At 41.0% G+C, this 114249-nt stretch carries 117 protein-coding genes, 1 pseudogene and 1 riboswitch (1 of these 119 only partly in view); of the genes and pseudogenes, 48 read left to right on the top strand and 70 right to left on the bottom strand.

The window, feature by feature from the left end; all coding sequences use genetic code 11:
• Positions 1–129, bottom strand: the 5' portion of a protein-coding gene (locus AC6CHU_RS14170; protein ID WP_498122113.1) for a long-chain-fatty-acid--CoA ligase. 1464 nt of this gene lie to the left of the window's left edge; the window shows 129 of its 1593 coding nt (coding positions 1–129); the start codon lies at positions 127–129; its stop codon lies beyond the left edge, outside the window.
• Between the two features lie 209 nt (positions 130–338).
• On the opposite strand from AC6CHU_RS14170, the gene AC6CHU_RS14165 reads away from it, so the two are divergent.
• The 6 genes from AC6CHU_RS14165 to AC6CHU_RS14140 are packed head-to-tail and all read left to right on the top strand — an operon-like array spanning position 339 to position 2275.
• On the top strand, positions 339–560 hold the full coding sequence (locus AC6CHU_RS14165) for a spore germination protein (protein WP_159866160.1): 222 nt from the start codon (positions 339–341) through the stop codon (positions 558–560).
• Positions 561–574: 14 nt separating this feature from the next.
• The gene (locus AC6CHU_RS14160) at positions 575–814 is read left to right on the top strand and encodes a spore germination protein GerPB (protein ID WP_159866158.1); all 240 of its coding nucleotides are present in this window, start codon (positions 575–577) and stop codon (positions 812–814) included.
• 30 nt (positions 815–844) lie between these two features.
• On the top strand, positions 845–1453 hold the full coding sequence (gene gerPC / locus AC6CHU_RS14155) for a spore germination protein GerPC (protein WP_159866156.1): 609 nt from the start codon (positions 845–847) through the stop codon (positions 1451–1453).
• Positions 1450–1626, top strand: a complete 177-nt coding sequence (locus tag AC6CHU_RS14150) for a spore germination protein GerPD (protein WP_159866154.1) — start codon at positions 1450–1452, stop codon at positions 1624–1626. The genes gerPC and AC6CHU_RS14150 overlap by 4 nt, the downstream gene beginning before the upstream one ends.
• A gap of 7 nt (positions 1627–1633) precedes the next feature.
• Complete coding sequence (locus AC6CHU_RS14145) at positions 1634–2044, top strand: spore germination protein GerPE (protein ID WP_159866152.1); 411 nt, start codon at positions 1634–1636, stop codon at positions 2042–2044.
• Positions 2045–2056: 12 nt separating this feature from the next.
• On the top strand, positions 2057–2275 hold the full coding sequence (locus tag AC6CHU_RS14140) for a spore germination protein (RefSeq protein WP_035327074.1): 219 nt from the start codon (positions 2057–2059) through the stop codon (positions 2273–2275).
• A 34-nt stretch (positions 2276–2309) separates the two neighbouring features.
• Here AC6CHU_RS14140 and hlpB read toward each other — a convergent pair whose 3' ends face one another.
• The 3 genes from hlpB to addB form a co-directional block, all read right to left on the bottom strand.
• Complete coding sequence (gene hlpB, locus AC6CHU_RS14135) at positions 2310–2621, bottom strand: HNH nuclease-like protein HlpB (RefSeq protein WP_159866150.1); 312 nt, start codon at positions 2619–2621, stop codon at positions 2310–2312.
• A 164-nt stretch (positions 2622–2785) separates the two neighbouring features.
• Positions 2786–6544 (bottom strand): helicase-exonuclease AddAB subunit AddA, encoded by a 3759-nt coding sequence (gene addA, locus AC6CHU_RS14130; RefSeq protein WP_159866148.1) that lies wholly within the window; start codon positions 6542–6544, stop codon positions 2786–2788.
• Positions 6522–10025: a helicase-exonuclease AddAB subunit AddB gene (gene addB / locus AC6CHU_RS14125; RefSeq protein WP_498122110.1), complete on the bottom strand. Its 3504-nt coding sequence runs from the start codon at positions 10023–10025 to the stop codon at positions 6522–6524. The genes addA and addB overlap by 23 nt, the downstream gene beginning before the upstream one ends.
• A 145-nt stretch (positions 10026–10170) precedes the next feature.
• On the opposite strand from addB, the gene AC6CHU_RS14120 reads away from it, so the two are divergent.
• A complete protein-coding gene (locus tag AC6CHU_RS14120; RefSeq protein ID WP_159866144.1) occupies positions 10171–11322 on the top strand; it encodes an MFS transporter in 1152 nt (383 codons plus the stop codon).
• A gap of 42 nt (positions 11323–11364) precedes the next feature.
• On the opposite strand, the gene AC6CHU_RS14115 is transcribed toward AC6CHU_RS14120, so the two are convergent.
• The 4 genes from AC6CHU_RS14115 to AC6CHU_RS14100 all read right to left on the bottom strand — a co-directional run bounded on the left by AC6CHU_RS14115 (position 11365) and on the right by AC6CHU_RS14100 (position 14218).
• The gene (locus tag AC6CHU_RS14115) at positions 11365–11904 is read right to left on the bottom strand and encodes a GNAT family N-acetyltransferase (RefSeq protein WP_498122108.1); all 540 of its coding nucleotides are present in this window, start codon (positions 11902–11904) and stop codon (positions 11365–11367) included.
• A 70-nt stretch (positions 11905–11974) separates the two neighbouring features.
• A complete protein-coding gene (locus AC6CHU_RS14110; RefSeq protein WP_159866140.1) occupies positions 11975–13153 on the bottom strand; it encodes a thiolase family protein in 1179 nt (392 codons plus the stop codon).
• A 58-nt stretch (positions 13154–13211) separates the two neighbouring features.
• Positions 13212–13952, bottom strand: coding sequence for a 3-oxoacyl-ACP reductase FabG (gene fabG / locus AC6CHU_RS14105; protein WP_159866138.1), 741 nt, complete (start codon positions 13950–13952; stop codon positions 13212–13214).
• Between the two features lie 77 nt (positions 13953–14029).
• Positions 14030–14218 (bottom strand): hypothetical protein, encoded by a 189-nt coding sequence (locus AC6CHU_RS14100; protein ID WP_498122106.1) that lies wholly within the window; start codon positions 14216–14218, stop codon positions 14030–14032.
• Between the two features lie 130 nt (positions 14219–14348).
• Here AC6CHU_RS14100 and AC6CHU_RS14095 point away from each other — a divergent pair, with 130 nt between their 5' ends.
• On the top strand, positions 14349–14675 hold the full coding sequence (locus AC6CHU_RS14095) for a hypothetical protein (RefSeq protein ID WP_159866136.1): 327 nt from the start codon (positions 14349–14351) through the stop codon (positions 14673–14675).
• A 67-nt stretch (positions 14676–14742) separates the two neighbouring features.
• On the opposite strand, the gene lepB is transcribed toward AC6CHU_RS14095, so the two are convergent.
• The 4 genes from lepB to AC6CHU_RS14075 form a co-directional block, all read right to left on the bottom strand.
• Positions 14743–15297, bottom strand: coding sequence for a signal peptidase I (gene lepB, locus AC6CHU_RS14090; RefSeq protein WP_159866238.1), 555 nt, complete (start codon positions 15295–15297; stop codon positions 14743–14745).
• Between the two features lie 27 nt (positions 15298–15324).
• Positions 15325–15948: a TVP38/TMEM64 family protein gene (locus AC6CHU_RS14085; RefSeq protein ID WP_159866134.1), complete on the bottom strand. Its 624-nt coding sequence runs from the start codon at positions 15946–15948 to the stop codon at positions 15325–15327.
• A gap of 131 nt (positions 15949–16079) precedes the next feature.
• Positions 16080–17009: an LCP family protein gene (locus AC6CHU_RS14080; protein WP_201306551.1), complete on the bottom strand. Its 930-nt coding sequence runs from the start codon at positions 17007–17009 to the stop codon at positions 16080–16082.
• A gap of 282 nt (positions 17010–17291) precedes the next feature.
• Entirely contained in the window at positions 17292–19280 is a 1989-nt protein-coding gene (locus tag AC6CHU_RS14075) for a S9 family peptidase (RefSeq protein ID WP_159866132.1), read from the bottom strand.
• Between the two features lie 229 nt (positions 19281–19509).
• Between AC6CHU_RS14075 and AC6CHU_RS14070 the strand changes: the two genes are divergently transcribed.
• Positions 19510–19899, top strand: a complete 390-nt coding sequence (locus tag AC6CHU_RS14070) for a YhjD family protein (protein ID WP_159866130.1) — start codon at positions 19510–19512, stop codon at positions 19897–19899.
• Between the two features lie 105 nt (positions 19900–20004).
• On the opposite strand, the gene AC6CHU_RS14065 is transcribed toward AC6CHU_RS14070, so the two are convergent.
• Positions 20005–20559, bottom strand: a complete 555-nt coding sequence (locus AC6CHU_RS14065) for a competence protein ComK (RefSeq protein ID WP_159866128.1) — start codon at positions 20557–20559, stop codon at positions 20005–20007.
• Between the two features lie 200 nt (positions 20560–20759).
• On the opposite strand from AC6CHU_RS14065, the gene AC6CHU_RS14060 reads away from it, so the two are divergent.
• Together AC6CHU_RS14060 and AC6CHU_RS14055 are read left to right on the top strand one after the other, a co-directional pair.
• Positions 20760–20996, top strand: a complete 237-nt coding sequence (locus tag AC6CHU_RS14060) for an IDEAL domain-containing protein (RefSeq protein WP_159866126.1) — start codon at positions 20760–20762, stop codon at positions 20994–20996.
• 62 nt (positions 20997–21058) lie between these two features.
• Complete coding sequence (locus AC6CHU_RS14055; RefSeq protein ID WP_159866125.1) at positions 21059–21703, top strand: Type 1 glutamine amidotransferase-like domain-containing protein; 645 nt, start codon at positions 21059–21061, stop codon at positions 21701–21703.
• Positions 21704–21741: 38 nt separating this feature from the next.
• On the opposite strand, the gene AC6CHU_RS14050 is transcribed toward AC6CHU_RS14055, so the two are convergent.
• The 10 genes from AC6CHU_RS14050 to AC6CHU_RS14005 form a co-directional block, all read right to left on the bottom strand.
• Complete coding sequence (locus AC6CHU_RS14050) at positions 21742–23034, bottom strand: M48 family metallopeptidase (RefSeq protein ID WP_159866123.1); 1293 nt, start codon at positions 23032–23034, stop codon at positions 21742–21744.
• A 164-nt stretch (positions 23035–23198) separates the two neighbouring features.
• Complete coding sequence (locus tag AC6CHU_RS14045; RefSeq protein ID WP_009331384.1) at positions 23199–23504, bottom strand: AzlD domain-containing protein; 306 nt, start codon at positions 23502–23504, stop codon at positions 23199–23201.
• The gene (locus AC6CHU_RS14040; RefSeq protein ID WP_159866121.1) at positions 23497–24225 is read right to left on the bottom strand and encodes an AzlC family ABC transporter permease; all 729 of its coding nucleotides are present in this window, start codon (positions 24223–24225) and stop codon (positions 23497–23499) included. Before AC6CHU_RS14040 ends, AC6CHU_RS14045 begins: the two co-directional genes overlap by 8 nt.
• A 169-nt stretch (positions 24226–24394) precedes the next feature.
• Positions 24395–25189 carry an ABC transporter ATP-binding protein gene (locus AC6CHU_RS14035; protein ID WP_159866119.1) on the bottom strand — a complete coding sequence of 265 codons (795 nt, stop codon included), beginning with the start codon at positions 25187–25189 and terminating at the stop codon, positions 24395–24397.
• Complete coding sequence (locus AC6CHU_RS14030) at positions 25164–26186, bottom strand: ABC transporter permease (RefSeq protein ID WP_159866117.1); 1023 nt, start codon at positions 26184–26186, stop codon at positions 25164–25166. Before AC6CHU_RS14030 ends, AC6CHU_RS14035 begins: the two co-directional genes overlap by 26 nt.
• A 228-nt stretch (positions 26187–26414) precedes the next feature.
• Positions 26415–27425: an ABC transporter substrate-binding protein gene (locus tag AC6CHU_RS14025; RefSeq protein ID WP_159866115.1), complete on the bottom strand. Its 1011-nt coding sequence runs from the start codon at positions 27423–27425 to the stop codon at positions 26415–26417.
• A gap of 181 nt (positions 27426–27606) precedes the next feature.
• Positions 27607–28383, bottom strand: a complete 777-nt coding sequence (locus AC6CHU_RS14020; RefSeq protein WP_498122102.1) for an enoyl-CoA hydratase-related protein — start codon at positions 28381–28383, stop codon at positions 27607–27609.
• A 126-nt stretch (positions 28384–28509) separates the two neighbouring features.
• On the bottom strand, positions 28510–30066 hold the full coding sequence (locus AC6CHU_RS14015) for a fatty acid--CoA ligase family protein (protein ID WP_159866111.1): 1557 nt from the start codon (positions 30064–30066) through the stop codon (positions 28510–28512).
• 177 nt (positions 30067–30243) lie between these two features.
• Positions 30244–31233 carry a lipoate--protein ligase gene (gene lplA / locus AC6CHU_RS14010; protein ID WP_159866109.1) on the bottom strand — a complete coding sequence of 330 codons (990 nt, stop codon included), beginning with the start codon at positions 31231–31233 and terminating at the stop codon, positions 30244–30246.
• Positions 31234–31245: 12 nt separating this feature from the next.
• Positions 31246–31980, bottom strand: a complete 735-nt coding sequence (locus AC6CHU_RS14005) for an MBL fold metallo-hydrolase (protein ID WP_159866107.1) — start codon at positions 31978–31980, stop codon at positions 31246–31248.
• A gap of 431 nt (positions 31981–32411) precedes the next feature.
• Between AC6CHU_RS14005 and yhfH the strand changes: the two genes are divergently transcribed.
• Complete coding sequence (yhfH, locus tag AC6CHU_RS14000) at positions 32412–32546, top strand: protein YhfH (protein ID WP_076261153.1); 135 nt, start codon at positions 32412–32414, stop codon at positions 32544–32546.
• Between the two features lie 52 nt (positions 32547–32598).
• On the opposite strand, the gene AC6CHU_RS13995 is transcribed toward yhfH, so the two are convergent.
• The 5 genes from AC6CHU_RS13995 to hemE form a co-directional block, all read right to left on the bottom strand.
• Positions 32599–34767, bottom strand: a complete 2169-nt coding sequence (locus tag AC6CHU_RS13995) for a YhgE/Pip family protein (RefSeq protein ID WP_159866105.1) — start codon at positions 34765–34767, stop codon at positions 32599–32601.
• A 72-nt stretch (positions 34768–34839) separates the two neighbouring features.
• Positions 34840–35412, bottom strand: coding sequence for a TetR/AcrR family transcriptional regulator (locus AC6CHU_RS13990; RefSeq protein WP_159866103.1), 573 nt, complete (start codon positions 35410–35412; stop codon positions 34840–34842).
• A gap of 114 nt (positions 35413–35526) precedes the next feature.
• Positions 35527–36963 (bottom strand): protoporphyrinogen oxidase, encoded by a 1437-nt coding sequence (gene hemY / locus AC6CHU_RS13985; protein WP_159866101.1) that lies wholly within the window; start codon positions 36961–36963, stop codon positions 35527–35529.
• Positions 36964–37051: 88 nt separating this feature from the next.
• Entirely contained in the window at positions 37052–37984 is a 933-nt protein-coding gene (gene hemH, locus AC6CHU_RS13980; RefSeq protein WP_159866099.1) for a ferrochelatase, read from the bottom strand.
• Between the two features lie 126 nt (positions 37985–38110).
• Positions 38111–39157: a uroporphyrinogen decarboxylase gene (hemE, locus tag AC6CHU_RS13975; RefSeq protein ID WP_159866096.1), complete on the bottom strand. Its 1047-nt coding sequence runs from the start codon at positions 39155–39157 to the stop codon at positions 38111–38113.
• 434 nt (positions 39158–39591) lie between these two features.
• Here hemE and AC6CHU_RS13970 point away from each other — a divergent pair, with 434 nt between their 5' ends.
• Entirely contained in the window at positions 39592–40101 is a 510-nt protein-coding gene (locus AC6CHU_RS13970; protein ID WP_159866093.1) for an antibiotic biosynthesis monooxygenase family protein, read from the top strand.
• A 72-nt stretch (positions 40102–40173) separates the two neighbouring features.
• Here the strand turns inward: AC6CHU_RS13970 and AC6CHU_RS13965 are convergent, their stop codons facing one another.
• Genes AC6CHU_RS13965 through liaF form a run of 3 tightly spaced genes read right to left on the bottom strand, consistent with a single transcriptional unit; the run spans position 40174 to position 42695 of the window.
• Positions 40174–40821 (bottom strand): response regulator transcription factor, encoded by a 648-nt coding sequence (locus AC6CHU_RS13965; RefSeq protein WP_159866090.1) that lies wholly within the window; start codon positions 40819–40821, stop codon positions 40174–40176.
• A complete protein-coding gene (locus AC6CHU_RS13960; protein ID WP_251284028.1) occupies positions 40818–41861 on the bottom strand; it encodes a sensor histidine kinase in 1044 nt (347 codons plus the stop codon). Before AC6CHU_RS13960 ends, AC6CHU_RS13965 begins: the two co-directional genes overlap by 4 nt.
• Before the next feature lie 9 nt (positions 41862–41870).
• The gene (liaF, locus tag AC6CHU_RS13955) at positions 41871–42695 is read right to left on the bottom strand and encodes a cell wall-active antibiotics response protein LiaF (RefSeq protein WP_159866084.1); all 825 of its coding nucleotides are present in this window, start codon (positions 42693–42695) and stop codon (positions 41871–41873) included.
• A 249-nt stretch (positions 42696–42944) separates the two neighbouring features.
• Here liaF and AC6CHU_RS13950 point away from each other — a divergent pair, with 249 nt between their 5' ends.
• A complete protein-coding gene (locus AC6CHU_RS13950) occupies positions 42945–44351 on the top strand; it encodes a hypothetical protein (protein WP_159866081.1) in 1407 nt (468 codons plus the stop codon).
• A 39-nt stretch (positions 44352–44390) separates the two neighbouring features.
• Here the strand turns inward: AC6CHU_RS13950 and AC6CHU_RS13945 are convergent, their stop codons facing one another.
• Positions 44391–45053 carry a phosphatase PAP2 family protein gene (locus AC6CHU_RS13945; RefSeq protein WP_498122097.1) on the bottom strand — a complete coding sequence of 221 codons (663 nt, stop codon included), beginning with the start codon at positions 45051–45053 and terminating at the stop codon, positions 44391–44393.
• Positions 45054–45205: 152 nt separating this feature from the next.
• Between AC6CHU_RS13945 and AC6CHU_RS13940 the strand changes: the two genes are divergently transcribed.
• A complete protein-coding gene (locus tag AC6CHU_RS13940; RefSeq protein WP_159866075.1) occupies positions 45206–46414 on the top strand; it encodes a M20 family metallopeptidase in 1209 nt (402 codons plus the stop codon).
• Positions 46415–46536: 122 nt separating this feature from the next.
• Here the strand turns inward: AC6CHU_RS13940 and AC6CHU_RS13935 are convergent, their stop codons facing one another.
• The 3 genes from AC6CHU_RS13935 to AC6CHU_RS13925 form a co-directional block, all read right to left on the bottom strand.
• On the bottom strand, positions 46537–47262 hold the full coding sequence (locus tag AC6CHU_RS13935; protein WP_159866072.1) for an EcsC family protein: 726 nt from the start codon (positions 47260–47262) through the stop codon (positions 46537–46539).
• A 70-nt stretch (positions 47263–47332) separates the two neighbouring features.
• Positions 47333–48547 carry an ABC transporter permease gene (locus AC6CHU_RS13930; RefSeq protein WP_159866069.1) on the bottom strand — a complete coding sequence of 405 codons (1215 nt, stop codon included), beginning with the start codon at positions 48545–48547 and terminating at the stop codon, positions 47333–47335.
• Positions 48540–49280, bottom strand: a complete 741-nt coding sequence (locus AC6CHU_RS13925; RefSeq protein ID WP_159866066.1) for an ABC transporter ATP-binding protein — start codon at positions 49278–49280, stop codon at positions 48540–48542. The genes AC6CHU_RS13930 and AC6CHU_RS13925 overlap by 8 nt, the downstream gene beginning before the upstream one ends.
• Before the next feature lie 852 nt (positions 49281–50132).
• Between AC6CHU_RS13925 and AC6CHU_RS13920 the strand changes: the two genes are divergently transcribed.
• The 3 genes from AC6CHU_RS13920 (at position 50133) to AC6CHU_RS13910 (ending at position 52466) form a co-directional block, all read left to right on the top strand.
• Complete coding sequence (locus AC6CHU_RS13920; protein WP_159866063.1) at positions 50133–50552, top strand: HIT family protein; 420 nt, start codon at positions 50133–50135, stop codon at positions 50550–50552.
• Between the two features lie 173 nt (positions 50553–50725).
• The gene (gene serC / locus AC6CHU_RS13915; protein ID WP_498122094.1) at positions 50726–51808 is read left to right on the top strand and encodes a 3-phosphoserine/phosphohydroxythreonine transaminase; all 1083 of its coding nucleotides are present in this window, start codon (positions 50726–50728) and stop codon (positions 51806–51808) included.
• Positions 51809–51938: 130 nt separating this feature from the next.
• Complete coding sequence (locus tag AC6CHU_RS13910; RefSeq protein WP_159866057.1) at positions 51939–52466, top strand: tryptophan transporter; 528 nt, start codon at positions 51939–51941, stop codon at positions 52464–52466.
• 47 nt (positions 52467–52513) lie between these two features.
• Here the strand turns inward: AC6CHU_RS13910 and yhzF are convergent, their stop codons facing one another.
• On the bottom strand, positions 52514–52702 hold the full coding sequence (yhzF, locus tag AC6CHU_RS13905; RefSeq protein WP_159866054.1) for a membrane protein YhzF: 189 nt from the start codon (positions 52700–52702) through the stop codon (positions 52514–52516).
• 189 nt (positions 52703–52891) lie between these two features.
• Between yhzF and AC6CHU_RS13900 the strand changes: the two genes are divergently transcribed.
• The 4 genes from AC6CHU_RS13900 (at position 52892) to AC6CHU_RS13885 (ending at position 55219) form a co-directional block, all read left to right on the top strand.
• Positions 52892–53245: a YtxH domain-containing protein gene (locus AC6CHU_RS13900; protein ID WP_498122092.1), complete on the top strand. Its 354-nt coding sequence runs from the start codon at positions 52892–52894 to the stop codon at positions 53243–53245.
• A 289-nt stretch (positions 53246–53534) separates the two neighbouring features.
• The gene (locus AC6CHU_RS13895) at positions 53535–54110 is read left to right on the top strand and encodes an HTH-type transcriptional regulator Hpr (protein ID WP_159866049.1); all 576 of its coding nucleotides are present in this window, start codon (positions 53535–53537) and stop codon (positions 54108–54110) included.
• 230 nt (positions 54111–54340) lie between these two features.
• Positions 54341–54889, top strand: coding sequence for a DUF3267 domain-containing protein (locus AC6CHU_RS13890; protein WP_159866046.1), 549 nt, complete (start codon positions 54341–54343; stop codon positions 54887–54889).
• A 150-nt stretch (positions 54890–55039) separates the two neighbouring features.
• On the top strand, positions 55040–55219 hold the full coding sequence (locus tag AC6CHU_RS13885) for a hypothetical protein (protein ID WP_009331432.1): 180 nt from the start codon (positions 55040–55042) through the stop codon (positions 55217–55219).
• A 79-nt stretch (positions 55220–55298) separates the two neighbouring features.
• Here AC6CHU_RS13885 and AC6CHU_RS13880 read toward each other — a convergent pair whose 3' ends face one another.
• Positions 55299–55391, bottom strand: a complete 93-nt coding sequence (locus AC6CHU_RS13880; protein WP_035326930.1) for a YjcZ family sporulation protein — start codon at positions 55389–55391, stop codon at positions 55299–55301.
• 64 nt (positions 55392–55455) lie between these two features.
• A complete protein-coding gene (locus AC6CHU_RS13875) occupies positions 55456–55539 on the bottom strand; it encodes a YjcZ family sporulation protein (RefSeq protein ID WP_064503397.1) in 84 nt (27 codons plus the stop codon).
• Positions 55540–55909: 370 nt separating this feature from the next.
• Here AC6CHU_RS13875 and AC6CHU_RS13870 point away from each other — a divergent pair, with 370 nt between their 5' ends.
• Positions 55910–56806: a peptidylprolyl isomerase gene (locus AC6CHU_RS13870; RefSeq protein ID WP_498122090.1), complete on the top strand. Its 897-nt coding sequence runs from the start codon at positions 55910–55912 to the stop codon at positions 56804–56806.
• A 51-nt stretch (positions 56807–56857) separates the two neighbouring features.
• Here the strand turns inward: AC6CHU_RS13870 and AC6CHU_RS13865 are convergent, their stop codons facing one another.
• From AC6CHU_RS13865 to AC6CHU_RS13850, 4 genes are all read right to left on the bottom strand, one after another.
• Positions 56858–57043 (bottom strand): sporulation YhaL family protein, encoded by a 186-nt coding sequence (locus AC6CHU_RS13865; protein ID WP_035326924.1) that lies wholly within the window; start codon positions 57041–57043, stop codon positions 56858–56860.
• Between the two features lie 225 nt (positions 57044–57268).
• Positions 57269–58213 (bottom strand): 3'-5' exoribonuclease YhaM, encoded by a 945-nt coding sequence (gene yhaM, locus AC6CHU_RS13860; RefSeq protein WP_159866040.1) that lies wholly within the window; start codon positions 58211–58213, stop codon positions 57269–57271.
• Positions 58214–58451: 238 nt separating this feature from the next.
• A complete protein-coding gene (locus AC6CHU_RS13855) occupies positions 58452–61445 on the bottom strand; it encodes an ATP-binding protein (protein WP_498122088.1) in 2994 nt (997 codons plus the stop codon).
• 23 nt (positions 61446–61468) lie between these two features.
• Complete coding sequence (locus AC6CHU_RS13850) at positions 61469–62689, bottom strand: metallophosphoesterase family protein (protein WP_498122086.1); 1221 nt, start codon at positions 62687–62689, stop codon at positions 61469–61471.
• Positions 62690–62894: 205 nt separating this feature from the next.
• Between AC6CHU_RS13850 and AC6CHU_RS13845 the strand changes: the two genes are divergently transcribed.
• On the top strand, positions 62895–63527 hold the full coding sequence (locus AC6CHU_RS13845) for a LysE family transporter (RefSeq protein ID WP_251284033.1): 633 nt from the start codon (positions 62895–62897) through the stop codon (positions 63525–63527).
• Between the two features lie 277 nt (positions 63528–63804).
• Here the strand turns inward: AC6CHU_RS13845 and AC6CHU_RS13840 are convergent, their stop codons facing one another.
• The gene (locus tag AC6CHU_RS13840; RefSeq protein ID WP_159866028.1) at positions 63805–65055 is read right to left on the bottom strand and encodes an ABC transporter permease; all 1251 of its coding nucleotides are present in this window, start codon (positions 65053–65055) and stop codon (positions 63805–63807) included.
• Positions 65048–65947, bottom strand: coding sequence for an ABC transporter ATP-binding protein (locus tag AC6CHU_RS13835; protein ID WP_251284035.1), 900 nt, complete (start codon positions 65945–65947; stop codon positions 65048–65050). Before AC6CHU_RS13835 ends, AC6CHU_RS13840 begins: the two co-directional genes overlap by 8 nt.
• Positions 65948–66115: 168 nt before the next feature.
• On the opposite strand from AC6CHU_RS13835, the gene AC6CHU_RS13830 reads away from it, so the two are divergent.
• Positions 66116–66301: a YhzD family protein gene (locus AC6CHU_RS13830; RefSeq protein WP_159866022.1), complete on the top strand. Its 186-nt coding sequence runs from the start codon at positions 66116–66118 to the stop codon at positions 66299–66301.
• Between the two features lie 125 nt (positions 66302–66426).
• Here the strand turns inward: AC6CHU_RS13830 and AC6CHU_RS13825 are convergent, their stop codons facing one another.
• The 4 genes from AC6CHU_RS13825 to AC6CHU_RS13810 form a co-directional block, all read right to left on the bottom strand.
• Positions 66427–67218, bottom strand: coding sequence for an enoyl-CoA hydratase (locus tag AC6CHU_RS13825; RefSeq protein WP_498122084.1), 792 nt, complete (start codon positions 67216–67218; stop codon positions 66427–66429).
• 248 nt (positions 67219–67466) lie between these two features.
• Entirely contained in the window at positions 67467–69089 is a 1623-nt protein-coding gene (locus AC6CHU_RS13820; RefSeq protein WP_201306553.1) for a long-chain fatty acid--CoA ligase, read from the bottom strand.
• A gap of 146 nt (positions 69090–69235) precedes the next feature.
• Positions 69236–70750 (bottom strand): coproporphyrinogen III oxidase, encoded by a 1515-nt coding sequence (locus AC6CHU_RS13815; protein ID WP_159866013.1) that lies wholly within the window; start codon positions 70748–70750, stop codon positions 69236–69238.
• A gap of 228 nt (positions 70751–70978) precedes the next feature.
• On the bottom strand, positions 70979–71845 hold the full coding sequence (locus AC6CHU_RS13810; protein ID WP_159866010.1) for a Cof-type HAD-IIB family hydrolase: 867 nt from the start codon (positions 71843–71845) through the stop codon (positions 70979–70981).
• Between the two features lie 229 nt (positions 71846–72074).
• Positions 72075–72176, top strand: a riboswitch (TPP riboswitch).
• A gap of 271 nt (positions 72177–72447) precedes the next feature.
• Between AC6CHU_RS13810 and AC6CHU_RS13805 the strand changes: the two genes are divergently transcribed.
• The 5 genes from AC6CHU_RS13805 to AC6CHU_RS13785 all read left to right on the top strand — a co-directional run bounded on the left by AC6CHU_RS13805 (position 72448) and on the right by AC6CHU_RS13785 (position 76544).
• Positions 72448–73053, top strand: a complete 606-nt coding sequence (locus AC6CHU_RS13805; RefSeq protein WP_159866007.1) for a YkoF family thiamine/hydroxymethylpyrimidine-binding protein — start codon at positions 72448–72450, stop codon at positions 73051–73053.
• A gap of 1 nt (position 73054) precedes the next feature.
• Positions 73055–73651 carry an ECF transporter S component gene (locus AC6CHU_RS13800; protein ID WP_159866004.1) on the top strand — a complete coding sequence of 199 codons (597 nt, stop codon included), beginning with the start codon at positions 73055–73057 and terminating at the stop codon, positions 73649–73651.
• Positions 73635–75335, top strand: a complete 1701-nt coding sequence (locus AC6CHU_RS13795; protein ID WP_159866001.1) for an ABC transporter ATP-binding protein — start codon at positions 73635–73637, stop codon at positions 75333–75335. Before AC6CHU_RS13800 ends, AC6CHU_RS13795 begins: the two co-directional genes overlap by 17 nt.
• The gene (locus AC6CHU_RS13790; RefSeq protein ID WP_159865998.1) at positions 75322–76101 is read left to right on the top strand and encodes an energy-coupling factor transporter transmembrane component T family protein; all 780 of its coding nucleotides are present in this window, start codon (positions 75322–75324) and stop codon (positions 76099–76101) included. Before AC6CHU_RS13795 ends, AC6CHU_RS13790 begins: the two co-directional genes overlap by 14 nt.
• 242 nt (positions 76102–76343) lie before the next feature.
• On the top strand, positions 76344–76544 hold the full coding sequence (locus AC6CHU_RS13785) for an alpha/beta-type small acid-soluble spore protein (protein WP_159865995.1): 201 nt from the start codon (positions 76344–76346) through the stop codon (positions 76542–76544).
• A 49-nt stretch (positions 76545–76593) separates the two neighbouring features.
• Here the strand turns inward: AC6CHU_RS13785 and AC6CHU_RS13780 are convergent, their stop codons facing one another.
• The 3 genes from AC6CHU_RS13780 to AC6CHU_RS13770 form a co-directional block, all read right to left on the bottom strand.
• Positions 76594–77118, bottom strand: a complete 525-nt coding sequence (locus AC6CHU_RS13780) for a D-glycero-alpha-D-manno-heptose-1,7-bisphosphate 7-phosphatase (RefSeq protein WP_251284042.1) — start codon at positions 77116–77118, stop codon at positions 76594–76596.
• Between the two features lie 128 nt (positions 77119–77246).
• Entirely contained in the window at positions 77247–77597 is a 351-nt protein-coding gene (locus AC6CHU_RS13775) for a YlbF/YmcA family competence regulator (protein WP_159865990.1), read from the bottom strand.
• A 106-nt stretch (positions 77598–77703) separates the two neighbouring features.
• Entirely contained in the window at positions 77704–78843 is a 1140-nt protein-coding gene (locus tag AC6CHU_RS13770) for a DUF445 domain-containing protein (protein ID WP_159865987.1), read from the bottom strand.
• A gap of 231 nt (positions 78844–79074) precedes the next feature.
• On the opposite strand from AC6CHU_RS13770, the gene AC6CHU_RS13765 reads away from it, so the two are divergent.
• From AC6CHU_RS13765 to AC6CHU_RS13750, 4 genes are read left to right on the top strand one after another with little or no spacing between them, the layout of a single operon-like run.
• Positions 79075–80490 carry a YheC/YheD family endospore coat-associated protein gene (locus AC6CHU_RS13765; RefSeq protein ID WP_498122081.1) on the top strand — a complete coding sequence of 472 codons (1416 nt, stop codon included), beginning with the start codon at positions 79075–79077 and terminating at the stop codon, positions 80488–80490.
• Complete coding sequence (locus tag AC6CHU_RS13760) at positions 80450–81553, top strand: YheC/YheD family endospore coat-associated protein (RefSeq protein WP_159865981.1); 1104 nt, start codon at positions 80450–80452, stop codon at positions 81551–81553. The genes AC6CHU_RS13765 and AC6CHU_RS13760 overlap by 41 nt, the downstream gene beginning before the upstream one ends.
• Positions 81531–82895, top strand: coding sequence for a YheC/YheD family endospore coat-associated protein (locus AC6CHU_RS13755; protein ID WP_159865978.1), 1365 nt, complete (start codon positions 81531–81533; stop codon positions 82893–82895). Before AC6CHU_RS13760 ends, AC6CHU_RS13755 begins: the two co-directional genes overlap by 23 nt.
• The gene (locus AC6CHU_RS13750; RefSeq protein ID WP_498122078.1) at positions 82892–84079 is read left to right on the top strand and encodes a YheC/YheD family endospore coat-associated protein; all 1188 of its coding nucleotides are present in this window, start codon (positions 82892–82894) and stop codon (positions 84077–84079) included. The genes AC6CHU_RS13755 and AC6CHU_RS13750 overlap by 4 nt, the downstream gene beginning before the upstream one ends.
• A 53-nt stretch (positions 84080–84132) precedes the next feature.
• On the opposite strand, the gene AC6CHU_RS13745 is transcribed toward AC6CHU_RS13750, so the two are convergent.
• Entirely contained in the window at positions 84133–84303 is a 171-nt protein-coding gene (locus AC6CHU_RS13745) for a hypothetical protein (RefSeq protein ID WP_201306550.1), read from the bottom strand.
• A gap of 98 nt (positions 84304–84401) precedes the next feature.
• On the opposite strand from AC6CHU_RS13745, the gene AC6CHU_RS13740 reads away from it, so the two are divergent.
• Together AC6CHU_RS13740 and AC6CHU_RS13735 are read left to right on the top strand one after the other, a co-directional pair.
• Positions 84402–84608, top strand: coding sequence for a YheE family protein (locus tag AC6CHU_RS13740; protein WP_159865972.1), 207 nt, complete (start codon positions 84402–84404; stop codon positions 84606–84608).
• 91 nt (positions 84609–84699) lie between these two features.
• Positions 84700–84885: a hypothetical protein gene (locus AC6CHU_RS13735; protein ID WP_159865969.1), complete on the top strand. Its 186-nt coding sequence runs from the start codon at positions 84700–84702 to the stop codon at positions 84883–84885.
• A gap of 84 nt (positions 84886–84969) precedes the next feature.
• On the opposite strand, the gene AC6CHU_RS13730 is transcribed toward AC6CHU_RS13735, so the two are convergent.
• Entirely contained in the window at positions 84970–85230 is a 261-nt protein-coding gene (locus tag AC6CHU_RS13730; RefSeq protein ID WP_159865966.1) for a metal-sensitive transcriptional regulator, read from the bottom strand.
• A gap of 121 nt (positions 85231–85351) precedes the next feature.
• On the opposite strand from AC6CHU_RS13730, the gene AC6CHU_RS13725 reads away from it, so the two are divergent.
• A complete protein-coding gene (locus AC6CHU_RS13725) occupies positions 85352–86245 on the top strand; it encodes a PucR family transcriptional regulator (protein WP_498122076.1) in 894 nt (297 codons plus the stop codon).
• Between the two features lie 115 nt (positions 86246–86360).
• On the top strand, positions 86361–87470 hold the full coding sequence (locus AC6CHU_RS13720) for an ABC transporter ATP-binding protein (RefSeq protein ID WP_159865960.1): 1110 nt from the start codon (positions 86361–86363) through the stop codon (positions 87468–87470).
• 72 nt (positions 87471–87542) lie between these two features.
• Here AC6CHU_RS13720 and AC6CHU_RS13715 read toward each other — a convergent pair whose 3' ends face one another.
• Complete coding sequence (locus AC6CHU_RS13715; RefSeq protein WP_251284048.1) at positions 87543–87785, bottom strand: hypothetical protein; 243 nt, start codon at positions 87783–87785, stop codon at positions 87543–87545.
• 296 nt (positions 87786–88081) lie between these two features.
• Between AC6CHU_RS13715 and AC6CHU_RS13710 the strand changes: the two genes are divergently transcribed.
• Positions 88082–88300, top strand: coding sequence for an alpha/beta-type small acid-soluble spore protein (locus AC6CHU_RS13710; protein WP_035326833.1), 219 nt, complete (start codon positions 88082–88084; stop codon positions 88298–88300).
• A gap of 100 nt (positions 88301–88400) precedes the next feature.
• Here AC6CHU_RS13710 and fumC read toward each other — a convergent pair whose 3' ends face one another.
• The 10 genes and pseudogenes from fumC to AC6CHU_RS13660 form a co-directional block, all read right to left on the bottom strand.
• Positions 88401–89789, bottom strand: a complete 1389-nt coding sequence (gene fumC, locus AC6CHU_RS13705) for a class II fumarate hydratase (protein ID WP_498122073.1) — start codon at positions 89787–89789, stop codon at positions 88401–88403.
• A gap of 377 nt (positions 89790–90166) precedes the next feature.
• Positions 90167–92179 carry an ABC transporter ATP-binding protein gene (locus tag AC6CHU_RS13700; RefSeq protein ID WP_498122071.1) on the bottom strand — a complete coding sequence of 671 codons (2013 nt, stop codon included), beginning with the start codon at positions 92177–92179 and terminating at the stop codon, positions 90167–90169.
• Complete coding sequence (locus tag AC6CHU_RS13695) at positions 92176–93933, bottom strand: ABC transporter ATP-binding protein (protein ID WP_251284051.1); 1758 nt, start codon at positions 93931–93933, stop codon at positions 92176–92178. Before AC6CHU_RS13695 ends, AC6CHU_RS13700 begins: the two co-directional genes overlap by 4 nt.
• A gap of 554 nt (positions 93934–94487) precedes the next feature.
• Positions 94488–95276 carry an alpha/beta fold hydrolase gene (locus AC6CHU_RS13690; protein WP_159865945.1) on the bottom strand — a complete coding sequence of 263 codons (789 nt, stop codon included), beginning with the start codon at positions 95274–95276 and terminating at the stop codon, positions 94488–94490.
• Between the two features lie 396 nt (positions 95277–95672).
• A complete protein-coding gene (locus AC6CHU_RS13685) occupies positions 95673–95990 on the bottom strand; it encodes a YbjQ family protein (protein ID WP_159865942.1) in 318 nt (105 codons plus the stop codon).
• A complete protein-coding gene (locus AC6CHU_RS13680) occupies positions 95971–96174 on the bottom strand; it encodes a hypothetical protein (protein ID WP_498122069.1) in 204 nt (67 codons plus the stop codon). The genes AC6CHU_RS13685 and AC6CHU_RS13680 overlap by 20 nt, the downstream gene beginning before the upstream one ends.
• A gap of 15 nt (positions 96175–96189) precedes the next feature.
• Positions 96190–96390, bottom strand: coding sequence for a sigma-Y antisigma factor component (locus tag AC6CHU_RS13675; RefSeq protein ID WP_498122067.1), 201 nt, complete (start codon positions 96388–96390; stop codon positions 96190–96192).
• Positions 96387–96737, bottom strand: coding sequence for a YxlC family protein (locus AC6CHU_RS13670; RefSeq protein ID WP_159865933.1), 351 nt, complete (start codon positions 96735–96737; stop codon positions 96387–96389). The genes AC6CHU_RS13675 and AC6CHU_RS13670 overlap by 4 nt, the downstream gene beginning before the upstream one ends.
• Complete coding sequence (gene sigY / locus AC6CHU_RS13665) at positions 96697–97254, bottom strand: RNA polymerase sigma factor SigY (protein WP_251284053.1); 558 nt, start codon at positions 97252–97254, stop codon at positions 96697–96699. Before sigY ends, AC6CHU_RS13670 begins: the two co-directional genes overlap by 41 nt.
• 143 nt (positions 97255–97397) lie before the next feature.
• Positions 97398–98684: pseudogene (locus AC6CHU_RS13660) on the bottom strand (MFS transporter).
• 257 nt (positions 98685–98941) lie between these two features.
• On the opposite strand from AC6CHU_RS13660, the gene AC6CHU_RS13655 reads away from it, so the two are divergent.
• Complete coding sequence (locus tag AC6CHU_RS13655) at positions 98942–99265, top strand: HPr family phosphocarrier protein (RefSeq protein ID WP_498122065.1); 324 nt, start codon at positions 98942–98944, stop codon at positions 99263–99265.
• Positions 99266–99414: 149 nt separating this feature from the next.
• Here the strand turns inward: AC6CHU_RS13655 and AC6CHU_RS13650 are convergent, their stop codons facing one another.
• Positions 99415–100161, bottom strand: a complete 747-nt coding sequence (locus tag AC6CHU_RS13650; protein WP_498122063.1) for a class I SAM-dependent methyltransferase — start codon at positions 100159–100161, stop codon at positions 99415–99417.
• Positions 100162–100222: 61 nt separating this feature from the next.
• A complete protein-coding gene (locus AC6CHU_RS13645) occupies positions 100223–102319 on the bottom strand; it encodes a transglycosylase domain-containing protein (protein ID WP_498122061.1) in 2097 nt (698 codons plus the stop codon).
• Positions 102320–102744: 425 nt separating this feature from the next.
• Here AC6CHU_RS13645 and AC6CHU_RS13640 point away from each other — a divergent pair, with 425 nt between their 5' ends.
• Positions 102745–103278, top strand: coding sequence for a universal stress protein (locus AC6CHU_RS13640; RefSeq protein WP_498122059.1), 534 nt, complete (start codon positions 102745–102747; stop codon positions 103276–103278).
• 24 nt (positions 103279–103302) lie between these two features.
• Here AC6CHU_RS13640 and AC6CHU_RS13635 read toward each other — a convergent pair whose 3' ends face one another.
• Entirely contained in the window at positions 103303–103776 is a 474-nt protein-coding gene (locus tag AC6CHU_RS13635) for a helix-turn-helix transcriptional regulator (RefSeq protein WP_159865912.1), read from the bottom strand.
• A 272-nt stretch (positions 103777–104048) separates the two neighbouring features.
• Between AC6CHU_RS13635 and AC6CHU_RS13630 the strand changes: the two genes are divergently transcribed.
• The 5 genes from AC6CHU_RS13630 to AC6CHU_RS13610 all read left to right on the top strand — a co-directional run bounded on the left by AC6CHU_RS13630 (position 104049) and on the right by AC6CHU_RS13610 (position 109748).
• On the top strand, positions 104049–105188 hold the full coding sequence (locus tag AC6CHU_RS13630; protein WP_159865909.1) for a histidine kinase N-terminal domain-containing protein: 1140 nt from the start codon (positions 104049–104051) through the stop codon (positions 105186–105188).
• Positions 105189–105316: 128 nt separating this feature from the next.
• Positions 105317–105859, top strand: a complete 543-nt coding sequence (locus tag AC6CHU_RS13625; protein WP_251284970.1) for a GNAT family N-acetyltransferase — start codon at positions 105317–105319, stop codon at positions 105857–105859.
• 479 nt (positions 105860–106338) lie between these two features.
• Positions 106339–107637 (top strand): hemolysin family protein, encoded by a 1299-nt coding sequence (locus AC6CHU_RS13620; RefSeq protein ID WP_159865903.1) that lies wholly within the window; start codon positions 106339–106341, stop codon positions 107635–107637.
• A 289-nt stretch (positions 107638–107926) separates the two neighbouring features.
• On the top strand, positions 107927–108328 hold the full coding sequence (locus AC6CHU_RS13615; protein WP_159866235.1) for a MerR family transcriptional regulator: 402 nt from the start codon (positions 107927–107929) through the stop codon (positions 108326–108328).
• A gap of 64 nt (positions 108329–108392) precedes the next feature.
• Positions 108393–109748 carry a hemolysin family protein gene (locus AC6CHU_RS13610; protein WP_498122056.1) on the top strand — a complete coding sequence of 452 codons (1356 nt, stop codon included), beginning with the start codon at positions 108393–108395 and terminating at the stop codon, positions 109746–109748.
• 75 nt (positions 109749–109823) lie between these two features.
• On the opposite strand, the gene AC6CHU_RS13605 is transcribed toward AC6CHU_RS13610, so the two are convergent.
• Together AC6CHU_RS13605 and AC6CHU_RS13600 are read right to left on the bottom strand one after the other, a co-directional pair.
• Complete coding sequence (locus AC6CHU_RS13605) at positions 109824–111239, bottom strand: sensor histidine kinase (RefSeq protein WP_159865897.1); 1416 nt, start codon at positions 111237–111239, stop codon at positions 109824–109826.
• Positions 111229–111927 (bottom strand): response regulator transcription factor, encoded by a 699-nt coding sequence (locus tag AC6CHU_RS13600; protein ID WP_159865894.1) that lies wholly within the window; start codon positions 111925–111927, stop codon positions 111229–111231. Before AC6CHU_RS13600 ends, AC6CHU_RS13605 begins: the two co-directional genes overlap by 11 nt.
• A gap of 183 nt (positions 111928–112110) precedes the next feature.
• Between AC6CHU_RS13600 and AC6CHU_RS13595 the strand changes: the two genes are divergently transcribed.
• Both AC6CHU_RS13595 and AC6CHU_RS13590 read left to right on the top strand, forming a co-directional pair.
• A complete protein-coding gene (locus AC6CHU_RS13595) occupies positions 112111–112752 on the top strand; it encodes a hypothetical protein (RefSeq protein WP_159865891.1) in 642 nt (213 codons plus the stop codon).
• Between the two features lie 79 nt (positions 112753–112831).
• Entirely contained in the window at positions 112832–113149 is a 318-nt protein-coding gene (locus tag AC6CHU_RS13590) for an ArsR/SmtB family transcription factor (RefSeq protein WP_159865888.1), read from the top strand.
• Between the two features lie 22 nt (positions 113150–113171).
• Here AC6CHU_RS13590 and AC6CHU_RS13585 read toward each other — a convergent pair whose 3' ends face one another.
• On the bottom strand, positions 113172–114089 hold the full coding sequence (locus tag AC6CHU_RS13585; RefSeq protein WP_251284915.1) for a cation diffusion facilitator family transporter: 918 nt from the start codon (positions 114087–114089) through the stop codon (positions 113172–113174).
• Positions 114090–114249: the final 160 nt, after the last annotated feature.

The following is a 114249-nucleotide window of genomic DNA, read 5'->3' as shown; positions in this document are numbered from 1 at the left end:
AAGCTGGTTAACTCTAGTGTTCAATTCATCGTATGTAAAAGTGCGGTCATCTGCAATGATTGCTTTTTTATTGCCGTAAAGGGACACAGCACGATCTAAAAACTGCGAAAGTATTAATGGAACATTCATTTCACTGTCACCTCACTGAAAATTTTGTTAATTTTATATTTTCTATATTATCACAAAAATAAAAACAGTTTCACTCCAAATTTATCTGTTATATAACATTTTACCGGGCCCCAAATTACCGAACAACTGAGATAATATTGGGCTGATTAATCACATCCATCAATTAGGCACATACGATATACAAGAAATTATTTTAAAGGGTGTTATGTATGCCAGCTATTGTGGGAGTCGCACAGGTCATATCCATCGGGAGCAGTTCTGTCTTCAATATCGGGGACGTCTATAAAATCATGCCAGTTTCTAATGCCAAGACCTTTTCAGGTGCCGGATCGTTTAACACCGGGGATGGCCTGAATATTCACAATCACCGGAGCACAACAAACACTTATGATTGTGATGGTGTAGATCAGGGCAATTATTTCAATGCTTAAAAACGGGTGATACTATGAATTTTTATATACAGCAATCCATTCATATTAATTTCATAAAGATTGGCGGGATTTCAAATTCTTCTGTCATGCAGATTGGAAGTGCAGGCATTATTAAGCCGGCCTCCTATTTGTATAACACTGGCAACTTTACTGAGCCTGCACCTGAAGCGGAAGGTCCGGCGCCTGCGGGGCCAGCTGGGGCAAGTGCTTTTCCGGCGCCTGCTGTACCCCTTACAAGAGCGCAGAAACGATAAGCAATCTATTAATAAAGCGAGGTGGTGCGCTTGAACCAGCAATTAAATATCTACCTTCAGCAATTGCATGCTTTTGTGGAGTCACAGGAAAAACGTATACGGAGCCTGGAAGCCACTGTCAAAAAACTACAGGAAGAGACTGAATTTCTGAGAAGCCGCCCGCCGATGCAAGTGGATCGGATTGAATACAAATTCGACCAGCTTAAAGTAGAGTCTCTTGAAGGCACGCTAAATATTGGCTTAAATCCTTCTGAGCTGCAAAACATTGAAGATTTTGCCGTAGATAACAAAAACATTAAAGCACCTGTTTCTCCTAAAACCCTGATGAAGAGATCGATGGAAGTTGAAGATGCCATTAATCAATATCTAGAACGGGAACTTCCGGAAATTACAGCTTCTGTTCAGAAGGAATTAAATGTAAATGTGGATGACTCATATATTGGATTTATAAAAGAAGATATTAAAAAGCAGCTGCCCAACCGGATTGATTTCTATCTTCAGCAGCAGGCTTCTAATCGCTCAGAGAAGGATGTTACTAACGAAGAGATAATAGAGATGATAAAAAAGGAAATTTACAATGGGGTCCATGCCTTTATCTCACATTTGCCGGAGAATATGAAAGGAATGAATAAAGAATGAATTATCAGGTATATAACAGAGATCTTTGTGTTAGCAGCATAAGAGTGCTGGGTGTATCCAGTTCATCTGTATTAATGGTGGGAGATACGCAAACGATACAGCTGGCATCCACTTTCGATACACCGCCTGAATCACTTCTGATAGGGCCATTTGTGCCTCTTACACCGGAGTAAGCAGCCTATGCTTCAAAGAACTTCGTCTGTTGATAGAATTAATATTGACACTATCGCCTTTTCTTCTGTATTTGAAATTGGGGACTCATGCTTTATAAAAGGATACTCCAGAGCTATTGCTGATCAGCGTGAAGTTGAGTATTTTAACGCTAAGGAAGGGAATTTTTCAGTCTATCCTGTTTTCAGGGAACCCATTCATTTGATTCCAATTGATGAAGACATAGCAATCCAGACAACACAGCTCAATCCAATCATCCGTGTTCAAAACATTAATATTAACGGGGTTTCCTCCTCATCTGTCATTCATATCGGCAACAGCGGAAATATATCAATGGAAGCCCGGGTCAAGCATATCCGCCAGATTACTTCCAAAAACAGCACTTCCCAATCAGAGCTTGAGGATGAAAATTTTTCATAAAGGATGTTTTACATGCCAGCTATAATCGGACCGGTACAAATCATTAATGTCAGCGGAGGGATTGTTCAATTCGGAGACTCCCTTTATATCTCTCCAAAAAACAATTCCAAATCAACAACCGGACAGGGTGCCGCTAACACAGGCGGCTTTGTCATCACAAATAATGGACTTAGTGCCAGTAACGTACTGGATACCAGTCTGGTTGACCAGCCAAATGTCGGCAATAACTAATGTAATTTCAGTAAGTCAGGACGATAGCACCCCGTTATCGTCCTTTTGATTTCCGTTCATTCGACTTTCTTGCTTTTGTCAGCTTAGATGAAGGCTGCTTCCTGATCCATTTCAAATATTTACGGATTTTATTATCCTGTTGCAATAACTCGATTGAATGCAGTCGAACAGCCAGCTCGGCATTCGTATATAAAGCATGAATCTGCTTATGACAGGGTATGCATAATTTAGCGGTCGGCAGAAAGGTCCCTCCCAACTCTTTCGGAGTTAAATGGTGGACTGTTACATCAGTTTCCTTCCTCAAGCATAATTCACAGGTTCCGGTTTCTTTGCGCTTTTTTCCCATTGTTAGCCTCCTTTATATTACAATACCCTTTACATTGAGGCGGCATAATCCTCGGGTGTTTGTTTACATCGGGACCCTTTTCGCGCATTTTCCGTCTGGTATCCGCAATAAATAACCCTCCTGCTAATACACAAAAGCCGGCAAGTCCCCTTGCCGGCTTATTTCTATATCTTTATTGTATGAGCTCCGTCAAAGAAAAACAGGTATCTTTCATTAACTTCCCTTTTTAAAATTTGTTCCAATGCTCTGGTGTACATGTCAATCTGAATTTTGTACCTGCCTTCGAGAACGGGTTTGGCTTCAGCAAAACCTCCCTTAAAGCGGCCTGTAATTCCATCTGTTTTATAATCCAGAAGCACCAGACCCTGCTCATCTTCAAATACGCAGTCCACAATCCCCTGAATAAGAACTGGTTCATCTTCCCCTTCCCAATCAGAATAGATATCCCGTGCCGGGAAAGATAAACTGAATGGGATTTCTCTTCGAACCAATTTCGCCTGAACAATTCTCTGTCCCAGTTTGGTCTCGAAAAACTGTGTAATCAGCTCCGGCTCAATGCTGGCACGCTGCTCTTCCGTAAGCAATTCACTGTGAACCATCTCATCCATTTTAGAGGATATAGCTTCCACTGTTGCTGGCCGGCTGAAATCAATATGCTGCATGACAGCGTGCATGGCAGTACCCCGTTCAGCTGGTGAAAGGGATTTTTCCTGCATAAATCGAGGCCTGCTGAGCATTGGTTTACTAATTTTACGGATTAACTCTGTGCCGCTGTCTTCTTCAGAAAAAATCTCCCGCTGCCGCTTCACTTCCGAAACAGACTGTTTAGATCGGGCGTGAGCCGCCTGCTTAAAGGAATATTTCCAGGAAAGCTGTTGTTCAACTTTATCTTTATAATCTGATTCAGCAGGTACAGCTTTTCCTTCATAAACCAATTGCAGCAGATCTGTTTCGCCCTCTTTCTCTTCTCCTGAGAGAACAGCAGCTTCTTCACTTTTTATTATGGATATATTCCAGCATGATGGGTGTTCAAGTATGTCACCCGGAACAAGAGGATGCACCGGCATTTCCCCTCTTAATGCCTCACAATCCCGATGCCGGACAAGAGATGGGCCAATCCAGTCCAGGTAGCTGTTTGCAGAAGCCCTGTCATACTCATTCAGGAGCCAGTCTTTATGCTCTGAAGCCTGCAGCCACTTATTCAATTTATTATCTGCACTTTTAACAGACGAAACCAGATATAGCTTTTCCTTCGCCCTCGTTAAAGCAACATATAGAACCCGCATTTCCTCTGCCAGCATTTCCATTTTCTTTTTTCGTTTAAATGCAATCTGCGGCAAAGAGGGATATGAAATTCGTTTCTCGGCATTGACATATTTTGCTGCGAACCCGAATTCCTTATCAAGCATATATGGCTTTTTCAGATCCATTGTATTAAAGCTGCGGGCAAGCCCTGCAATAAAAACAAAAGGAAATTCCAAACCTTTACTGCTGTGGATCGTCATAAGGCGGACCACATCTTCCTGCTCACCCAAAGCGCGGGCAGCACCTAGATCATCGCCTCTGTCACGCATTCGTTCAATAAATCTTAAGAAGCGGAATAATCCTCTGAATGATGTTGCTTCATATTGTCTGGCTCTGTCATACAATGCACGAAGGTTTGCCTGCCTCTGTTTTCCGCCCGGCATGCCGCCGACAAAATCATAAAATCGGGTTTCTCTATACAGATGCCAAATCAGTTCGGAAAGTGAACCCTGACGCGCCATTATTCGCCATTCTTCAAGAATATCAAAAAATGGCCGGACTTTTTCATATAGTTCTCCCATTTCAAGGGTTGGGTGATTCCGGCAAAAAGAAGTTAATGCTTCATAAAACGAACCCCTTTTATTATGGATTCTGATTTGTGCAAGCTCTTCTTCGGTCAGCCCCAAAATAGGAGATCTAAGAACCGATGCCAGCGGAATATCCTGATACGGATTATCTATTACTTTTAAAAGTGACATCACAATCGCTACTTCTGTTGCTTCAAAATAACCGCTGGAAAGATTGGCATAGACCGGGATTCCCTGCTGTTTGAATTCCTCCATAATCTGCGGAGCCCATGTCATGGACCGAAGCAGTATAACAATGTCTCTGTATCTGGCGGGACGTCCAGATTGGGTCTTTGTGTTGAATACTTCTTTTCGATTTTTAATGATTTCTTTTATTTTCGATGCCATATATCTGGCCTCTAGCTGTGACTGGGCTAAATCTTCACTGTCAAAACCCTCAACCATGGATTCAGAGTCTGGTTCACTCTTCTCATTTCCTTCAAGGTCAATAATAGCAAGCTCAACAGGCTGCTCCTGATCCTCTGAATAGGGAGCTCCTTTAACTAGTTCAGCTGACAGGTCATATTCTATTTCACCAACAGCCGTCCCCATAATCTGCTTAAAAATATAGTTGGTTCCATGCAGAACTTCTTTTCGGCTTCTGAAATTCCTCGCCAGATCTATTCTAAGCCCTGCTTTTTCACCGTCCCTGTCAAACCTGGTATACTTGCCCAGAAACAGATTAGGCTCTGCCAGACGGAAACGGTAGATCGACTGCTTAACATCGCCTACCATGAATAAATTCCCGTTCTCTTCTGAGTCTGCCGTCACCAGCTGCAAAATAGCTTCCTGAACCATGTTGGTATCCTGATATTCATCAACCAGAACTTCCTTAAACTGATTTCTGCAGACAAGAGCAGCTTCTGAAGGCATAAGCCTTCCCTCCTCATCCTGTGAAGAAAGGATTTCAAGGCAATAATGTTCTAGATCAGCAAAGTCAACAAGCCCTTTTTCAGTTTTAACCTGTTCAAAACGAAGAGAAAATGCTCTAACTAACGAAACAAGCTCATCGATATGCGGCTTCATTTCCGCCATATCACGCATGAAGCTCTCCTGTTTACGGAAAAATAGTTCTTCCTGCAGGCTGGTTATGATTTTCTTGGCCTGATCCCTGAGTTTTTTTGCCTTTTCGACCAGTCCTTCATCATATTCATCGCCCTTACACGTTTTGGCTCTGCCAAAAGACCATGATTGCATCGCCTCATACAGCATCGTCCAAGAACTGTTCTTCGCTTCAATAAGTGTATTTACAACGTGCAGATCTGCGATAAAGTTCTCAGCTCTCGGAGCCGGCCCCCCTGGAAGCTTTGTCAGCTCTAGCCCATATTCAAGCAGCTGTTTGGCTCCTTTCAGCTGAAGATCAATATCCTCCAAAAGCGAGCGGACAAATGGCAGCTGCTCAAGGCTGCTGACACCGTCCACATTATACATCTCTGCAATTGAATCAAGATACTGGTCTGGTGAAGGGTTGGAACGGGCAAAATCGTATAAGTCCCTTATTATATCTTGTAGGGCAGTGTCACTTCTATCGTTTGTAAAAGTGTCGACAAGCGCAAAGAATCCTTCATTTCCCTCTTTGCCGTATTCCTCCTCAAAAAGCTCTTCGAGGACTTCATCCCTCAATAGCTGTGCTTCTGTTTCATCGGCGATCCGAAACCCCGGATCAATATCGGTCATGTAATAATATTTGCGGATCATTTCTAAACAAAATGAGTGTAAAGTCGAGATGGATGCTCTGTTTATTAAGCTTACCTGTTTTCTGAGGTGAGCAGACCTCGGATTAACATTAATAGCTTTTTCAAGAGCTTCACCAATTCTGTGCCTCATTTCTGCTGCCGAGGCGTTTGTGAAGGTAACAACCAGCAGTTCATCGACATTAATAGGGTCTTCATCTGCAATAATCTTATTGATAATCCTTTCAACTAAAACAGCCGTTTTCCCTGATCCGGCCGCTGCAGCCACCAGGATATCCTGGCCCTTGGCCATAATTGCTTTCCATTGGTCATCAGTCCAGGTTGCATCTTCCGGCTTAGGCGGTATCGCCATTCTCATCGCCCTCCACCTCCTTCTTGATGATTTCTATCATGTCTTCTTTTGGCTTAGGAGTAAATAATCTGTAATCATTGGTTTCAAGAGATTCGTCAAATTGGCACACAGATTTATAGGCACAAAATGTACAAGGAGTTTTTTCCTTCATTTTATATGGGGCAATCTCCACATTGCCCTCTGTAATCTTGTTGCCTGTATTTCTATACATCTTTCTAACATAGCTGCGCAAATAATCAAACTCCTGCTTGCTTGCAACTTTAGAGCGCTTTGAAAGGGTGCCATCCTTTTTGAAGCCAGCTGAGATAATGGATGAGTCGCCTGTTTCAAGAGTCTGATCCATTAACCTGATAACATTTTCATCTCCAAGAAGCAGGCCATTCATTTTGAATTTCTTATAAAGTTCCTGCTCGATATCCTCCAGTGTCAGCATTTTTGAAGTACTTACAATTGGATTATGGACATGGAAGTAAAGAACTCCTGCCGGATCTGCTTTTGTTCCGATTAAAGAGCTCGAATGAGCAATTATGATGTCCAGATATGTCAGCATCTGCAGGGCAATGCCATAGTAAACCTCACTTACATTCAGATCTTTAGAACTGGATTTATAGTCAATTACCCGTAAAAATGTCCCGTTCGCATCCTGGGCTTTGTCTACTCTGTCAATTCTGCCGACAAGTTCCATTTTAGCCCCGTTCTTAAGAGGAAAAGCAAGCGAAGGAAGCTCTCCTTTTGGACCAAATCCCAATTCAAGTCCTACTGGCGAAAATCCGCTTGATTTTGCATGCTCGCTGATAACATAGGAAGCCCGGCTGATAATTTGCTCAAGCTTTCTCTTAATATAATGATGCCTGTTCGAGCTTAAGAGGATTTCATTTTGAAGTTTAGGTGCAAGCATTTCAACTGCTTCTTTTGCAAGAATCTCACACTGCTCCCTTGTCATATCTGTCCATGAAAGTTTCTGAGTCATTACTGTTTCTGCAATAAATTTTAAAGCAGCATGGAAAAGATCCCCGATATCCGGTGCTTCAAGCCGGTATACCTGTCTTTCCCGCAGCCTTAGTCCATGCTGTGCAAAATGGGAGAATGGACAGCTATGGAATAATTCCATTCTGGAAACACTCGCCTGAATATGATCGCCATACAATTCTTTACTGACTTCTCCGCCTAGCTGAAGTGTCCTGTTTTCATAATTCAGGCTGGAAAGCACCTTTAATGCAGGCCTTCTCCACTGCTCGTTTTTTAGATAAAAGTTATAAACATCCCACCAAAGGTCATAAATTGGATAACTGCGCTTTTTTAACTGAAGCTGAGAAGTCAAATACGATAATGCTGTATTAAGGTTATCAGCATATTCCAGCTGCTCCGTTTCCGGGAGCTCTGCCGGATCCGTCATAAAGGAATGGTGCCTGCAATCAGGAAATAAATCTCCCAATCTCTTAATATAAGGTGAAGGCATAAGTGCTTTCCCTTCTTCATTTGCCAGTGGATAGCTGATAAAAAGTTTTTCTGATGGAGTAACAAATGCTTTATAGGCTATAAAATCCTCATCAAGAAGTCGTGTACGGCTTCCTGGCGCCAGCTTCATACCGCTCGTGTTAAGTATCTCCCTGTCGTCATCCGCCAGCACACCGTCCTCTGCGAATTTGCCAGGCAGTACCCCTTCATTCAGTCCAATGACAAAGGCAGCTTTAATATCGGTTAGCCTTGACCTTTCCAAATCCGCCGCCATAACCTGGTCGATTGCAGGCGGAACAAGAGTAAAGCGAAGCGACTCCAGTCCGGCATCGAGTATGGAAGCAAATCGCTTAAGCGTCACTTCTTCGTCACCAAGCATTTCTACATATTGATCCAATAGCTCCATAATGGAATTCCACGCTTGTCCATGTTCCCTGGACTTTACAAGGTTCCCTTTCTCCTCCTGGACAGTTTTCCACTTTTCAATCTTCACAGGTACATCCAATTCTTCCATGTATAAAAATAATGCTTCACAAAGGCCACGGCCATCAAGAGCCTTTCTTAATCGCCTATGCAGCCTTAATATTGGGCCTGTAATCATTTCGCGCAGATCATTTAACTCATCTTCCACTTTTTTCTCGGCATCAGTCTGGGCAACTGCTTCAAACTCCAGCCCCCTGATTCTTCTATAAGTCCACCTTTTCTTTTTCGTCCATTTATCGCCTTGAATTCCATATGCAAGAACATAGTTCTCAAGTCTGTCCATTTGCTCACGAAGTTTTCCCGGGCTTATCCGGGATGGAAATATCAGCTCCGTTTTTACAGCTCTGAAAATCGGTTCATAGCGCCAATTCCCGTTGATTATTTCTAGTGTTGAACGAATTAACTCAACTAGGGGGTGATTCATCATGGTTCTTTTTTGGTCAATAAAAAATGGGATATCATAGTCCCGAAACACTGTTTCAATTATGTCATGATATTCATGCCCGTTTCTTGCCAGTACGGCAATATCACGATAGCGGTAGCCCTCTGTGCGAACAAGCTTATTTATTTTTCTGGCTAGACCTTCAATTTCGGCCCTCCTGTTGACAGCCTGTCCAATGTGTATGTCTGCTTCCCCTGAAAATGGCTCGGCAGGTCTGCTGTCAAAGTGTGCCTCAAGATGTTTAAGTGAAGGGATGCTCCATCTTTTTTGTTCTGATAGGAGTATTTCTTCCACATCCAGCATGTTGCGGGAAGTCATTTCTTTGATTGTCTGATAGTTTTCTCCCGGCATTCTGAACAAATGAAGCTCATCTGAAGCATCACTATGCGGCTGGTCAAGCGTTAAAGTGATTGTGACGTTTCTGCATTGCTTCATCAGCTGTTCAACAATTGCATATTCCTGTGGTGTAAAGCTGTAAAAACCGTCTATATAAACCTCGGCATTTCTCAGGTACTCCGAATGAGAGGCTTTTTCTGCAAGCAATCGGAAATAATCCTCTGAATCTGTATATTTGCCAGAAAGGGATTCTTCGAATTTTTTATAAATTACCTCAAGATCATGCAGTTTATCCTGGAGTGCTTTATTTGCATTCCCGTATTCCGAGAGCTGATTTTGTCTTTCAGCCAGTTCATCGGGATTTACACAATAACGTTTGAATTCAGTCATTATTTGTTCAACTTGCTGAATAAAGCCATTTTTATCTGCAGCTCTTTGGAAAAGTTTAAGCTCATCCTTTTTGTCTTCAATGATTTTGCGGATTAGCATATTTATGCCTACACTATTAAGATGGTATCTGCTCATGCCTCCTGTTTCCTGAAGAATTCTCCAGGCGAGCCGCGTGAAAGAGTATACCTGGCTGCGGATCATTCCGCCAAGGCCGGGTGTTGTAATTAATTTATATTCTGAAAGGAACGTCATTTGTTCCGGCACTAAATAAATGATTGGATCTCCATCCGGATTAAACCGCAGTTCATCTCGGATTTCGTTCAGGCAGTATTCCGTTTTCCCGCTTCCGGAACGGCCTATCAATAAACGTACGGTCATATTTTTCCTCCTAAAAAAGCTCTCTTACATTCATATTTTATCATATAAGCTGTTCAATTTTTTGAATGGAGTTTTTCGAAATACTGGAAGTGACAACTTTCTGCTATTGTGGTCAGTGCATAAAATATAGCGGCAGGTGATATGGATGAACTCAAAATCGGTCTTGATTGCAACTTCAGTCATTTTGACAGTTACAGGTATTTTTGTCGCCAGTAATATTTATACACTGATTCCTATTTACGGAGAAATTGCAGATTCATATAAAGTAAATGAAAATCATATTGTCGCAGGGGGAAGCCTTTTTGCCATTTTTTATGCTGCCGGCCTGTTATTTTTCGGACCTGCTTCCGATACATTTGGCAGACGCAGAGTTATTATTGCAGGTTTGCTTGCTTCTGCTATATCTACCTATGCCGTCGGGCTTTCTCCTAATCCAGAAGCGCTCTATATTACCAGGTCGATTCAGGGAGTGACCCTTGGCAGTTTTGCCCCTGTTGCCTTTGCTTACTCTTTTGACCTTTTTCAGCCAAGGAGCCGTACGCTTCTGCTGGTTTTCATCAACACAGGGTTTCTTGCTGCAGGCATACTTGGGCAGCTGATCAGTTCGGCAATTACTTTTTATTATAAATGGAACTATGCTTTTTATTTTTTTGCTGTTTGCTATTTCATCCTTTTCCTTGTCTCGTATAAAATACTTCCGCCTGCTTCCCGTCCATTTAATAAGGAGACTTCCACTTTTGCTGTTATGAAAAAACTAATAAGACAGGGACGCCTGCTCAAATGCTACGCTATTACCTTTACTCTTCTGTTTTCCTTCGCAGCTTTCTATGATGCAATGGGCAGAAATTTCATGGGAACGATGGAGGATTTATTCACAATAAGGGCAGTGGGTTTGATTGGGGCACTCTTGTCACTCTTTACAGGAAAATTAATTGAACGGATTGGGGCTTACTCCACATTGAAGCTTGGTATATTTTTGGGGACAGTCAGCATTATTAAAATGTTTTTCTTCAGCAGCACAAATGCCCTGATGGCTATTTCCATCCTGTTTGTTGCATCCATATCCCTTCTTGTTCCCACAGTTATCACATTGATTGGCATGCTTGCAGGGGCGTACCGTGCAAAAGCTCTATCTCTCTATTCTTTTATACTATTGACTGGTGCAAGCCTTGCACCTCCAGCGGCGATGTTTCTTAAATTTCATCATATATTGTTTTTGCTTCTTGCATTCTTCCTTCTAAATTTTGCTCTTTGTTATTTTTTATCAAAAGAAACAGCTTTTGATCTTCAATCATAATAATAGGCTGAGCGCGGAGCCATATCCCATATCCGCGCTTTTTCACGTTTTCCATTCCTTTCTGAGAAGACCGTATAGATACATATCATGCCGTTTTCCATCTCTTTCAAGAAATTCCCTGTAACAGCCTTCTCTCTGAAATCCAAGACTTTCATAAAGTGTCCTGGCTCTAGTATTATACGAAAATACTGTCAGCTGCAGTCTATGCAGATTCAGTTCCCTGAAAGCATAGCGCATCAGGCATTTCATAGCTTCTTTTCCATACCCTTTTCCCCATTTGGTTCCATCTGGAATGGCTATGGTAAGCCAGCCTGTTCTGTGCGGCCATAAAATACCGTTTAATTCTGCGTAGCCGATCAATTCATTTGCCTCTTTTAACCTGAGCGAAAACCTGAAGGTATCCTTGGGGCATTCATCAAGCCACTTCTTAATTTCTGTTTCCCGTTTAGGTTTGACTGGAAGAGCATCCAGATTTCTCATGGTTTCTTCGTCCGAATGCCACTCGATTATCTTTTGGATATCTTCGTCAATAAATGACCCTAAAATAATATTGTCCCCTGATAATATCGTATTGCTTAACACTTGTATCACTCCCTGGAAAATTATTAGGAGAAGGAGTATATGGAAAGGAAAGAGCCCCCGAAGGAACTCTTTATTCGTACATTTCCACAAAAACTGTGGCTCCCATTCCGCCTCCAACACATAGAGATGCTATTCCTTTATGGCCGCCTCTCCTCTTCAGCTCATGAACTAGACTCACAACAAGACGTGCACCTGTACATCCAATGGGATGGCCAAGACTGATACCGCTTCCATTTACATTTACTTTTTCCCGATTTAAGCCAAGCTCTTTCTCAACCGCCAAATATTGGGCTGCAAAAGCCTCATTCACTTCAATCAAGTCTGCTTCTTCAAGGGACCAATTGACATGTGGCAGGCCCTTTTTAATTGCCGGAACAGGCCCTCTTCCCATTACCTTTGGATCTACACCCGCCACAGAGAAGCCGGCAATCCTTGCCATCGGCTTCAGTCCCTTTTCTAAAGCCAGGTCTTCGGGCATTAGGACAAGTGCTGCTCCGCCGTCATTCAGACTTGATGAATTTCCCGCTGTTACCGATCCGCCTTTTCTAAAGACCGGCTTCAAGCTGCTCAGCTTTTCCGATGTTATATCTGTACGAGGGTTTTCATCTTTTGTAATGGTTACTTCCCCTTTCCTGCCTTTAATAGTAACTGGCACGATTTGCGAATCAAAGTAACCGTTTTCAATTGCGTGTAATGCTCTCTTATGGCTCAGCAATGCCACTTCATCTTGCTCTTCCCTTGTAATCGAATGTATTTCTGCCAGGTTTTCTGCCGTTTCTCCCATCATAATATGATGGATTGGATCTTCAAGAATCTCCCATACTGTGTCCGTAACCTGCCCATGCTGCATGCGTGCGCCCCAGCGATGCTGTTTTAATACATAAGGACTGGAGCTCATGGCTTCTACTCCTCCTGCAATCACGATGTCTGACATGCCTGATTGTATTTGCAGCGCAGCAGAAATAATGGCCTGCATACCGGATGCACATTGTCTCTGGACTGTAAACCCTGTTGTCGTATCGTCAAAGCCCGCAAGCAATGCTGCTGTTCTTGCCGTATTCGGCTCATCTGTACGCTGGATGCAGTGTCCCAAAATGACTTCATCCACCTCACTGCTTTGCAAACCGCTTCTTTCCGAAGCCTCTTTTAATACAGGTACAATTAAATCTGTTGGCAGAAGGTCTTTAAAAGCTCCTCCAAATGTACCTACTGGTGTTCTGACTGCTGATGTAATTACAACATTTCTCATCCTTATTTCCACCTCGTTCATTATCTGATTACCTGAGCACCTGCTCAGAGTCAGGTTATTACATCATAATACCGCCATCTACATGCAGGACAGTGCCATTCACATAATCAGATTCATCTGAAGCAAGAAAAAGATATGCATTCGCAATATCCTCCGGTTTTCCCAGCCTGCCCAGTGGAACCATGCCCTGCATTTGGCCAATGACCTTTTCCGGCACTTTTGCTGTCATGCCTGTAGAAATAAATCCCGGAGCAACAGCATTTACGTTAATTCCTTTTCTGCCAAGTTCTTTTGCCCATGTTTTGGTCATTCCCACCACACCCGCTTTGGCTGCTGCGTAGTTTGTCTGTCCAATGTTTCCATAGATCCCAGAAACCGAAGATGTATTGATAATTTTTCCGCTTCCCTGCTCCAGCATGAAAGGAAGCACTGCTTGTGTACAATGGAAGACACCTGCCAGATTCACGTCAATAACCGCATGAAAATCGTCCTTAGATAATTTTGCAAGCATACCGTCCCTTGTTATTCCTGCATTATTGATAAGGATATCAATTTTTCCAAATGCGGCTTTTACAGCTTCCGCCATACTGTCTATGCTATGCCTGTCAGCTACATTTACCTGAAAAAACTCTGCATTTAAGCCTTTTTCTTTAAGCTCTTGAGCCCTGGAGATTCCCATATCTTCATCATAATCTGCAATGGCTACAGTCGCTCCTTCACCAGCAAACCTTTCTGCTGCAGCGAGACCAATCCCATTGGCAGCACCTGTAATAATGGCAACTTTACCCTTAAGCCTCATTAAATGCACCCCTCTATATATTTGATTATTCGGATATTAAAGACTAAAACAAAATTAATAAACATGTACATCAGCTTTTATTCGACAAAGCCCGCAGATTCTCCTGTATCCCGTGCGCGTTTTATTTTCAAGCTGTTCAGCGAACCCAAGGCCGGCGTCGAGTCTTCTCCCGCAGGGCTTTGAATAAGCTTCCTTGAATAAACACCGCACGAAAAATGGAGAATCAGCTCAGTAAATAATTTATAAAAAAGCAGCAAACCATTCAAAAACATCCTTGTAAAAAATCCTGATCCTTTCAATAAAAAAGATGGGAATTTTTCGAATCGGTTTAACTGCAGTCAAAAAAGGCTAAGAAATAAAAAACAATAGACAGCAAATTGGAAAGGGGCAATTTTAATGAAAGTTGTTTATGGATTGATGGCACAAAACGGAGACGCAAAGGAGCTGTTATGGGACTTGGGATTTTGGGAAAGTGAAGAATTAGCAAAGGATTACTTAAATTCCGAAATGGCCAAATCACGCGGAATTACAGTAGAACCCTTTAATATTAATGACGCTATACCCATTCATCCGGAAGAAATGGAAGAAGAAAAAATGGCTGCCTGCTCCCTTTGCGGAATTGAATACAATCGTGAAGATGTGAATATGACTGACTATGATGAGAACGTCTGTGTAAACTGCGAACCAGAATATAGAGAAAACCCCAATTTGCATGTTATCTAAAATTAGTCATTCCTGCAAAAATAAAAAGGACTCGACTAATCATCGAGTCCCTTTACTGAAATACCTGCTAGAATGACGCATCCATTTCATCAAGCGGCCAATAGCGAAGGTTTACTTTTCCTACAACCTGGCTGACTGATATAAATCCAAAATGCCGGCTGTCCCAGCTTCCGAGGCGATTATCCCCCATAACAAATAGTTTGCCCTCCGGCACTGTTTCCGTTCCCGTCATCTCGAGCAGTGTAAAATCACCTGTAAGTTTTCCTCCTGAGGTTTCTTTCCGGTATTTATCCAAGTATGGTTCATCCACTTTCTTGCCATTAATAAATAATTCATCATTACGGTATGCAATTTCATCCCCTGGCATACCTATTATTCTTTTTACAAAATCCTCTTCATCATTATGATGGAAAACTATTACGTCAAAGCGCTCTAAATCGCTGACCTGATAGCCGATTTTATTGACAATCAGCTTATTTCCATCCTGAAGAGTAGGCATCATGGATTCACCTTCTACAACGTAATTGGAGAAGAAAAAAGTCCGTATAAAAGCAAAAATAATGATGCCAATTGCAAAAGCCTTCAGCCATTCCGCTCCTTCTTTTCTCAATCCTTCCTTCACCATGCATCTCCCCTAGTACTTACGCATTCAATGCTTTTTATTCCCGCGGCCTTTTTCTACGCTCATATTCATCTTTATTTCAATAATTTTGCCGACATACCAAAGAATGAAAATGACCAATGCAACAATGGCAGTCCGAATTGGCTGCGTTATTAAGGATCTGATATCGTATCCGACAAAGCTTATTGTAAAAATCATCACTATTTTTCCAGTCAGAACTGCCAGCATATATTGAGCAATACTGATATTTGAAAGCCCGGCTACAATATTGACAACCGCTGAAGGTGTAAATGGAAAACAAAGAAGGATGAACAATGGCCCAAATCCATGCTTTTCAACCCATTTCATAAGCTTCTGTACCTGCTTATGATTTTTCAAAAAACGGAGTATTCGTTTCTGGCCATATTTTCTGACCAGCAGGAAAACAAACAAGGCCCCTGCCACAGCTCCGACCCAGGAGTATAAAAATCCCAGCCAGAGACCAAATGCACTCGCATTTGCCATTACAAACAAAAACAGAGGCAGAAAGGGCAAAAATGCTTCTAGCATTGGAAGCAAAATACCGGGAAGAGGCCCAAATGAACGGTACTCCCGGATTAAATCCATTATATTCTCTAATGTAAACCAATCTTTGAGCAGTTCAAAATCCATTAGTATCTCCTTGTCCAATATGCAGCAATAACTTAGTCAAATCGTTTTGGTAAAAAATAAGGTTCCCCTAGTTTTACCATTTCCCCTTATATTGTACACCTAATCCGCCAAAAACAATGTTTTTGCCTATTTTATTTAGACAGAAATTCATGGATTGCCGCTTTATTCGCCTCCTTATCTATGCCCAATACCGCAGCACCATTTATTCTCTGGTTTTCAAATGTCCCATCAACAGGAACACGAAGAGTATCTACATTCCTGTTATCCTTCGATAAGAAATCTTTTCCCATATACAGGATATCACCTGTGTTCATATTGGTATTAACAAAAGGAGTTACCACCCCGATTAATTTTGGAAGCTTCGTAATGGTCTGTAGGCTTGTAAACTGGCTTGCTACTTCTTTCATAACTTTCTGCTGGCGTTCCACTCTTCCAAAATCCCCTACTGCATCCTGCCTGAATCTGACGTACCCTAGGAGATGCTCTCCATCAAGCCGCTGCAGGCCTGGTTCCAGAGTAACACCTATATTAGCTGACATTCTCTTTTCCACGTCAATTTCCACTCCTCTTGGAAAAGCTTCATCAATTAAATGGACAAAGCCTTCAAAGTCAACAATGGAATAATATTTAATATCTATATCAAAGTTCTCCTTTAGTGTCTGCCTCAATAACTCAGGTCCTCCATAAGCAAGTGCTGCATTTATTCTGTCTTGCCCATGGCCCGGTATATCCACATACATATCTCTCATAAAGGAAATAAGCTTATATGTTCCCTTATCAGGATGATATTGAGCAACCATGATCGTATCTGCCCGTGATTTCTCTTTTCCCCTTGCGTCACTTCCAAGAATCAGGATATTCGTCCCGCCATATTTATCTTTTTCGCCATTAAATTCAAACTCTTCCGCCTGTATATTTGCTTCTCCTTCTGTCTGGGAGACGCCTTGCTTGAACTGAAAATACGAATAGCCAAGGGTTCCTGCAATCAAGAGAAACAGAATCAGGAGGACAGATTTCCATTTTCTTTTCTTTTTCTTCTTTTCATATCTATCTGATCTCATTAGTATAAGTCCTTTCTATGCAGTAAAATTATAAATTCGGCCGCAGGCAGGGAAATACCCTCACCTTTATTCGACTGCTGTTTCTATAAAAAAGTTTCGATATCATTGCTGGTATATCCTGCATACCCTTATATTCTGCAGATAAATTGAATTCTTTGCAATTTATTTTTAATAGTTTCTGCCTTCTGTATGAAAACTGACTTCATTGATATATCGGCGATTTTCATGTTACTTTACAGCATTAATTAAAAAAACGCAGACCCTAAGGCCTGCGGTTACAATTTAGAGATATTCATCAAACCAGCCGGCAATGTAATTCAGACGGCTGATTCTTAAATTCGGTTTTCCGCTTCTTGAAAGCTCATGATTGGCTTCAGGGAACCGGACAAATTTTGCTGTCTTCCTCCGATGCTTTAAGGCAATAAATAATTGCTCTGCCTGTTCAATTGGACAGCGATAGTCTTTTTCGCTGTGCAGAATCAGGAGTGGTGTATTTATTTCATTCGCATAAGCAAGCGGAGAATGTTTCCATAATTTCTCTATATCATTCATATCACTTTTGATTTGCCAATCAGTAAAATAGTAACCGATATCGCTTACTCCATAAAAGCTGATCCAGTTGGATATGGAGCGCTGAGTGACTGCTGCTTTGAACCGGCTGGTGTGTCCAATAATCCAGTTGGTCATAAAGCCTCCATAACTTCCTCCCGTTACGCCAAGCCGTTCTTTATCGATGAAATCGAAGTTTTCGAGCGCATAATCGACAGCATCCATAATATCCTCATAATCCTTGCCCCCGTAATCTCCTCTGACAGCATCTACAAAATGCTGACCATATCCATGGCTCCCCCGAGGGTTGATATATAGTATCGCATATCCTTTTGCAGCGAGGCATTGGAATTCATGGAAATAAGAATTGGCATACATAGCATGTGGCCCGCCATGGATCTCAAGCACAAGCGGCGCTTTTTGGCCTTCTTTCAGATCGGCAGGCTTCATGATCCAGCCATGCAGGTCCCACTCATCCGAAGATTTAAATTGAATTGGCGCTGCATCTGCCAGCTCCACTCCGCTCAGGAATTCTTCATTGACACTTGTCAGCTGTTTCAATTCCCCTGTCGGAACATCAAGTAAAAATAGCTCTCCGGGAGATGACGGCTTGCTGATAGCTACAACCGCTTTATTGATAGTCCCGCCTGTCGTCAGCCCATATACATGCTGCTGATCCAGCAGAGCTGGATATAATTCCCCTTCTAAAGATCCATAATAAACAACGGTATTGCCATGATCAGTTGCAAGGAAATAAAAGCTTCTGCTGTCCTCCGCCCAAAGAATTCCCGGTGTTACTGCACCCTGCTGGAAATCTCCGATGGCATAATCACCGGCCAATATGTCAGATTCTGCCGTCAGGCACTGAAGTTCTCCAAATTCGAGATTATAAACCCATACTTTGGTATGTGTTGCGTTTTCGTATTCCCTTTCATGTCCAAACAATCCTATTTGTTTTCCATCTGGTGACCATGACGCGCTTCCAAAATAACCTTTTCCATCTGTAATTTTTTTTATGTCTTTTGTGTCAAGATGGATGATATACACATCGCTTAAAAAAGAAAAATCCTTATCTTCACTCAAATCTGCCGAAACAGCAATCCATTTCCCATCTGGTGACCAGTCCTGCAACTGAAAATCATGTTCACCAGCTGTTACATGCTCCACCTCGCCAGTTGCTATATCGATGAATGCAACCTGCCTGTATCTTCCGTTCCAAAAGCCCTGGGCATCGGATTTGTGTTTCATTTTTTCGATTTCAATCGGAGTTGGCATTTCTTCCTTGTTTTCTTGATTTTCTTCCATTGTTTCCGCGTCTTCACCCGGTTTTATTGAAAGATTGAAGGCAATCTTCTTTCCATCAGGGGACCAAACAGGATTTGAAGCACCATTCGCACAATGAGTCAGCTGTCTGGCTTCTCCTCCTGCTTTGCTCATCACATAAATCTGCGGCTTGCCTCCCCTGTCTGAAACAAATGCAATTAACTCCCCATCTGGAGACCAGCGGGGTGAATGATTTCGGTGTTTGCCGTAAGTCCACTGAACAGGCTTATTGCTTTCAGCGGTATTAATATAAAAGATATTTGAACTATATGTATTTTCTTCTTCAAGCATTCTGGTCTCTACAAAAGCCAGATCATTTCCATTCCTGGAAAGCTGCGGATCAGCTACAGATTTTAATTGATAAAGATCTTCTGGTTTAATTGTCCTTTTTTGCGTCATTTATTTTATCCTCCTAACTGTGCTGTTCTCCTTATTTCGACATCAGAAATAAAATCCCTGCCAATAAGCTGCATGCTGAAATTTTTTTTAATTATTGGAAATGATGAAGTATAACAGTATTTCGACAAATATAGGCTCTTGCAAGATAAAACATTCCTTTGTAAAATTAAACAAGAACATTTGTTCTTACAACTGACAGGATATTATTAATTAAGGGGAGCAAAACAATATGACCAGAATTCCTGAGGAAGACCGTAATATCATGGAACAGGCAATTTATCTGCCAATGGTGCTGACGGTCTTAAACCGCGACTCTATTGTCATTAATAAAAGCCCGTTTAAACTAAAACAGCCATATCTTGATTTGGTTGAAGAAACAATGAAGGTCATTCAAAGTGAACTCTCTGAGGTAAAACGCTATATGAATAAAAACCAGTTAAAGGTACAGGAAATAAAAAGGGATGAGGCGTTTACTATGTTTATGTTCCTGTATAAAGGATATGAGGAACACCATAATTATTTTAATCCCCGCATCCGCAATAAAGTTCAGGAGCTAATGACCTATTATCTCCTTAAAAGATCTTTGCCGGGATCAGGGAAAAATCTAAAGGCCAATTAATTTTGTAATAAGAAGAGCCTGCAGCTAAATAAGATAACATACACGGAAAACAGAAGCATGAAATTCCGCATGCTTCTTAGTTATCCTGCAGTTCTAATTCCTTCTCTATTGGTAGGCTCCACTTCTCTCCGAAGCATTCATTAATTTAGAACCATTCACATAGTACAATGCCTTTCTCTCCGAATCTTTTATCCTTTTTATTAATGTCGTTTTAAGCAATGCTGTTCTGAGCACCTGGTTATTAAGAGTCGTATAAGATACTGGAATAATAAAGCTTTGCTTATTTTTAAAAACCACTTGAGTTTGAGCGTTTTCCGCCCGCTTGAAATATTCAATGTGATCCAATGCAATCCAGATGCATTCCGGATTGTATGGAGAAGCCGTCGGGAAAAAGTAAATGTAATTGGTGGGGTCAATCGTTATCGGAGCTTTATGGGTGAAGCCAGTTAATTGGCGTGTACCCTCTTTTCTTCCTTCATAGCTTGATCCAAAATAGCTGCAGCTGCTTTTAATTATTTCGAAAGGCTTGAAAGGGGAAGTTATTTCATCTTCAAGCTCCCAGATTTGCGAAAAAACTTTTATCCCATAAGAAAGGGGTTTAATAATCATCGTATTTGGATTGATTTCATATTCATCGATTATTTGAATATTTTGGCTCATATATCCTCATCTCCTTTATTCTTTCGCGCTCACTTTCCCATATTACCACCAATTTATCTAAAAATTACTAATTAATTAAATAGTTTCCAAATTGTTCACAATTATGACGTCTTGAGAAATAATTTCTAAAAATTTAAAAAATTTAGTTGAATATTCAAAGGTGATTCCATATAATATTAAAAAGCTCAGGGGTGATTTCCATGAAGGAAAAATCATACACCGAATTAATGAAAATGAGTGGATCTAAGAGGAAAAACCAAAAGGAATCTTTTGTATTAGACCTTTACCTTGATATGCTGATCTCGGAGGTTCTGCTGAATAATGAAAAAGAAAAGCTGATGAAAAAGATAGACGCGGCGATTGATGAAGGAAATAAACCGGCATTTATGCATTATTCAAAGAAGTACAAAGAACTTTCAAAGCGTTTTGGCACTTAAAAAGACAGTCTGCCCCCGCCAATCAGCGGGGTATTTTATTTTTTTCGGGAGGAAGGCGGGAAATGAGCAGCAGGCATTTATTTTTAATGGGGGGAAGTCCTCCATTCGGTCAAAGGTTTGGAAGGATGTTTACAAAGCTTGCCTGTGGTGCGGATGGCAAAATAGCTATACTTTTTTTGGAAAGGGAAGGCTGGGAGGTGTATATGAAAAAGTATACTTCTGCCTTAATTCCGAATGGAGCCGAAAATTTCTGCTATTTGCCTCTTTCCGCTGACCCGGCTGAATCCTTTCTTCAAGAATTGATATCCAGTTCTGGCATCATAATTGGAGGCGGTGATACAGAAAGTTACAGAAGGTTTATTGTGGATAGTGAAACCGGAGAATGCATTAAAAGGATGTATATGAACGGTATTCCTGTAGCAGGCTTTTCGGCAGGCGCTCTCATTATCCCAGAGCATTGCATCATCCCTCCTATTGATACATATAAAAGACAGCACCTCTTTTTGAAAGGACTCGGGTTAATCAGGGATTGTGCCATAAGTGTCCATTTTACAAAGTGGAATGAACGGGGAAATCTAAAGGCAGCTGTATCAAAAACCAATGTCGCAACTGGTTATGGGATTGACGATAATGCAGGTATCTATTTTCACAATGAAATTCGGGCTGACAATGAGGGCAGCATACATATTTATAAAAATAGAACTTAAAAAAGCAAGCCTTTTGGCCTGCTTTTTTAGTTTAGCAATCAGTCCCCTGTTTGCTCCCGTTCCTTCTGCCTCTGTTCGATTTCAAATTCTTCGAGCATAGAAATGCGCTCCAGCATCGTTGGATGCCCATATCGGAAAATTTTCACAAGAAGCGGCGGATTCACCTGGCTTAAACCGGCACGTGTCAGCTCCTGAAATGTTTCTATTGCGGCTTTTGAATCCTTTGTCATTTCAATTGCATACCGGTCTGCCCTTGTTTCCTGATACCGCGAAACAAGATTGGATAAAGGGCTTGAAATAAAGAGCAGCATTGAAAGGATCATCAGAAATAGCGGCAGGGAACGTATATCATTTACAGCAGAAATTTTAAGGGCCCTTCCCCATTTATCAACTGCCTTCTCCATTAACTTGGCTGTCAGATAAAGTCCTAGCAATGAAAGCAGCAAGTATCCTCCAATTCCAATGTAAATATGCTTCTCAACGTAATGAGCCATTTCATGTGCCATGATAAACAGAATTTGATCTTCAGTTAATTTATTCAAAGTAGTGTCCCAAAGAACAATTCTTGAATTCGAGCCGATCCCTGTTACATAGGCATTCAGCGCATTCGTTTTCTCGGCCATATCGACCTCAAAAACATGTTCAGCCGGTATTTTAGCCTGAGCGGCCAAATCAAGAATTTTCGTTTCAAGTTCCTTATTTTTTAAAGGATAAAAGTCATTATACAGAGGGTCAATGACAACCGGCTGCAGAAACATCATAAATAAGGTAAATGGAACAGATAATAGCCACGCATAAAGCCACCATCTTTTCCTGCTCTTATTTATCAGCCAATAAAGAACACACACAATGAGAAGCATCCCCCCATAATTAACCCAAAAATCAATGAGTTCATCCTTCATCCACCCGCTGAAGCTCTGAGTTGAGATATTATACGTTTTAGAAAGCGAAAAACTGATATAGCTTAATGGCATCGTCGCAATAAAAGCGAAAAAAGAAAGCCAAATCAAATAAATTGCCGTTTGCAGAAATTTATATGGCGTTGTCTGTTCAGCCCATTTATTAAATGCCTTTGATAAACCAAATAAAAGAATAAATAAATAAAAGATCCACTCAAAAGGTGTAGAAATAAAAAACAGCAGGTTTCTAATTTTAGAATATTCCTCACTGAGCATCAGCTCCCTGCCGTTCAGGAAAGTTGCCGGATCAGCCCGTGACCCTTCATATTCAAAAGGCAGATTAGTGTCAGCAAAATAGAATAAATACCAATAAAAAAATAAGCCGTATACGAAAAAGGCCAGAGCCCCGTAAAAACCTAATTTCCGCGCCATCGAATTTCCCCCCTATGGTACAACCTTTCTATATTTAGTTTAGTATAAAAATCTGTAAATAGAACTATTTTGACGGGACAATCATTTCTTTCTGCACCAGCAGTGCTATTGAAAAAGCCGGTTCAAGGAAAGAACCGGCTAAAGAACATCCATCATTATCTTTTCTAAAACAAAAAAGAATATACAGATAACACAGCGATCGATCCAAGCACGACCACAATCACATTTGCGCCTAAAAAGGCTGCCAGAAAAGCTGCAGCTGCACCAAGCAGCCCAAACCAAATATCTTCATTTATAAACAGAATACCCGGAAAAATGAGTGCCCCTAATGTCGCATAAGGTACGTTCTTTAATATCCCCTGAACAAAGCCGGGAAGTTCTTTCCCCTTAAAAAGCACAAAAGGCAGCAGCCTTGGGATATAGGTAACTGCTGCCATCCCCACAATCATCCACACAATATGGCTACTCATGCTCCTGCCCCCTGTTCCTGCTTTTTACACTTTCAGTCCATTCTACTATTACAGCCGATAAGAGCGTGGACAAAACAATTGCCCAGCCTGTCGATAGCGTATTGGTCAAAGTGAAAATCGTGTTAAAAGAGGCTGCAAGTGCGGCAAGAAAAACAACTTTTGCACTCTTTTTCATAGATGGAACAAGGAGGCCGACAAACATGGCATAAAGTGCAACAGACATGCTTTCCTGCAAGGTTTGCGGAAGGCTCGCCCCAATAAGATGCCCAAGGCCCGAGCAAATGACCCAGCTTGCATATGAAACCGATATGAGCCCAAGCATATAGCCGCTTGTTACCTTTTCTTCACGAACTGCTGCAACTGAAAAGGTTTCATCCGTAATCCCAAATGATAACATTACTTTGTTGGCAGCCTGTTCATCATCCCACTTTTCATTAAGAGAGGTAGACATTAAAAAGTGCCGGATATTCACGATAAAAGTTGTCAAAACAATTTCAAATATGCCTGTTCCCAATGTAAGAAGACTCAGGGATATGTACTGTGCTGCCCCGGCAAATACGAGCAGACTCATTAAAGCTGTTTCACCAATCGTAAGACCGGTTGTTTTGGCAAGCAGCCCAAATGTTAAAGCAATGGGGGCATATCCAATCGCGATGCTGATTCCCGACTGCACCCCTTTTCTAACTTCACCGGAAGGCTTGCCGACTGCTAGTTCTGCCATTATACTCACCGCCTAAAAGATAATAAAAGGTTCTAAAAATTATACTATAATAGACTTAATATTAGAAGAATATGTTATCGCCCCATAACTAGTTCATCAAGCTTTAGTCTAATAAATTGTGATTTAACAAAAAAACGAACAGGGCATAAACCCTGTCCGGTCCGGAAGTCTAAATAAGAATGGCCTTGTCGCTGCTCATTTTCTCCCCGCGGATTTTCTGGAATTCTTCAAGAAGCTTTTCTACTGTCAGTTCTTTCTTCTGAGTTTCATTTGTTTCAAAAATAATTTGTCCCTTATCCATCATGATCAGCCTATTTCCCAGGTCAAGTGCCTGCTGCATATTGTGGGTCACCATTAATGTGGTAAGATTATAACTCTCCACAATCTCTTTCGTAAGGCTTGTAATCAATTCTGCACGAGACGGGTCTAAAGCAGCGGTATGCTCGTCCAGTAGCAATATGTTAGGCTCTGTGAAAGTTGCCATTAACAGGGATAGCGCCTGCCGCTCTCCTCCTGACAGCAGTCCGACTTTTGCTGAAAGCCTGTCTTCCAATCCTAGATGCAGCATCTCCAGCTTCTCCCTGAAAAATTCGCGGCGTTTCTTTGATACCCCTTGGCGAAGTCCGCGGGCTGCAGTTCTCGCATAAGCAATGGCCAGATTTTCTTCTATCGTCATGGAAGGGGCTGTTCCGGCCATCGGATCCTGGAAAACACGTCCAATTAGCCTGGATCTTTTATGTTCCTTCACGAGAGTGACATCATTGCCATCTACAAGCACTTCTCCCATATCCGGCATCAATTTGCCTGAAATCATATTCATAAGAGTTGATTTTCCCGCTCCGTTACTGCCGATGACTGTCATGAAGTCGCCTGGTTTCAGGTGAAGATTGATTTTGTGCAGAGCTGTTTTTTCATCTGGAGTTCCCTCATTAAACACTTTATGAATCTGATTTAATTGCAGCATACTGTTCACCACTTTTCCCGTAAGCATTCGTATTTTTCGCCTCTGCCAATCTCCGTCGCTTTCTCTGCTTCTCCTTTTGCTGCTGAATAAGCTTGGGCAGAATCAGCGCACCAATCACAATTACGGCTGTAATCAGCTTCATATCTCCTGTTTCAAGAAATTCCACTCTCAATGCAAGAGTTACGATAATCCGATATAAAATGGCTCCTCCAATGACAGCCAGTGTAGCTCTGACAATTGTTTTTGCACCAAAGATTGCTTCTCCAATAATTACGGATGCAAGTCCAATGATTATCATTCCGATTCCCATTCCAACATCACTGAATCCATTATACTGTGCTACTAATGCTCCTGAAAAAGCAACCAGTGCGTTTGAAATACCCAAGCCGGCTATCTTCAGGAGGTCAGTATCAGCAGAAAAGCTGCGGATCATCGTCTCATTGTCCCCTGTTGCCCGTATTGCCAATCCAATGTCTGTCTTTAAAAAAAGATCAATCAATATCTTTACAGCAAATGCCAAAACCAGCATCAGCAAAAGAATCCCCCAGGTTTTAGGAACAAAACTCATCCCTAGTGCTCCCAGCAGGCTTTGAATCGCCTGGTCAAATCCAAGTCCCTGCCAGAATGCTGTAATTTTTGTGATAGCCGTTTCCTCCGAAAGCAGAGGAACATTTGACTTACCCATTATCCTGAGATTGATAGAGTATAATGCTATCATCATTAATATTCCGGACAAAAGGGCATTAATTTTTCCCTTGGTATGAAGAAGGCCTGTAATACAGCCTGCTGCAAAACCCGCAAGTAGTGCTGTTATTGTTGCCAAAAATGGATTATATCCTCCTGTTATCATGACAGCAGCAACAGATGCACCTGTTACAAAGCTTCCATCCACCGTCAAATCGGGGAAATCCAATATTCTGAATGAGAGGTAAACGCCCAGCGCCATTAAGGCATAAATCGCACCTGCTTCAATGGAGCCAAAGATGGCAGTTGGCATAGTAATCTTCCTTTCTATTAGAAAAGCGCAAGCGCCATGCTCACGAAGTAACGCAGTTTAAGAACGCTGCGTCTTGTGGCAACGTCTGCATGACCCCCATTCTAGAGGCCCCAAGCACAAGACTTAGATTCATGGAAAGGCTTCCTTTGCCTTGACTTGTGGCCTTGAGCGGGGTGGCGCAGAAACTAGACTGTTTATCATGTAAAAAGCGTTATTTACTTGCTGACATTACTCCACAAATTCAGCAAGCTCGTTCCATTCATCTTTTAAGTCAATGCCCATTTCTTCTGCAGCCTCTTTATTGATTACCAGCTTTAGATTCTGCGGATATTGGACTGGAAGTTCGGATGGCTTCTTGCCTTCTTTTAAAACTTTTGCTGCCATTTCCCCGGCCTCATATCCGATATCTTCATAGTCAAATCCGTATGCAGCGAATCCTCCGCGTTTAACAGAGTCCAGCTCTCCCACGAAAAGCGGAATATCATTGTCGTTTGAAACCTGTATAACTGATTCCAAAGCCGAAACAACAGTATTATCCGTAATAATATAAATGGCATCTGCTTTTCCGACAAGTGATTCTGCAGCCTGTTTCACTTCAGAGGAATTGGATACTGTAGCTTCGGCCAATTTCATATCTGTGCCTGAAAGAGCTTCTTTCACCTTTTCAATCTGCACCTCTGAATTTTGTTCTCCGGAATTGAAAATAACACCCACTGTTTCAGCCTCAAACTGTTCATCTATAAACTTAACCATGTTAGGTATCGCATCAGGATGAGTATCTGTTGTTCCAGTTATATTTCCTTCTGGAGAATCCATTGATTTTACTAATTGCGCCCCAACTGGGTCAGTTACCGAAGTAAATACAATTGGTATATCCTTAGTTGCATTAAGTGCACTTAATGCACTTGGAGTAGAGTTGGCAAAGATCAGGTCTACCCCATCTCCTGCAAAGTTATTGGCAATGGACTGATTATTGTTCTGGTCCCCCTGTGCAATCTGGACATCATAGCTTGCTTCAATGCCAGAATCCTCTAATGCCTTTTTAAAGCCCTCAAGTGCCGCATCTAACGAAGGATGTTCGACGATCTGCGTAACTCCTATATTAATTGACTCTTTCTTTTCTTTATCCGAAGAGCCGGCTTCCCCATTTGTACTTTCACTTCCGCAGCCGCTTAGCAGTAGAGTTCCTATAAGACCTGCTGCAGCTATAGCTTTAATTGTTTTTACTTTCTCTAACATACTTGATGATCCCCCTTTTATCTCTGCTTTATCACTTTTATGCTTTTATGCTTTTATTCACTAAATTATATAGTCAATAGTTGCACGATTCAAGAAGTTTTTTAATAATTTTCTAAAAATTTATTATATTAATAAAAAACACCGCAAAAAATGCTGCGGTGTCCCTAACTGTTTATTCATTCTATTTCCCCTTAAACACAGGCTTTCTTTTTTCGGCAAAAGCTGTAAGGGCTTCTACTCTATCTTCCGTTGGGATAATGACTTCGTACGCCTTCCTTTCAATCTGCAGCCCAGTCTGCAAATCAACACCCATACCATGCTTTACAGCAAATTTAGCCTGCTGAAGAGCAAGCGGACCGTTATTAAGCATTTGTTCGGCAAATTCAAAACAATCATGCAAGAGATTATCCTTTTCGGTCACTTTAGTAAGAATGCCATATGCAAGCGCTTCTTCAGAAGTAAGCCTCTTGGCTGTAAGGATTAGTTCAAGGGCTTTAGCCTGGCCAACCAGTCTTGGCAGCCTTTGTGTACCGCCTGCACCTGGTATTATGGCTAAACTTGTTTCTGTAAGTCCCATGGAAGTTCCGGTAACTGCAATTCGGAAGTCGCAGGATAATGCCAATTCCATCCCGCCTCCGAACGCAAAACCATTTATTGCTGCAATAGTAGGCTGCGGGAGCTGATCAACCAGCGAAAAAACCTCACCTATTTTATATACATTTCTGCGTACTTCCTCATCAGATAGTGTCCTGCGTTCTTTTAAATCGGCTCCTACACTGAAGGCTTTTGCTCCTGCCCCTGTAAAAATCACAACGCGAACATCAGGGCTGGTGCGCAGTTTCTCAACTGATTCCTGAAGTTCCGACAAAGTTTCATAATTAAAAGCATTTAATGCATCAGGGCGGTTAATTGTAACGACCGCAATATGATCCTTTTTTTCGACCACAATAGAATTCATATGTATCTCTCCTCTTCCCTTTGCTATCTAATAATTCGATAAATTCCGCGAAAACCCTTTCAAATTCAGCAACTTCCAATGAAGATTAAAAAAGGACAGACATAAGTTATGCCTGTCCTTCAAAGCCTATTTAGTCTGAAGAACCTGATTCTTCAATGCCCTCCGCAAGATTTTTCCAGTTGTGTTCTTTGGAAGCTCCTCTAAAAACTCAATCGATGACGGCACTTTATATTTAGCCAGATGCTCTGCACAGTATGCGAGCAACAATTCTTCTGTCAGCCGGGGATTACTAGTTACTGCATAGCACTTTACCGCTTCACCCAGATTCGGATCTGGCACCCCTAATACAGCAGCTTCTACGATCTCCCCATGATTATAGAGCACCTCTTCGACTTCCCGGGGATATACATTATAGCCGCCGACTAAAATAAGATCCTTTTTACGGTCAACGATATAAAAATAGCCTTCCTCATCCCTTTTTGCAAGGTCTCCTGTATAAAGCCAGCCTTCGCGGATGGTTGCTGCGGTTTCTTCAGGCAGCTTGTAGTATCCCTTCATCACGTTAGGCCCGCGGACAATCAATTCACCTACTTCGCCAACAGAGACTTCCTCTCCCAGTTCATTTACCACTTTATTCTCGACATTCATAATGGATTGCCCGATTGAGCCTGCTTTACGCGGTTTATCCAGCGGATTGAAGCAAGTAACCGGCGAAGCTTCTGAAAGGCCGTATCCTTCCGAAACAATGACATTGAATTTTTTCTCAAAGCCATGAAGAAGTGCCACCGGCATTGCAGCACCGCCTGATATACACAACCTTAACGATTTCAGATCTTCCGGGCTGCCGTCTTCATACTGAAGAAGGAAATTGTACATGGTCGGAACTCCCGCAAAAACAGTAGGTTTATATTTTTGGGAGAGCCTAAAGATCTCTTTCGGACTAAATTTAGGGTCTATTAAAATAGTAGCCCCATTCATAAGAGGCGCATTGAGAGCAACCGTTAAACAGAAAACATGGAACATTGGCAAAGTAGTAATAACCCGGTCATTCTCGTTCATGTGTAAATAGTCACTGACATCCTTTGCATTGCTGTATAGATTTTTATGTGTCAGCATGGCACCTTTTGGCTTGCCGGTCGTACCCGATGTATAGAGGATAACGGCTGTTTCATCTTCTTCAAGTTCAGGGCCTTTAAACCCAGGATCTCCTGAAGCAATCAAATTTGTAAACGATTTCATTTTCGGGAAAGCCGATAAAGCTGACAAATCCTTTTCTGATGCTTGTCCCTGAGGAGTGTCACAAATAATAAAATGTTCCACCTTTGGAAGCACATCATGAATTTTTTCAATTAAAGGCACTAATTGATCAAGCGTGACAATCGCTTTTACATCACCATTATTTACAATGTAGGCAATTTCATCAGGTGTATAAATAGGGTTGATCGGTATAACAGTTGCTCCCAGCCGCAAAGCCCCATGAAGGCCGATGACAAAATGCGGTGAGTTCCCCAGTAAAAGAGCAACATGATCCCCTTTTTCCAATCCCAGTTTTGAAAGCCCATCCGCAAATTTGGATACAGCGCTATCAAGCTCCGCATACGTGCTTGACTGGTCCATAAAATAATAGGCAGTCTTATCGCCCATCTTAGTCGCCGTTTCATGCAGCTGCTGTGTTAAATTCATTTACACTCCCCCTAATATGAATGAATGATCATTCATTTTTATTTAATAAATTTTCTAAATATATTATATTGAAAGAAATTTTTGTATTCAAGTAGGAAAGCGAATCTTTTTACAGGCAAACTGCTCCACAAAACTTATACGAATAAGAAAAGCCGGCATTATGCCAGCTCTCAATCGTTAATACACCAGGTTGATAAATTCTTCTTTAGTCACATTTCCGAAGTAATGCTTAACTTCCACTCCTTCAAGAGCCTTTTCAATCTCTGACTTTTCATAGCGGATTCCTGTTAGCTTGTTTTCAATTTCACTAACATCACCAACCCCAAAGAAGTCTCCATATATTTTGCATCCCTCAATTTTTCCTTTGGTGACATTTAGTCTGATATCAATTTGCCCTACAGGGAAGCGATGAGAATGCTGAAGATCAAATTTAGGCGATCTTCCATAATTCCAATCCCAGTTTTGATAGCGCTCCCTGGACAGCTGATGAATCTTTTCCCAATCTTCATCCGTAAGCTTGTACTCAGGAATTTCATCTAAATCCCCAAAAATATTCTTTAGCAGTAAAGAGCGAAATTCTTCAACAGTGATTTTTTCATCCAGAAACTCCGAAATATTAGCAACCCGGCTTCGAATTGATTTAATGCCCTTTGATTCAATTTTATCCTTCTTTACCTTTAACGCTGAAACTACACTTTCTATTTCGGAATCAAACAAAAGGGTACCATGGCTAAACATTCTCCCTTTAGTGGAAAACTGGGCATTCCCCGATATTTTTCTGCCTTCTGCCATCAAATCATTCCGGCCGCTTAATTCAGCATTCACACCAAGCTTCTGCAAAGCTTCTGTAACTGGCTCGGTAAATTTTCGGAAGTTATGAAAGCTATCACCATCATCTTTTGTAATAAAGCTGAAGTTCAAATTGCCTAAATCATGATAAACAGCCCCGCCACCAGATAGCCTTCTGACAACATGGATGCCATTATTCTCAACGTACTCCGTATTTATCTCTTCCACTGTATTCTGGTTTTTCCCGATAATAATGGAGGGTTCATTAATATAAAATAGCAAATAGGTTTCTTCTATATCAAGATTTTTTAATGCATATTCCTCAATTGCAAGGTTAATTCTGGGATCTGTGATTCCCTGGTTGTCGATAAAAAGCATATGTTTTCCTCCTTAAAAAATATGGGACCATTGATAATCCGCTAAAGAAATTGGACCGGCATATTTAGTAGATGCCTCTTCCTTCAGCTTTCGCACTTCACCATAATGAGGCAAATGAGTCAGCAGCAAATTTTTCACCTTTGCAATGCTTGCCAATGTTCCAGCATCCAAGCTTGTCATGTGCCCTGCGTTCTTCCCGTTTTGATGACCATAAAAATTACACTCGCATATTAATAGATCTGCATTTTCGCTAAATGCCTCCAGCTCTTTCTTATAAGAGGTATCTGCCGTGTAAATAACGGAACTGCCGTCTGCTTCAATTCTCATTGCATAGCATGGCACAGGATGATTGGTTTTCAAAAAGCGAATTTGAAACGGTCCTGCTGTGAGAATTGCTTCAGGATCATAGGCGACACCTTTAGTAATATCCTTGTATGTAAGCTTGGCAAATTCGGGCTGGTCGAAAGAATGTCCGTAAATCGGCAGAGTATCTGTTTTTCTGCCCAAGAACCCCTGAATGAGCCTGGCATGCTGCAGTACTCCTATATCTGCAATATGATCTGGATGGTAATGCGATATAACCACCGCGTCTAACTCTTCTGGCTGAATAAAATTCTGCATTTTCGAAAGCACTCCGCTTCCGCAGTCGACCAGCAAATGAAAGCCTTCATGCTCGAGCAAATACCCGGAACTTGCCCCATCAGCTTTAGGGTAACCTCCCCAGCTGCCAATTACAGTTAACTTCATCACAAATTCCTCCTAATTAGAAAAGTGAATGCCGTCTGAAGCTATTACAGATAAATAACATCAGAATTTATGGGCTATATAGAATGAATGCTGTTTTTGCAAAGTTTGTTGCTTTTATAATTTATTTACTGAGTTGATTGCAGCGGAAGTTGCGAAACACCGTTGGAGCAGCTTCTAGCGGAAATCAATAGATAACATCGATAGCCGAAAAAACAGCAGTTTATTCGAAAAGAGCCTAAAAGAAAGCATAAACGGATTCGCTATAACTGGATAACCTGGCTTTCCTATGTCCAATATACTAGATTATGCCTATTTTTTCACTTTTTTAAAATTGTATTGAAACAGACGTTGACATAAAAACGCTGTTATAATACAATAGATTTAAATAATCGAACTATTTAGAACAAAAACACAAATTAGGAGGCTTCAACATGATTCAAAACATTATGGAGTTTTTCAGAAACCTGCCGGCAAAACAATGTTCAGAATGCGGGAAGTCAATCGAAGAGCAGCATGAATGCTACGGAAACAAGTGTGAAAAATGCATGGGAATGACAGATTTATAGAATAATATATTTAAAGCCAGCCCTGCAGGGCTGGCTTTGCTTTTACCTATAATCAATTTTGCTGCTCAAAAGCAGCTGCAAATCTCTTTTTGTGCATGGCAATAAAGTATATAAAGGATCCTGCAATAAACAAGGCTCCGAAGCTCAGGAGAATCACCGCATTTTCCCACATAAAATCAAAATTGCCGCTTGAAATAACTGCCTTAAAACCGGAAACAGAATAGGTCATTGGCAAATATGAACTGATTGGCTGCAGTGCATTAGGAATCAGCTCAAGCGGAAAAGTACCGGCACTTGTTGTCAGCTGGAGTATTAATATAATAATCGCAGCAAACCTGCCCGGATCACCCATGGCAGTGACAAAAAATTGAATAAGCGCTATGAAAGTCAGGCTGGTTAGGATAGTAAACAGAAGAAACAATGGTACACTCTGCACTTCCAGGCCTAGTCCCAGTAATAGTATCATCGCTGCAATGAGCCCCTGAATAATGCCTATTCCTGCTAAAACTCCAAACTTGCTTGCAAACCAGCTGAATCCTGAGCGTGGAACGCCAGCCGGTTCTCTAAGCGGGAAAACAATAGAAAGCAGCAGAGCTCCAACAAATAGACCAAGAGACAGAAAATATGGTGCAAACCCCGTACCGTAGTTTGGAACTTCTGTAATCTTCTCATTATCTATTTCTACCGGATTTGCCATCATATTAAAAGTTTTATCGCTGGCATCTACTGATGATGCATTTTCAGCGCCATCCGCTAATTTATTGGCTAATTCAGACGAACCTTCATAAATTTGTGAATTACCCTCAGCAACCTTACCTGCACCATCTTCAAGCTGTTTCGTGCCATCTGCAAATGCTGCTGAACCTTGTGTCAGTTTGCCAAGACCGCCTGACAAATCTGATGCACCTCCTGCAAGCCTGTCAGCTCCTGCCTGTGCTTCACCAAACTTCTGAGCAAATGTTTCCATTCCGGAACTGAAATCTTTATGGCCCTGTACCAGCTGAATAGAGCCTTTTTCGAGCTCGGATGTTCCTTGGGCAAGCTGATTTATTCCTTGCTGGAGCTGCATTTGTCCTGCATTTAGCTGACCTATTTTTTGGGACAGTCCGGCTCCGCCAGCAGATAGTTTACCGGCTGATTCGGCAAGCTGGGCTGATCCAGTCTTCAGCTGTGCAAGAACAGTCTGAAGTTCAGCCTTTTCAGGAGAACCTTCTGGAAGCTGCGATAAAATGCCCTGCAGCTTTTGTTCTAAAAGGGCAGTGCCTCCGCTGAGTTTTTGTGCTTCCGCTTGCCATTGCTCAAGTGATGAAGATAATGTATTTGCTCCATTTTCTAGCTGTTTGGTTCCATCAATCATACCTGGAAGTTTTTCTTTTACCATTAAAGTTCCTTCTTTTGTTTGTGTAACACCAGCAGAGAGGTTTTCACTTCCAGATTTAAGCTGATCAGACGCATTACTCAATTCCGACTGGGCTGCAGCCAGCTTGCCTAAACCTTCTGAAAGAGATTTAGCTCCTTTTGCCATTTCTTCAGAGCCTTTGCTTGCTGAGCTTACACCGTTATTGAACTCAATCGATTTATCGGCTAAAAGCTCAAGCTTCTCATGCAAGGTTCTGGAACCGTCCTTAAGATCAGCTGCTCCTTCACTGATTTGAAGGGCACCATCACTAGCCTGCCCAATGCCATCTGCCAATTCCCCTATTTTATCAAACATTGTTTCGGCATATGTCTCCGTTACTTTTTCTGATAGAGACGCTTTTATTCTTTCTATAGCTGTTTCTCCAATTTGAGCTGATAGAAAATTGTAGCTCTCATTGGGAACATAGATCAAATTCATTTTTTGCGGGTTGTCTTCCAGCAGAGTTGTTGCATTCTTGGAAAAGTTCTTAGGAATTTCAACCAGCATATAGTATTGCTGATCATTTAGATCCTTGTATGCTTCTCCTTTTTCAACAAATTGAAAATTAAAGTCCTTGCTTTCCATTAACTTATCAACAAGGTCATTGCCCAGCTGCAATTCATTTCCTTCCAGTACAGCACCTGCATCTTCATTAACAATGGCAACCGGAAGGTCATTTAATTGATCGTATGGATCCCAGAATGCCCACAGAAACATTCCGCTGTATAAAACCGGAATAAACATCACTGCGATAATCGGAATCAGCAGCTTTTTGTTTTTTATAATAGCTGATAACTCCCTAAATAAAAGTTTGTTTTTCATTGTAAATCCCTCCAAATTACTATATGACCATTTTTCTCATTTGGTCATCTTTCTGAAAAAATAGAGGACTATCTAGTTCGATAATCCTTTCATAATGTATTGCTCAAACAGAAGTGCTATTTTTTCTTTTTCCAAAGGTTCATGACGCTGTTCCCAATCAAAAATAAGAGCAATATACAGCTTAAGCATGACAAAGGAAGTCAATTCCGGGTCGCATTCCCGGATTTCTCCTCTTTCAATGGCAAGCGTAACTTTGTCTTTTACATACTTGATTATCGCATCCTCCAATTTCCCAATTACATCTGTAACAGCAGGAGTGCCCATTTCCTTCGCTTCCTGGAAAAGCTTAATTGTCAGCTGATGCTTCATGCGAAATTCAAGTATTTTATACAATCCCCGATGAACATTTTTATGAAAGGGCAAAGAAGGATCCAGCGCTTCATCTGCTGCACTTTTCATTTCTTTAATGAGCGTTTGGATAATTTCATCAAACAGCTCTTCCTTATTTTTAAAGAAATTATAAATAGTGCCTTTCCCAACATTTGCAAGCTTTGCAACCTGATCCATAGTGGTTGCTTTGTATCCAAAAAGAGAAAATGATTTTGTGGCTGCTTCAAGAATTTGCTGCTTCCGATCTGCTGACATATACTCACCTCTTAATAATGACTAAATGAACAATTTGGTCATTAGTACAAAAAGTAATTTATCATACTCTGTTTTAAAAAGCAACCTGAATTAAATGGCCAATTTAAAAAGCTGTCACACACGGACAGCTTTTAGCTTGTTGCTTTGCAAGTATTCTAATATATTTGTAGCTGCCTCTTCTGCCTGGTCTATGCAGTCAGGAACACCAAGACCATCAAATGAACTTCCTGCCAGAAAAATGCCCGGCAGCTTATCCTGCGCCTGTTTCTTTGCTAATCGGACGCGCTCTCTATGTCCAACAGTATACTGAGGCATTGAATCCTTCCATCTCGTTACATAACTAAAATCAGGATTCATTGTAATATTCATGGTTTTATTTAAGTCATCAAGCACAACTTTAACAATTTGATCATCTGACAGATCCACAACTGCTTCATCGCCATCTTTGCCAACGTAACAGCGCAGAAGCACTTTGCCTTTTGGGGTAGAGTGAGGCCATTTCTTATGTGTCCAGGTACAGGCAGTAATGGTGTAATCACTGTGACGTGAGACAACAAATCCTGTTCCGTCTATATCCCTTTCAATCGCTTCCTCCGGAAAAGCAAGAGCTACGGTTGCTACTGAAGTGGAAGGCATTTCTTTAAACTGCTCAAAAAGTCCCCAGCCGGAGAAAATGCTGCACAAAGAATGGTGGGGAACAGACATAACCAGGCAATCTGCCTTAAGCTTTTCTCCTCCATTCATTTCAACGGTATAGCTTTCGCCATTCTTAATAACCGATTCTATGCGATGGCCCTTCAGTACAGTCCCGGGTTCAAGCTTGCTCTCAAGAGCATCGACAAGTGATTGAAGCCCGGATTTGAAAGTAAGAAACATTCCTTCTTTGCTCTTGCTGTTTCCAGGTTTCGGGCGAGGGCCTGCAGCCTTCTTCATTCCCAGAATTAAACTTCTATACTTCTGCTCAACCTGATAAAACTGCGGGAAAGTGGCCATAAGGCTCAATTGATCAATATCGCCTGCATATATGCCAGAGAGAAGCGGTTCAATCAAGTTATCGACAACTTCGTCACCAAGCCTTCTTCTAAAAAAGGCACCGAGAGACTGATCAGTGGAAGGATTAGAGCGCGGCAGCACAAAATCCGCCGCAGCCCTTGCCTTTCCTGCGGGAGAGAATAAGCCCGTTGTAATAAAGGGAGCAATTTGTGTCGGGATGCCCATGATGGATCCGCCAGGCATTGGATATAAACGCTGCCTGACGAGCACATAGGACTTGCCGGATGTATTTCTCACAAGTTCCTTTTCCAGGCCTGCTTCCCTGGCAAGACGCGATGCACTTTGCTTACGGGCCAAAAAGGAATCCGGGCCTTTTTCAATCACAAAACCGTCTCGTATTATCGTTTGAATCTTGCCGCCAAGTCGATGTGATGCCTCTATGAGCTTAACATCCAAAGCCAGGCCTTTTACTTTAGCTTCCTTCTGCAGATAGTATGCTGCAGCAAGACCCGTAATTCCTCCTCCGGCTACAATAACTTTCTGTTTCTCTCCCTGCACGGTAAATCGCCTTCTTTTCTAATTTTTTGCCCGATTGGTTCAGCTAACACTCAGTGGCGGGATAGCCACCACTGAGTGATGCTTCACTTTATCTATTAAGCAATTTAAAAATGGCATCTGCCATGGCATCAATGAACTCAGGCTGAGAATTTGGCATTTCAGGGCGGTAATAGCTTGCTTTCAGCTCATCAGTGACGACTTTGCATTCAAAGTCGTTATCGTAGAGCACTTCAAGATGATCTGACACAAAGCCTACTGGTGTGTAAACAAATGCCTTGTAGCCTTTATTTTCATATAGATTTCTAGTTAAATCCTGCACATCAGGCCCAAGCCATGGCTCAGGTGTGTTTCCTGCACTTTGCCAGCCGACAGCATAATTTTTGACACCTGCCTGTTCTGCTATGAGGTCAGCTGTTTCCTGGAGCTGATGCGGATATGGATCTCCTGACTGCAGAATCTTTTCGGGCAAACTATGTGCTGAAACAATTAACACTGCTGATTGTTTTTCGTCAGCAGGCATTTTAGCAAAGGTTTCCTTTACCCGATCAGCCCAATATTTAATAAACTTAGGCTCTTTGTACCAGCTTTCAACAGATTTTATTTCAGGACCGCCAAGCTTTTCGGCTTCTTCTTTAGCTCTGCCATTATATGATTTTACGCTGAAAGTTGAGAAATGTGGTGCAAGAACAATGCTGACAGCTTCCTCAATCCCATCCTCATGCATTTGTTTAACCGCATCTTCTATGAAAGGTTCAATATGCTTTAATCCAATATACATTTTGAATTCATACACATCCTGAATCTCATTTAAATGCTGTTCAAGTTTTTCAGCCTGATCTTTAGTAATTTCCGCAAGCGGCGATATTCCGCCAATCGCTTCATACCTGCTTCTTAAATCCTCAAGCATTTCCTCAGATGGCTTTCTTCCCCTGCGGATATGTGTATAGTAACGCTCAATGTCTTCTTCCTTATAGGGAGTTCCATAAGCCATTACAAGTAAACCCATTCTCTTCTTACTCATGTCATCCACCTCAATTTCTTACTGTCTCCAGTTTTTATTGTGCCAAAGAACATATCTTTTACCAAAACTAAATGCTCAGGAGCAATATACAAGTGCAGCATGCTCTCGCTTAAAATAAGCGGGAAGCTACCTGCTTAATTTAGAAGCGGAATATTCATGAATAAAAGCAGTTAATTTCTTTAATGTGTCTGGGTTGACCTCCGGAAAAACACCATGCCCAAGGTTAAATATATAACCCGGCTGAGCCATGCCCTGATCAAGAATTGCTTTTGCTTTTTCCTCAATAACCTCCCAAGGGGCAAGAAGAATTGCAGGGTCAAGATTGCCCTGAACAGTTTTGGTGATTCCATTTTCCCTTGCCTCCTGAATTGGAAGTCTCCAATCAAGCCCCACTACATCCAGCGGCAGATCGTGCCACTCCAAAGCCAGATGGCTTGCGCCTACACCGAACATAATCAGCGGAACATTCTCTTCTTTTAAGGAAGAGAATATACGATTCATTACAGGCTTAATAAAATAGCGGTAATCCTCTACGTTTAGTGCTCCAACCCATGAATCGAAAATTTGGATGGCTTTTGCACCGGCTTTAACCTGGGATTTCACATATGTAATAGTCATTTCCCCAAGCTTATCCATTAAAGCAAACCAGGCTTTAGGTTCTGCATACATGAAGGCTTTTGTTTTGTTGTAATTCTTTGATGGTCCGCCTTCAATCATGTAACTTGCAAGAGTAAATGGAGCTCCTGCAAAACCGATCAGAGGAACATTCAGCTGCTCTTGAGTAAGAAGCTTAATAGTATCCAGGACATAAGGAACGTCCTCTTCCGGATTGATTTCGCCGAGTTTCTCAACATCTGCTTTGGAACGGATTGGATTTGATATAACAGGGCCAATTCCAGATTTAATTTCCACATCCACCCCAATGGCAGGAAGCGGAGACATAATGTCCTTATAAAGAATGGCAGCATCATTGTTATATTGCTCTACCGGAAGCCTTGTTACATAAGCACAAAGTTCTGGCTGATGCGTAATTTCAAATAGGGAGTATTTTTCTTTAATTGCTCTATACTCAGGCTGCGAGCGTCCAGCCTGGCGCATATACCATACAGGAACATAATCTGTATGTTCTCCCCTTGCTGCCTTCAGAAATGTATCATTAAATGAGTTAGTCATTAAATATTATCCACCTTTCAAGACTTGTCTGCGTATTATTGTAATATATATGTAACCAAATTAGAAATTTCGAATCTCTATCCTTTATGACTATATCCTTTTTTCTCTGTTTTTGTATAGATTTGAATGCCAAATGTCAAAAAATTGACGTTTTTAATTGTCTAAATAAGGGGAAATTGGAGATGTAGCGATAGGCCCTTTTGTATAAAACGATTTTTTCACCTATTAATGTTGCCCATTGATTGCAGCGAAGTGATGCTCACTTCAATCAACTCTATAAATTAAGATGCAAAAACCAGAAAAACATTCGAAAACTGCCTAAGAATGTCAACACAAATTAAATATAATTTAAAAAAGCAGAGCTAATAACTTAGGTTTATTAAAATTTAGCCCCAAAGATAAAATATAAAACTAATTTAAGTGGAGTGATAAAAATGAAGATATATATGGCCAGAGGAACTTATGATTACTTGAAGAGTATTGAGGAAAAGCACCCTGAAGAAATCATGGTTACAATGCAGAATACTGATAGTGCCTTATTAATTCATGAAACTTCAGGATCCTCTGTATTTAAAGAACCCCGTTCCTATGACGTCATTGATTCGTCCGGAACATTCACTGATGCAGGATTTGCAGTCCTGAACAATATACCTGTTACAGATGAAGGCAGACCACTTTTTGAGCACCGGTTTAAGAACAGGGCCGGACTGATCGAAAAGGAACCCGGTTTTGCAGCAATCCGGGTTTTGCGGCCACTTGAATCAAACACCTACATCATTCTAACATTATGGCGCGATGAAAAATCCTATAAAAACTGGCAGAATTCCAATGCATATGAAAAAGCCCATGAAAAGCGCGGAACAGAAAGCGGCATTGATAAGACACCGAATATCTTCTCCAGTCCTTCGTATGTAACCCAATATTATATCCCTGCAGAAGAATGATAAGAAACGCGATGGAGATAGCAATTACCGGAGTTCCATCTTACCTTGTAAAAAAGGGTGAGCCCTTATAGCTCACCTTTTTTTCGCCTGCTTTTTTATGATTCCATTTCGGTTGGCATAGACGGCTGCCTGTGTACGGTCAGTAACACCCAGTTTGCTGAGGATATTGCTTACGTGGGTTTTGACTGTTTTGATGCCAATGAACAATTCTTCGCTGATTTCCTGGTTTGTCATCCCTTCCCCAATGCAGAGCAGGACATCAAACTCCCTTTCAGTTAAATCGTCATGAGGCTTCCTTTCTTTTTCCCTGAAACGGCTTACCATTTTTCCGGCAACCTTTGATTCAATGACAGGTTCACCCAATGCAGCTTTCTTAATGGCATTTACAACTTCAACAGCATTGGCCGTTTTCAGCATATAGCTGAAGGCACCCGCTTCAATGGCCGGGAAAACTTGTTCATCGTCGTAAAAGCTGGTTATGATAATAATCCTGCATTCGGGAAAGCTTTTCAAAATCTCCCTTGTTGCTTCAATTCCATTCCCGTTTTCCATCAGGAGATCCATTAATACGATATCCGGCCGCTCTTTCAGTACAAGCTTTACAGCTTCATTTCCACTGCCTGCTTCCCCAATAACCTCTATGCCAGATTCAGTTGCCAAATAAGAAATAATTCCCCTTCTTACCATTTCATGATCATCCACAACTGCTACCCTGATCATTTCAGCTTCTCCCCTTTTGCCGGAATTTTTATATCTATATAAGTACCTTCGTTTTCCTTGGATCGGACTTTGAATATTCCGCCAACTTCCTCGCAGCGTTCCCTCATTGTTTTAAGCCCATAAGAAGTAATTCTCTCTTTATGAGGATTAAACCCTTTTCCATTATCTGCAATAAATAGATAGACGTAGTCTTCTTCTTCAGTTAAGGTTACTGTTATCTTTTCTGCTTCCGCATGACGGAGCACATTAGATAAAGCCTCCTGGACAATCCGGAACAAATGCTCTTCTGCAGCTTTTGAAAGGTTCTCAATTTCATCAATGCTTGCCTGAAATTCAATGTTTGTTTTTGCTTTTAACTCCTGTATCAGCTTAATAATTCCATCACATAGCCTGTCATTACTCAGCTGCACAGGCCTGAGATGGAGGAGAAGCGCTCTCATTTCTCCCTGGGCTTTCGCAGCGATTTCAGAGATTTCATTTAACTGCTCTCTTGCTTTATTACTATCTAAATCAAAAACCCTCAGGGCTGCTGAAGACATCATGCTTAATGCGAAAAGCTGCTGGCTTACCACATCATGCAGATCCCTGGCCAGGCGTTGTCTTTCTTCCATTACAGCTGCTGAATGGGCTGTTTGTGCCAGTGCAGACTTTTCATCAGCAAGCCGCTGCATGGAAAAAACCTGCTCCTGTATATTTTCGGCCAGCTGATTCAGTTCATCTGATATTAATCCTATTTCATCTTTTTCATAAGAACTCATCCGGTCGACATACTTGCCGCTCCTTAGTGTCGAAACAAATAATAAAATATCACCAAGCCGCCCTTTTATTAAGTAGCTGCCCTTGAGCCCAAAATAGGCACCCGTAAGCAGTAATACTGTTAAGACATACAAAAACAGCCAGAAGGTGCTTTTAATTGTCATTGGCGATTCAGAATTATAGAATAGATACACCTGCAATCCGACAAAAAAGATTAATGAACTTATAATGGCCATCATAATAAAGCTCTGGACAAACCAATACCTAATTCCGGTTTTCATCATCTTTTACCCCTATACCTTATCGATCCGAATGGATCCAATTTTTACTTGTACAGCGATTTTCAGCTTTCTTGATGCTTCATCATAACCAGGCGACTTATAACGAAGGCTGCGGTGGATATCACCTGTCTTTTGATCAAAAATGCGGATGTCTCCTATATTAATATTTGACTGGATCATCACCGGAATGTTTTCGGGAATGATCATTTTCACATCCCCAATCCACCCTCTCACAATGACTGGAGTCTCCTTCTCCGGGATAAAAGCTTTGCTGAAATCAATAAAATAATCACCGATCATCGTATATAAATCCATTGGCTCCAGAGACCAATTCGGCTGTTTAAAATCTACATCTCCAATTGAAAAGCCTCTTATATTTTTAAGTGGCTGAGGGCTTTCATATTTTGAGATATTAATAATTTTCTTCCCCTCTGAAACCTTGTCTTTCCCATAAATATCTGACGGAAAATCCTGCTCAAAGTGTATTTTTAAACGATCTTTTTTCAATAAAATATTAATCCCGATAAAAATAAGAAACAGGGGCCAGAGTTTCCAAATTTGCAAAAACCTGAATTCAATTACTCCGAACCGATCAAGGATTAATAGAGATGAAAATACGATTAGAAATAACCCGGGAAACATTCCGCTCCGGCTTTTATTCAGTATGTATGACAGCAGGTAATGACACCCTGCAGCCAGTAGGATAAAGGGGTAAATTACGACAAATACCTCTTTTATTTCCAAGGAAATGACACCTATGTTCATAAGAAGAAGCAAAACTCCAACAGCTGATAAAGTGATCGCGAAGATTATTTGATTAACTGACCTGTATCTCATAGGCTTCCCTTCCCTCTTTTCTCCCATCTTTTATTCGCTAATGCCGAAACATTTTCCCCCTGTACATTCATTTTATCAGTCAGCAATTATATGGAATCATTCCCCGGTGTGTTTCAGCCTCCTCCTCAGGACGGATTCAATTTATATCACCATTTATTTCTTTCCGTCATATTCTGTACTACATTCCGAATCGGGTGATTCGCCTAAATCGGCGCTTCTCTTATGGAATTTAGAAAGGGGGAAAACCAAGTGGGAGTTGAATTGACAGCCATCCATTGGATATATGTTCTTTTTATTCTCTTCATCATCGGCTTTATGGTTATGAAGAGAGATACAACGCTTGTCTGTATTGCGGGGATCTTTTTAATTGCCATTACGGCTACTGGCTCCTTAAGCGGTTCGATAAGCAGTATATTTACCAGTTTTATATTTGCGATAACAGAACTTCTTTCAACTATACTTGTTATTTCAATTATAGTCGCCATGAGCAGGACACTGACTACTACCGGAATTAATGATGTCATGATCTCTCCTTTTACCAGATTAATCAGAACACCAGCACTTGCCTACTGGACGATTGGGATATTGATGATGGTTATCTCCTGGTTTTTTTGGCCATCTCCTGCAGTTGCCTTAATGGGGGCAGTACTGCTCCCCGTAGCCATTCGGGTAGGATTACCTGCTTTGGGTGTAGCAATGGCCATGAACCTGTTCGGTCACGGAATCGCACTTTCCGGAGATTATATAATCCAGGCTGCACCGAAGTTAACAGCCGACGCAGCTGGTCTTCCTGTAGGCGAAGTCATATCAGCCAGTGTTCCGCTTGTTATTATTATGGGTGCAGTCACGACTATTACTGCTTTTTATCTTATCAAGAGAGATATGAAAAGCGGCAGGCTGACTGCAGATACGGGACTAACTGGGGAATCACCAGCTGAACTTCAGGAAGATGCCAGTCAAAAAAATCTGCTTTCACTTAAACAAAAGCGCTTTTTTGCATTATTGATTCCAATCTTATTTGCTGCTGATGTTGCAGCCATGTTTGCATTGGATCTTCAGGGGGGGGACGCAACTGCTTTGGTCGGCGGGACATCGATATTTATTCTTCTGCTGATTACGCTCGCTGCCCATCGTAATAAGGGCCTTGAAAAAACAACAGCATATCTGATTGAAGGCTTCCAGTTTGGATTTAGAGTATTTGGGCCTGTCATTCCAATTGCAGCTTTCTTTTATCTCGGGGATGCCGGATTTTCTCAGATGATAGGAGACTATCTGCCAAAGGACTCTCATGGAATCGTTAATGATCTTGGTGTGGGGCTGGCATCGGTTGTTCCTTTGAGCAAAGAGGTAGGCGCCATAACGCTGACTGCCGTTGGAGCTATTACGGGGCTTGACGGATCCGGTTTTTCCGGCATCTCACTCGCTGGCTCCATTGCGAATCTATTTGCAACAGCTATCGGCACAGGTGCTGCAACCTTAACGGCTCTCGGGCAGGTAGCCGCCATCTGGGTTGGCGGTGGTACACTGGTTCCCTGGGCGCTTATTCCTGCAGCGGCAATCTGTAATGTAGATGCTTTTGAATTGGCCCGCAGGAACCTGCTTCCGGTCACAATCGGCTTAATTGTTACAACTATTGCAGCCATTTTCCTCATTTAAATGAGTAAAGAGACTATCGGGCGATAGTCTCTTTTGTTGTTATACTGATTCCTGCTCATATGAATTCCTTCTGAACATTGATTGTAATGCCGCGTATAGAAAAATTGACATGACAACCAAAATATAACCTCCTGCAAATCCGGCTGCAACATCAGATGGATAATGTACACCCAGCACAATCCTGCTGATTCCCATCAGAAAAATCCAAATGCCGGCTATAATCGCCGTGATCCATTTCGCTGACGAAGACTTCAGCTCATTAATAATAAAAAAGGCAATTAACGTATATAAAATCATCCCAATCATCGCGTGTCCGCTCGGAAAACTGAAACTCGCCACATCAACCAGATGCTCCTGTTTAGGGCGCGGCCTTCCAACAGCCTCTTTCACCCACTTATTTACTTCATTACCTGCTGCAACAGCAAAAACAAGAACTGTCATCCCTTCATAGTTCCTATACTTAAGCCAAAGCAGCAATAGGAATGCCAATGTAATAATCCCCACACCGATTTTACTCCCCATTTTGTCCAGGACTTCGAAAATAGGATGAGCGCTTTCACCAAACAAACCTGGAAAGAATTTTGAAAAATAACGGTCAAAGCCTAGTGGTTGCCCGTTCATAACGGCTACAAGAAAATAAAGAAAAACAATTGCGGATACAGCCAGAAAAAAGTATGCCCACTTAGATTTATGTATTTTCAACCTTACTGATACCTCCCCACTTTTTTCTTAACTTATAGTATTACCTCTTCTTCCCTTTTATTAGGTTTTGTTTGCAGATTAAACATTTTCCCCTTTATTCAATTAAAGAATGTTATAATAATGAAAAAATTACGTCGATAGGAGCGGGTAAAATGACTGAAACATTATTTAAAAAACTGGAAAGCTATTACGATGAAATGGTTTCCATTAGGCGCTATCTTCACCAAAACCCTGAACTATCCTTTAAGGAAGAAAAGACGGCTCACTATATCAAAACCTATTATGAAAATCTGGGAATAGAGGTTCGAGGGCATGTAGGGGGAAATGGAGTGGTTGCCAGGATTCATGGGAGTAAACCCGGAAAGACCATCGCTTTGAGAGCCGATTTTGATGCACTGCCTATCCAGGATGAAAAGGATGTCCCATATAAATCACTTGTACCCGGTGTTATGCATGCCTGTGGACATGATGGTCACACGGCCACATTACTTGTACTGGCGAAGGCGCTCAATGAACTTCGGGAAGATTTAGAAGGTACATATATCATGATTCATCAGCACGCCGAGGAATATGCCCCAGGCGGAGCGAAATCGATGATTGAAGATGGCTGCCTCGAAGGTGTCGATGCCATTTTTGGTACTCACCTATGGGCATCAGAACCAACAGGAAAAATTCAATATCGGGTTGGTCCATTTATGGCGGCGGCAGACAGGTTTGAAGTAACCATCCAAGGAAAAGGCGGGCATGGTGCACAGCCTCATAAAACTAAAGATGCGATTGTAACGGCTTCCCAGCTGGTAGTCAACCTTCAGCAAATCGTCAGCAGAAAAGTAAACCCAATTGACTCTGCAGTTGTAACAGTTGGATCCTTTGTGGCTGATAACGCATTTAATGTCATTGCAGATAGAGCAAAATTGATTGGTACTGTCCGCACATTTAATGAAGAAGTCCGCAATAATATTGAAGAGGAAATCGAGCGCATAGTCAAAGGTACATGCTATACAGCAGACAGTAATTATGAGTATCAGTTCCATAGAGGCTACCCTGCTGTTGTGAACCATAAAAGAGAAACCGAATACCTGGCTGAACTGGCAGGTGAAATTGGTGAAGTCAAATGGATAGAAGAGACAGACCCTGAAATGGGCGGTGAAGATTTCGCATACTATCTGCAGCATGTGAAAGGCACCTTTTTCTTTACCGGGGCAAGGCCTGAAGGTACATTAGAAAATTACCCGCATCATCATCCAAAATTTGATATCGATGAAAAAGCCATGTTAATCGCAGCCAAAACACTGGGAGCAGCAGCTTTAAATTATCACAGCTATCAGGAAAGCAAGGACTCTGTTGAAATAGGACAATAACCAGAGGCTTGAGAGTGTGCCGGGTGACTGGCCCATTTTATGGTCCTGCTTTATTAGCCGATTTAAGTTTAGCGTAATGAATCACATTTATCTCAAGCAAAATATTAAAAACAGCCCCAAGCCTAATCTGGCCTTGGGGCTGTTTTTAATATCCGCAGACGATAAGCATTTTTAGCGGTTTCTCCTAAGTGGTCAAGCAAATTATAGTTCGCATATGCCCCAACAGCAGCACCAATGCCCGGCACTAGCTGTAGCATTTTAACAAAATCAATATAATCCCGGTATTCCTGCTGAAATACCTTCCAGTCCATATCAGCCAGTGCTTCTTTCCGCTCATCCCATTCTTCAATCAGCTTTAGTGTCTCTTTCCTTTTCTCATCACTGGAAAATGCAAGCTGAAAGACGTGCAGGAGAAACAGGCGCTCTTCATAATCATTAGTATCAAATCCATATATGGAGGCAGATTCAAAAAGAAATTTCATCTTAATGCTCAGCAGCAAGGGAAAATCAGCAAGACCCAGGAGTATTCCCCCTGCCCCGGTTCCGGCACCTTCAACAGCGGCTGTTTTGCGGTAGGCTGAAATCTTCTCTTCAAGCATGTGATCCATCATTTCCAGGCTGCGGCCGGAAGATTGGTTCTTTCTTGTAAATGCATTTGATCCAACCAATGTTGCCTTTACCATATTTTTTATGCTGTCTGTGATAATTTGATGAGCCTTTTCAGGTATGATACTATTCACCTTTGTTTGAGCTTTTTTTGAAAGGCGGTTTAGCAGACTGGATCGCTTGTTAATCCGTCTTTTCCATTCTTCAATCTCATAATATGCCTTTAATTCATAGTCCCTCATTTTTACAACCTGCCTTTTTTCAGGATGACTCTATATACGCATGAAAGACAGTAATGGTTTCAATTTACTCTCAGCTGCCTGCCAGCCGTTTCTGAATATAGAAATGAGTATATACGTATGCAAATAAAACTCCAGCGGCTAAAGCCAACAGAGAAGCCAGCCAACCGCCCTTTGCCATTACAGCCAGCGATAATATGAGTGCCTGCACATAAAGTATTCCTGTCAGCAGCTGCTTAAAAGACTTCTCCTTGATATCCGCTTTAACTGGATATAAATTCACCCACAGCTTATCCTGATAGTGATTCCATAACGGCACCAGCTGAAAGCCGGTCAAATACATGATCAGCGGAACAAGCACGATTTGTCCCATTCCGTATGAAATTAAATAAATGGCTCCAGCTCCAATTAGAGTTAAACGAATAAATAAACCAAAATAATCACCGGAACGGAGAAATGTACGGACATATAGGTTTTTAAAAGTTGCATCCTGCCTGAAAGGAATACCTGAAAGCAGCCAATCAAGCCACTTTCGTCTTTTTACGCGGTCCTTCAGCTTTGGAACATCTGTAAACATATTGGCCAGCCTGTAGAAGGACGTCATTCTTCTCTCTTCCTGCTCAATCAAATACTCCCACTTTAATCCTTTATTCCTGGATTTCATGCTGAAGAACAAATACAGCAGGATTAAGAGCACACCAGGCGCCAATATAAAGATAGTGGATGCGCCGCTGAAAAGGAAATATAAAAACACAGCATTTACAGCATAACGGACGCATGCATCCAATAGGTGCACGCTTGTTTCAATATAATATTGTATCTTCCAGCGAATCAGCAAATTGATTATCTTTAACGTCAAAAGGATCATCAGAAAGGGTAAAAATAATTTAAAATTGCCATCATTCACCGCTGCATATAAGGGAATAAAAACTCCCAGACCCAAAACAAGAAGATATGCATGCACAAAAAAGCTGACTAGCAATGACCGTATAAAATAACCGGAAAGCCTGTCTTCAAGCGGCAGCAGAAAAATTTTGTCTGCCTCAGAAAAGAAGGTATAAATCGGGCTGTATGTAACAATAAGAGCTAAGATAGCGGCCATAATCACGGCAGCAGGGAAATCATTGGGCAGGGTTTTTATCCACTCCTGATAATAAAAAGCGGCCGTTCCCAGAAGAAACAACATGACAATGACAATATGGCCATTAAAAATATAACGGAGATAGCGTGAAAGCTCTTTAAAGGTTCTCCCGAATCTTTCCTTCCATAATTGTTTTTCATTAAACATAATCTTCTTCCTTTGTCAGCTGGATATATAAATCATCTAGGGTTGCTCCCGGCATTGCAAATTGCTGCTGAAGCTCCGCTAAGGTCCCCTTCGCCCGTACTTTGCCCTCATGTAAGATTACAAAGCGATCACAATACCTTTCAGCTGTTGCAAGAATATGAGTGGACATAAGAATGCCGGCTCCGCTTTCTTTCATTTTTTTCATCAAATCAAGAAGTGACTGAATGCCAAGCGGGTCTAAACCTACAAATGGTTCATCGACTATGTATAATGACGGCTGCACCAAAAAAGCGCACATAATCATTACTTTCTGCTTCATCCCTTTAGAAAAGTGAGACGGAAACCATTTCAGTCTTTTTTCCATTCTGAATTCCTTCAGGAGTGTTTCCACTCTTGGTTTATACTCTGTTTCAGACATACCGTATGCCATGGCTGTAATACGCAGATGCTCTTCAAGTGTCAGTTCATCATACAAAATCGGGGTTTCCGGAACAAATGTGAATTGCTTGCGATACCCTTCCTTATCCTTAAGGAATTGCATACCATTGATTGTTATTTCGCCATCCTTCGGTTCCATTAAACCAATTACATGTTTGATGGTCGTACTTTTTCCGGCACCATTGAGGCCAATCAGACCAACGATTTCATTTTCTCCCACCTCAAAGGAGACATCCTTTAAGACCGGGTTCCTCGTATAGCCGCCGGTAACATTTTTAATTTCAAGCAGCGCCATTCTCAACGTCCTTCCTACTCTATATAAGTCCATTGTAAAAAAAGCCAAAGTAAATTGTCCAGTACGGGAAAAATTCCTGTATATAAATCACGATGCTGGACATTCTAATCTATGAAGGGGAAACAAATCATTTGAACATCATTCAGATGATCAAAACTTGAAATGAGGTGTCTGTCGCAGACAGTTTCCTTTCAGTATAAGCTTCCTAACGTTCCTAATAAGGGGATGGTTGCATTGCACAACCTGAAGATCTTAAACACTTGATCGCTTTACCCGAAAGTGGTCACTAAGTCATTTTTTAAATGAGGTGTTTGTTAAAGACTATCATCCATGCTTTATACGCCTATAAAAGCATATAAAGAAAATAAGGGGATGGTCCGATTGAACAAAGATCGATTTTCTCTAGATATGAACACAATTCATTCATAAATGAGGTGTTTGTTAAAGAGAATTTAACCTGAATCAGAAACGTTTTAATAGAAGCGACCCCTTCACAAGGCAGGATTCCAAGCGGATCCTGCCTTTTATTGTTGTTTTCGTTTAGCGATGGGATGCTCAAAGGAACGCGGGGCGGGCAGTTATGCCTGCTCGGAGCCACATCTGTCCCGCTATTCCCGCAGGACGTTGAATAAGCTTCCTCGAGTACACACCGCAAGAAAGTGCGAATGCATTTTCAAGGATCTCGCACATTCCGCTGCAATCCCCCCAGTAAAATTAATACAAATAGCAGCAACCTCTGCGAAAACAGCCTTATTTTATAAATAAGACAATGCAAAATCCTCCTTTTGCTTTTTGGTTTTTTGGGGGATATGGTAGAATTGTGAAAAAGATATTTGGTTAGGAGCTGACATAATGAACGATTGTATCTTCTGTAAGATAATCAATGGCGAGATTCCTTCAGCCAAGGTTTATGAAAGCGAACATGTGATGGCATTTCTGGATATCAGCCAGGTCACAAAAGGTCATACACTTGTCATTCCGAAAGTACATAAAGAAAACTTATATGAAATGGATGCAGAAACTGCACGGAACTACTTCGAAGCCGTTCCGGAGATTGCAAGGGCGATCAAGGCCGAATTCGATCCAATTGGCTTAAATTTAATTAATAATAACGGTGAACACGCCGGACAGACCGTTTTCCATTTCCACTCCCACCTTATTCCCCGCTATGGTGAAGGCGATGGCTTAGGGGTTGTGTGGAAATCACATCAATCTGATTATTCAGCTTCAGATCTAAAGGATATCTCTGATGCCATAAAAAAGCACCTTTAACCTATTGTTCCTCCTGTTTCTGCAGGGGGAATTTTTATTTGCCTCATCATCTCAAATTTTTCAAAATGTTCATTTTTTTCTCTGTACAAATCAATAAATTTTGTTAACATATTAACTATCTTTATTTCTTCACAGCGTTATAGTAAATTGATTATTTATTTGGAGGGAGAAAAATGTACCGTGCTCTAAATTTTAATGCAGGTCCCGCTGCCCTGCCGGAAGAGGTATTAAAAGAAGCGGAAAAGAGTTTACTGAACTTCGCAAATACTGGAATGGGCATAATGGAGCTGAGCCATAGAAGCAAGGAATATCAGGAAGTACATGATCAGGCAATTTCAAGTTTAAGAAAATTACTGGCCATTCCGGATGATTATGAGGTGCTCTTTATCCAGGGCGGGGCAAGTCTCCAGTTTTCCATGGTGCCTATGAACCTGCTGGGAAAAGACCAGGCTGCCCATTATGTCCTTAGCGGTTCCTGGTCGGAGAAAGCTTTAAAAGAAGCAGATAAAATTGGCGAAACCGTCATTGCTGCCTCCAGCAAGGATCATAAATACAGCTTTATCCCTGAATACAGTCAAGAAGATATTCCGGACAATGCTGCCTATCTTCATATTACCAGCAACAATACAATATACGGCACACAATGGAAAAGCTTTCCTTCAAATAATAAAATACCGCTAGTAGCAGATATGTCCAGCGATATTCTAAGCCGTCCATTGAAAATTGAGCAATTTGATCTAATTTATGCCGGAGCCCAGAAAAACCTTGGCCCTTCCGGTGTAACAGTCGTCATTATTAGAAAAGAACTATTAAAAAGATCATCGGACTCGCTCCCTGTTATGCTGAATTACAATACTTTTTCCAATAATAACTCTTTATATAATACCCCTCCTACTCTCTCAATCTATTTGCTGTCGCTGGTACTCCAATGGGCAGAACAGATCGGTGGCCTTCAGCAGATTGAAATGTCCAATGAGAAGAAGTCTGGAATGCTTTATGAGATTATTGATGATAGTGAAGGTTTTTACATAGGGCATGCCCATAAAAGCAGCAGGTCCCATATGAATGTCACTTTTAACCTTCACAGCGAGGAACTCTCAAGGGAATTCCTGAAACAGGCAAAAGAAACAGGATTTGTAGGGCTTGGGGGTCACCGTTCTATCGGAGGATGCCGGGCATCTATTTATAATGCTGTACCTGAGCATCATGTTGAAAAGCTGGCTGCATTTATGAAAGCTTTTAAAGATAAAAATTAAAAAAATTTAACACCTTTGAATTCAAATAATATATGTTATAATAGGTTAAAGTTTTTCGCTGCAGGCAACGAGTGCACTGCAGGAGAGACGGACAGAGCTTAGTCAGAGAATAGCAGAGGAGAGATGAGAATTGAATACAAAAAATTTAGTTGCCTTATCCCTATTGGTTGGGATGGGCGCAGTACTTCATGCCGTTGTTCCGGGGTTCTTTCTCGGAATGAAGCCCGACATGATGCTTACCATGATGTTTTTAGGCATCATGCTTTTTCCAGATACCAAGAGCGTTTTGCTTTTAGGATTAGTTACTGGCCTGATTTCTGGATTAACCACCACATTTCCCGGAGGATTAATCCCGAATATCATAGATAAGCCTGTTACTGCATTTACCTTTTTCGCCTTTTTTCTGATCTTAAAGAAATTCAGGAAGAATATCGTCAGTGCAGCTGTCTTAACAGCCGCAGGAACAATCGTATCCGGAATTGTATTCTTAACTTCAGCTTACTTAATTGTCGGATTGCCAGGACCTTTTACAGCTTTATTTGCAGCAGTTGTACTTCCTGCAGCTGCAGTTAACACGGCAGCAATGGTTATCCTGTATCCTGTAGCACAATCAATTGCAAATAGAACCAAGCTGACTCAACAGACAATCAGCCATTAAATTAGACAAAAGCCCGCTTATAAGCGGGCTTTTTATGTGGAAACTATTCAGAAACTGCCGACAATCAGACCGAGCAGGAACAAAAGCGCCCCTCCTGCTGCAAAAGCAGCTGCCCTTTTTTTCAGAACATATTTCGGAGGATAGACTCCGGGTTTCTTTATAGAAAGGAAAAAATGAATACCTCCTAAAAACAGCACCACACTTAATGCAAATATTCCAGCCGCCGCTCCGGACAACCTGCCTCCCCCTTTCGCAACATATACCTCTACTGAATTGTATGCCTGTATGCCAGGAGCTATGAGGATATGGTTTACCCTTACATGTTTTGTGATATAGATATGGGAAGAGCACTTTTCATTTTCAGCTTTAGAAAAACGAATATTGTAGTAAAATAGACATATAAATAAGACTTAGAGGTGATGGTAATGAAAGCCAAATCATTATTGCTTGGACTATTAGCTGGAAGCGCTGCAGCCGGCATATCCACCCTATTAACTGCACCTGCTTCAGGAAGGGATACCAGACAGCAGTTAAAAGAAAACACAATCCTTCTGAAAGAGCAGCTTTTAGAATTAAAATCCGAATTGATGGCAATAAAGGAGTCGGCTTCATTTGCTTCAAAGGAAGGCAAAACAGCCTTTAAAGCATTCTCAAATGACATTAAATATTCAATCAGTAATTGGAAAAACGAAATTCTTCCCCATCAGCACAGACTGCAGCGGGAATTGAAGGAAATTGAAGCAGCTCTGCACGAACTTGAAACAAATATAAATAAATAGCAAATAAACATTCCTTCTTTTTCTTTAGTTAAAAAGGAGGATTTTTTTATTTTTGGACGAAAACTAATATATTATTAAAATGCTTCAAATTTTTTTAAAACTTTATATTGGCTATTATGCCTTGACCTTAAGCCTTTTACAGGAATATTTAATTATATTTCTAAAAATTTTGTAAATTTATATCTTTATTAATTTTTGTTTTATTGGCATAATGATACTATAAACATAAAATGAACTTCCGGCTTTATAGCCAGAAATAATTAATTTTACAAAGTAGGTGAACTTTTGAATGTCGGATAAAGCAATTTCTATAAAGGAAGCAATGATTTTCAGCCAGAGAGTGGCACAGCTGAGTAAAGCCCTGTGGAAGTCTATAGAAAAAGATTGGCAGCAATGGATAAAACCCTACGATTTAAATATTAATGAACATCATATTTTATGGATTGCCTACCATTTGAACGGAGCATCGATTTCCGATGTTGCCAAGTTTGGTGTAATGCATGTTTCTACTGCATTCAATTTCTCCAAGAAGCTTGAAGAACGGGGTTTTCTCCAATTTTCTAAGAAAGAAAGCGATAAAAGAAATACTTATATTAAATTGACTGAGGATGGCGAAAAGGTATTATTAAGTCTAATGGAAACCTATTCACCGGAGAAAAACGCTGTGTTCTCTGGTGCAATGCCACTAAGAGAGCTTTATGGGAAATTTCCTGACATTATTGAAATTATGGCGATCGTCCGCAATATCTATGGTGACGATTTCATGGAGATCTTTGAAAAGTCCTTTGCAAACCTTGAGAGCCAATTTGATGAAGACGAGGGAAAATTAAAGAAAAAACAAGCAGCTGAAAAGGAACTTGTATAAATAAAGAAAGTTCCTCCCAATATAATGTAAACCCTTACAAAGCGAATCGCATGCATTCGCTTTGTATTTATAAAAATAGTTGCTCACCATTTCACATAAGTTTCATTTTAATAAAGGGTTTTTCCGACAAAATCTGCTTGTTTTCCCTATTGATTTTTTTATATATTCATCGTAAAGTATCATAAGTGAGTTTGAAAGAATACTATTTTACTCCTTGTGGAGGTATTTTTATGATGAATTGCTGGAAGACGATTAACTTCACCAAGCAATATGGATCACAGAGACTTTTTATTTTGTCTTCCTTAACTATGCTGGCTACTTTCATATTTACATATGTTCCAGCAACATATGTGTTTATGCCAGGTTCCTTTTACGATAATCATTTCATTTTCTTTGCAGCGGGATTATGGCTGATGTATCCAGTTCATAAGCTGTTTCACTTTCTCCCGATTGCACACCTAGGTGTTATCGTTAAAAAACAGCTGATCATTAAATATGGCTTTATGCCCATTATATATATTAGAATAACGGAGCCAATTTCAAAACGGCTTTTCCTTACTGCCACTCTGGCCCCTATGTTCATAATAAACAGTCTGCTTCTGACTGCTTGCTTTGTTTTTCCTCATTATGTACATTATATTGTCATCCTGTTTGCTTTCCATGCAGGCCTGTCTTTTTCTGACATGATCTGCGCCAAAAACGTGCTTAATGCTCCAAATCACTCTTATGTGGAAGAAAATGAAGATGGATTTGAGATTTTACTTCGTTCAAACCATTAGCAAAAATTCCGGGTATCCTGGCAAAGGATACCTTTTACTTGCCGGACAGGCAATCTTAAATACTATCTTTTTTGTGTGAATTTTGTTATTGTAAATAACAGACAAAACAAGTTAGAGTAAACATATGACTGCCCAAGGAGGGAATCTTGGATGATCTCCATCTTTATTATTTTTGCCGTTTTTATTTTATTTTATATCAACAAGATGACAAATTCGCTTTGTCTCCAAAAAGAGATTCCTGAGGAACGGCAGCCCAAAGTATTCAGAACCATTAACATTCTTATCACCATATTGCTAATCTCTTCATTTGTAGAAATCTTGTATGCTTAGGTTATCCTGAGCGCTCTTACCATGAGCAAAAGCGGCGGAAATTTTCCGCCGCTTTTTATATATTGTGAAGGTTTTTATCTTAGTAAAGCCAAGATGCTCCTATGATGATCAGCAAAATGAATAATACGACAATTAGCGCAAAACCTCCGCCGTATCCGCTTCCTCCGGACATTTAGAATCCTCCTTTCGATTTGCGGCACAGAGCCCAGCAGACGGACTCTATGCCCAAACTAGGCTTACAGCCAAGCTGCGCCTACAATTATCAACAAGATAAACAATACAACGATTAACGCGAAACCTCCGCCGTATCCTGCACCCATGGATAACACCTCCCCTTCAGGCTGCTACCATATCCTATTCATTTGCCTTTGTCGTCGGATAGGCTAGTATCCCGGCTATCCAAACTTTTTTTAGGCTGATTGAAACCTCTCATCAGAGGGTTCCATGTATCATATGTACAATTGTCCTGAATGGGATGGGCGGATACCCAAATTTTTTAAAAAACACTGGTTTATGGACCAAGCATTACTTTCTTCTTTTGTTATTTTTTTCATTTATGGTATAGTAGAAAATGTGATAATTAAAGGTACTGTGTAGGCAAATGCTGGTTTTAAAAGTTTAAAAATTCAGCAGAAGACTGCATTCCAGCTCATCAGAGCAGAATTGAAAATTAATTTAGGAGTGTTCAACATGAAGAAATGGATGCTATCGCTCTCCATTGCAGCCGGAGTAATTGGATTAAGCGCATGCAGCAGCACCGGCGGCGAATCAGGAGATGTGGTTGTTGAAACAAAGAGCGGAAACATTACGAAGGACGAGCTTTATGAAGCAATGAAGGAAAAATACGGCGAACAGGCGCTACAGGAGCTCATTTATGAAAAAGTTCTTTCTGATAAATACAAAGTAACAGACAAGGAACTTAACGAAAAAATTGATGAACTAAAACAGCAGCTTGGCGCTAACTTTGAGATGGCGCTTATGCAATATGGCTATAAGGATGAAGAAGATTTAAGGGAAACCTTCAAAACAGGCCTGCTTCAGGAAAAAGCAGCCATTAAAGATATTAAGGTAACGGAAAAAGAAGTAAAAGAATACTACGATAACTACAAGCCGGAAATTAAAGCACGCCACATCCTGGTAGAGGATGAAAAAACGGCGAAAGAAGTAAAGAAAAAGCTCGATGAAGGCGGAAAGTTTGAAGATCTGGCCAAGGAATATTCTAAAGACCCTGGGTCTGCTGCAAATGGCGGAGATTTAGGCTGGTTCGGACCAGGTAATATGGTTCCTGAATTTGAAGAGGCAGCTTATGCTCTAGATGTGAATGAAATCAGCGCTCCTGTAAAATCAGAACATGGTTTCCATATCATTCAAGTAACTGAGAAAAAAGAGAAAAAGTCATTTGATGAAATGAAAAAGGAAATGGAATATCAAGTGAAAGTCTCCAAGCTTGATGGCGAGAAAATACAGCAGGCAATGGATCGTGAACTAGAGGCGGCCGATGTAGATATTAAAGATAAGGAACTTAAGGGAGTTCTTGATAAGCCTGAAGCTGAAGCTGAAGGTGAAGCTGGAACTGAAGAAAAATAATATAAAACGGGGCTCTATGCTGGAGCCCCATTTTAATGTGCTATAAAATCATCAGCCTGCTGATTGCTGAGCAGATTTCCTCTCCTCTTTTTCCCTTTCAAGACGCTTCATGTAAATTTCACCCTCGCGTTCAATGCTGTCATGCTCCACTTTTTTCTCTTCTCTTCCTGTCCTTACCGCCATATATGCGCTTATAACGATTCCGGCTGCCACAAAATATACCCAAATTGGAATCATCAATTTCCCCTCTTTCTTTTCATAATGGTTTTCCAATTACTATAAAATGTATGCTGGACCAGGAAAAATATGATAGACAGCCAATAAAATGAAACTTCAACCAACGGGGTTCTTTATCCCCCACTGATCCTCCTCTAATTTCTCTGAGTCTTGAAGTGGTGGTTTAACTGCCCGTTATACTGCAATAAAAAAGCCATCCTGTCCAATAAGGAAGGATGGCTTTTGTTATTTATGGAAACTAGGCTTATAAAATGAACGGTTTTCCAGAGCAAAAACCCTTTCTGAGAATTCTCCCGGTTTTACCCTTTCAAGCGCTCTATCAAGCATGTTCATTTTTGCATCAATATTATCAATATAATGTAGAATTTCTGCTTCCTTGATTAACGGCGGCTTCGGACTGCCCCATTCTGCTTTGCCGTGATGGGACAAGACCAGATGCTGAAGAATCATAATTTCTTCACCGCTGATTCCCAGTTCCTCAGCTGCCTTTCCTATTTCATTGATCATAATGGTTATATGTCCAAGCAAGTTTCCTTCTATTGTGTAGGATGTTGATATCGGTCCTGACAGCTCAGTTATTTTCCCTAAATCGTGCAAGATGACTCCAGCATACAGTAGGTCCTTATCCAGGCTTGGATACAAACCGGAAATCACTTTAGCCAAATCCAGCATGGATACAACATGATAAGCCAGGCCGGACACGAACTCATGATGATTCTTGGTAGCGGCCGGATATTCAAGAAAATCCTTTTGATGCTTCTTTAATAAGTGCCGAGTTATCCTTTGGATATTCGGATTTTTCATTTCAAATATATATTGAGTGATTTTACTCATCATTTCATCAGTACTTAAGGGTGCTGTTTCGAGAAAGTCTGCGAGCTTCACCGGATCAGTTGGAGATGCCGGCCGTATTTGGCGGATTCTTAACTGATTGCGTCCACGATAATTTAAAATATCCCCTGCCACTTTTACAATGGTTTCAGGACTGTAATTTTTGGCATCTTCTTCAGATACATCCCAAAGCTTTGCTTCAATCTCACCACTTTGGTCCTGGAAGATAAGGGTTAAGAATGGTTTTCCATTACTTGCAATCCCTTTAGCTGCACTTTTAATGAGCAGAAAAAGCTCGATTTGTTCTCCTACTTCATAATAAACAATTCCTTTTGACATACGCGCGCCGACGCTCCCTTCACGAGGTTGTTTAAACAGGGCAACAGAAATAAAAAAATCTTTTGCAGCCTCTTTAAACATGCAATTCTATTAACCTAGTATACCATACAGATACGACTCTCTCCTAAATATATCATGTCACTTGCCAGCCGCAAAAACCCATTCACATGTTAATGAATGGGTAATGTTCTATTCAGAAAAAACCGCAAGTCCTCTGTTATGTCTTTAAGAATACTAATTAGACTGATAGCTTTTCTTTTTTAACAGACTGTATCTGTTCTTCAGGAAAATACGGAAGAAGATGCTTATGACAGGTGAAAAATAAAATTTGCCGATTTGTCAGGCTCTTTAACAGATTAATCATTCTTTCCGTTCGGACATGATCAAAATTCACGAAGCTATCATCAATAATAATAGGGAATGGGTATTTGCCATATATCGTCATGGCGAGTGCAATCCTGAAGGATACATATATCTGCTCTGCTGTCGCCTGGCTCAGCTCTTTTGCTTCAAAAACTGCTCCTGTCCTGCTTTCTATCAGAAAACCGCTTCCTTCCTCTTTAGGAAAAATCCGTACATAACGGCCATTGGTTAAATATGAAAGATATTGCTCTGCCTTTTCCAGCATTTTGGGCAAACGCTCATTTTTAAAACTGTTAATCGTTCGATCCAAAATATCCTTGGCAGCCGCATATTTTGCCCATTCCTTTGCTTCTGCTTCAAACTCGGATTTCAGCAATGCGAACTTATGCAGGAGTTCAGCATATGTTCCTCCCTCTTCGAGAATTCCAATTTCATGATTTACTTCTGCAAGTTTGCTTTGCAGAACAGGAATACTTTCCTTCAGCTGAGCAGCATTTTCGCTAATGGCTTGGATCTCTGCTTCCGGTTTTGCCACACTGGAATATTTTCCGATTTCCTCCTGAGAAAAAGAGTAAAGATTTATTTGCCTGCGGACTTGTTTTAGCTGTTCTTCAAGTTCTGATAATTTCTGTGCTTGTACTGCTTTTTCCCGGTATTCCTCAGCTCCATCAGTGCCGGCGCTTGAGAACAGGCGGCTGCATTCTTTTTGATAGTGGCTAAGTTCAGCCAGCACTGTGCCGAGCTCAAGCTTTAACTCCTGAAGTTTGTTTTCTCTTTCACCCTGCTTAATCTGTTTTTCCGTTTCTTCCTTTAGCCTGTTTTTCAGCTGATAGACGATTTCCTGAACACTTCCCGGCTCGCCAACCAATAAAGCTTTTAGCTCTCGAAAAGTTTGCAGCTTTTCTTTAATTCCCTTTTCTGCTGCTTCCTTTCGTTCAAGGATATATTTCTTTTCTCTGTTAAGGACTTTCAGTTTTTCAATTAGACTAAATGCATCGCCTAAATAGTTTTTGGCGATTTCAGAAGGAAGTAACAGCTGCTTCCCCAGCTGCAGGAGCTCAGCTTCAAGATCGGCAGAGTCCTTTTCCCATTTTTCAAAAGAGTTAATGACCTTTTCGTATTTTTCATTCGCCTGTTCAAGATGAATCTGTAATTGGATAAGCTGATTTTGCCGTTCGCTGTCTTCCTTTAGCTGTGCCTCGAGGCTCTCAGCATGCTGAATGTCAGGATGCTTCAATTTGTCCAGCAGTGATTGTTCTTTTTTCCTCAGGGCTTTTATTTCATCTTCAATAAAGCTGTCCTGACCCTTAGGCTCTTTTTTATTGGCCATAGTAAAACAAAAGGCTGTGCCTATAACTCCTGCGCCTGCAATAACCCATAATTGACTAAAGATTCCCCAGCCGGCAAACGCTGCAAAAAGAATACCCAAAAACAGAAGCTGCCTTTTATCGCTATATGATTTTTGCTGGCTTTTTTCCTGTTCCTTTTTTTCTGCTTTAAGAAGGAATTGTAGCCTTTCCTGTGTATTCTGCAGTTCTTTTTCGATATGATCTTTATTTGCGGTGACGCTTAGTGTTTCTTTAATTGCTGCCCGCTCTTCTTCTGTAAGAAGCTGCTCCTTCAATTCGCCAATTTTCTGTTCCGTCTTCTCTAACACCGACTTTTCATCGTTAAACCTTTCGTCCAGCTCCATTTTCATTGCCTGAAGGTGGTTTCGCCGGAAATTTACTGTATTAATCTTTTCCTTCATAAAAACACTCGTATCAGCTTGTTCAAGCTGCTGTTCGTCAATATGAAGATGAAGTCTTTCCTGAAGGTTTAAAATTTCCTCTGTAATATTATCCAGCTTTATTAATAACTCTTTGTCTTCTTGCATTAATTTATCCAGCAGCGGCAGCCCCTCAACTGCTGAATTGATTTGCGGCTCATGCTTAAGAAGCAAATAATCAGGCTGACTTTTTGCGAGCTCTTGTTCCAGGATGCTTATTCTGGATTCCAGATTGGCTTTTCGCCCTTCCAGCGGCTTAATCAAGCTCTCCAGCTTCTCCAAAAGAGCAAGGCCATTTGCCGGAAAAGTTATGTCCGTAAATTTTTCCCGTTCTTTAATCAGCTCTTGCTCCTCTGCCAGTAATGGATTGATATCCTTCCATTCTCTCAGACGGGATAACTCCTGCCGTTGCGCCTCCAGCTCATGCTGAATTCTCTTTAAATCATTCTCTATACTCTCTTTTTCTTGCAGCAATACCCAATAGTGCTCGTTATTCTTCTCAGCATTTTTCAAATCCCGATGCAGCTGCTTCATTTCTTTCAGCTTTATATTCATGGTAGGCTTTTTTCCGTTTGGCTTAAAGCGGCTTTCCAATTCCTTTTGAAGGATATTCTCAGCGGAAACGAGATGATCCGTACCCAGTGAGCCTGCCGAAAACAAATACCTTCCTAAATCTTCACCCTTCATTTGATTCACATTTTGCAGCCCATGAATATTAAAGGAGAAAATAGATTGATACAGATTTTTGTCTATATGGTTAAGAAGTTCACTTAAAAGTTCTTCTCCCCCCCTTGTTCCATCTTCAAGCAGGACATTCACATCCCCCGATGCTTTGCCTTTAACCCGCTCTATTACAGCCTTCCCTCTATCAGGAAAAACAGCGGTAAGCCTGCCTCCATATTTGGCTCCTTCTTTAGGCTCATACCTTAATTCCGATTGGGTCTTGGCCGGAAAGCCAAAAAGAACACTATGGATAAAAGACATAATGGTAGATTTGCCTGCCTCATTTTCTCCGTAAATAACCTGCAAGGATTGAATATCGGATAGCATAAAGTCAGTAAGCTTTCCATAACCGTAGATATGTATGTCTGTGATTATCAAGGGGCCACCTCCATTCATTGTCTTTAAGATTTGTATAAAAGGCCTACAAGAAGTGCCTCGGCTTCCTCTGCGATACTCTGTTTTTCATCCTTAGTGAGTTCCCCTATAAATCTCCTTGCCAGGGGATGTGAATACAGGGGCAAAGCATTTTCACCGCGCTCAGCAAACTGATCCGCTGTTTTAAAAAGCTCACTGAAAAACTCTGAATCTTGTGCCAGCTTTTCTTTATTCCACATTCTTTTTTCATTCACTGAAATACCGGAAATCCATACAAATGATTCCTCATCTGCCTCGTCCTCCTGCAGGGTTTCGAGGAGCTCCCCATTGGTTAGGCTTCTTACTTCGTGATCAGGCATGCCTACGCCGGTAAGTGTCAGGTTTATGACTGTTCCCAGCCTGTTTTTGCGCTTTTCTTCCATCAGATTTATGCAAGTCTCATATACATCCTGATAGTTTTCCAATCCGGAAGCATCTATTTCTGCATTTTCCCAGATAACAGCAGCAGTCTCCAGAAACTTTGTCTTTGCACCGGAACTATCAAGTTCAACTAAATAGCATCCTTTCGGACCAGTTTCTTTGCGGTTTCTTCCCTGTATATTACCGGGATAAATGACCGGTGGCTGGGAAACGATGATTTCCCGTTTATGTATATGTCCGAGAGCCCAATAATCAAAACCCTTTTCCAACAAATCATTCATTCGGAACGGCGCATATGGATCATGATCACTGCTGCCTTCAAAAGTGCCATGAAGTATACCAATATGCAGATCTGCTCCATCTTCCCTGCGATATTGATCGATCATTCTTTCCAGCACATGCCGTTTAGGATAGCTGAAACCGTATAGATGAACAGATGTCCCATTTTCAGCAATATGCTGCATCACTGCAACCTCAGGGGAAAAAATATGGACATTTTCCGGCATTGGCAAATGAGCCCAGTGGCCATCCATATGATCATGATTCCCATGGACTGCATAAACCGCAATTCCGCTCTCGGCCAGCCGCTCCATCTCCTTCCGAAAACGGGTTTGGGCCTTTATGCTTCTGTCTTCACCGTCAAATAAATCCCCGGCTAAAATGACAAAGTCCACTGCATGGAAAATAGCTAAGTCAATTATTTTGGTAAATGCATCGAAAGTGCTTTCCTGAAGCCTTTTAAAAATGGCCGTAGGCAAATGCTTCAAACCGGACATTGGACTATCCAGGTGCAAATCTGCAGCATGAATAAACGTAACCCTTTTCATGTAAACTTCCTTTCATTCCTTTTCTCTCATTTTACCTTATCCAAAAATCGAATGCACGTTCCTATCCGTAATTAAATAAGAAATATTCCCCCAGGTTTCTTATTCCGGTTTTAGACCGGGAAGCTTGTGCATAAAAATGTACAAGACTCTTTCCTTGAGGACTGGCAGATAACCTCAAGGAAATTATTAAGGGCGGAGTGGTATATTGGGAATCGGAATTTATTTAAGTTATGTGTTTCTCGGACTGTCTCTGGCAGCTCCAATTGGGCCTGTAAATGCTGTCAGGCTTGAAAAAGGGATAAAAAATGGATTTTGGCATGCTTGGATTGTTGGAGTGGGCTCAATGATTGCAGATGCGTTTTATATGCTGGTTGTATACCTTGGGCTCGTCCATTTTTTGGATACCCCTTTTATACAGATTTTCCTGTGGCTTTTTGGAGGATTTATTCTTTTATATACGGGAATCGAGAGTATTATAAATGCCAATAAAATTACCATAAGCTATGTGCGCAGCCAGGATTCATTGTTTAAATGCTTTTTCTCCGGGTTTATTATGTCTATATCCAGTCCTCTTTCTATTCTGTTCTGGCTGGGCATTTACGGATCTGTCCTTGCAAAAACAGCTGCATCCTATGGAAAAACAGAGCTCTTTTTATACAGTACCATGATTTTTCTGGGACTCATGCTATGGGATATATTTGTAGCAGGATTGACCACTGGGTTTCGCCGATTCCTGACCAGCAAAGGAATAATCATTATATCGATTCTTTCAGGATTATCGCTGATTGGATTTGGGGCTTATTTTGCATTTGAAGGATTGAAGGCATTGTTTGCATAAAAACTCCATGAAAAAAGCTCCGTTTCTTAAAGACGGAGCTTTTTTCAATAGGGCCCATTATTAAAGACAATTATTGTTCTAATGAATCTGTAAGTTGGATTCCACTTTGGCACTTTCCTTCCGCGGCGAGTGCGGTGGGCCTGCCTGACTCCCTGAAACAGCTGTGCGCAAAGAGTATGCGTATCATTTTCGAGGATTAAGAACCTTCCTTTTGAATCACTCATTGGCTAAACAGATTATCTGTCTAAGAGCCATGAAATTTTGATAAACATCCTGTTTATTCATTTTTAGTAAGCTGTAATGCTTTTTTAATATCCTTAAACGAATTGGATTTACCATACATTAATACTCCGCCCCTGTAGACTCTCGCCCCAAAGACAGCCAGCACGATAATGGTAATGAGAAGGATTGCGATCCCTAGAACCGGCTCCCATACCGGCAGTGACAGCATCCCTACTCTCATGAACATAAGCATCGGAGTGAAGAAAGGTATATATGACGTGATAGTTACAAAGGAAGCTTCCGGCTGGCCTAAGCCAAACATAGCAATCATAAAGCCTGCAACTACCATCATGGTCATCGGTGTAATCATCTGCTGGATATCTTCAATTCTGCTTACCAGCGAGCCAAGAAAAGCTGCCAGGGTGGCGTATAGGAAATATCCAAGTATGAAAAAGATGAGTGCATAAGTGATAGTCGAAGCTGGAATGTTTCCAAATCCAAAGAATTCAAAAAAGCCGCCTTCCATCTTATCAAGATTTGGTTTGACTGAAAAATAGCCAACCAATAGAATTAGTAGCATCTGTGTCATGCTTAGGAGCCCGATTCCCAATATTTTTGCGAACATCTGCTTGATTGGTGAGACACTGGAAATCAGAATTTCCATAACACGGGAAGACTTTTCTGTCGCTACCTCCATGGCAATCATATTAGCGTATAAGATGACGGCAAAATAAATAATGAATAATAGAACATAAACAAGTCCTCTTGCCTGATTAAGTTCTTCTTCTGTTTTAGCGTTTTCTTCAAGAGCAGTTTTATCAAAAGGCACCGGCTCATATAGTTTGCTTAATTGCTCCGGACTAAGGTTTATTTGAGTGGCGGCCATCTGTGTTTTTAACTGCTGCAGTCCGCCCTGCAATTCGGATGGGATGGCTGAATCGGCTATGCTTCTTGCTTTATAAGCTGCTTCAGGCAGCTCTTCTTCAGTAAAGGATAAAACTAAAAGTCCTTGATACTTTTCATCCTTAACATCATTTTCCCCTTCTGACTCTGACCCTTTGTATGCAATTAAAGATATTTTGCTATTTAAAGTATCCATTTGTTCCTGCAGTGGGGCCAACAGCACACCAGTCTCATCGATTACTGCTATTCGTTCTTGATCATCCTTATTAAAATAATCAATAATTCCGGATAAGTTGGCAAGCCCTGCAACTATCGCCACCGTAATAAGAGTTGTAACAATAAACGACTTGGTCTTCAGCTTGCTTAAATAAGTATGAAAAAGGATTGTCATAAAGTTATTCATAGGAAGCACCTGCCTTTTCAATAAAAATATCATTCAGAGACGGCTCTTCCAAAACAAATTTACGGACAAACCCCTTCTCTGCAACTTCCCTGAAAATTACTTCAGCAGCATCTTCACCGGAAATCTGCAGCTGAATCCCCTCTGCTGTCTGTCTGGCTTTCACCACTCCACTGACATCCTTCAAAAAGCTTAAATCATAATCTGCATGGATTATAAGATTCTTTCTTCCAAAGGACCGTTTAATTTCCTTTAAAGACCCGTGGACTACCGGCCGACCTCTTTGCATGATGCATAAATGCTCACAAAGTTCTTCAACATGCTCCATCCTATGTGAGGAAAAGACAATGGTTGTACCGTTTTCCTTTAGATCCATAACAGCATCCTTCAACAGCTCTACATTAACCGGATCCAGCCCGCTGAATGGCTCATCCAGAATTAAAAGCTTTGGCTTATGTATAACTGCAGTAATAAACTGGATTTTCTGCTGATTTCCCTTTGAAAGCTCTTCAATTTTTTTATTCGCATATTCAGGAACTTTGAATCGCTCAAGCCAATAAGTTAATTCCTTTAGACAGTCATGCTTTTGCATTCCTCTCAGCTTAGCCAAATAGATAACCTGATCCTTAACCTTAAGCTTTGGATATAAGCCTCTTTCTTCAGGAAGATAGCCTATCAGCGGACTGGTTGAATAATCGATGGGATTTCCATTCCAGGTAATCTTTCCTCCGCTGGGATCCAATAGCCCCAGTATCATTCGGAAAGTAGTCGTTTTACCAGCGCCATTAGCCCCCAAAAATCCAAACATCTCACTTTCGGGAATTGAAAGTGACAAATCATCCACTGCAGTAAACGTACCAAAGCGCTTTGTTACATGTTTAAGCTCTAAAGCCATATCCACTTCCCCCTTTTTATTATGCAATACGTACAGAATAGGGAAAAAGTTCCCTATTCTATGTAAATATTTTCTGGATTTCTCATAAATAAATATTTTGCACATTATAGGAAATTATGCAAGAATAATAGTAACTATCTGAATTTTTCAATAAGAGGGGGTCCTATAATGAAGACTTATAAGCTTACTGCTTTTGAACAGGACGGGAAAAAGATACTGGATGAAGCATTCCAGGCAGCTTCCGATGACGAAGCTAAGAATGTGGGAGAAAATCTCCTTAAGGAAAAAGGACTGGATGAAAACACTCACCGCTGCACTTCTCCTGCGGGCAAACTAATACTGTTTCATAGGTAGGAAGAAAAGCGGAAGCGCATTGCCCATCCCCAACACCTTCGGAGGGCGGCGCTGGAGCCTGACAATTATATGAGGTGTCAAAGAAAAGCAAAGGGCTCGGCTCTATGCTTTTCTTCTGTCACATCTTATTTTCCCTTAAACACAGGCTTTCTTTTCTCAATAAAGGCCTGGATTCCTTCTTTATGATCTTCCGTTTGCTGCATTTTATGCTGGCCGAGCTTTTCAAGCTCAAGCACCTTCAGCAGCAGCGGCCGATTTTTATCAGCAAGAATTTTCTTTGTCTTAATCATTGCTTCCGTCGGGCTGTTCAGCCATCTTTTCAATTTTGCTTCAACTGCTGAGCTTAAATCATCTTCTGCTATTTCGTGTATCAGCCCCATTTGCAGAGCTTCATCAGCAGTCAGCACTTTTCCTTCCCAGATTAAGTGCTTAGCTTTATCTTCGCCAATGCGCTGCTGCAGGAAGAAGTGAGACCCACCATCAGGAATTAATCCGATTCCAATAAAATTCATGGCAAGCTTGCTGTTCTTGTCTGCCAATATATAATCAGTGGCAAGAGCCAGGCTTAAGCCCAAACCGGCAGCTGCTCCTGTTACAGCACTTATGGTCAGCTTCGGCATGCTATAAAGAGTTACAGCCAGCTCACTGATGCAATCCATTACCTCCGGAAAACCGCTTTCATTTGTTTCCAAAAGCATTGTTTTAATATCCCCGCCTGATGAAAATGCGCGGCCTCTTCCTTTCAATACAACAATATCGATTTCATCCATTTGGCCAATATCTTTCATGGCACTCATGAGCCCTGTCAGCATTTCCACATTTAATGCATTCAACGAGTCCGGCCTGTTCATCTCAACTGTGGCTACCCGCCCATCAAACTGCACGCTGACAGTATCAGTTACAAAATCAGTTGTCAAAATCCTTCTCCTCCTTAATATGCTTCTTTTATTATAAAGAGTATTATTATATTTAAAAAGCATTTTATCTAAAAATTTATAATTTTGTCACTTTTTTGTTATGTCTGCGATAATGCCTGCGATTACAATTAAATAGAAAACGGTATCTATCTATCACTTGCTTTGACACTAAATCCTGGGGAAGGAAGGTACTAAATTTAAAAATTAAAAAACAGCAACCTCAGTAGGATGCTGTTTTTTCAACTTATTTACTTTGCCTGACCAGTATATTCTTTTTGGACCTGTTCTCTCAACGCCATTTTGAGGAATTTCCCTACAGACGTTTTTGGTATTTCCTCAAGGAATAGAATATCATCCGGAAGCCACCATTTTGCAAATTGCGGTTTCAGATATTCATAGAGTTCTTCTTTTGTGGTCTTCCCTTTAAATGGCTCTTTCAGAACAACACATGCCACAGGCCTCTCCTGCCATTGTTTATGTGGTACAGCAACGACTGCTGCCTCAAATACCGACTCATGTGCCATTATGGCATTTTCGATATCAACGGAAGAAATCCACTCCCCTCCGCTTTTGATTAAGTCTTTTGTCCGGTCAACGATTTTCATATATCCTTCTTCATCAATGGTTACGACATCTCCCGTGTAGAGCCAGCCATCACGAAATGCCTCATTGGTCCGCTCATCTTTATAATATTCAGAAGCAATCCATGGCCCCCTTATGGCGAGTTCCCCCATTTCCTTTCCATCCCATACTGCTTCGCCATCCTTGCCGGCAATCTTCATTTCGAGCCCTGGAACAAGAATGCCCTGCTTGGCTTTTATATCAAGCTTTTCTTCTGCTGATAGCTCCTCCTGGTAGCTTTTTAAGGTCGAAATAACCACAAGAGGACTTGTTTCAGTCATTCCGTAGGCATGCATGAATGGTATTTTGTGCTTTTGCTCGAAGGCTTTAATCATGCCTTTTGGCGCTGCCGAACCTCCACACAGAACCGATCGGAGTGAACTAATGTCATATTTATTTTCATCCAGTTCATTTAATAATCCGAGCCAGATTGTCGGTACTCCGGCTGTTATGGTAACCTTCTCGGATTGAATAAGCTCTGCCAGAAGTTTCGGTGTAAAATATGGCCCCGGCAATACAAGAGCAGTTCCAAACCAGACAGCAGCAAACGGCAGCCCCCATGCATTTACATGGAACATCGGCACAACTGGAAGGGCGATATCTCTCTCGCTTACAGCAGCACTATCTGCCATTCCCAGTGCCATACTGTGAAGAACAATGCCCCTATGGGAATAGACGACACCTTTCGGGTTGCCTGTAGTGGCTGAGGTATAGCACATTCCCGCTGCTGAATTTTCATCCAGATCATCAGGATATTCATAGTTACCGCCCGCTTCATTGATAAGCGTTTCATAGTGATATACCGGCGAAAGAGAAGTCTCAGGCAATTCTTCTTCATCTGTCATAATAATGAATGCCTTGACCGTCTTTAACTCATCCTTAACCTTCTCAATTAGCGGTACAATATCAGGATCAATCAGCAGCACTTTATCTTCGGCATGGTTAATAATATATGTAATATGCTGAGGTGACAGACGAATATTAATTGTGTGCAGAACGGCTCCGCTGCATGGTATGGCAAAATAAGCTTCCAGGTGGCGATGATGATTCCATGCCAGTGTCCCGACCTTATCCCCTCTCTCCACTCCCAGCTTTTGGAGACTCTCTGCCAGCTTTCTGGTTCGTACTGCAATCTCCTTATATGTAAATCTCTGAATTCCGCCGGCTGTTCTTGAAACGACCGTTTTTTTTGGAAAATACTTTTCTGCCCGCTTGATCATTTGCGTCATAGTCAAAGGTGTTTGCATCATCATTACAATTCCCCCTTTTAGAAAACGCTTACATTTAAGATCATAGAGTTCTATGATCTTTTACCTAATTCATTCTCTTTATTTTCACAAAATCCCTTTAATATTTTCTTAATTTTCTAAAATATTCCCATAAGAAAAACCCCCGCCTATTCAGCAAGGGATTCGTGTTTATTAAATAACTCTTTTAATATTTTCAATTTCTCATCTGTATAATGCTTAAAACTGTCATTATAGGATTTTGGATCTTTCGGGTTAGCAAAATGAGTAATTTTTCCTGTCTCTGGGTCAATGAACTTACTGGAAGCCCCGCATCCAAGCCCGATGATTGTCTGCTGTTCTTCCATAATCATAATATTATAGATGCTTTCCTGATTCGGAAGAGCATAGCCGACATTCTCAAGATTGCCAAGGATATTTTTCTGACGGTATAGGTAATAGGGATGGTAATTATGCTTTTTAGTCCAATCCTCAGCCATGTCCATCATTCTTTCAATTTCTTCCCGCTCAGCAACTTTATATTTTTGCTTATTCCTCGTCATTTCCGAAGCACGTTTAAAGGATAAAGTATGAACTGTCAGGGATTCCGGCATTAATTTCTCTGTTTCATCCAATGTATGTGCAAATTCCGGTACACCTTCTCCAGGGAGTCCGATAATCAGATCCATATTAATGTTATTCATTCCCATATCGCGGGCAAGGTGGAACTTATCTACGGTTTCTTCCACTGTATGGTGGCGTCCAATAGCTTTCAGTGTCTCCTGAATATAGGACTGGGGATTGATGCTGATTCTGTCAATATTCCATTTTTTCAGCACTTCAAGCTTTTCAGGTGTGATTGTATCCGGACGGCCTGCTTCCACGGTGACCTCCCGAATGTTTTCTACATCTGGAAAAGATTCATACATTTCCTCATAAAGCATATCCATCTCTTCAGCTGTAATGCTTGTTGGAGTCCCTCCGCCATAATAGACAGTGGTAATTTTTACATTATATTCTTTCAGCCACTCTCCCATTTTGCGCATTTCAAAATGAAGGCCGCCAAGAAATGAGTTGACAGAACCCTGTCTGCCATTAATCGCATATGCAGGAAAAGTACAGTACGCGCACTTTGTCGGACAGAACGGAATGCCGATATATATGCTTACCTCATTTTTCAAGTCATAAAGATCCGGCACGACAGCGAGCTGCCGGTCTACAATATTCTGCATAAGCTGGATTTTCTCATCTGTAATCAGGTACTCTTCCTTCAGCTGCTGATGTGCTTCCTTAAGAGGTGTCTGATTCTGCATGGCACGGTGAAGCAATTTTGTGGGACGTACCCCAGTCAGAATTCCCCACTTCTGCGTAATGCCCGTCCAGTCCTGCAAAACAGTCAGGTATACATGAGATACTGCATTCTTGATTTGTTTGAAATTCTCTTTTTCTGACTCAGCCGGAATGAACTCTTTTTCAAAATCAGCTGTAAGTTTATTGCTATTTTTATCAGTAATCTCTGCAGCGGCTTTAATGCGTTCTCCATGCTCAATTTGAAAAGAAATGATCAGATCTGCTGCATCATTCTCACCAAGCACCACTTCACATTCTTCAAAAAAGAGGTTCCCTATCAGCCGAAGCGGCCGATGGAATCGTTCATCCTGTATGCCTAAAATTGAAATGTTCAAATCGATCACCTTTTTTTAAAAATATAATAAATCTGCCGGTGTTTTATCTCAATGACGGCAGCTGCATAGTCTATTTATTCATGTTGGCAAACTCCTTCTAGTGTACATAAATGGGGAAACAAGGTCAATATCAGGAAAGTGAATCCTATAGGTTACTGATATGGTTTCTATACTATCGCTAACTAAAAAAAGAGCCGAATTACTAATCGGGCTCTCATTCATTGAATTTTATTTTAATAGATTCATTTTCTTCAGGAAATCGATTGGATGCTGTTTACGGAAATGTTCTTTAACCATGTAGCTTACGCCGTTCTGATCATTTGATCGCGTCAGCCAGTCCGCTGCTTTTTTTACTTCTGCCGGAGCATTGCCCATTGCCACACCCAATCCTGCTGCTTCAATCATTTCCAGATCATCTTCAGAGTCTCCTATGACGACCATTTGATTTCTGGAAATCCCAAGATGCTCACATAAATAGAGAAGCCCATTCAGTTTTGAGACCCCTGCAGGAACAATGTCCATCCTCAGATCGTTCAGTTTTAAGACTTCTACATTTTCAAACATGCCCCAAATGGCTGTCTTAGCATCCTCAAGGTCTTCCTTATCTTCAAAGTACACTTCGATTTTCGGCGGCGTAACCGGCTCATCTAAAATAGTCTCACTTAAAGAATCCACAAATTGCTGGGAATAAAAAATGGGATCACCCGTTGTAAAAACTGTTTTTGCAAGCATATTGGTATTAAGCTTCGTTTTGTTTGCAAGGGAATATTTTTCGTGCACCAGCCTGATTTGACAGGTAAAGCCTTCAAGCAGGCGCACGATTTCAAACGTTTCATCTTCCTGAATCCTTTTTACAAATATAGGCTTTTCCTGGGAAGCTGCAATATATGCCCCCCTGTGTGTAACCAGCAAAGAATTGGATTTCAATGCTTTAGCCACTTTCTTCGCGGAAGGAAAGCTTCTGGATGTGACAAGTGTTACATAAATTCCCTTTTGCTGCACATATTCAATTGCTTCTTTTGTTGATTTATGAAGTCTTCCATTTGATTGGAGTAGTGTTCCGTCTATGTTTAAAGCAAGCATTCTGTATATCATCCGATTTGCCCCCTATTCTCGGTGTAAAATTGTCCTATTACACTTTTATGAAGGGAGGGACTGGATTAGAACATGACATGGACAATGCAGAAATTTTTTCGTTGATTGCCTGTGTTAGTGAAGGTGTTTAACTGTTTTCATAGATTATTTGAATAAAAGAATTATAAATAGTCATTTACAATTTGGATTCTCCGTATTAAGATGGAGTCATTAAAAACTGCATATCCAAGTTTTGCACTAGGGGAGCTTTTTGGCTGAGAAGAACAATCCGTTCTGACTCTTATTACCCGATCTGGATAATACCAGCGTGGGGAAGTGCAGGTGAACGGCTATCATTTTAGTGTATTGATAACATTCAACTGCATTTCCTATTGGGAATGCAGTTTTTTTATTTTAACCAGGCTGTTTTTGTAAAATTTGTTGTTTTTGGCTCATGTATATTGTCGTTGATTTCCCAGCGAATCGCGGGCAGGCGGTGTGCTTGCACATATGCTCCCGAAGGAGCCTTGCACCTGTCGATACTATCAACACAGTAAGTAATTCAAAAAACAGCAGCAAACCTTACGAAAAAAACTTTTCATTAATACTAGGAGGATGGCAAAATGCAGGAAAATTTTTTATGTGGAACCAGTGAAATTACAGGGTGCAGATTTTCAATTTATCCCATGACTGACAGGTTTGCGGATATTATTTTATCAGCTTTAAAAGAAGTGGATACGAGCAAGGTTTGGATGGAAACAGATGATGTTAGCACCTGTGTGCGAGGCAGGTCCATTCATGTTTTCGATGTGGTTAAAGCTATTTATCTTCAAGCTGTTAAGCATGGTGACCATGTAGTATTTAACGGAACTTTTTCAAATGGATGTCCTGGTGATACTGCAGGAGATGCTTATCTTGCTGAGAATGAGGAATTGGCAAATGAAGAATCAGCAGCAGGTATCAGCCAGGAAGTTGCGGTCCAGTTCGCCCTTTATCCGATGGGGATTCCTGAATACATGAATGTCATTATGGATCAGGTCGAGCTTGCAATGAATCAGGGAACTTTTACAAAAGGGGTGCATTATGCTTCAAGATTAGACGGGGATGCACACTCTGTTTTTAAAACTCTGGAGGACGCTTTTGAAAACTGTAAGAAAAGCAATTCCACCCATATTGTTATGACGGTGAATATGTCTGCCAATAGCCCATCCAAAAAGGGGGCTGAATAATATGCTTGAAAAGTGGAAGCTTCGTGAAGTCATTGTCCTGTCTGTACTCGCTGTCGTGTTTGCAGTTGTATACCTGATATTCATGCAATTTGGCAATGTGCTATATGCAATGTTCGGCTTAATTGGATATGATTTTATTTTTGGCATTTGGTTTATTGTTTCAATTCTCGCAGCGTACATAATCAGAAAACCCGGGGCAGCTTTCTTATCGGAAACCATCGCTGCAGCCATTGAAGTCATGATCGGCAATGCTGTCGGTCCCCGCCTGATTCTGTCGGGCATGATTCAGGGGATTGGAGCGGAAGCTGTTTTTGCGGCCACGAAATGGAATAATTACCGGACATGGGTCTTAATTGCTGCCGGCATGGGCTCTTCTGTTACAAGCTTTATTTGGGGCTATTTCATTTCCGGCTATGCGGCCCTCTCACCCGGTTATGTAATGGCGATGTTTTGTGTAAGGATGGTCAGCGGTGCTTTACTGGCAGGCTTGATGGGCAAATGGCTGAGCGAAAGCCTTGCAAAGACCGGAGCATTAAACAGCTTTCCTATTGGCAAAGAGCTGAAAAGGGGAAAACCGGAAAATGGCATTACAGCATAAACAGAACATATTAAAAACAGAGCAGCTTACATTCAGGTATGAAGATGTGAAAAAGCCCATTTTTAAAAATATGCAATTCAGCCTTAATGCAGGGGAAGCAGTTCTATTATTGGGACCCAGCGGCTCGGGAAAAAGCACACTTGCTTTCTGCTTAAATAAATTGTATCCCGAGGCCGCAGATGGCGAATTGGACGGGATCATTTCATTCAAAGGAAAGAGGCTGGAGGAATTCGGCCCTGGTGAAATTAATCAGCACATTGGAATTGTGTTTCAGGACCCTGAAAGCCAATTTTGCATGACCACAGTCGAGGATGAGCTGGCATTTGGACTTGAGAATTTGAAAACGCCGCATGAAGAAATCGGGAATAAGATTGATGAAGCATTGGAGCTTGTTCATCTTTTGCCATATAAATATGCCCCAATTCACACCCTTTCCGGGGGCCAGAAGCAAAAGCTTGCACTGGCATGTGTATTGTCATTGAAACCGGATCTCCTGATTTTAGACGAACCGACAGCAAACCTGGATCCGGCTTCAAGCTATGAACTTACCCGCATCATTAAAGAGCTTAAAGAGAAGAGATCATTCTCCCTTCTAATAATCGAACACAGGCTGGATGATTGGATTGATTTGACCGACCGCTGCGCAGTCCTAAACAGAGAAGGCGAACTATTATTTAATGGAAGCACTGAAGAATGCTTTAATCAATATGCAGAAGAATTTCTGCTTGAGGGCATCTGGCTGCCAAGTTCGGTAAAAGCAGGCCTTTCAGGGAAAAAAGCAGGTATTTATAAAGGGGAAAAACTTCCGTTGACTGATGAGAAATTAATCGCCGGATTTGAGAATCCCATTGGTGCACTTCAGGTTTTAGATAACAGGAAGAAAAATCACCAAGCTCCTGAAGAACAAATTATTCTATCCGCAGAGAATCTATCCTTTTATAAAGCTGGGAAAGATTTGCTAAAAGATATTAGTTTTTCTGTTAAAAAAGGTGAATTTGTGGCCATTGCCGGCTCAAATGGATCAGGAAAAACAACGCTTTCAAGACTCTTGGCTGGACTTTATACTCCTTCCAAAGGCAATATTCTCTTTTATGACAGTCCCCTTTCCCAGTGGAAGGAGCAGGAGCTAAGACAGAAATTAGGTTATGTTTTTCAAAACCCCGAACACCAATTTATTGCTGATTCTGTCTATGATGAAATTGCATTCAGTTTAAAAATACAGCAGATTCCTGATGGTGATATTAAAGAATCAGTTCAGGCTGCACTGCTTCAAGTGGACTTGCTGCGGTGCGCTGACATGCATCCCTTTTCCTTAAGCCAGGGGCAAAAACGGCGGCTTAGTGTTGCATCGATGCTTGTGTATAACCAGGATCTTCTCCTCCTCGATGAGCCGACCTTTGGACAGGATGCCAGGACGTGCGGTGAGCTTATGAAGCTAATGGAAGCAAAGATCCAAAGCGGCGGATCCGTGGTGATGATCACACATGACATGGAAATCATCCATTCATATGCGGACAAAGTGATTGTTCTTTCAGAAGGAGAGAAGATTTACGATGGTTTGCCTGATGCATTATGGAAAAAAGAGGACATTCTGAAGACTGCTTCCTTAAAGGTTCCATACATTGAAAAACTCAGGAATGATATCGGGTCCATTGCAGGGAGGGAAAAACTTGTTCTTACATGAATTAAACCCAAGCATTAAAGCATTCACTGTGATAGTCTGTGTATTACTTCTATCGATTTTTTTTGACCCGGTTACACCTTTTCTGACCTTAGTGATAACGGCAGCAGCCACCTTTATTTTAGGAAGAGTTTCATTCAAAAGATGGATTCTGCTTTTCTCGCCATTTATCTTCATGGCTGTCATATATATTTGGTCAGCTTTGATTTTTTCTAAAGCGATTGAAGGGGAAACCCTATTATGGGCATGGGGGATCTTCACATTGACTGAGGAGGGCCTTCTGCGTGCCCTTTCCCTTGGAATGAGGGTGTTAAGCTTTACTTCTCTGTCCCTTCTGTTCATTTTAACCACAAAGCCGACAGCATTTCTGCTCAGTTTAATGCAGCAATGCCGGCTCTCTCCAAAGCTTGCATATGGAATCATGGCAGGCTATCGATTCCTGCCATTAATGAAAGAAGAATTCGAGATCATCAGAAGTTCACACCGGATCAGGGGAGTACCCAAAGCCAGGACACTCCCGGAAAAAATGGCAGAGCTTAAGAGGTATACAGTTCCCCTGCTTGCCGGAGCGATCCGTAAAGCTGAGAGGACAGCCATGGCAATGGAATCAAAAGGGTTTACCGGAGATAAAAACCGGGATTTTTATCATAAAGTCTCTGTTTCCTGGAAAGATTGGGCTTGTTTGGCCTTCTTTATAGGAGCAATATTGGTCAGTGCCTATATCTCTTGGCTTTTCGGGTTTCTCCAGCTTTATAATGGCGAACTTTAGCTGGCAATTTTGATTTCTGTGCGGATAGAATCTTTTTTGTGTGCGGAAGAAGCCATTTTATGTGCGCAACAAATTTTTTTTGTGCGAATAGCCCGTATTTATATGCGCACAGTCCCATACCCGCATTTGCAGATTCAAAAAATTACCATAAAGTACCATAAACAACTATGAATAAATCTTATTTGCTCTCCTAAAGCTATAATTGTAACAAACAAGAAAACTACACCAAGGAGATGATTTACATGGCAAGAAACAGCAATTCTAATCAGCTTTTAGTATCAGGAGTCAGTCAGGCAATTGATCAAATGAAGTATGAAATTGCAACAGAATTCGGTGTGAACCTTGGCCCGGAAACATCTTCAAGAGGAAATGGATCTGTAGGCGGAGAAATTACGAAGCGCCTTGTGCAAATGGCTGAGCAGCAGCTTGGCGGAGCACGCTAATCTTCTAAACAAGCCGTTTCCACCTTTCGCGGAAGCGGCTTTTACTCTTTTATTTAAGCATTTCTAAAATGTCCTCTACTGCCTCTAGAAGTGATGAAGCCTGGATATCTGCACTTGTTTGCTCTGAGCCGATAAAAACAGTTTTACAGCCGGCTTTCTTCCCTGCCTCAATGTCCCGCTCATGATCGCCTACCATAATGCTTTTAGCCAAATCAAGATGGTGCCTTTCAGCCAATTCCAAAAGCATGCCTGCATTTGGTTTCCGGCATTCACAGCCTGCTTTCGGCTTATGAGGGCAATAGGCAACCTCTTTAATATGTCCGCCTTTGGCTGCAACAAGCTCCTGCAGCCTTTCATGAATTTTCTTTAGCTCTCTTTCTTTCAGAAAGCCGAGTCCCACACCGCCCTGATTGGTCACGACGAAAATTTCATATCCGGCTTTGGTCAGTTCTGACACAGCTTCTGCTGCCCCTTCCAATAAATATAACTGCTCAGGCTTGTTAACGAATTTTACCCTTTCAGATAAAACCTCATTCAAAACGCCGTCCCGGTCAAGAAAAATGGCTTTATTCAATGTACTGCCCCCTTCTTTAATCAATATCTATCATAAAGGTACCCAAACCTGGTTTAGTTTAATATGAAAAAATGATCTTTTCTTATAAAAAAACTCCCGGATCAATATCCGGGAGTTTTCTGATGAAATTATTCAGCCGCTCCATAAAGCTCTTCAAGAGGCTTCATGATGATTTTGTTCATTTCTGCAATCATCATGCTCATGCGCTGTTCTGCTTCCATAAGCTTTGAGATCTGGGCATGCTGCTGTACAAGTGCGACTGTCTTTTGAGCCTGTTCTACTTCTTCCTGCGTAATATCCTGGCCCATCATTTGCTTTTGCTGAAGTTCCATCTGGATTTTGCGGAAGTTATCAAACATTGCTTTCGCAGACGGATCTGCATTCACATCATCATATGCTTGCTTTAGAGCTTTATATTCATCGCTCTCCCGCACTGCTTTTTCTAACTCGTAGGCTGAATCAAATAAATTTACTGCCATTAATAACACTCCTCCCGATACTTGTTCAAAATGGACAATACATTCTCCGTTTCGAACATCCACTACACTATAACAAACTATGACAGTAAACGCGAGGCGATACCCTTTAATTAATCAATATAGCAATGATTCCCTGTACGAGACCAATAATACCCCCAAGCAGGAAACCTAAATTTGTAATCATGGCTAACTCGCTTTTGATTATAGAAAAGACCATATCTTCTAATCTTTCGACTGAAAAATTGCTGACCTGTTCCCGGACAACTTCTGCGAGACGAAGCCGTTCCATAACCATTTCTGTCTTGCCTGAGAGCCAATCAGTAAGCATCTGAACACTTTTAGGAGCCAGCTCATCTGTCAGTACTGTCCTGTATGGGGCCACAAAGGATGAAATAGGCTTTCGAAATACATTCTCCAGATTAATGACTCTGTGTGCAATATTCTTTAATACTGTAAGAATCTGTTCCTTTTCGATCTGCTCTTCAATAACTGCAGCTTCCATCTCAAGAATTTTGCTCCACTCTTTTTGTAAAAGGGTTGTAACCAGGTCGGCTGTACCCTCATTGCTTAAAAACCTGATGATTTCCGGCTGAATTTTATCCGCAAGATTGATATTCCCCATGAACATCTGCAGCATATTGCTGAGCACACCGCTTCGCTCACGAACAAAATCATCAGCCATTCTTTGTATCCGCATTTTGCCTTCAATACTGGAGAAATAATCAACCCCTTTTTTAAGGATCATTGAACTGATAGCTGGAATTTTTTCATCCGCTTTATCCAAAAGACCCTGAGGAATAACTTCTTTAAGGGGCAGTCCTCTATATTTGCTTATAATGTTTTCATATTTCTGTTCAATTAATAAGTTTATATGTTTCTCCGCTTTCGATTGGCCATCCTTGATTCCAAACGCTGCCAGAATGTTCTCTGCTGATTTTTCCGATTGCAGGAAAGTTTCCAGCTCTTTCTGAACAAGCCCGGTCATATCACGCTGAAATTGATCATTGATGAACTTCTTCTTGATGCTTTCCGGTGTCAGAAGATGGTTAACAACCAGCTTACCCATCTGATCTGCCATTTCATCTCTTCGTTTAGGAATCAGCCCAGGGGTAAATGGAACCTTCCATTTACCTATGTACACGGCCTTATAAGGTTTAAAGAGCATTTTAATAGCCAGGTAGTTAGTAAACCCGCCAATAAGAGCCCCAATGATCATCATTAATATAATTGTCATTGCTATTTCCATAGATATCTCTACCTTCCTTAAGTTACAGGCTCCTCTTAAGAAGCACCATTTAATTGCCCAGAACATACGATATGGTATCAGCTTTTGCCTATTTTTTCATTATACAGTGAAAACTTCATCAATGGGAGTTTTGCACTTTCTGCGGCAGGTAAAAAATCTGCATTCAGTTTGCAAGCTGCTTGAGGTTGTTCAAAATAGGCTCAAATAAAGATAAGCAAATGAGGAATGATCATGTCAGTTTCTTTATTGCCTATTACGATTGTTCCGGTAAAAATGTTTCAGGAAGATCAATTTCGCATTCAAATTAGCCATTCTCTCGTACATTACTGGAATATTGATTTGCAAATGCCCCATTTGCTGCGGATCGGCAAGCACACCATTCAAATAACCATTGAAGGAGCAAATATCAGGAAAGATGAAATTTTCTTCTGTGACCGTCTTTTTCAGGAATGCTGCTTGCCAATGGAGGATCTTAATTTTGTCGCCAGTTACTCAAGAAAGGACTTTACTATAACTGCTGGACCGGTTATAGGCCTGATGACAGATTTTAATGAAAGTGGCGAAGATCCTGACTTCCGCTCCATTCATTCTTTTTGCAAAGAATTGCACGAGGCTGTTTCCGGCCTGCATGGATATTTTTATGTTTTTCATTTTCGGGACTTCATTCAGGAAAAGCTGCAGGGATACTGCCTGCGTGAGGAAAAATGGATAAAACGCCCCGTTCCTTTGCCGAGTGTAATTTATAATCGGGTTCACTCCCGGATACTTGAAGCAAGTTCTGCTTTTCAAACATTTAAAAATAGCATGCTAAAATATAACATCCCAATGTTTAATGACCGTTTTTTATCAAAAAAGGAAGTTCATACCCTCCTCTTTTCTGAAGACCATATGCATCCCTATCTGCCTGATACAGCCATTGCAGATGAAGAAACCATCAAGGAAATGCTGGCCAGACACAGACTGATATTCCTTAAGCCTATCCACGGCAGCCAGGGACGGAATATTATTAGGCTGAGTATTAATGGTGAAGAAATCATATCAGAACAATCGACCGGAAACGGCAAGGAAAATACGCTAACATTCAAAAATTATGACCGCTTTATACTATGGTTCAAACAGTACCTAAAAAAAACAATTTATTTGGCCCAGCAGGCCATACCTCTGCAAACCTATAAAGCCAGGCAGCTTGACTTCCGGGTGCTCTGCCATAAAAATCATCAGGATATCTGGAGGGCCACTTCTGCAGTGGCAAGGGTTTCTGCAGAGCGGCAATTTGTTTCCAATATAGCAAGAGGCGGGGAAATGATGAAGCCCCTCAGAATTTTCTCCATGCATTCTGATCAGAAAACAGCGATTCAGCAGCTGGCTTTACTGAAGGAGCTCGCAGTTGAAACAGCAACAATCATAAGCCAAAAATGCGAAGGCCTAATCGGAGAGCTTGGGATTGATATTGGTTTGGACACTAATGGAAAACTTTGGATCATCGAAGTGAATTCTAAACCCTCCAAGAACTTCGAAGACAAAGAAAAAAGAGTCAGACCCTCTGCCAAAGCACTTATCGAATATGCAACGGCTTTATCATTTATGCAAAGAGGAGGATTACAGCATGCTTTCATTCGGAATCATGACTTTAAACAAACAGAGTGAACAGCCATACTTTATGGAATTGGCCAAAAGAGCCAATGAATATAACATTAATTGCTTCAGGTTTGTGCCTTCAGATATCAATCCTATTTCAGAAAGGATTGCGGGGGATACCTTTAACCCCTCTTCAAGAGAATGGGAGCCGGCAGAATTCACAGTCCCGGAGATCCTGTATGACCGCTGTTTTTACGGGAATGACTCCCATTCAAAGCAATGTATATCTATCGTGAATTGGCTGAAGGCAAGAAATGATATCCAATTCCTTGGCTATGGCTTGCCTAATAAGCTTGAATTATATGAAATACTCTCCCGCTCAAACATCTCACCCTACTTGCTGAAAACTGACAGATTTACAGGCGCTGACAGTTTCTTAAACAGCCTCATACCTGATCAGCCGTGTATTTTAAAACCTGCAAGCGGTTCTCAGGGCCAGGGAATCTATTATATTGAGAAAACAGGCAAAATCATACTTGTTAAAACAGATAAAAGGAATGGCCAGGTAACACGAAGCTTTGAAACTGAAAAAAAGGCAGCCGGCTGGCTAAATAAATTAACCGCAGATCGGCAATACCTCATCCAGCCATATGTGAATCTATCAAACAATGACGGTCAGCCCTTTGACATAAGAATATTGCTTCAAAAAAACAGAATTGGCGCATGGAAGGAGATGGGCCGGGGAATTCGCACAGGCAGAGAAGGAGGCATCGTCTCCAATTTAAGCGCCGGCGGCAGCAATATTTCTTTTGAAGATTGGATCGCTCAATACCCTTCTTCTTTAAAGAGCTTTCTATCCGATGAACTTAATGATATTACCGATACACTTCCTGCTGTCCTTGAACGAAAGCTCCCCCCTCTATTTGAAATGGGTATTGATATTGGAGTAGAAACTAACGGCTCTATTTGGATACTGGATATAAACTCAAAACCAGGCAGGAAAACAATCCTGAACAGTCAGCCCGAAATGAAGGAAGAGTTATATACCGCTCCCCTTCTCTATGCCAAATTCCTGGCAGCCACTAACGAAATGGAAAGGAGAACGAATCATGAGAAAACAATATCAAATTGAAATTTCCGATTCCGCCTCCAAAACAGTTTATATACCTAATGAGCTTAACCTTCATACTCATTTGACGAGATTGGCATTTGGCACTCATTCAGCAGATGCTTCTTTCATACTTCAAAAAACAAAGAAAAACTCGATCTTAATAAGTAAAGATGTGGCAGAAGCACTTCATTTCCCGGATCTCAAGATACCTCTGCATGCGTTTGCCAATAAGGGGACTCTATACCTCGGCCCGCTCGTTGGTATCTTCACATCAGGATTCACCTCCTTTCCTTTAAGGCCAGTTGGGGATCGGACCCTGTTTTTTGCCAAACTGCTTTCAGTTAAAAAAACGGTTGGTGCAATCCCGTTTTTATTCGGTGATCAGCAAATCAACTGGGAAAAAGAAACCATCAACGGGCTCTTTTATCATGAGGAGGGCTGGGAAACATTTGAAGTCCCTTTTCCAAATGTTGTTTATGACCGGCTTCCCAACCGAAGAAGCGAAAGAAGGAATGAGCTTAAGGAAGTACGCGGCCGTATGCAGAAAGACTATTTAATTCCCTGGTATAACCCTGGTTTCTTTAATAAATTAGATGTTTATGAAAGACTGCAGAATGATGATGATAGCAGTTATTACTTGCCGGAAACCCACCCTTTTTCTTCTTTCTCTGTAATTGAAAGGATGCTGGCTGATTATGGCCATGTTTACCTCAAACCTATCAATGGAAGCCTGGGGCTTGGGATTCATCAAATTATTTTTGATAAAAAAGATGGGTATTATTATTGCCGATATAGAGTCCGGGACGAAAATAGGCTAAGAAGATTTAACACTTTGGAAAATTTAATGCGCAATGTTTTTGCAGGACGAAATTTAAACCGTATGCTTGTTCAGCAGGGAATTCATTTGCTCCGCCAAGAACAGAGAGCGGTTGATTTCAGGGTTCATACGAATAAAGATGAGAATGGGGAATGGAAAGTAACTGCTGCAGCTGCAAAAATAGCGGGCCCTGGCAGTGTTACAACACATGTAAAAAGCGGAGGTGAGATCAAAACCCTTGATGAAGTATTTGAATCGGATGCAGAAAAAACTGAGGCAGTGGCTAAGTTAAGTGAGGCGGCACTAACGATCAGCAAGGCACTGGAACGGAACATGGAAGGAATTATCGGTGAAATCGGCTTTGACTTTGGACTGGACCGAAATGGCCATGTTTGGCTGTTTGAAGCAAACTCAAAGCCGGGCAGATCTATATTCAAACACCCTCAGCTCAGGGAGTTCGACTTTCTTACCCGCAAACTTTCACTGTCATTCGCCGTTTTCCTTGCCGAAGCATCGATTATGAAGCCTCAGGAAATAGTGAGATGAAAATTTATTATGACTGGGCCAGCAGGACCTGGTTCTGCAGCAGCAGCTGTACTTTGGGAAGCAATCACCAGCCTTTAAGCATTATTAGCCCGCAGGCGGAACGGGATTCGCTTTCCTTTTCTTTATCCTTGCAAGACGGTAATGCAGGACCTGTGATAGGCATTCTGACGGGAAAAGGAAAGGAACAGTCTATTGCCGGCAATGGTCCTTTATTTAAGGCCCTTCAGAAAAGCATCCTGCAAAAATGCGGGCTTTCCTATGTATTTACACCAGAGGGTTTGAAGGAGAATTCAGTGAACGGATATATATATAACCCTTTGAATGATAGGTGGATTGAAGCCTGTTGTCCTCTTCCTCATCTTGTCTACAACAGGGTGCCCTTCCGAAAAATAGAAAAGGCAGAAGCCTTTCAAAAAGCATGCCGTTTTTTTAAAGAGCATGACATTCCATTTTTCAACCCGGGCTTTCTGGATAAATTTGAGGTTTACCAGCTATTAAGAGACCATCCGCCATTAAAGGAATATATTCCGGAAACTATTCGTGTCACTGGGCCAAAGACACTAAAGGATTTTATCGGCAGATATCATAATATCTACTTAAAGCCTGCAAATGGGTCCAAGGGGAAAGGGATATACCAATTAAGCCAGCTGAAAAAGGGCATCTCCTTGAACGGTATGCGCGATTCATTCAGTTACGATGATTTTGAACAATTCTGGAACCTGCGGAACTCTCACCTGACGAACAAACCCTATTTAGCACAGAAAGCAATCAGCCCTGCCAAATTAGACGGCAAGCGGTATGATTTTAGAATCTTAGCCCATTTCAGTGAAGGCAGCTATTCGGTTACAGGGATTGGCATTAGGCAATCTCAGGAACAGGACATTACAACGCACATACCGAATGGCGGGATAATGATTCTATATGAATGGATCCGTACAAAAGAGCATGATGCTTTTATAAATACTGCAGCAGCGGAGGCAGGAAAACTTCTGGAGAGGACGAAGGGATTTTATGGGGAATACTCAATTGATGCAGGATTAACTGACCAGGGCACCTATGTGATTTATGAAATTAATTCAAAGCCGATGAGCTTTGATGAAGCGGGGATAGAAGAAAAAAGAATAGAAGAATTGACCCGATTATTTTTCTCATTATCAGGGTTCCAGCATACTAATAAAAAATAGCCGTACAGCGTCAGCGTGCACGACTATTTTTATGCGATTCTTAACGGGTGGTCCTAATATGTCGTTACGGGGCTTTTCGCTGTCTTTTCCCTATCTTTTTTTGAGGCACTTCCGGCGAAAGATTTAAACTGGTCTTTAAGCTTTTGGCGTGTCTCCGGGTTTCTCATTAAATAAGCTGCTCCAAGGGCCATGGCTGACATCATAAATTTGTTGTTTCTTTTCATCCTTTTGCCTCCTTTTAATGTTAAAATGTTTCTACATCTGTTCCATTCCCCTTTTCAGTAACATTAAACGGGATATTACGACATCTGGAGGAATCCTAATGCTGACACATTTCCAATTCAAACCTTTATATGAAAACAAACAATTGCCTGGTTGGACATTTTCTTTTTACTTCAAAAAGCAAAAGATTACCGGCATCTATCATCCTGACGGAAAAATTGAATGGACATCCGGAGAACCTGCTGGCCAGGAGGAGGACCTGAAATCCCAGATTCATGAATTGATGTTATTTCATGTATATGAATAATAAAAAAGTTAGAAGATCCATGCATGCCGATAATACCTTTTTGGAAAAATAATCCCGCCGGGATATTTTCTTTTAAAGGAGCGATTAACACATGGATAAAGAACGCAAAGTTTCAGACGACGTCCATTACGAAGGCAGGGACAAAGCTTATATGGATATAGACAGAATCATTAACGAGGGTCTTTCTGGAGGCTCCGTCCATGGCCGCGGAGATGATGTTAATATCGAACAATCAAGGGAACTCCAAAAGGAAGAACCTCCATCTGAGGCAGAGTAAAATTAAGAGGCACCTGAATTCAGGTGCCTCTTATCATCTTTTATAGGAAAGATCTGTCCAGCTGCTGGAGCTCCGCTTTTCTGGTCATCTGCTTTTCACAATCATATTAACCGCTTCCTGGATTGCATCCTCTGCATTTTTACCTTCATTATCTGCTTCCCGAATGCATGCCTCCAGGTTTTTAGCTACAATATATCCCATTGCACGGTCAACTGCAGAACGGACAGCAGATAATTGTGTAACAACATCCTTGCAGTGTTTCTCTTCTTCCATCATTCGGATTACACCCCGCACCTGGCCTTCCAGCCTTTTTAAGCGGTTTTTCATTTCAGGTGTATATTCCATGAGTCTCACCCCTCACACTCTCATTTCCCTTTATAGAAGCAGATTAAGTTCATTTTTTCAATTAAATTATAACTGCTATAATATAAGAAACACAAAAATTTATCAAACTAAGGGTAATGATATGTTAAACAAATTACATGACCGGTATCCGGGATCTCAACTTCGATTTGAAAAACCTGATTTTAGCTTTAAATCTGATAAGTATTGGTTTCATCATGAAGAGTCAGGCCAATGGCTTGGCATCTCAGCTCAAGAGGTAACTGAAGATAGTCTGATGGTCTTGAGAACTTTGTTTGAATTCCATGACTGCTCCATTCACCATGCACCTGCTGCCCAAGCCTGGTTTCAATACTTATTTTCAAATGGAGAACAGCCGTCATTCGCGAAAGATGTTCCGTACAGGCTGGTTCAATTTAAAATCTCTGAGGGCGAATGGATACGAGAAGATATGGAAGCTGCATTTAGAGGCTTTTTTGAAAAGGACATAACGATTTTATGGAACGGGGAAGCCACAGGGGTCATCATTGAGGAAAGTAACGACTCTCTATCTGAAGAAGAATTCCTTGCTGTTTCCAATGCATTGGAAAGTGACTTTTTTGTGAAAACAGCCTTTTATATTGGCATTCCGAATAAGGCGGGAACACATTTGCACAATCTTTTTAAGGATGAACAGCTTCTATTCGAGCAAGCCCTCTCTTTGCTTCCGGCTGAAAGAGTGCTGCATTTTGAGAAGCTTTTTCCCTCTCTTGTCACCGGGAACCTGGATGCATCTTTAAAAAAGAGCCTGCTTTCCCGCCTTTCTTTACTGGCAGATGACGCTGAACTCCTTCACACCATAAAAGTCTTTTTACAGAACGGCTCCAACGTTTCATTAACTGCGAAAAAATTGTATATCCACCGTAATACTCTGCAATACAGGCTGGATAAGTTCACAGAGAAAACCGGCATTCAATTGAAGGATTTTAACAGCGCGCTGACTGTTTATTTAGCCTGTCTGCTGATTGAGAAAACATAATTTGAGCACATTGCATAAAAACGCTTTCAGTTTTTTTGTGCAGTTTGGCCATATGGGAAAACCCTCATATCCATTAAACTATAATTAAGAATAAGATTATTGGGAGGTTACCCTGATGGCAGAATTAAAACTCGATAATATTTATAAAATTTATGATAATAAAGTAACAGCTGTAGAAGATTTTAACCTTCATATTAAAGATAAGGAATTTATTGTTTTTGTCGGTCCTTCCGGCTGCGGTAAATCCACAACCCTTCGTATGATTGCAGGTCTTGAGGAAATTTCAAAAGGCGACTTCTATATCGACGAGAAGCGTGTCAACGATGTCCCTCCGAAAGATCGTGATATTGCAATGGTTTTCCAGAACTATGCACTTTATCCGCATATGTCCGTGTATGATAATATGGCTTTCGGCCTTAAACTTCGTAAGTTTCCAAAAGATGAAATCGACCGCCGTGTAAAAGAGGCAGCAAAAATTCTTGGGCTTGAGCCTTATCTTGACCGCAAGCCAAAAGCATTGTCAGGCGGACAGCGCCAGCGTGTAGCATTGGGCCGTGCGATTGTCCGAGATGCAAAGGTCTTTCTGATGGATGAGCCTTTATCAAACCTTGATGCAAAGCTTCGTGTTCAAATGCGTGCAGAGATCGCCAAACTGCACCAGCGTCTTCAGACCACAACTATCTATGTTACACATGACCAGACAGAGGCCATGACAATGGCTACCCGCCTGGTTGTTATGAAGGATGGAGTAATTCAGCAGGTTGGTGCACCAAAAGAGGTTTACGAAAAGCCTGAAAACGTATTTGTAGGCGGATTTATCGGTTCACCCGCAATGAACTTCTTTAACGGAAAGCTTGAAGAGGGCAAATTTATCATTGGCAAAACTCAGATAGCTGTCCCGGAAGGTAAAATGAAGGTTCTTCGTGAACAGGGATATACAGGAAAAAATATTATCCTCGGCATTCGACCGGAAGATATTCACGATGAACCGGTATTTATTGATGCATCTGCAGGTTCAAAAATCAATACCCGCATTGACGTTTCCGAACTGACTGGTGCTGAAACAATGATTTACTCAAGCATCGAAGGCCAGGATTTCGTTGCACGCGTCGATTCCCGCACAGATATTCAGCCGGGCCAAAACCTTGAACTCGCTTTCGATATGAACAAAGCGCACTTCTTTGATGCAGACCATGAAAGAAGAATTCGTTCTGATAAAGAATAACATTGAATGCCCCGTCAAAAACTGACGGGGTTATTTTATGCTGTCCTGCTCTACTGCCCCCACGAGTACATTCTACTCTTTGATAAACTTTACAGAATCATGGCCGCATGATGGACACTTCAGCAAATGCGGACACTCTTCCTGCTGGTAATCCCGGGGATAGCCATCCTCCATTTTCATCTGGTCAATTGGCATATACGCACTATAATCATCGTAAAAGTCCATTACTCTTCCACTGTCCTCCATCTTGCTTCCGCAGGAGCTGCAGGCTGCTTCGATATTCTCAAAGCCGTTGCAGACTGGGCAAATAGCCATTCCAATCCTCTCACTTTCGTTTTCCTTACTGATATTTATTATGATTTGTCTGTTTAACCTTCGTTATGTAAAACTCTTAATCACAAGGTTTTTTCAGGAAAAAATTCCCGATTTTCTGAAAGAATAAACTTTTATAAATCAAACATAATAGAGAGTAAACACAGCGTCATCAAGCACCAGCACTAAAAAACGATGGGTTACGCCAGGCAGTGGAGCAGGATCATATCCTTGCGCTGGTGCAATTCCAGCTAACCCAACCAAAAACCAATACACTTATATTTCGAGGAGGAAATCACATGAACAACCAATCATCTAGCAGAAGCAATTCCTCAAACCAATTACTAGTACCAGGAGTAGCTCAAGCACTTGATCAAATGAAGTACGAAATCGCTACTGAATTTGGTGTAAACCTTGGTGCAGAAACAACTTCCCGCGCTAATGGATCTGTTGGGGGAGAAATTACAAAACGCCTTGTACAAATGGCTGAGCAACAGCTTGGCGGCGGTTCTTTCTAATATAGCAAGATAACAATTGAATAAATATGGCTATGGCCCTCCTTCTTGAAAGGGGGGCCATTTTATATAAGTTGTTATTTTGCCTCAAACTGCTTATTATTTAGACCATCTTTTCAGGCACAACCCATTTCTCATATTGTTCTTCTGTAATATAGCCTGTTTTTAAGGCTGCTTCTTTCAAGGTCGAATTCTCTCTGAATGCGAGTTTGGCAATTTCCGCCGCTTTTTCATAGCCAATATGCGGATTGAGCGCTGTTACAAGCATTAATGATCTCTCAACATGGCCATTAATCACTTCTTTGTTAGCCTCCAGTCCCATCATGCATTTCTCATTAAAAGAGGCCATTCCATCTGCAAGAATCCTGATGCTTTGAAGAAGATTATAAATAATAACAGGCTTAAACACATTCAATTCAAAATTCCCCTGACTTGCCGCGAATCCGATTGAGGCATCATTTCCAAAAACCTGGCAAACTACCATCGTAAGAGCTTCACTTTGTGTCGGATTTACTTTGCCTGGCATGATGGAGCTGCCTGGTTCATTTGCAGGAATCGATAATTCTCCAATTCCGCTGCGCGGCCCGCTCGCAAGCCAGCGGATGTCGTTGGCTATCTTCATTAGATCCGCTGCAAGCCCCTTCAATGTACCATGAAAATGGACAATTTCATTGTGGCTGGTCAGGGCCTGAAATTTATTTTCAGATGAACGGAATGGATAGCCCGTAAGTCTGGATATTTCGTTTGCCATTTCAGTTCCAAATGACTTATCTGCATTAATGCCCGTTCCGACTGCAGTACCGCCAATAGCTAAGTCCAGCAGATACTGCTTTGCGCCAATCAGCATTTTTTCATTTTTTTCAAGCATGGCACGCCAGCCGCTGATTTCCTGTCCCAATGTAAGAGGGGTTGCATCCTGCAGATGAGTCCTGCCGATTTTAACGATTGTTTTAAAGGCTTCCTCTTTCGATTTAACTGTCTTTATCATTTCCTTTAATGATGGCAGCAGTTTTTCCTCCGCCTCTGTATAAGCCGCAATATGCATAGCAGTCGGAAATGTATCATTTGAGCTTTGAGACATATTCACATCATCATTGGGATGAACTTTAGTATCCCGAATCCCCTTCTCTTCCAGCCATTCATTCGCCCTTCTGGCGACAACCTCGTTTACATTCATATTTGATTGTGTGCCGCTTCCTGTCTGCCATACAGCCAGAGGAAAGTGGCTGTCAAACTTATGGTTAAGAACTTCATCACAGGCTCTTGTGATAGCCTCCATTTTGTCATGGGAAAGCTTCCCAAGTCTGTTGTTGACAACTGCAGCAGAACGTTTTACTTTGGCAAATGCATAAATTACTTCCATCGGCATCTTTTCAATGCCAATTTTAAAATTGTCCTTGCTCCGCTGTGTCTGGGCTCCCCAATATTTATCAGCAGGCACCTTCACTTCGCCGAGTGTATCTTTTTCAATCCTAAAATCAGCCAATTTCATACCTCCTTATATAATTTTATGATTCCTTTTTATTCTTTTCCCTTATTTTCAAAATTTAATGATAAAAATCAGTATAAAAAACTGCCTGGCTAGTCAGCCGGCAGCTATGCTTTTACTATTGTGTACCCAATAAAATAGCCAAGGACCATAATGCTTGCAATCACCAATGTAATAGAAAATTCCTCCATATAATCTCCTCCAGATATTCATGATAATATCAAAGTATCATGAATTCACTGAACAGAAATTCCTTGTTCGGCACTTTTCTGTGTCGGGAATGTGAATACTTTTTGAACAAGTCGCTTGGAAAAGATATTCGCGATAACCGGTGTTTCCGCGTGTTAATTATAAAAGAAAGCGCCCTCCGGCGCTTCCCCCTATCCTGCAAGTGTTGATCCCTGCTGGAGCTGATACATCTGATAGTATTTTCCCTTACGCTCCATTAACTCTTCATGGTTTCCTTTTTCAACGATTCTGCCTCTATCCAGAACGAGGATTTGATCAGCATTGCGGATTGTCGAAAGCCGATGGGCGATGATAAAGGTGGTTCTTCCTTTTTTGAGCACGTCCATCGCTTCCTGGATAATTAATTCTGTCTCAGTGTCTATGCTTGATGTTGCTTCATCCAGTATAAGGATGGCAGGATCAAAAGCAAGGGCACGTGCAAATGAAATAAGCTGTCTCTGCCCGCTGGAGAGCGTACTTCCCTTCTCGATAACCGGCTCATCGAAGCCTTTTTCAAGATGCTGAAATATCTTATCTGCTCCGACATCCTTCAGGGCCTTTTCCACTTTCTCCCTTGATATTTCCGGGTCATCAAGACTGACATTTGAAGCAATGGTTCCTGTGAACAAAAAAGGATCCTGAAGGACGATGCCCATATGCTTTCTAAGCTCCTGCCTTGGAATCTGTTTAATATCCATTCCATCGATCATTATTTTGCCTTCCTGACAATCATAAAAGCGGAAAAGCAGGTTCATGATTGAACTCTTCCCTGAGCCAGTATGGCCTACGAGTGCAACTGTCTCACCGTGCTTTGCTTCAAAATTAAGATCCTTCAGCACATATTCCTTCTCCTTGTAGCCGAAGTGCACATGATCAAATGTAACATTCCCTTTATAGCGGGGTATTTTATTATCACTGATATCAAAGCCTTCCTCATCAAGCAGTTTGAAGACTCGTTCACCGGCAACCAATGCCTGTTCAAGATTGGCCAATTGGTTAACAATGCCCTGCACAGGCTGAAACAGGCGGTTAATATAGTCTACAAACGCATATAACATCCCAAGTGAAATGACAGCTGAAGCATTAAGCGATTCTCCTCCAAAGTACCAGATAAATGCTACAAAAACCACATTCCTCAGCACGCCCACTAAATTATGCGATGTAAGTGAATTCAGGCTCAAGAGTTTATTTTGGAAGGTAAAATGCTCTGTATTCAGCTTTTCAAAATCCTTCTGTGTATCTTTTTCGCGGCCAAACGCCTGGATAATGTTCATACCCTGTATCGATTCGTTAACTATTCCATTGATATCACTCACCCTTGAACGGATCACGTGATTATATTTTGATGCATACTTCCGATACACAATCGCCCAAACATATAAAATCGGAAGCAGGATTAGACATATCGCAGCAAGCTTGGCATTTAAAATAAACAATGCGATATAAATACCTGAAATATATATGGCACTTGTAAAAAAGGTTGCCAATACTGTCACATAAAGCTCACGGATGGCTTCTGTATCATTCGTTATACGGGCAACCACCTTGCCTGCCGGAAGATTATCAAAATAACTAATTGGCAGCCTTTGTATCTGTCCGAAGACATCCTTTCTCATTTGCTGGATAATCCTGTTTGCTGACTTTTGCAGAAAAAATCTCTGGCCGTACTGAAAAAATGCAGCGACAACCAGCAATCCAAAGTAAAAAGCCAAAAGCTGAATAATTTTAGGAATCTCAGGTGAATAAAATAGCATCAATTCTTCAACAGACAATGCCTTCCCTGCATATGTTTCAGTCTGGCCGCCTTTTTCAATAAAGAGTTTATCCTCTTTGAACGTTCGCTCTCCATCAAAAGCAATGTCACCGCTGATAAAGATGAATTGGCTTCCAGCCTGCAGGATGCGGGCCTGATCTATTTTCCGCTCATCCTGATCTAGGTTTTGCTCCTTTTTGTAAAACTGGCCATCATACTCCACGGCATCTTCTCTGTCTTCTGTCTGATACCAGACAGATTCTATGCCAAGGATATGGTCATCAATCATCTTCTTTGCGATAAAAGGCCCTGCCAGATCTGCTGCTACTGCTACTGTTAGCATCAGCAGGGCAGCAATAATTATTTTCTTATAATGAAGTGCATACTGGAATAACCGCTTTCCTGTAGTCACGAAAGCACCTCCTCTTCAGCAGTTGTTTGAGTCTGCTGCCTCAAAAATTGTTCCTTGTACCATCCATCCATAGCCATCAAGTCCTCATGAGTGCCTTCTTCTGCTATCCTGCCTTCATCAAGGACAATAATATGATCGGCATGCTGGACTGCGGACATCCTGTGTGTCGTAATGATTGTTGTTTTTCCTTTGCGTTCAGTCCGGATATTTTCAATAATTTTCTTCTCTGTTTTAGCATCAACGGCTGAAAGAGAGTCATCAAGAATCAGAATTTCCGGATCCTTCACAAGTGCACGAGCAATCGAAATCCGCTGTTTTTGACCTCCTGATAAGGCCACTCCTTTTTCACCGACCATTGTTCCAAGCCCTTCCGGCAGAAGTTCAAGATCTTTTCGAAAAGCTGCCAAATCAATCGCTTTTTGCATTTCCTCTTCAGTTGCTTCCTCTTTTCCAAAAAGGATGTTTTCCCGTACAGTCCTTGAGAAAAGAACATGATCCTGAGGAACATAACCAATCCATCCCCTCGTCCTTTCAAGCTCCTGTTCTTCAATCGGAACGCCTGCAATGGCAAGCTTCCCTGACCCTGACGGATATTCTCTTAATAGCTGCTTGATAAAAGTGGTCTTACCGCTGCCTGTTTTTCCTACAATACCGAGTGTTTCCCCGCGTTCAATATGCAGCTTAATCCCTGTGAGATTAGCCGTTTTTGAGGAAGGATACTGGAAATGTACATCCTCGAAGGTAACATTGGCAGGGACTGCAACCATAGAAGGGGTTTCAGGATTCTCAATATCCTGCTTAGCTGACAAAGTTTCCTGCACCCGGTCAAGGGATGCATTTCCCCTTTGCATAATATTAATTAATTCTCCTATAGCAAACATTGGCCAAATCAGCATGCCCAAGTACACATTAAAAGACACAAGCTGGCCCAGAGTGATGGTTTGGTGGAAAACAAGGTAAGCGCCATATCCAAGTCCTATCAGATAGCTTAAGCCCACAATCACCTTTATCGTCGGTTCAAAAAGAGAATCAATTTTCGCCACTTCAATATTTTTGCTGTAAACATCTTCAGTGAGTTCATGGAAACGCTGCTGATCAGCTCTTTCCTGAACATAAGCGCGCACCACCCGAACTCCCGAAACGGATTCAAGTACCCGGTCATTTAGTTCTCCGAAAGCATCCTGGGCACTCATAAACCGTGTATGAATCTTTTTCCCGTAAACTTTTATCAGATAAGCCATGATAGGCAGCGGCAATATTGCTGCAAAGGTTAGTTTCCAGCTAACCAGAAATCCCATGGTAAACAATATTGTCAGCATAAAAACGCTGGAATCCACGAGGGTTAATATTCCAAAACCGGCTGTTACCGAAATCGCTTTTAAATCATTTGTTGCCCTGGCCATTAAATCACCGGTCCGGTTTTTCTCAAAAAATGTTGGAGTCATTTTTAATAGGTGGCCCATAAACTGTGAACGCAGCTTTCTTTCAACTAGGAATGCCCCTCCGAAGAGCTGATACATCCAGATATAGGTTATTGCATAGGATACAATTGTAATGCTTGCCAATACTCCAAGGTATTCCACTATTTTAGCACTGCTCATTTGACCCAAATGGATGTCATCAATCGCCATTCCGACAAGCCTTGGAGGCATGACATCAAGAATTCCTACAAGGATCAGCAGTGTAATGGCACTTGTATACCTTTTCCAGTTTTCTTTAAAAAACCAGCTTAATTTACCTAAAATCGAAAACAACGATCTCTCCCCTTTCCGGTATGAAGCTCAAGTTTAAAGAGAGCTTTCATACATAAACCAGCAGCAAATTCATAACTAGCCTCCATCCAGATCCTCCGGCAAAATTGTTTTTCTTTTCATTCTTACAGCATTCATAAAAGTTCCTCCTTGTTTATTTGGCTGCGAAAACAGCCTCTATTAAAACTTACATTTATGGAAACAGGCAGTGCCTGTATTTCCTGTTGGTTATTGTATTATTGGACGAAAAAAAGACATACCGCGGCATGCGATATGTCTTTAGAGACAAAAGAGCCCACGTTACCTAATGTAACCTGTGCTCCTTTAAAGTGCAGGCAAATCCTGTTTAGAGTTTAATATGTTTTAAAGGAGAGGTTACAGTTATTAATTTATGTGCTGTTGTTTGATGATGATGAATTAAGATCATTTTGTAGCCCTCCTTTTCATTTTTTTCCATATTGGTAAGATTATCACCGCTTACAGTAAAAGTCAATCAGTCTTTTGCCTACTTTTAAAAATTTTCTGTCATCTCCAAAAAAAGGATCCATCAGGATCCTCTATGATGCCAATCTTCTTTTTTGCCTGTTAATAAAGTCAATGGTTATCCGGTTAAAGGTATCAGGCTTATCAATATTGCATACATGGCCTGCCCCTTTAATGACTTTAACTGTAGCTGTTTTTGCTTTTTGGGCAATGCTCTTTACAGACTTAATAAACAAGTGGTCTTCCTGCCCCATGATGAAAAGGGTTGGAATGTGAGAAATGCTTGATTGTATTTTTCCGAGGTACGGGTTAACTGATTTTGTTAATCTCAGCCAATTGATGAATTCTTTTTGGCACATTTTTGCTGCCTGTCTTACAAAGGCATGTCTTGATTCAAGATGGTGTCTTTTTGGCATGATAATCCAGGCAAAAAGCTTATAAAGCAGCATATATGGAAGCATATACTTAGTCAGGTTCGCAATGGCTATCAAAAACCTTGTGCGCCGGTTCAGCTCAGTAATGGCTCCGCCCAATATCATCGAAGCTACTCTATCGGGATGATCCTGTGCGATCGTCTGAATTACGATAGTCCCCAGCGAAATTCCGACAAAGTGAGATTCTGCGATATCTAGATGATCGAGTACCTCAACTATTTCCTGAGATACTTCAGAGAAATGATCACCTTCTTCCCAGGTGCCCCTTCCGGATTGACCATGCCCCCGCAGATCTACCAGCAGAACATTGAAATGCTTTTTGTATTCTCTCATTTGTTTATACCAAATTGCAGAGCTGCCCCCTGCACCATGAACAAAGGTAACCCATGGCAGGGATTCATCTTTCACATACGTACGGTAATATAGCATATATACTCCAATCCACATTCTAGTATCATTTTCTTAGTATAGTTAATTAAGAAGGTTCACTTTATTGTAAAGGATTTCAGCGGAAATTGCTTTTAATATCCCAAAAAATCCTCCAGTTTCTTTTTAAGTATTTTCTGCCAAATATTCATCAACACTCCTTTCCCTACATAGAGCATTGGGAAACCTAAAGAAACGGATATAGGCCGGTTTTTTCCATTTTTAATTAGAGAGTACCGTGTTCGGACTCTGACTCCCGGATTTCTTCTTTTTCTGTCCGAAATATCACCAAGTTGGGACTCACTTCCGGATCCTTCTCTTTCTGTCAAATGCTGCTGCACCAGGTTAGCGCCGATCATAAAAAAACCAGCTAATCTACGTCAGCTGGCTCTTCTCCTCTTATTCTTCAATTATGACTGCAGTCCCATAGGCTATAATTTCTGCGGCATTCTGCATAACAGCTGAGGTTTGAAGCCGCATTCCTATGATTGCGTTAGCCCCTTTTGCTTTCGCATCTTCAACCATTCTGCCAATTGCCTTCTGTCTAGCTTCATCCATCATTTCAGTATATTCTCCAATTTCTCCGCCTACAATTGTTTTCAATCCTGCCAGAATGTCTTTACCGATATGCTTTGTCTGGACTGTACTGCCCCTTACAAAACCTTTAATTTCTTTAATCTCTTTACCGTATACGGTATCAGTAGTCACTATAATCATTTTTTTCTTCCTCCTCTTTTTCTTTTTTTCTCTCAGCTATTAGCGCAATGAATAACGCAATGATCAATAATGCATATAAAATATAAAACATAATTGCAGCCTTTATATTAATAAATAGCATGGCAATCCCGAGCAGCTGGCCGCCAGTGGCTGCAAGAAGCAGAATCTGTTTTAATCTTTTCATCCTTTCATCCCTCAATTAATCTTTTTTCTTCCAGGTCTTTTTGATGAAAATCAAGTAAAACAAGGTCGGCATTGGCGCCTGTATTAAACCAATTATTCCCCAAAGCCAATAATTATGACCGTGCTTTCTGGCATCCAGGAATAGGAACGTACTCTGTGCAATTAGGAGGATTCCCACTATAATCAATAAGGGAAGCGAAATTTCTTCGCTGTTCATGTGCCATTCACCTGTTTCACAAAGCTGACTGTGCTGTATACCATAATAAAAACAGTGACAAATCCTTGAAGCAAAAGGAATACAGCTGGCAGCTGATACAATATGAATAATATCGAAGTTACAATGAGGAGCGCTGCAACAGTGAAGATAGCTAACTCCCTGATCAATTTCTTTTTCATTGTATGTTGTTGCTCTGCAACCAAGGTTTCAAAGTATTGCAGGTCAGGTGTATATACCGGAACGTTTTCGTCCAGCCCCCTCAATCCGTCTTCTATCTCCCTTACTGCAGCCAAAAAATGTTCATCTTTATGATCGTTTTCCAGCTGCAGCACTTTCCTGTTCACCATAAATCTTCAACTCCTCTCTTACAGACATGATCCCATTGTGCACTCTTGATTTAACAGTGCCTGAAGATATGTTCATCATGTTTCCAATTTCCTCGTACGAATAGCCATAATAATGCTTAAGTATGATAGGTATCCTAATCTCGTCTTTTAGTTTTCCTAAAGCTGACAAGGTATCATTCCATTCTTCATTCCGGCTTTCAAGATGCCACTTCATGCGTCTGAGGGCTTCTTCCTGCGCTTTCCAGTTCCTCTCTCTTTTCGACTTTCGCTTCTGATCAATATACAAATTCGTAGCAATGGATATCAGCCAGGAGGAAAACTTCGATTTGCCATTAAACAGGCTGATTTTTTCAACACATTTAGCCATAGTTTCCTGAGCAAGCTCTTCAGATGTATCAGGATTCATGGTAATTTTGATTAAGTATTTAACCAAAAAGGGATAATTATTTCTAAAAAGTATGGCAAATGCGAGCTGATCGCCTCGTTTGGCACTAGCTATCAGGTCTTTCTCCTCCATCAGCTTCTTTCCTCTCTACTCTATCATCTCATATCAGCTGTTTGTTTCACTCATAAGACGTTTAAGAGATGAAAAGGTTCATTATTTATTGAAAATTATTTTTTCATACATAAAAAGCCCCTATTATAGGGACTTTTATTACATTATACTGCACCAGTCTGTTCTAAAGAATGTGCTTTACCGCTTTTTTCGTTTTTTTTCGTTAATCCTGGGAGAACGAGGCTGTAAAATACACCAACAAGTGCTAAACAGCCGCCTACCATCCAATATAGCATTTCCACTCTTAGGAATCCTGGAAAGCTGACAGCAATTAATCCGAGTGTTATAGATTGTGAAAGCATCATCAGCGGACTTACTCATCCCTGTACTCTTCCCATCATCTTCGGATCCACAATGCTTGGCATCCAGCCGCCAATTGCGACGTTCACTAAAGGAAGGCCAAACGCTGCAGCAAATAATAAAGAAAGGAAAATAAACGTGTTCTCTGCAAAAGATGCAGCAATGATGAAGCTGCCGGTTAACAGCAGTCCGGCAATGATGAGCTGATATAGCTTGAATTTTTGAGTGAGCAAAGAAGCAACAAAGCTTCCAATCAGAACACCAATCCCAAATGTTATTCCGAGCAAGACTGAATATTCCTCATAGGATTGCGGCTCGAGCTTATATTTCAGCATAAAAATAGGCATGACTGAAAAACCTCCATTTACCACACCGAAAACGAAAAAGCCAACAAGCAAGGCAGATAATAATTTATGCTCGATAATATATTTGATCCCCTGTATAAAGTCCTTGAAGACAAACGGTATATCCAAGTCTCTAATCCCATGCGCGCCATTTGGCAGACGGACCTCTTCGGGTATGCGGCAGGATTTTATTAATAAAGCACTGATGATAAAGGTAAGCGCATCAGCTGCAATTGCACCGTATACTCCCACTGTCCAGTAAGCAAGAATACCAAGCCCGTTTCCGAACAGCATGAAAAGACTCATCACAACCTGATTAAGGCCTGCAGCGGTCGTATAATCTTCACTTTTCAAAATGCCTTGAATCATACCATGTTCAGCAGGAAAGAAGAATTTCTGAATAGCACTCCTCAGGAACAATACTGCAAATACCAGCGGCATCCAGCCAATAATAACAGTCAGCAAAAACACAATTGATAATAGCGCGCTAATCCAATCACAATGATAAGCTATTTTTTGGCGATCCATCCTATCCGCAAACACTCCAACTAAAAAAAACACCGCCAGAGTTGGAACAGAAAACATCAATTCTGTTAGTGCGGCATAAAAAGGCTGTTCTGAGAAACGATCCAGCAAATAAAACATAAAGGCAGTTAAACCAATCGTACTTCCCATCTGAGAAGTGAAGTTGGCGAAAAATAATTTTACATAATTGGCATTTTGGAAAATACCCCGGAATTTTTGCATCTCTTTTACCTCAGTTTCCCTGATTTATATCATAAATATAAATTGAGACTAACATTTGATAAAGCGGCTTATGATGGTTTTAATCTCCTTCTTGAGACTGAAAGTGATTCAAACCCCTAAATCGGATGAAGTAAAAAGGTAATTATTCACACTTTGAACCAGGTGGTTTACGGTTGTAATCACCGGGGTAATTCCATAATACAACCACATCATTAAACGATTAATATAAAATACTTTATTAAAAGGAGATTTTTAAAATGAAAGAAATTATTTCTGCTAATGTATTAGTTCAAAACAAGTTCACAATGAAGAAAATGCTTGAAATTTACCAGGCGTCAAAACAATTTGATGGCACCACTTATCTCTACAGCAAACATAAAGCGGTGGATGCCTCAAACCTTTCTAAATTAGTTTCCTTCCTTTTAACAGTGAAGCAGCAAACAAGCCTGAAAATCATTGTGGAAGGAACAGAAGTTCAGAACCATCTGCAGCACATTAAAGATATATGCAGCAACCATGTTTCTGAGGTTCGCCTGTCAGAAAAACGTTTCATTAATGCAGCTGAAACAATTCAGCTGTAAAATGACTATTTTAATGCAGAGAGAATGGAGTGAAAAATAGATGATACGTACAATTTTTATGGTAGTTGGAGCGATTGTGGTAATTGGAGCGCTAATCAACTGGTTATTCTAAAATATAACTATTAAAAAAAAGGCCGGATGGCCTTTTTTTATTTATATGCAACCGCAATTGGCTGATAAAAACCTGACTCTTCAGGGAGGAGCCATTTCACCTCTCGAAAACCGGCTTTGTGCAGAAGCTGGTTTAAGTCTTCCCTTCGATAGGCCCTATACTGAGAATTTCTCTCAGACACAGACCAATCCCCATCCTTTTCCACCATTGTAAAATGCCTCAAATTATATATATCGGAATGCTGCTGCCACTCCCAAAGCTGAAAGGTTATAGTGTGATCCCTTATTGCTGGCAAGGTGGATGATGGCTTTTCTTTTAGTATTTCATCATAATTCCTGATAGAAAAGAGAAAAATACCTTTCCCGCTGAGTAAACTGTAAACCTCTTTAAGTGCCTTGATACATTCTTTTTCGTCCATAAGATGGGGCAAGGCATTATCCATAGAGAGGATGGCCCGGAAAGTTTCCTTGTGGACAGATGATAACTCCTTCATGTCTGCCTGAAAAAATGGGATATCCAGTTGTCTCTGTTCTGCTTCTCTTTTTGCTCTTCCTATAGATTTTCCGCTAATGTCGGATGCGGTTATTTTGTATCCCTTTTTGGCCAGAGCTAATGTCTGAGTTCCTATTCCGCATGAACAATCCAATAGGGATGATGTTTTTTCTATGCCTTCTGCTGATAAAAGATTATCCAATACATCACCCTGCCTTGAAATGGATCGATCCCAATCCTCAAATATCAAGTGATACTCTTCCGCTAATGCATCATAGAATTTTTCTGCCATGTTAGGTGCCTCCTTTAAAAAAAGAGTACAGTTTTTCACTGTACTCGTAAAATATAATTCATTAATCATGCTTCTTTTCTCTATCTTTCTTTTTATCTCTCTTTTTTTCTTTTTCTTTGCGTTTTTCTTTCCCTTTATTCCATTTTTCTTTCCATTTTCCTTTTTCTTTTTCTATTTTATCTTTTATCTTTTCTTTTTCTTTCTTTATCTTTTCTTCCCAGGCTTTTCTTTGCAGCTCTTTTTGTCTTTGTTCCATCAGACCGGCTATATGAGGGACATTAAATGATTCAGCTTCCTGATTTTTCAAAGCTTCTGACATGATTGTCCGGAATATTGGAGCAGTGCCTTCACTGCTTGAAGTTGTAAGATAATTATTCGCATCTGTATTATCATGGCCAACCCACACAGCACCTACGAGCTGTGGTGTGTAGCCGACAAACCATTGGTCTTTAACTCCGTCAATGCCTTCGATGGTCATTTGTGTACTTCCTGTTTTCCCTGCAACTTCTCTGCCTGGTATTTGGGCAGCCTTCCCTGTACCATGCTGAACCACCCCAAGTAGCATGGTTGTTATATTGTCTGCAACATCCTTGGAAATGACTTTTGTATTCTCACCTTTCCACTCTGCTACAGTGACTCCGTCTTTATCGACTATTTTTGTAATGGAGTGGGCTTCCGGCCTCTCGCCGCCATTTGCAAATACAGCATATGCCTGTGCCATGGTCAATGGAGACACCCATTCACTTGTTCCCCCAAGAGCAAGTGCAAGATTTCGATTGATGGCGTCATCAGGTATGCCAAACCTTGATGCTGCATCTACCCCTTTTTCCACACCAACCTCATCCAAAAGCCATACAGCAGGAACATTCAATGAGTCCTTGACTGCTTCATACATTGGCACATTTCCCCGGAACTGTCCGTTGTAGTTATTCGGCTCATAATCTTTGCCAAATGTCATTTTTTCATCTTTAAGTTCATCTGTGATCTTCCAACCCGATTCCAATGCGGCTGCATATGGCACGATCGGTTTCATTGTCGATCCAGGCTGGCCCACTTTATGAACGGCACGGTTATGTCCAAGAAGGGTATGTTCGCCTCTTCCGCCTGCAAGGGCGCGAATTCCGCCATTCTTCGGATCCAGAAGTACAGCTCCGCTTTGTACTGGCTGATCTCCAGTACCTTTAGGAAATAATTGATCATTTGTATAGGTTTCTTCTACACTGCTCTGCATATCCTGATCAAGCTCTGTATATATTTGATACCCTTCACTTAAAAGCTCATCTAGCGAAATATTGTATTTTTTCATCGCCTCTTCCAGTACAGCGTCTACATAATAAGGGTATTTCCCTTTAAGGGGATCACCGCCGCCGTCTTCGAAGACAAGCTTTTCATTTTTTGCTTTTTCCCATTCCTTTTCAGAAATAAAGCCATATTCCTTCATACGATCAAGGACGGTATTCCTTCTTTCAATTGCCTTTTCTTCATTTTGGTATGGATTGATGGCTGATGGGGCTTTAACCAGCCCTGCCAGCAGTGCGGCTTCGCTAATGGACAGATCCTCAACATCCTTTCCATAGTACTTCATCGCCGCCCGTTTGATCCCCCAGGCGCCTTCCCCAAAATAAACCTGGTTTAGATACATCTGAAGAATTTCGTCTTTGCTGTATTCCTTTTCGATTTCAAGCGCAAGGAAGAATTCTTCCAGTTTTCTTTTATATGTTTTTTCTGCAGATAATAAGGCATTTTTGGTCAGCTGCTGGGTAAGCGTACTCCCGCCCTCTACTATTCCGCCTGCTTTCACGTTTGTAAAAAAGGCCCTGCCAATTCCTTTTAAATCAATGCCGCCATGATCATAAAAACGGTGATCTTCAATCGCGATTACAGCATTCTTCATATGATCTGGAATTTGATCAATGGAAATGCCTTCATTTTTATTTGCAGAGATCTTGCTGGCTACTTCCCCATCTCCGTCATAAATGACTGTTGATTGCGCAAGCCCTGCTTCAAGCGCACTTATATCCGCATCCTTATATGAAAAATAGACGAAGCTTAAGAAAGCCAGGACCAAAGTAGATGCAAACAATATGGATACCTGTGTCAGGTGCAGTTTATTCCAAGTTAACTGAAACTTTTTAATAACTGAAGTTCTCTTTCTCATATTTCCTCCATTAGTCTTGATGAAAATTAGTTTGCACTTGTTCGGAAGTCTTCAGATTACACCGATAACAGCATAACTTCAAAAAATATGTTTTTATATAGTATTTTATTTCCATGGTAATTTCTTTTGGACATATAAAATATACCCTGAAATTTTCAAGGTCACTCTTCACAGCTGAAAATATGCATTAGACCTTACGGAATCCGGTCATTTTTTATGGGGGTATTAAAAGTTTTGGCTCTATTTCAAAGATTGTTATTCTTTGTATATGAATACTGCCCGTTGATTTAATTAAAGTTATGAAAAACAACAACTTTACGAATATAGCCTAAGTTTTCCAGCCCTGATGATTTTTATGATTTACTCTTTACAGCTAAGGGTATATAAACAATAAGTTTCCTTATTTTAAGAAGGAGTGAACATTGATGAATATTAATAGAATTGTATTGGGCTATGATGATTCGGATGGCAGCAGGCAGGCATTGAATATGGCAATCGGATTAGTTAAACAAAATCCTGAAGCTCAGCTCCTGGTTGCTCAGGTCTTTGAAGAAACAGTGGAAAATATCCCCATAACTAATAAAAAAGCGGTGGAGCCTGTTAGAACAAACGGCTATCTGCTGGAAGGAATTCAGATTCCTCCTCTTCCGGTATATCATGATGAATCCTCGTCCAATACACACGCAAGAGTAAAGCATAGTGTTGACAATACTTTTTATAATGCAAAGGAAATCCTTGAGCCTTATGGCATTAATGCAAAGTTCGAAGTTCTTGAGGGGGGCCCGGCAGAAAGCATATGTGAATATGCAGCGGCCGAAAACGCTGATTTAATCATTGTGGGAAACTCAGGCAAAGGCGGAATTAAAGAAATGTTCCTTGGGAGCACCAGTACAAAAATTGCCAAAAGTGCCACTTGTCCGGTTCTTATAGCTAAAGATAAGGAATATCCCGTAAAATAAAAAAGCAGCCCGGCGGCTGCTTTTTTATTGTTGCTGAAGGTCTTTATTCTCTGCTGCGAGCTCCTCAAACCGTTCTTTAGAAGACAATTCATCGAAACTGCTGTAAATCCTAAAATGGTCCTGGTCAATAATCCTGTAGTGCTGGCTGATAATGTTTTGCTGAAGGATCAAACCGTTGCTTCTCTTTATTTCCCGCCACCATAGCTTTCCGCCAAGAGTCTTTTCCTTCCTATAATCGATTCCTTCTCTGGCAATAGTCTCAAGGACTTCAAGCGGTTCATTTCCAAACAAAAACCGGACTGTTTCCGTTTCTCTGAATAATGCACAAACAGCTACCACTGTGGACCAGCCTGCCTCCGCTCGCCCTTTCTCTATTTGAACCAGGGTCTTTTTTGAAACACCAATAATTTCCGCCATTTTATCCTGTGTGTATCCTGCCTCTGTCCGAATAAGACGTATCTTATCTGAAACTTTCAGTATAATTTCATCTCTAGTCAATGCAGCTTCATTCCTTTTTTGTTGTTGGTGTAAATTTACACCTGTTTTATATATTATAAAAGAAATAATGACAATATTACAAATTAAAAACTAGCTTTTCCTTTAACTATACCAATTATATCAAAAAAATAACTGTGCATTTAGTCACGAGTTAGCTATAATCTACAGGGTAAAAATTACTGTAATTTTCCATAAAATTAACAGAGGATTTTAAAAAATTCTATCGAAATTTATGGGTTAAGTGTTACTATGAAAAAAAAGTGGAGGATAAAATGACGATTGAAACAAATAATGCCATTTTGGAGCTGCTTCTGACGGAAAGAGAAAACCTTTTAAGGGAATGGAACGATAAAATCCTCATAAATAGGGATGATCCTTTTAAAGATAAAATTAAAGATAATGGCGACGCCATGTACCAATTGGTGATTCAAATATTGCTGAAAGATGGGAAAGAACTCGAAGACTATATTCAGAAACTGGCGTACTCTGTCGCTGAACAGCGAGTAAAAGCAGATATTAATATTGGAGATTTTGTTTATAATGTCAATCTGGGAAGAACGATCATTCTCAATATATTGAATCGTTCTGAAATACATTTTAATGATCTCCAGAGACAGTACGAAAAAATCGGTTATTGTTTCGATAAATTCTTGTATCACGCTGTGTCCAGATATACGGACGCCAAGGATCAGATAATAAAGGAAAAAACACAATTTATCGATTCCACCCATAAAGATAGATTAACGCTGCTGGGCCAGATGACTTCAAGCTTTATTCATGAATTCAGAAATCCGCTTACGTCTGTACAAGGGTTTATTCAGCTGTTAAAATCCGAAAATCCCTCCATGAAGTATTTAGATATCATTTCAAATGAACTGGAGCAGCTGAATTTTAGAATTTCACAATTCTTGCTCCTATCTAAAAAGGAACTGATTGGAAAAGAAAAAATCACTTTCTCTTTAAATGAATTAATAGATGAAGTCCTTATATTTTTGTATCCCAGTATTTTGGATGGAAAGGTTACGATTCTTCAGGATATGAAAGAAGATATCTATTTGGTTGGCTATGCGGATGAAATCCGTCAAGTTTTCATCAATATTATCTTCAATGCTATTGATGTGCTTACACAGTACCGGAGCGACCCTGTCATCCATATTAAGAGCAAATGGGTTCCGGATGGTCAGATTAAGCTGGATATTTCCAACAATGGGCCGAGAATTCCGGATCATCTTGTTAATTCTATATTTGAGCCATTTGTTACAACCAAAACACTCGGAACGGGGCTTGGTCTATTTGTTTGCAGAGAAATAATTGAAAAGCACCAAGGGACTCTGACCTGCGACACCGAATCAGACTGGACCGTGTTCAGCATAACTCTTCCAACTGAAAAGCTGACTAAAGACAAGAGCTGACTCCGAACCGGGAGCAGCTTTTTCATCTTTCATTCAAAGTAGCCTTTTTACAAAAAAATCATATACTTTTATTTTTTTCCAGATTATTATTAATATTATTTGCAGTTTGGGTGAAGGAGGTTTATCACTTGTTTTCATTAAAAGTAGATGAAGAAATAGAATTACAATTGTTCCAGCTTCATCATTCAGAAGAGCTTTTCGACCTGGTGGACAGAAACCGCATCCACTTAAGAGAGTGGCTTCCATGGGTAGATAATATGGCTTCACCAGTTCAGTATCATTCGATTATTCCTTTATGGCTGAAACAGTTTGCCGATAATAACGGCTTTAATGCCGGAATCCGTTATCAGGGAAATCTTGCAGGCTCTATAGGTTTTCACCAAATCGACTGGAACAACAGACAAACCAGCATTGGCTACTACCTTGCAAAGGATTTTGAGGGAAGCGGAATTATGACTCGAAGCGTGCAGGCCATGATCAATTATGCTTTTTTTGATTTAAAACTGAACCGCATCGAAATCCGCTGCGGGATCAGAAATGAAAAAAGCCGAGCGATACCTGAACGTCTTGGCTTTCGCCAGGAAGGTATTATAAGGGATGGCGAGTATCTTTATAATCGATATCACGATCTTGCCGTATATGGACTTCTGGCAAGAGAATGGAGAATTTAAACTAAAAGCTGTTTTGAAAGAGTTTGTTGCTTTTTCATAACCTAATTTAATTTGCTGAGTTGATCTTCGATGTGGGCACTTGATCCTCGAAAATGCTGACGCATTTCCTTCGTTCGGTGCCTGATAGAGGTAGCTTATCAAATGTCCTGCGGGAGGAGAGGGCAGTGTGAGACCCCGCAGGCGAAGCCGAGGAGGCTCGCATTCTTCCCCGCGGTTGCTGCAATCAACGGGCAGAATTCATAAAGAAAAACAACAATCTTTGAGAAAAGAGCCAAACAGAAAGCCTGCGAACAGGCTTTTTTTATTTTCCCCTGCATTTAGGATCGGCAATATTTATTACTCCTGATTACATCTCTTAATTCAGGGTAATTCATATAAAATGTATCCTTTATTCATGATTTATTTGTAAAATTTATGAATAAGGGAAAAGTAGTTATAAAGGAGGTGGCGGTCCCTTACCTTTACAGGAAGGGTTTTATATGATCACCCTTAACCTATTCTTGCTATTTTTATTAATTGCATTAACTGCTTTCTTTGTTGCATCTGAATTTGCCATTGTTAAAGTGCGAACTTCACGAATTGACCAGCTTATCCTGGAAGGAAATCCTAAAGCCCATTCTGCGAAACAAGTGATAAGCAGCCTGGATGAATATTTATCTGCCTGTCAGCTTGGAATTACAATCACCGCACTGGGCCTTGGCTGGCTCGGTGAACCGACTATCGAGAGACTGTTTCAGCCTATATTTGAAAGTCTCAGCTTGCAGGCTTCCTTAACTCATATCCTCTCCTTTGTCATTGCTTTCGCTGTGGTGACTTTTCTCCATGTGGTCATTGGGGAGCTTGCGCCAAAAACCTTTGCCATTCAAAAGGCAGAGGCCATAACTTTATCTTTTTCAAAGCCATTAATAATATTTTATAAGATAATGTATCCGTTCATTTGGATTTTAAATGGTTCAGCCAGGGTTGTAACAGGATTATTTGGACTGAAGCCGGTTTCAGAGAGTGAGATGGCTCATTCAGAAGAAGAGCTTCGGATTATCCTATCTGAAAGCTTAAAGAGCGGTGAAATTAACCCATCCGAATACCAGTATGTTGATCGAATATTTGAATTTGACAATAGAATAGCCAAAGAAGTTATGGTTCCGCGGACCGAGATTGTTACCATCCCGGAAGATTCATCACTGGCAGAAACCCTCGATCTCATATTAAATGAACGATATACACGCTATCCGGTCACTGCTGGCGATAAGGATAATATTCTCGGGATCATGAATGTTAAGGAAATCTTAACTGACTGTGTAAGAAAAAAATGTGAAGAGGAACGCCCATTACTGCAATATATTAAACCTGTCATCAGAGTTATTGAAACCATCCCTATTCATGATTTGCTCCTTAGAATGCAAAAGGAGCGTTCACATATGGCTATTCTCCTTGATGAGTATGGCGGAACTGCCGGATTGGTCACTGCAGAAGATATCCTGGAAGAAATCGTAGGTGAAATCCGGGACGAATTTGATGCCGATGAACTTCCGCTTATTCAAAAGTCAGGGGAAAACCATTATATCCTTGATGCGAAACTGCTGATTTCAGAAGCAAATGATCTCCTGGGCACAGCTTTATCTGATGATGATGTGGACACCATCGGCGGCTGGATCATGACGCAAAAGTACGATGCTGCACAGGGAGACATTATAGAAGAAGATGGATACAGATTTATGATCAAAGAAATGGACGGACACCATATTTCTTATATTGAAGTTGTGAAAATAATAAAATGAATTACTTAAGACCAGAAGCATACTTTAGCTTCTGGTTTCTCTTGCCTGCAGACAGTTTAAGCTGCTTCATGTAACCCATCTGAAATTTTTTATTTTTTCCGAATCTTTTTACTTCATATTTTATGAATAATTTCATAAAATAAGTGTAATCCTTTTTTCCAAACTGCTACGTTTGACTGTATGGTTTCCGCAACGTATAATTAATTCTAACTATATCTCTTGTTGAAAAGTACTATTATGGAGATATAAGTATTCAAAACAGAGGTGATATGATGGGGCTTACTATCGTATCGGCGAATTAGCCAATATTGCTAATGTTTCTAAAAGAACAATTGACTACTACACTAGCATTGGACTAATAAAAGCGAAACGCTCAAAATCAAATTATCGCATATATTCAGAAGAAGTATTGTCTGATTTAAGATTCATTGAAGAATGCAAACAACTGCATCTACCGCTTGAAGAGATTAAAAGAAAACTAGAAATGAAAACGAAAAGGGAGATTCAGACAGGGGAAGTTGAAAAGCATATAAACACAGTGACTTTACAGATGAAACAGCTTCAGCAGGAAATAGCTGTGCTCATGCCGCTTATTAATACAATGGATGATGAGCAGAAAGATGGCTATTCCAGAAAGCTGACTGCCGAAAGTACTGCTTTGCTCCGTTCCCTTTCCGGCTTAACCAGCTAGTCCCATTTTTCACAAAATCAGGAGGTGACACCCTGCCCGTTTAGGCGGGAGAAGGGGAACTTATTTGGACATATTAAACTTGGTTTTTATAGCCATTTTAATTGCTTTAACGGCGTTTTTCGTAACATCGGAATTTGCCATTGTTAAAATACGAAGTTCCAGGATTGATCAGCTAATTGAAGAAGGCAATAAAAATGCAATAGCTGCTAAGAAAGTAATATCGAATTTGGATGAATATCTATCAGCATGCCAGCTGGGAATTACCATTACAGCCCTTGGTCTTGGCTGGCTGGGTGAGCCGACAATTGCACACCTGCTTCGGCCAGTGATCTACAGTTTCGGCCTGCCATCATCCGTTTCGCATGTAATCTCAATCAGCATTGCTTTTGCTTTTATCACCTTCCTGCATGTAGTGGTGGGAGAATTGGCTCCAAAGACTCTGGCAATACAAAAAGCAGAAGCCGTTACACTTTTAACAACACGTCCTTTAATCTGGTTTTACCGGGTCATGTATCCGATTATTTGGGCGCTGAATGGCTCTGCCCGCCTATTGACCAGCATGTTTGGATTAAAGCCTGCTTCTGAACACGACTTAGCACATTCTGAAGAAGAACTTCGCATCATTTTATCAGAAAGCTATGAAAGCGGCGAAATTAACCAATCTGAGTTTAAGTATGTAAATAAAATCTTTGAATTTGATAATCGTATCGCGAAAGAAATTATGGTTCCGCGTACCGAAATAGTTTCTCTTTCAAAAGACGATACACTTGAGGATTTTCTTCAAATCGTCCAAGAAGAGAAATTTACTCGGTATCCGATTATAGATGGAGATAAAGATCATATTCTTGGCATGGTCAATATTAAAGAAGTCATGACAGATTTCATAATGAACCGGGAATTATCATCAAGCACTCTTGAATCGTACATCCGTCCCATTATCCGGGTCATTGACAGCATCCCTATCCATGAGCTGCTGCTTAAAATGCAAAAGGACCGCATCCACATGGCCATTTTAATGGATGAATACGGCGGTACCTCAGGGCTAGTGACTGTTGAGGATATCATCGAAGAGATTGTAGGCGAGATCCGTGACGAGTTCGACATGGATGAAGTGCCGATGGTCAGAAAGACGCAAGAGGGACAATATATTATTGATTCAAAAGTTCTTGTCAGCGAAGTTAACGACTTGCTGGGTATCGATATAAATGATGAAGATATTGATACCATTGGCGGATGGATATTGACTGAAAATTACGAAGCCAAACAAGGCGACATAATTGAAAAAGGAAAATATCGTTTTAAAATTCTTGATATGGAGGATCACCATATTAAGTATATTGAAGTAACAGCAGTACCTGAAACAGAAGAGCCTGCCCCTGCAAAAGAAGTGCCTTTTACTGAAACAGAGGTATTGTCTTAAAGTGAAACCGTATCTGCCTGTTATACTTCGATAAATAACCAAAGGAACAGCCTCCTGGAGTGCTGTTCCTTTTCTTTAGCCTATTTGTTCCCGTGGAAATCTAATCGTAAACTTGGTCCCTTTCCCTTTTTCACTGCTGACACTAATTTCTCCGCTGTGCAGCTGAACAAGCTGTTTAACAATAGAGAGACCAATGCCAAATTCACCAAATGAATGATTGGTCCGGGATAGATCAGCTTTATAAAAACGGAGCCAGATCGACTCAATTTCCTGCGGATCGATGCCTATACCTGTATCTTCTATTACGATCAATGTTTGATCCGGACCTACTTTACCCCTTAAAAATATGGAGCCCTGCTCGGTAAATTGAATGCTGTTTTTTACAATATTAACTAGGATCTGAATTAACCGGTCGTAATCCGCATACACAGAAGTCCCTTCTTCAGCCTCTAAATAAATTTTATTACCCTTTTCCACTGCCTGCATTTCCAGCTGTTCCTTCACAATTTCAAAGGCTTCCATGAGATCAATCTCCATTTTATTCAGCTGCAGCTGATTGGAACGGATCTTTTCATAATCCAAGTTTTCATTCACCAGCCGAATAAGCCTTTTTGCTTCCCTGTCTATCAGGATCATCCCTTTTTCTGTATCCTCCTCCGGGATCAAACCTCCCTTAATGCCCTCAGCCAAGCCGCTGATAGTGGTCAAAGGAGTTCGAAGCTCGTGCGAGACATCTGCAATAAATTTCCTTCTTCTATTTTCCAGCCTTTTAATTTCTTCATTAGATTCCCTCAGTCTTGCTGCCATATTATTAAAGTCTTTAGCCAATTCACCAATTTCATCCATATAGGTGTAGGGAATGTTAATGTCATAGTTCCCGGATGAAATCATGGAGGCAGCATTCCTGAGCTCCGTTATTCTCTTGATCAGATTTTTGGAGAGAACAAGACTTAAGAGAATGGTCGCAGAGAGTGAAATAAAAATGGTATATAATAAAAATCGGTTTAATTGGCTGACAACCTCCATAGCCCCTGTTATAGGAGACAGAAGCAAGACTCCGCCAACAAGGCTGCCCCCCTGCATATATGGAAGGGCAACCAATGTTACCTCCTGGCCAAAGCGCTCTATATCATGCTTTACAGTTACTTTATTTCCTTTCGAAATTTCAGTCCACTCAGATTTTGTCAGCTGAATCATCGGATCGGATTTAAGTTCGGGGTATAAGACCCTCCCTTTATGATCAAAGAGGATATATTTGATATTTCTGGCATCAAGCAGCTGGCTGTATTCTGTCAAAAATTGTTCATCCCCCTCTATCCTGACTGTTATGTCTGTCAGGATCTGCTCTCCATATGAATCAAGCTCTTCCACTTTATTTTCAAAAATATAATTCTCCACAAACTGGGAGAAGAGAAGGCTTAATAACAGGAATGCCAATATTAGAATGCTGACATGACTAATCAGCAGCTGATAAAAATACTTAACCTTCATTTTCCGCTGCCGTTTCATCGAATTTATAGCCCACACCCCATACAGTATGGATAAATGGCTGCTCGTCCGTGCCAATTTTTTTCCGGAGTCTTTTTATATGTACATCTACCGTTCTTTCATCTCCATAAAACTGATAACCCCATACACTATCGAGCAGCTGCTCTCTTGTAAAAACCTGCTTCGGATGTTTTACAAGATAATACAGCAAGTCAAATTCCTTTGGTGTCAAGTTTTTTAAAAGCTGCCCATTATAATATGCCTCTCTGGATTCTTTACTGATTTTAAAATAATCACTGGCAACGTAGTGGTGTTCATCCGTTCCTGATTCAGCCCGAAATCTGCGTGTGACAGCTTTAATTCTGGCCATCAGCGTCAGCGGGCTGAATGGCTTAGTCACATAATCATCAGCGCCCATTTCAAGGCCCAGAACCTGATCGGATTCGCTGTCTTTAGCCGTCAGCATGATAATTGGAACCTTGCTCAGCTCCCTTATTTTCCGGCAAAGCGTCACACCATCCATAACCGGAAGCATCCAATCAACGATAATCAAATCCCACTTTTCTTTATTAAAATGCTCAAACCCCCGCTGGCCATCATGAACAAATACACCCTGATACCCTTCTTTCATAAAGAACATTTCCAGCATGGAACAGACACTTTCATTATCTTCCACAACAAGTATTTTCATTTTGCCTTCACCGCCCCTGAACAGTCTTTTATTCTTAATGTAATCGAAGTGAGTGTTTTTTTACAATTAATATCTCTGACCATAGTGTTTTTCTATAAAAAGTCAGCCAAATTTTTTATTGTTTAGCAATATCTTGGGAAATGCTAAATACGAGTTATCATTTTGAAAGGAGCGCAATAAAGAATGAATAAAAAATTTCTACTGCTAATATCATTTTGCCTTTTTTTAGCTGGGGCCGCTTTATCGGTTAATGCTGAAACAGCGCCAAGGGAAAAATCACCTTCACAAGAGGAAAAACATGAGCACCATCACAGAATTATTGATGAATCCCTAATGAAATCCCTTCAGGAACAAGGATTCACAAAAAAGGAAATCTTTATAGCTGCACACATTGCAAAGTTTTCAAATAAAAAGGTTGAAGACGTTTTAAGCTTTTACAAAAAAAATAATTCCTCCTGGGAAAAAACAGCACAGCAGTATGGAGTGGATATAGAGAAAATAAAAAAGCATCATCACCATCACATGGAAAAGTTCCTTGAAACTCATAAGGAAGCTGTTCTGCAAAAGGTCTCCGAGTATTCCGGAAAATCCCCTCAAGTGCTGCAGACTTATCTTGACAAAGGAGTCCCTCTTCGTTTCCTTGTTTCAGGTGCAGCCGTGGCAAAAGCGGCAAACAAGGATCTGGATGAAATAATCCAGATGAGGGAACAAGGAAAGTCATTGCTAAATATAAAAACAGAATTAAATCTTGATAAAGAACAAATTCATGCTGAAATGAAAAAACTGATTGATGAAATTCACAAGGAAATCAGAAAGACAAAATAATAAGTTAAAACCGCAGAGAGATCTCTGCGGTTTCGTTTTATATAAAACAATCTTATAATGAAAGAGAGAGGTGAACAAAATGACAGATAATAAATCGGCGTATCCAGATGACCTGGATGAAGAAACTTTATTCATGGTCTCACAGACCTTCAAAGCTCTATCCGACCCAACCAGACTTAGAATTCTTCACTTATTATTTCACGGAGAGTACTCTGTTAATGAAATTGCCGAAAATTTATCCCTGCTCCAGTCTACGGTTTCTCACCAGCTCCGCTTTTTGAAAAACCTGCGTCTGGTAAAATTCCGCCGTGAAGGAACTACTCTCTTCTACAGCCATGATGATGAACATGTCATAAGTTTATTAAACCAAGCAATTGAACATAGCCAGCATTCATGAATAAGCTGTCCTTTGGGCCTTATTAATTGCAGCTTTCATTATGGCCGGGACAGCCCTTTCTTTCTCCTTCCACTTGTATCGTGCTATGCTCAATCCCATATTCATCATGCAATACCGATTGAGCAGCATGAAGGACTGCATCGTGGCCGCCTTCATATTCAATTACAAGATGGCAGCTAAGAGAAGGAAACCCGGAAGTAATCGTCCAAATATGAAGATCGTGCACATCTATGACATGCGTAAGTCTGAGGAGCGCACTTTTAATTTCCTCAGGATCCAGGTGGGCAGGTGTTCCCTCCATTAATATGTGGAAAGACTCCTTTGCCACTCTCCATCCGCTTATTAGGATAAGAACTGCTACGATTACACTTGCAATAGGATCAGCAAGTCCCCATCCGAAAAAATAAATTAAAAGAGCTGCCGCAATAGCTCCAACAGAACCAAGCAGGTCACCAAGAACATGCAGAAAAGCGCTCCTTACATTTAAGTTGTGATCCTTATCCCCGCTCATTAATATGAATGCTGCTGCAATATTGACGAGAAGCCCGATCGATGAAATTACCAGCATCCCCATACTTTGAACCGCAGGAGGCTCAAGAATGCGGTGATAGGCTTCATAGAAAATATAGAGAGAAATTAAGAGCAGTGTTATTCCATTGATTGAAGCAGCAATAATTTCAAATCGTTTATAGCCAAATGTTTTTGAGTTCGTCGCCTTTTTTTCGCCAATTTTGATAGCCAGAAAACTTAAGCCAAGCGCAGCTGCATCACTCAGCATATGTCCGGCGTCCGACAGAAGCGCAAGGCTGTTAGTCCATATGCCTCCTATCACCTCTACAATCATAAATGCAGCAATTAAAATAAATGCCCACATCAAAGCCTTTTTATTGCCAGTGTGATGGTGACCATGTGAATGTCCGTGCCCATGACTGTGTCCCATTTTATACACCCCTTTATATGAATATATGCTCATATATATTATGTATGACTTTGGCTTATTGTTCAATTATTTTAGTATTCCCTTTTTAATTTAGACCAAATGAATACAATCAAACATATGAAGAAATTAAATAAACCAACAGCAAAGTGAAGTCAAAAAA

Source organism: Cytobacillus sp. GQ23 (genome assembly GCF_059758675.1).
Note: the sequence above shows the minus strand (reverse complement) of the source record. Positions and strands in the feature narration are given on the sequence as shown.

What these genes read in the sequence shown, in the direction of transcription:
- AC6CHU_RS14165 (WP_159866160.1), top strand. Translation starts at nt 339, where the DNA reads ATGCCAGCTATTGTGGGAGTCGCACAGGTCATATCCATCGGGAGCAGT.
- AC6CHU_RS14160 (WP_159866158.1), top strand. Translation starts at nt 575, where the DNA reads ATGAATTTTTATATACAGCAATCCATTCATATTAATTTCATAAAGATT.
- AC6CHU_RS14150 (WP_159866154.1), top strand. Translation starts at nt 1,450, where the DNA reads ATGAATTATCAGGTATATAACAGAGATCTTTGTGTTAGCAGCATAAGA.
- AC6CHU_RS14145 (WP_159866152.1), top strand. Translation starts at nt 1,634, where the DNA reads ATGCTTCAAAGAACTTCGTCTGTTGATAGAATTAATATTGACACTATC.
- AC6CHU_RS14140 (WP_035327074.1), top strand. Translation starts at nt 2,057, where the DNA reads ATGCCAGCTATAATCGGACCGGTACAAATCATTAATGTCAGCGGAGGG.
- hlpB (WP_159866150.1), bottom strand. Translation starts at nt 2,621, where the DNA reads ATGGGAAAAAAGCGCAAAGAAACCGGAACCTGTGAATTATGCTTGAGG.
- addA (WP_159866148.1), bottom strand. Translation starts at nt 6,544, where the DNA reads ATGAGAATGGCGATACCGCCTAAGCCGGAAGATGCAACCTGGACTGAT.
- addB (WP_498122110.1), bottom strand. Translation starts at nt 10,025, where the DNA reads ATGACCGTACGTTTATTGATAGGCCGTTCCGGAAGCGGGAAAACGGAA.
- AC6CHU_RS14120 (WP_159866144.1), top strand. Translation starts at nt 10,171, where the DNA reads ATGAACTCAAAATCGGTCTTGATTGCAACTTCAGTCATTTTGACAGTT.
- AC6CHU_RS14110 (WP_159866140.1), bottom strand. Translation starts at nt 13,153, where the DNA reads ATGAGAAATGTTGTAATTACATCAGCAGTCAGAACACCAGTAGGTACA.
- fabG (WP_159866138.1), bottom strand. Translation starts at nt 13,952, where the DNA reads ATGAGGCTTAAGGGTAAAGTTGCCATTATTACAGGTGCTGCCAATGGG.
- AC6CHU_RS14095 (WP_159866136.1), top strand. Translation starts at nt 14,349, where the DNA reads ATGAAAGTTGTTTATGGATTGATGGCACAAAACGGAGACGCAAAGGAG.
- AC6CHU_RS14085 (WP_159866134.1), bottom strand. Translation starts at nt 15,948, where the DNA reads ATGGATTTTGAACTGCTCAAAGATTGGTTTACATTAGAGAATATAATG.
- AC6CHU_RS14080 (WP_201306551.1), bottom strand. Translation starts at nt 17,009, where the DNA reads ATGAGATCAGATAGATATGAAAAGAAGAAAAAGAAAAGAAAATGGAAA.
- AC6CHU_RS14075 (WP_159866132.1), bottom strand. Translation starts at nt 19,280, where the DNA reads ATGACGCAAAAAAGGACAATTAAACCAGAAGATCTTTATCAATTAAAA.
- AC6CHU_RS14070 (WP_159866130.1), top strand. Translation starts at nt 19,510, where the DNA reads ATGACCAGAATTCCTGAGGAAGACCGTAATATCATGGAACAGGCAATT.
- AC6CHU_RS14065 (WP_159866128.1), bottom strand. Translation starts at nt 20,559, where the DNA reads ATGAGCCAAAATATTCAAATAATCGATGAATATGAAATCAATCCAAAT.
- AC6CHU_RS14060 (WP_159866126.1), top strand. Translation starts at nt 20,760, where the DNA reads ATGAAGGAAAAATCATACACCGAATTAATGAAAATGAGTGGATCTAAG.
- AC6CHU_RS14055 (WP_159866125.1), top strand. Translation starts at nt 21,059, where the DNA reads ATGAGCAGCAGGCATTTATTTTTAATGGGGGGAAGTCCTCCATTCGGT.
- AC6CHU_RS14050 (WP_159866123.1), bottom strand. Translation starts at nt 23,034, where the DNA reads ATGGCGCGGAAATTAGGTTTTTACGGGGCTCTGGCCTTTTTCGTATAC.
- AC6CHU_RS14045 (WP_009331384.1), bottom strand. Translation starts at nt 23,504, where the DNA reads ATGAGTAGCCATATTGTGTGGATGATTGTGGGGATGGCAGCAGTTACC.
- AC6CHU_RS14040 (WP_159866121.1), bottom strand. Translation starts at nt 24,225, where the DNA reads ATGGCAGAACTAGCAGTCGGCAAGCCTTCCGGTGAAGTTAGAAAAGGG.
- AC6CHU_RS14035 (WP_159866119.1), bottom strand. Translation starts at nt 25,189, where the DNA reads ATGCTGCAATTAAATCAGATTCATAAAGTGTTTAATGAGGGAACTCCA.
- AC6CHU_RS14030 (WP_159866117.1), bottom strand. Translation starts at nt 26,186, where the DNA reads ATGCCAACTGCCATCTTTGGCTCCATTGAAGCAGGTGCGATTTATGCC.
- AC6CHU_RS14025 (WP_159866115.1), bottom strand. Translation starts at nt 27,425, where the DNA reads ATGTTAGAGAAAGTAAAAACAATTAAAGCTATAGCTGCAGCAGGTCTT.
- AC6CHU_RS14020 (WP_498122102.1), bottom strand. Translation starts at nt 28,383, where the DNA reads ATGAATTCTATTGTGGTCGAAAAAAAGGATCATATTGCGGTCGTTACA.
- AC6CHU_RS14015 (WP_159866111.1), bottom strand. Translation starts at nt 30,066, where the DNA reads ATGAATTTAACACAGCAGCTGCATGAAACGGCGACTAAGATGGGCGAT.
- lplA (WP_159866109.1), bottom strand. Translation starts at nt 31,233, where the DNA reads ATGCTTTTTATCGACAACCAGGGAATCACAGATCCCAGAATTAACCTT.
- AC6CHU_RS14005 (WP_159866107.1), bottom strand. Translation starts at nt 31,980, where the DNA reads ATGAAGTTAACTGTAATTGGCAGCTGGGGAGGTTACCCTAAAGCTGAT.
- yhfH (WP_076261153.1), top strand. Translation starts at nt 32,412, where the DNA reads ATGATTCAAAACATTATGGAGTTTTTCAGAAACCTGCCGGCAAAACAA.
- AC6CHU_RS13995 (WP_159866105.1), bottom strand. Translation starts at nt 34,767, where the DNA reads ATGAAAAACAAACTTTTATTTAGGGAGTTATCAGCTATTATAAAAAAC.
- AC6CHU_RS13990 (WP_159866103.1), bottom strand. Translation starts at nt 35,412, where the DNA reads ATGTCAGCAGATCGGAAGCAGCAAATTCTTGAAGCAGCCACAAAATCA.
- hemH (WP_159866099.1), bottom strand. Translation starts at nt 37,984, where the DNA reads ATGAGTAAGAAGAGAATGGGTTTACTTGTAATGGCTTATGGAACTCCC.
- hemE (WP_159866096.1), bottom strand. Translation starts at nt 39,157, where the DNA reads ATGACTAACTCATTTAATGATACATTTCTGAAGGCAGCAAGGGGAGAA.
- AC6CHU_RS13970 (WP_159866093.1), top strand. Translation starts at nt 39,592, where the DNA reads ATGAAGATATATATGGCCAGAGGAACTTATGATTACTTGAAGAGTATT.
- AC6CHU_RS13965 (WP_159866090.1), bottom strand. Translation starts at nt 40,821, where the DNA reads ATGATCAGGGTAGCAGTTGTGGATGATCATGAAATGGTAAGAAGGGGA.
- AC6CHU_RS13960 (WP_251284028.1), bottom strand. Translation starts at nt 41,861, where the DNA reads ATGATGAAAACCGGAATTAGGTATTGGTTTGTCCAGAGCTTTATTATG.
- liaF (WP_159866084.1), bottom strand. Translation starts at nt 42,695, where the DNA reads ATGAGATACAGGTCAGTTAATCAAATAATCTTCGCGATCACTTTATCA.
- AC6CHU_RS13940 (WP_159866075.1), top strand. Translation starts at nt 45,206, where the DNA reads ATGACTGAAACATTATTTAAAAAACTGGAAAGCTATTACGATGAAATG.
- AC6CHU_RS13935 (WP_159866072.1), bottom strand. Translation starts at nt 47,262, where the DNA reads ATGAGGGACTATGAATTAAAGGCATATTATGAGATTGAAGAATGGAAA.
- AC6CHU_RS13930 (WP_159866069.1), bottom strand. Translation starts at nt 48,547, where the DNA reads ATGTTTAATGAAAAACAATTATGGAAGGAAAGATTCGGGAGAACCTTT.
- AC6CHU_RS13925 (WP_159866066.1), bottom strand. Translation starts at nt 49,280, where the DNA reads ATGGCGCTGCTTGAAATTAAAAATGTTACCGGCGGCTATACGAGGAAC.
- AC6CHU_RS13920 (WP_159866063.1), top strand. Translation starts at nt 50,133, where the DNA reads ATGAACGATTGTATCTTCTGTAAGATAATCAATGGCGAGATTCCTTCA.
- serC (WP_498122094.1), top strand. Translation starts at nt 50,726, where the DNA reads ATGTACCGTGCTCTAAATTTTAATGCAGGTCCCGCTGCCCTGCCGGAA.
- AC6CHU_RS13900 (WP_498122092.1), top strand. Translation starts at nt 52,892, where the DNA reads ATGAAAGCCAAATCATTATTGCTTGGACTATTAGCTGGAAGCGCTGCA.
- AC6CHU_RS13895 (WP_159866049.1), top strand. Translation starts at nt 53,535, where the DNA reads ATGTCGGATAAAGCAATTTCTATAAAGGAAGCAATGATTTTCAGCCAG.
- AC6CHU_RS13890 (WP_159866046.1), top strand. Translation starts at nt 54,341, where the DNA reads ATGATGAATTGCTGGAAGACGATTAACTTCACCAAGCAATATGGATCA.
- AC6CHU_RS13885 (WP_009331432.1), top strand. Translation starts at nt 55,040, where the DNA reads ATGATCTCCATCTTTATTATTTTTGCCGTTTTTATTTTATTTTATATC.
- AC6CHU_RS13880 (WP_035326930.1), bottom strand. Translation starts at nt 55,391, where the DNA reads ATGTCCGGAGGAAGCGGATACGGCGGAGGTTTTGCGCTAATTGTCGTA.
- AC6CHU_RS13875 (WP_064503397.1), bottom strand. Translation starts at nt 55,539, where the DNA reads ATGGGTGCAGGATACGGCGGAGGTTTCGCGTTAATCGTTGTATTGTTT.
- AC6CHU_RS13870 (WP_498122090.1), top strand. Translation starts at nt 55,910, where the DNA reads ATGAAGAAATGGATGCTATCGCTCTCCATTGCAGCCGGAGTAATTGGA.
- AC6CHU_RS13865 (WP_035326924.1), bottom strand. Translation starts at nt 57,043, where the DNA reads ATGATTCCAATTTGGGTATATTTTGTGGCAGCCGGAATCGTTATAAGC.
- yhaM (WP_159866040.1), bottom strand. Translation starts at nt 58,213, where the DNA reads ATGTCAAAAGGAATTGTTTATTATGAAGTAGGAGAACAAATCGAGCTT.
- AC6CHU_RS13850 (WP_498122086.1), bottom strand. Translation starts at nt 62,689, where the DNA reads ATGAAAAGGGTTACGTTTATTCATGCTGCAGATTTGCACCTGGATAGT.
- AC6CHU_RS13840 (WP_159866028.1), bottom strand. Translation starts at nt 65,055, where the DNA reads ATGAATAACTTTATGACAATCCTTTTTCATACTTATTTAAGCAAGCTG.
- AC6CHU_RS13835 (WP_251284035.1), bottom strand. Translation starts at nt 65,947, where the DNA reads ATGGCTTTAGAGCTTAAACATGTAACAAAGCGCTTTGGTACGTTTACT.
- AC6CHU_RS13830 (WP_159866022.1), top strand. Translation starts at nt 66,116, where the DNA reads ATGAAGACTTATAAGCTTACTGCTTTTGAACAGGACGGGAAAAAGATA.
- AC6CHU_RS13820 (WP_201306553.1), bottom strand. Translation starts at nt 69,089, where the DNA reads ATGATGCAAACACCTTTGACTATGACGCAAATGATCAAGCGGGCAGAA.
- AC6CHU_RS13810 (WP_159866010.1), bottom strand. Translation starts at nt 71,845, where the DNA reads ATGATATACAGAATGCTTGCTTTAAACATAGACGGAACACTACTCCAA.
- AC6CHU_RS13805 (WP_159866007.1), top strand. Translation starts at nt 72,448, where the DNA reads ATGCAGGAAAATTTTTTATGTGGAACCAGTGAAATTACAGGGTGCAGA.
- AC6CHU_RS13800 (WP_159866004.1), top strand. Translation starts at nt 73,055, where the DNA reads ATGCTTGAAAAGTGGAAGCTTCGTGAAGTCATTGTCCTGTCTGTACTC.
- AC6CHU_RS13795 (WP_159866001.1), top strand. Translation starts at nt 73,635, where the DNA reads ATGGCATTACAGCATAAACAGAACATATTAAAAACAGAGCAGCTTACA.
- AC6CHU_RS13785 (WP_159865995.1), top strand. Translation starts at nt 76,344, where the DNA reads ATGGCAAGAAACAGCAATTCTAATCAGCTTTTAGTATCAGGAGTCAGT.
- AC6CHU_RS13775 (WP_159865990.1), bottom strand. Translation starts at nt 77,597, where the DNA reads ATGGCAGTAAATTTATTTGATTCAGCCTACGAGTTAGAAAAAGCAGTG.
- AC6CHU_RS13770 (WP_159865987.1), bottom strand. Translation starts at nt 78,843, where the DNA reads ATGGAAATAGCAATGACAATTATATTAATGATGATCATTGGGGCTCTT.
- AC6CHU_RS13765 (WP_498122081.1), top strand. Translation starts at nt 79,075, where the DNA reads ATGTCAGTTTCTTTATTGCCTATTACGATTGTTCCGGTAAAAATGTTT.
- AC6CHU_RS13760 (WP_159865981.1), top strand. Translation starts at nt 80,450, where the DNA reads ATGCTTTCATTCGGAATCATGACTTTAAACAAACAGAGTGAACAGCCA.
- AC6CHU_RS13755 (WP_159865978.1), top strand. Translation starts at nt 81,531, where the DNA reads ATGAGAAAACAATATCAAATTGAAATTTCCGATTCCGCCTCCAAAACA.
- AC6CHU_RS13750 (WP_498122078.1), top strand. Translation starts at nt 82,892, where the DNA reads ATGAAAATTTATTATGACTGGGCCAGCAGGACCTGGTTCTGCAGCAGC.
- AC6CHU_RS13745 (WP_201306550.1), bottom strand. Translation starts at nt 84,303, where the DNA reads ATGAAAAGAAACAACAAATTTATGATGTCAGCCATGGCCCTTGGAGCA.
- AC6CHU_RS13740 (WP_159865972.1), top strand. Translation starts at nt 84,402, where the DNA reads ATGCTGACACATTTCCAATTCAAACCTTTATATGAAAACAAACAATTG.
- AC6CHU_RS13735 (WP_159865969.1), top strand. Translation starts at nt 84,700, where the DNA reads ATGGATAAAGAACGCAAAGTTTCAGACGACGTCCATTACGAAGGCAGG.
- AC6CHU_RS13730 (WP_159865966.1), bottom strand. Translation starts at nt 85,230, where the DNA reads ATGGAATATACACCTGAAATGAAAAACCGCTTAAAAAGGCTGGAAGGC.
- AC6CHU_RS13725 (WP_498122076.1), top strand. Translation starts at nt 85,352, where the DNA reads ATGTTAAACAAATTACATGACCGGTATCCGGGATCTCAACTTCGATTT.
- AC6CHU_RS13720 (WP_159865960.1), top strand. Translation starts at nt 86,361, where the DNA reads ATGGCAGAATTAAAACTCGATAATATTTATAAAATTTATGATAATAAA.
- AC6CHU_RS13715 (WP_251284048.1), bottom strand. Translation starts at nt 87,785, where the DNA reads ATGGCTATTTGCCCAGTCTGCAACGGCTTTGAGAATATCGAAGCAGCC.
- AC6CHU_RS13710 (WP_035326833.1), top strand. Translation starts at nt 88,082, where the DNA reads ATGAACAACCAATCATCTAGCAGAAGCAATTCCTCAAACCAATTACTA.
- fumC (WP_498122073.1), bottom strand. Translation starts at nt 89,789, where the DNA reads ATGAAATTGGCTGATTTTAGGATTGAAAAAGATACACTCGGCGAAGTG.
- AC6CHU_RS13690 (WP_159865945.1), bottom strand. Translation starts at nt 95,276, where the DNA reads ATGCTATATTACCGTACGTATGTGAAAGATGAATCCCTGCCATGGGTT.
- AC6CHU_RS13685 (WP_159865942.1), bottom strand. Translation starts at nt 95,990, where the DNA reads ATGATTATAGTGACTACTGATACCGTATACGGTAAAGAGATTAAAGAA.
- AC6CHU_RS13680 (WP_498122069.1), bottom strand. Translation starts at nt 96,174, where the DNA reads ATGAAAAGATTAAAACAGATTCTGCTTCTTGCAGCCACTGGCGGCCAG.
- AC6CHU_RS13675 (WP_498122067.1), bottom strand. Translation starts at nt 96,390, where the DNA reads ATGAACAGCGAAGAAATTTCGCTTCCCTTATTGATTATAGTGGGAATC.
- AC6CHU_RS13670 (WP_159865933.1), bottom strand. Translation starts at nt 96,737, where the DNA reads ATGGTGAACAGGAAAGTGCTGCAGCTGGAAAACGATCATAAAGATGAA.
- sigY (WP_251284053.1), bottom strand. Translation starts at nt 97,254, where the DNA reads ATGGAGGAGAAAGACCTGATAGCTAGTGCCAAACGAGGCGATCAGCTC.
- AC6CHU_RS13655 (WP_498122065.1), top strand. Translation starts at nt 98,942, where the DNA reads ATGAAAGAAATTATTTCTGCTAATGTATTAGTTCAAAACAAGTTCACA.
- AC6CHU_RS13650 (WP_498122063.1), bottom strand. Translation starts at nt 100,161, where the DNA reads ATGGCAGAAAAATTCTATGATGCATTAGCGGAAGAGTATCACTTGATA.
- AC6CHU_RS13645 (WP_498122061.1), bottom strand. Translation starts at nt 102,319, where the DNA reads ATGAGAAAGAGAACTTCAGTTATTAAAAAGTTTCAGTTAACTTGGAAT.
- AC6CHU_RS13640 (WP_498122059.1), top strand. Translation starts at nt 102,745, where the DNA reads ATGAATATTAATAGAATTGTATTGGGCTATGATGATTCGGATGGCAGC.
- AC6CHU_RS13630 (WP_159865909.1), top strand. Translation starts at nt 104,049, where the DNA reads ATGACGATTGAAACAAATAATGCCATTTTGGAGCTGCTTCTGACGGAA.
- AC6CHU_RS13620 (WP_159865903.1), top strand. Translation starts at nt 106,339, where the DNA reads ATGATCACCCTTAACCTATTCTTGCTATTTTTATTAATTGCATTAACT.
- AC6CHU_RS13605 (WP_159865897.1), bottom strand. Translation starts at nt 111,239, where the DNA reads ATGAAGGTTAAGTATTTTTATCAGCTGCTGATTAGTCATGTCAGCATT.
- AC6CHU_RS13600 (WP_159865894.1), bottom strand. Translation starts at nt 111,927, where the DNA reads ATGAAAATACTTGTTGTGGAAGATAATGAAAGTGTCTGTTCCATGCTG.
- AC6CHU_RS13595 (WP_159865891.1), top strand. Translation starts at nt 112,111, where the DNA reads ATGAATAAAAAATTTCTACTGCTAATATCATTTTGCCTTTTTTTAGCT.
- AC6CHU_RS13590 (WP_159865888.1), top strand. Translation starts at nt 112,832, where the DNA reads ATGACAGATAATAAATCGGCGTATCCAGATGACCTGGATGAAGAAACT.
- AC6CHU_RS13585 (WP_251284915.1), bottom strand. Translation starts at nt 114,089, where the DNA reads ATGGGACACAGTCATGGGCACGGACATTCACATGGTCACCATCACACT.